The following is a 113985-nucleotide window of genomic DNA, read 5'->3' as shown; positions in this document are numbered from 1 at the left end:
ACAGCCTCGGCGAATACTCTGCGCTGGTATGCGCAGGCGTTATTGATTTTGCTGATGCCGTCCGCCTGGTTGAGATGCGCGGCAGGTTTATGCAGGAAGCGGTACCGGAAGGTACCGGTGCGATGTCCGCGATCATCGGGCTTGACGACGCTGCGATTGCCAAAGCCTGCGAAGAATCTGCTGAAGGGCAGGTGGTTTCTCCGGTAAACTTTAACTCGCCAGGACAGGTGGTTATTGCGGGTAACAAAGAGGCCGTAGAGCGCGCGGGAGCCGCCTGTAAGGCTGCGGGTGCGAAACGTGCCCTGCCGCTGCCGGTCAGCGTACCGTCCCACTGCGCGCTGATGAAGCCGGCGGCGGAAAAACTGGCGGTTGAGCTGCAGAAAATCACCTTTAACGCGCCGACGATTGCGGTGGTAAACAACGTCGACGTGAAAAGTGAAACGGCGCCTGATGCTATCCGTGATGCCCTGGTTCGCCAGCTGTATAGTCCGGTTCAGTGGACCAAAACCGTTGAATTTATGGCATCACAGGGCGTAGAGCATCTGTATGAAGTTGGTCCGGGTAAAGTCCTCACCGGTCTGACTAAACGTATTGTTGACACCCTGACCGCTTCCGCGCTTAACGAGCCGGCGGCGATGTCTGCGGCGCTTGAGCAATAAAAGAGGAAAACCATGAGTTTTGAAGGAAAAATCGCGCTGGTTACCGGTGCAAGTCGCGGGATTGGCCGCGCAATCGCTGAAACGCTCGTTGCCCGTGGCGCGAAAGTTATCGGTACTGCGACCAGCGAGAGCGGCGCGCAGGCGATCAGCGATTATTTAGGTGCTAACGGTAAAGGTCTGCTGCTGAATGTGACCGATCCTGCATCTATCGAATCTGTTCTGGGAAATATTCGCGCAGAATTTGGTGAAGTTGATATCCTGGTGAACAATGCCGGGATTACTCGTGATAACCTGTTAATGCGCATGAAAGATGATGAGTGGAACGATATTATCGAAACCAACCTGTCATCTGTTTTCCGTCTGTCAAAAGCGGTAATGCGCGCTATGATGAAAAAGCGTCATGGACGTATTATCACTATCGGTTCTGTGGTTGGTACCATGGGAAATGCGGGTCAGGCCAACTACGCTGCGGCGAAAGCGGGTCTGATTGGCTTCAGTAAATCACTGGCTCGCGAAGTTGCGTCCCGCGGTATTACTGTAAACGTTGTTGCTCCGGGCTTTATTGAAACGGACATGACGCGTGCGCTGACCGATGAGCAGCGTGCGGGTACGCTGGCGGCAGTTCCTGCGGGGCGCTTAGGCTCTCCAAATGAAATCGCCAGCGCGGTGGCATTTTTAGCCTCTGACGAAGCGAGTTACATCACCGGTGAAACTCTGCACGTCAACGGCGGAATGTATATGGTCTGACCGAGATTTGTGCAAAACGCTCAGGAACCGCGCAGTCTGTGCGGTTCACCGTAATGTTTTGTACAAAATGATTTGCGTTATGAGGGCAAACAGCCGCAAAATAGCGTAAAATCGTGGTAAGACCTGCCGGGATTTAGTTGCAAATTTTTCAACATTTTATACACTACGAAAACCATCGCGAAAGCGAGTTTTGATAGGAAATTTAAGAGTATGAGCACTATCGAAGAACGCGTTAAGAAAATTATCGGCGAACAGCTGGGCGTTAAGCAGGAAGAAGTTACCAACAATGCTTCCTTCGTTGAAGACCTGGGCGCTGATTCTCTTGACACCGTTGAGCTGGTAATGGCTCTGGAAGAAGAGTTTGATACTGAGATTCCGGACGAAGAAGCTGAGAAAATCACTACTGTTCAGGCTGCCATTGATTACATCAACGGCCACCAGGCGTAAGTGAACATCTCCAGGCGGTCATTCGACCGCCTGAGTTTTATCTATATTTTGTCCCACAAGAATCTATTTTCCCTCCCTGGAGGACAACCGTGTCTAAGCGTCGTGTAGTTGTGACCGGACTGGGCATGTTGTCTCCTGTCGGCAATACCGTAGAGTCTACCTGGAAAGCTCTCCTTGCCGGTCAGAGTGGCATCAGCCTGATCGACCATTTCGATACTAGCGCCTATGCAACGAAATTTGCTGGCTTAGTAAAGGATTTTAACTGTGATGACTTCATCTCGCGCAAAGAACAGCGCAAGATGGACGCCTTCATTCAATATGGAATTGTCGCTGGCATTCAGGCCATGCAGGATTCTGGCCTTGAAGTGACGGAAGAGAATGCTACCCGCATCGGTGCCGCTATTGGTTCCGGTATTGGCGGGCTTGGCCTGATCGAAGAAAACCACAGTTCGCTGGTAAAAGGCGGACCGCGTAAGATCAGCCCGTTCTTTGTTCCTTCCACAATCGTTAACATGGTGGCCGGGCATCTGACCATCATGTTTGGTCTGCGTGGACCAAGCATTTCCATCGCAACCGCCTGCACGTCTGGCGTACACAACATTGGTCACGCCGCGCGCGTTATCGCCTATGGCGATGCTGACGCAATGGTCGCCGGTGGTGCGGAAAAAGCCAGTACCCCGCTGGGCGTAGGCGGCTTTGGTGCAGCGCGCGCGCTGTCCACGCGCAATGACAACCCGCAGGCGGCAAGCCGTCCATGGGATAAAGAGCGTGACGGTTTCGTGCTCGGCGACGGCGCCGGCATGGTCGTGCTGGAAGAGTATGAGCACGCGAAAAAACGCGGCGCGAAAATCTATGCGGAAATCGTCGGCTTTGGTATGAGCAGCGATGCCTACCATATGACTTCGCCACCGGAAGATGGTGCTGGAGCCGCGCTGGCGATGGTGAACGCCATTCGTGATGCTGGCATTGAAGCTAGCCAGATTGGCTACGTCAACGCCCACGGCACCTCTACGCCGGCAGGCGATAAAGCAGAAGCGCAGGCGGTGAAATCCGTCTTCGGTGACGCTGCCAGCCGCGTCATGGTCAGCTCGACTAAGTCAATGACCGGCCACCTGTTGGGCGCCGCGGGCGCAGTAGAGTCTATCTACTCCATCCTCGCGCTGCGCGATCGGGCGGTTCCGCCAACCATCAACCTGGATAACCCGGATGACGGTTGCGATCTGGACTTCATTCCGCACGAAGCGCGTCAGGTTAGCGATCTGGAGTATACCCTGTGTAACTCCTTCGGCTTCGGCGGCACTAACGGCTCGCTAATCTTTAAAAGGGTGTGATGCGCGCCTGACGCCACGTCTTTGCTGACGTCAATGCTCATCGAAAAACTGGCCCGCTCGTCGGGCCTTTTTTTATTCAGTTTTCTCCGCTTGTTCAATGTATCTCCTCCTGCGAAACTAACCGGCCAGCGATAAGGAGACTTTTATGTATTTGATAAATGGCGCTGAAAGTGAAACGCTTGCGGTGAACGATCGCAGCGTTCAGTTCGGCGATGGCTGCTTTACCACGGCGCGCATCGTCAGAGGCCGGGTTCAGCTGCTGTCAGCCCATCTGGCCCGCCTGCAGAAGGCCTGTGAACAGCTCTTTATCCCCTACGACGACTGGGCGCTATTAGCGCAGGAGATGGCGCATCTGGCACAGCCCCATCAGGATGGCGTGCTGAAGGTCATCATCACGCGCGGGGCGGGGGGGCGCGGATACAGCGCTGCCGGCTGCGTGAATCCCGTGAGAATCCTCAGCGTATCGCCCTGGCCGGAGCACTATCTTCGCTGGCGCGAGGAGGGGATCTCCGTGACGTTGAGCCCTGTCAGGCTGGGACGCAATCCCTCGCTCGCCGGCCTCAAACACCTTAATCGGCTGGAGCAGGTGCTGATTCGTTCTCATCTTGAGCAGACGGACGCCGATGAAGCGCTGGTCCTTGACAGCGACGGGTGGCTTACGGAATGCTGTGCCGCGAACTTATTCTGGCGTAAAGGATCCGACGTCTTTACCCCGCGCCTCGATCAGGCGGGGGTCAACGGTATTATGCGCCAGTACATTCTCGCTAAGCTGGCACCATCGCCGTTTCGCGTTGTCGAAGCCACCATGCGCCCCGAGGCGTTACGCGAAGCCGACGAGGTCCTTGTCTGTAACGCATTAATGCCGCTGGTGCCTGTTCGCCGCTGGAACGATAAACGTTGGTCCACGCGCGAGCTTTATCATTTTTTAGCCCCCTTGTGTGAGCTGTCTGATTAGCCATGAAGAAAATGTTACGTTTCATTCTGCTGTTGGTGGTGGTGCTGGGCATCGCCGCGGGCATCGGTATGTGGAAAGTTCGCCAGCTGGCGGACAGTAAGTTACTGATTAAAGAAGAGACCATCTTTACCCTTGAGGCCGGAACGGGGCGCCTGGCGCTTGGGCAACAGCTGTATAGCGATAAAGTCATTAACCGCCCTCGGGTGTTCCAGTGGTTGCTGCGCATCAAGCCTGAGCTGTCCCACTTTAAAGCCGGGACCTATCGCTTCACGCCTGATATGACGGTACGCCAGATGCTGCAGCTGCTCGCCAGCGGTAAAGAGGCGCAGTTTCCGCTGCGCTTCGTTGAAGGTATGCGGGTGAGTGACTACCTGCGTCAGCTGCGCGATGCGCCTTACGTCAAGCATACGCTGGCGGATGACAGCTATGAAACCGTGGCGAAGGCCCTTGAACTGGAACATCCCGATTGGGTTGAAGGCTGGTTCTGGCCGGATACCTGGATGTATACCGCCAATACCAGCGATGTGGCGATCCTTAAGCGCGCGCATCAGAAGATGGTTGCCGCGGTCGATAAAACCTGGGAAGGGCGGATGGAGAATCTGCCGTATCATGATAAGAATCAGCTGCTGACGATGGCCTCTATCATTGAAAAAGAGACGGCGCTGCCGGAAGAGCGCGACCGCGTCGCATCGGTATTTATTAATCGTTTACGTATCGGCATGCGTCTGCAAACCGATCCCACCGTGATTTACGGGATGGGGGAGAGTTATAATGGCAAATTGACGCGTAAAGACCTGGAAACGCCGACCGCTTACAATACCTATGCCATTAACGGTATGCCGCCCGGACCCATTGCCGCACCGGGCGAGGCCTCGCTGAACGCCGCCGCGCATCCGGCGAAAACGCCGTATCTTTATTTTGTCGCGGACGGTAAGGGCGGGCATACGTTTAACACCAACCTGGCCAGCCATAACCGCTCGGTTCAGGATTATTTGAAAGTACTTAAGGAAAAAAATGCGCAGTAACTATATCGTCATCGAGGGCCTGGAGGGCGCAGGGAAAACCACCGCGCGTGAATGTGTGGTAGAGACGCTAAAACAGCTGGGCGTTAGCGATATGGTGTTTACCCGCGAACCGGGCGGCACCATTCTGGCCGAGAAGCTGCGCAGCCTGGTGCTGGATATTCAGTCCACCGGCGATGAAGTGATTAATGATAAAGCGGAAGTGCTGATGTTTTACGCGGCGCGCGTACAGCTGGTAGAGACGGTGATTAAACCCGCTCTGGCGCGCGGTCAATGGGTCATTGGCGATCGTCACGATCTCTCTACCCAGGCCTATCAGGGCGGCGGTCGCGGTATCGACCAGACGATGCTGGCGACCCTGCGTGACGCGGTACTGGGAGACTTTCGTCCCCATCTGACGCTTTATCTTGATGTGACTCCGGAGGTGGGCCTGAAGCGCGCCCGCGCCCGCGGCGAACTTGACCGAATTGAGCAGGAGTCGCTGGATTTCTTTAATCGAACTCGCGCGCGCTACCTTGAACTGGCGGCGCAGGATCCCACCATCCGCACCGTTGACGCCACCCAGCCGCTGGAGGCCGTCGAGCGCGACATCCGTGCGGTGGTGAATCGGTGGGTTGCGGAGCAACTCCCATGAAATGGTATCCGTGGTTACGCCCGCCCTTTGAACAGCTGGTTGCCAGCTATCAGGCGGGACGGGGCCACCATGCGCTGATGGTCCAGGCGCTGCCGGGCATGGGGAGCGATGCGCTGATTTACGCGCTTTGTCGCTTTCTGATGTGCCGCCAGCCGGAAGGGCATAAAAGCTGCGGTCATTGCCACAGCTGTCAGCTGATGCAGGCCGGTACCCATCCTGATTATTATGCGTTGGCCCCGGAAAAGGGGAAGAGCTCGCTCGGGATCGATGCCGTGCGCGAAGTGAGCGAAAAGCTTTATGAGCACGCCCGGCTTGGCGGCGCGAAGGTGGTGTGGATAGGCGATGCCGCTATGCTGACGGATGCGGCGGCAAACGCGCTGCTGAAAACGCTGGAGGAGCCGCCGGAGAATACCTGGTTCTTCCTGGCCTGTCAGGAGCTAGCGCGCCTGCTGGCAACGCTGCGCAGCCGCTGTCGTTTGTATCACCTTGCTCCGCCTACAGAACGCTACGCGCTGGCGTGGTTAGAGCGTGAAGTGACGATGTCACAAGACGCGCTGCTCGCGGCGCTGCGGCTGAGCGCCAACGCGCCAGCGGCAGCGCTGGATCTGCTGCAGGATACTCACTGGGCACCGCGCCAGCAGCTTTGTCAGATCCTGGGTAATATTTTAACTCACGGCGACTGGCTGACGCTGTTGCCGATTTTGAACCATGAACAGGCCGCGATTCGCCTGCACTGGCTGGCATCGCTGCTGGTCGATGCGCAAAAAAGGCAGCAGGGGATTACGCTTATCAGCAATCCGGACGCCTGGCCACTGGTCAATCAGCTGGCCGCTGCGCTGCCGGCGGCGCGCCTGCAGGCGATTGCGCGTGACGTCAGCGCCTGCCGCGAACAGCTGTTGAGCGTTGTCGGCATTAATCGCGAACTGCTGCTAACCGAGCGCCTTCTGCGCTGGGAACATTACCTGCAACCCGGGGCGGTTCTTCCCGTATCCCACCTCTGAGAGAGACATCATGTTTTTAGTCGACTCCCATTGCCATCTCGATGGCCTGGATTATCAAACGCTGCATAAAGATGTGGACGATGTACTGGCAAAGGCTTCCGCGCGCGATGTGAAATTTTGCCTGGCGGTGGCGACGACGCTGCCGGGATACCGCGGTATGCGCGAGCTGGTGGGGCAGCGTCACGACGTCGTTTTTTCCTGCGGCGTCCATCCGTTAAACCAGGATGAAGAGTATGACGTTGAAGAGCTGCGCAAACTCGCAGCAGAGAACGGCGTCGTCGCGATGGGCGAGACCGGGCTCGATTATTTCTACACGCCGGAAACAAAAGCGCGTCAGCAGGCGTCGTTTCGCGATCATATCCGTATAGGCCGGGAGCTGAATAAGCCGGTTATTGTTCACACCCGCGATGCCCGCGCCGATACGCTGGAAATTTTACGCGAAGAAAAAGTGACGGATTGCGGTGGCGTACTACACTGTTTCACTGAGGATAGGGAGACAGCGGGTAAGCTGCTGGATATGGGGTTCTATATCTCGTTTTCCGGCATTGTGACGTTCCGTAATGCGGAGCAGCTTCGCGATGCTGCGCGCTATGTACCTCTCGATCGCCTGCTGGTGGAGACCGATTCGCCGTATCTGGCGCCGGTACCGCATCGCGGCAAAGAGAACCAGCCGGCGATGGTCAGGGACGTCGCCGAGTATATGGCGGTCCTCAAGGGCGTATCGCTGGAGCAGCTGGCACAACAGACGACTGAAAATTTCGCGACGCTTTTTCATATTGACCCCTCCCGGCTGCAACCTCTCTGATATTGCTTATTATTTTAAGGCTCGTAATTAATAGCTAAAGCGAGTAAAGTTCACCGCCACAAATGGGGCGGTGAAGGTTTTTTGGCAACATTCAGACACGAGTTATGTAAATCAATGTCAGTTTTTAATGGGTGTCTGATTGAAACGTGATAGCCGTCAAACAATCATCCCGGTAATTATTTTACTCTGTGTAATAAATAAAGGGCGCTTAGATGTCCTGTCCACGGCGCGGTTCTCCCCCGGGCCAATGCGTGAAAACGTAAAAAAGCACCAAATACTCAGGAGCACTCTCAATTATGTTTAAGAATGCATTTGCTAACCTGCAGAAGGTCGGTAAATCGCTGATGCTGCCGGTATCCGTACTGCCTATCGCAGGTATCCTGCTGGGCGTCGGTTCCGCAAACTTCAGCTGGCTGCCAGCCGTAGTTTCCCACGTCATGGCGGAAGCGGGCGGTTCGGTCTTCGCTAACATGCCGCTGATTTTTGCTATCGGTGTCGCACTTGGCTTCACCAATAACGACGGCGTATCCGCTCTGGCATCGGTCGTCGCTTACGGCATCATGGTGAAAACCATGGCCGTGGTTGCACCTCTGGTTCTGCATTTACCTGCTGAAGAGATTGCGGCTAAACACCTGGCGGATACCGGCGTCCTCGGCGGTATCATCTCCGGTGCCATCGCAGCCTACATGTTCAACCGCTTCTATCGCATTAAGCTGCCTGAGTATCTGGGCTTCTTTGCGGGCAAGCGTTTTGTGCCAATTATCTCCGGCCTGGCAGCGATCTTCACTGGCGTGATCCTGTCCTTTATCTGGCCACCGATCGGTACCGCAATCCAGACTTTCTCCCAGTGGGCCGCTTACCAGAACCCGGTTGTCGCGTTCGGTATCTACGGCTTCATTGAGCGCTGCCTGGTGCCGTTTGGTCTGCACCACATCTGGAACGTTCCTTTCCAGATGCAGATTGGTGAATACACCAACGCAGCAGGTCAGGTCTTCCACGGTGATATTCCGCGCTATATGGCAGGCGACCCGACTGCGGGCAAACTGTCCGGCGGCTTCCTGTTCAAAATGTACGGTCTGCCGGCCGCCGCTATCGCTATCTGGCACTCTGCCAAACCAGAAAACCGCGCGAAAGTGGGCGGTATCATGATCTCCGCAGCGCTGACCTCGTTCCTGACCGGTATTACCGAGCCGATCGAGTTCTCGTTCATGTTCGTTGCGCCGATCCTGTACATCATCCACGCGATTCTGGCAGGTCTGGCCTTCCCGATCTGTATCCTGCTGGGTATGCGTGACGGTACGTCGTTCTCTCACGGTCTGATCGACTTCATCGTTCTGTCTGGCAACAGCAGCAAGCTGTGGCTGTTCCCGATCGTCGGTATCTGCTACGCGATTGTTTACTACGTGGTGTTCCGCGTGCTGATCAAAGCGCTGGATCTGAAAACCCCGGGTCGTGAAGACGCCACCGAAGACAGCAAAGCTGGCGCGACCAGCGAAATGGCTCCGGCTCTGATTGCCGCGTTCGGCGGTAAAGAGAACATTACTAACCTCGACGCATGTATCACTCGTCTGCGCGTGAGCGTGGCGGATGTGGCGAAAGTTGATCAGGCTGGCCTGAAAAAACTGGGTGCCGCAGGCGTGGTTGTTGCAGGTTCAGGCGTTCAGGCTATTTTCGGTACCAAATCCGATAACCTGAAAACTGAAATGGATGAATACATCCGCAACAGCTAAGTTGTGATATGGGGAGACTAAGGCAGCCTACGGGCTGCCTTTTTTAATGGCCGCAGGCGTTAAAAGCGCGCCCGCGGCTTTTGTCACGTTAAGCAGAGATCAGAACTGATAGCTGGCCGTAATGCTGACGTTGCGCGGTTCGCCGTAGACGATGGAACCATCGACGTTGGTGTCGTAGGTTTTGTCGAACAGGTTATTGACGTTACCCTGCACAGCAAAATTTTTAGTGACCTGGTAGCGAGTGAACACATCCACCAGCGCGTAGCTGCCTTGTTCCGCACGGAACGTCCCGTACGGCGTCGCGGTATCTTTATACACCCGGTTCTGCCAGTTAACGCCGCCGCCGACGGTCAGTTCAGGCATTACCGGCAGACGGTAGCGGGTGAACAGCTTGACGCTGGTACGCGGCAGGTTGGGATTCACCGCATTGCCTTCATTGTCTTCAGCGACAAAACGCGTCGCCCCAAAGGTCATCTGCCAGTTATCGGTAACCGCCCCGTTGATTTCGAACTCCACCCCTTTGCTTACGGTACCGTCGACGGTTTTATAGGCTGCTTCGCCATTGCTGCCGGGGATTTGCCCGCCGGTCGCCTGGCCGAGGTTATCCTGCTCGATGCGGAATAGGGCGAGCGTCGTCGTTAACCGGCTGTCCATCCAGTCCGACTTCAGGCCCACTTCATAGTTGTTTCCGGTAACCGGGGTCAGGTATTTTCCGGAACTATCGCGCTTATTCTGCGGCTGGAAGACCGAGGTATAGCTGGTGTAGGCCGACCAGCTGTCGTTGATGTCGTAAACCAGCCCGGCGTACGGGGTGGTATGGTTTTTCTCCATCGTGTAGGTTAGCGTCTCGATGCTCCAGTTGTTATAGCGGACGCCAAGAATCAGATGCAGCGGGTCAAGCAGGGAAAAACGCGTCGCCGCATACAGCGACTTCATTCGCGTGGTATCGTCCTGCGCCAGGCTCTGCGGGCCCCAGCTGGTTTCCGGGAATGTCGCGCTATTGAAGCTATAGAAGCTGCCAACCTCATCGGGAAAGACGTTTGCCCACGAACTGAAATAGCGGTTGTTTTGTTTACTGTAGCTGGTGCCGATCATCAGGTTGTGCTGGCGACCAAACAGGTCGTAGCCGCCGTCGGCGAACAGGTCAACGGCGTCGACTTTACGTTTGCCGCTATTCCAGCCGGTACCGCCGACGTAATCATAGCCCGGGCCGTAGCTGCTATAGGGGCCCACCAGCATTCCGGTCGCTTTGTTGACATACGCGTCCACGTACATCATCTTGCTGTCGAACGTGATCTCAGAATGGGTGGCATTCATCGTTGCCTGCCAGGTATCGGCAAAGCGCTGTTTCAGCGTGACGAAGACCTTGTTGATCTCTTTGTCGTTATAGGCCCAGTCGGGCGCGGTGCTGTGGGCGCGATCATAGTGGTTCTTGCTGCCATCGGTATTCCAGCGAGGCAGGCCACCCCATGTCGGGCTATTCACGTCGATACGCTGATACTCGTAGCCAGCGGATAAAGCGGACGACGTACCGAGATCGGCATCAAGAATGCCGGAGAAGAACGTTTTTTCGCTGTTATAGCGATCCAGCCACGAGTCATTGTTTTGATAACCGGCGATAATGCGCGCCCGTACGCTGCCATCGTCAGTCAGCGGGCTTTGCATATCAGCAACGTAGCGCTGCTTATTCCAGCTGCCGTACTCCGCGGAGACGTTTCCCTTGAACTCCCGGCTGGTCGCGTGCTTGCGGATCATATTGACCGACGCGGCAGGGTTGCCGGTACCCGTCAGCAAGCCGTTGGCGCCGCGTACGACCTCAACCCGTTCGAAGAGGGCCATATCGGAAAGCGCGTCGCCCAAATTCCAGCGAGATTCAAACCAGGTCGGAATGCCATCGACCATATAATTGTCGATCTCAAAACCGCGGGAATAAAAGCTGGTGCGGTCTGAGTCCGCCTGGCTGCTGCTGATCCCCATGGTATGGTCCATGACGTCGCCCAGCGTTTGCAGCTGCTGATCCCGCATCCGCTGTTCGGTAATGATACTGACCGATTGCGGGATATCGCGCTGGGCCATCTCCATTTTAGTCCCGGCTGAGGTGGTTCTGACGCTGTAGTCCTGCTCTTGTGTCTCCGAGGCGCTATCTGCGGAACCTTCTACAATAATAGTGTCTTCGGACGTGCCGGCTGCCTGACTGAGGTTGGGAAAGATCGCCAGCGCGATACCCATAGCAAGCAGGGACGGCGCGTTACGCCCATCCCGAAAGTTGGTGGAGAGAGACATCATAAGCCCTTGATCGTGTGATTGTTGTTATTTGCTGCGGCGCGATGGCCGCGGTAGATCGTCAGTGCACTGTATTTGCTTTGAATGCAAATGAGAAATATACGCATTAATATTTAATGTGTAAACAAGCGGGAAAACGGCTGTACCCGGGTCTTGTTGACCGGTACCGGGGGGGCATACAGCGAAGAAACGCTTAATCCGTCAGCAGCTAAGCGCCTGGTCGCGTAAGAAAAAACGCATTCAGGTTGAAAGAGGGGGAGTAACTCGCTCATACTCTTAGGGGAATCCTGTGCATCCGCGTTTACCTGCAGAGGCAGGCCAGAGCACGGTATAAAAATTATTAAGGAATCAGTCATGGCAGAAGAAACGATTTTCAGCAAAATCATTCGCCGGGAGATCCCGTCGGATGTGGTTTATCAGGATGAGCTCGTGACCGCTTTTCGCGACATCTCTCCGCAGGCGCCAACCCATATTCTGATCGTTCCCAATATCCTGATTCCCACCGTCAACGATGTGACCGCAGAGCACGAGCTTGCCCTGGGACGCATGATGACCGTCGCGGCGAAAATCGCCCGCGATGAGGGGCTTGCCGACGATGGCTATCGCCTGATCGTCAACTGCAATCGCCACGGGGGCCAGGAGGTCTACCATGTCCATATGCACCTGCTGGGCGGCCGTCCGTTAGGCCCGATGCTGGCTCATAAAGGTTAACATTCATGCGCGCAGCCCACTTCGGCGCACTTCTGGCCGTGACGTTACTGGCCGGGTGCAGTTCGCATCCGGAAATTCCGGTCAGCGATCAGCAAAGTCTGGTGATGGAATCAAACGTACTGGCAGCGGGCATCAGCGCTGAAGTACCGACGGTGACCGCATCCGAGATTCAGGCGACGGCGACCACCCGATTGTTCAATGAACGCCAGGTACCGGTGACCGTGCATTATCGCTTTTTCTGGTATGACGCCAGAGGGCTGGAAATGCATCCGCTGGAGTCCGCGCGCAGCATAACGGTGCCTGCGCACTCTTCCGTTACGCTTTATGGCAGCGCCAATATTCTGGGGGCGCACAAGGCCCGACTTTATCTTTATCTGTAAGAGGTAATCGTAATGATTAAACTATGTCGCTATGCATTAGTTACCGCACTGGCGATATTCCTTGCCGGATGCGTGGGTCAACGTCAGGAACCCGCTCCCGTTGAGGAAGCGCAGCCGAAGCCGCAGCAGCCCGTTCAGCCGCAGCCGACTGTGCCGACTATTCCCGTGATACCTACGCAGCCGGGTCCGATTGAACACGGCGAGCAGCCAGCGCAGCCGGCGCCGCGCGTGCGTCATTTTGACTGGAATTCCGCGGTGCAGCCGATGATTGGGCAGATGCTGCAGGCCAGCGGCGTAAATGCGGGCAGCATTTTGCTGGTCGACAGCGTCAATAACCGCACCAACGGCACGTTGAATGCGGGAGAGGCCACCACGGCGCTGCGCAACGCGCTGGAAGGCAATGGAAAATTCACCCTGGTCTCGCAGCAGCAGCTGGGCGTAGCTAAACAGCAGCTTGGCCTGTCGCCGCAGGATAGCCTTGGCAGCCGCAGTAAAGCGATGGGTATTGCGCGTACCGTTGGCGCACAGTACGTGCTCTATTCCAACGCGACCGGCAACGTCAATTCCCCTGAGCTGAAAATGCAGCTAATGCTGGTACAGACCGGCGAAATTATCTGGTCAGGCAAAGGTGCTGTTCAGCAACAATAAGCTCACGCGCGACGAAGTGCTGTCGCGCTTTTTCCCGCGCTATACGCCTGTCGCCGCGCCGCCCCAAAACGGGCTGAGCGGCGGCAGCTGCATTCTCAGCGATGGTCGGCAAAAGCGGGTGCTGCGCCAGCCGCACGATCCGCATGCGCCGGCCTGCGACTTTCGCCGTCAATATCACGTTCTGTCACGCCTTCCCGATTCGTTAGCGCCCGCGCCGGTGTTTTATTCTCCCGCCTGGATGGTGGTGGAATATTGCTCAGGCGATGTGGTTAACGCATTACCGGAGTGTCCGGCGCTCGCAGGGTTACTGTATCATCTGCACCGACAGCCGCGCTTTGGCTGGCGTATCGCGCTGCGGCCGCTGCTTGAGCGCTACTGGCAACAGTGCAGCCCCGCGCGGCGCACACCGCAGTGGCTACGTTGGCACAAACGGCTGCTGCGTCGCGGCGAGCCCCGGCCGCTGCGTCTCGCCCCGTTACATATGGATGTCCATGCGGGCAACATCGTTCACGGCGAGGCGGGGCTGCGGCTGATTGACTGGGAATATGCGGGCGATGGCGATGTTGCGCTGGAGCTGGCGGCGGTGTGGATCGAGCCCGCCGCGCATCGTCGGCTAGCCGCAGAATACGCGAGACGGGCGAGCATCGATGAGCTTCAGCTCTGGCGGCAAATTCAGCGCTGGCGTCCGTGGGTGCAGCTGCTGATGGCGGGCTGGTACGAGCGACGCTGGCAGCAAACCGGTGACCGACAGTTTATTGCGCTGGCGGATGAGGTATGGCGCCAGTTAGACAAAAAGTAAAAGGATAAGAGAGGTGGATGTGGGCCCGGTAATGTTGGATGTCGAAGGTTTTGAACTGGATGCGGAAGAGCGTGAGATTCTGGCGCATCCTTTGGTTGGCGGGCTGATCCTGTTTACCCGCAACTATCACGATCCGGCGCAGCTGCGTGAGCTGGTCCGCCAGATCCGCGAGGCCTCGCGCAACCATCTGGTGGTGGCGGTAGATCAGGAAGGCGGGCGCGTACAGCGTTTCCGCGAGGGCTTTACCCGCCTTCCCGCGGCGCAATCTTTCGCCGCGCTGCTCGGCATGGAGGAGGGCGGTAAGCTGGCCGCAGAGGCCGGCTGGCTGATGGCCAGCGAAATGATCGCCATGGATATTGATATCAGCTTTGCGCCGGTTCTGGACGTTGGGCATATCAGCGCCGCTATTGGCGAGCGATCCTATCACGACGATCCCGACAAAGCCCTGGCGATAGCTCGTCATTTTATTGACGGCATGCACGCCGCGGGAATGAAAACCACCGGTAAGCACTTTCCCGGACACGGCGCGGTGACGGCCGATTCCCATAAAGAGACGCCGCGCGATCCGCGCGCGGAAGCGGAAATTCGCGCCAGAGATATGGCCATCTTCCGTACGCTGATTGGCGAGCAGCGGCTTGATGCGATCATGCCCGCTCACGTCATCTACAGCGACGTTGACCCGCGTCCGGCCAGCGGATCTGCGCACTGGCTAAAAACGGTTCTGCGCGGTGAGCTGGGATTTGAAGGGGTGATTTTCTCTGACGATCTGTCGATGGAAGGGGCGGCGATTATGGGCAGCTACGCCGAGCGCGGCCAGGCATCGCTGGATGCGGGTTGCGATATGATCCTTGTCTGCAATAATCGTAAGGGTGCGGTCAGCGTGCTGGATAACCTGTCGCCGATCAAAGCAGAACGTGTTACGAAATTGTATCATAAAGGTTCCTTTAGCCGTCAGGCGTTAAGGGATTCCGCCCGCTGGAAGACGATCAGCGCGCAGCTTGAGCAGCTTCACGCGCGCTGGCAAGAGGCGAAATCCGCGTAATAAACCTGAAAGGCGTTGTTGTCTGGTGAGGATGCGATGATTATCTATTTACATGGTTTTGACTCAAACAGCCCCGGTAACCATGAGAAGGTGCTTCAGCTTCAGTTTATTGACCCCGATGTTCGGTTGATTAGCTACAGCACGCGGCATCCCAAACATGATATGCAGCACTTATTAAAAGAGGTCGATAAGATGCTGCAGCTGAGCGCCGACGATCGGCCGCTGATTTGCGGCGTGGGTCTCGGCGGCTTCTGGGCGGAGCGAATTGGCTTTCTTTGCGATATCCGCCAGGCCATTTTTAACCCGAACCTGTTTCCCAATGAAAACATGGAAGGGAAAATTGATCGGCCGGAAGAGTATGCGGATATTGCCACCAAATGCGTGAATAATTTCCGCGAAAAAAACCGCGATCGCTGCCTGGTGGTGCTATCTCGTCAGGACGAAGCGCTGAATAGCCAGCGTTCGGCGGACCTGCTGCACCATTACTATGAGATAATCTGGGATGAAGAACAGACCCACAAGTTCAAGAATATCTCCCCGCATCTCCAGCGCATAAAAGCCTTCAAAACCCTCGGCTAAACGCGCGCCGGCCCGCAATGTGAAAACATCGCGGGCTTTTTTTATTCATTTTTGCGATTCTGCGCTCAAAAAATATGCGGTAAAACTTGATGCATATCAATTTTGGTATGACCAATGCACCGTTCATGTTATTCTCGATCTCGCTGAATGGTTTCACTGCCGTAACCTGTTGTTAATTAAAGGTTATATGTATAACTTTTAGTTAACAATTGGTTAATAATTTTAGGGGGTCGCGTGACTACGCCATTGAAAAAAATAGTGATTGTGGGTGGTGGTGCCGGTGGGCTGGAGCTGGCTACCCAGTTGGGTAAAAAGCTGGGCCGTAATAAAAAGGCCAAAATCACGCTGGTTGATCGTAACCACAGCCACCTGTGGAAACCGCTGCTGCATGAAGTGGCGACCGGTTCACTTGATGAAGGTGTAGACGCGCTGAGCTACCTTGCTCACGCCCGTAACCACGACTTCCAGTTCCAGCTGGGATCGGTGGTGGATATTAACCGTGAAACCAAAACGATCACCCTCGCCGAGCTGCATAACGAGAAGGGCGAGCTGCTGGTGCCCGAGCGTAAGCTGCCGTACGACACGCTGGTCATGGCGCTGGGAAGTACGTCGAACGACTTCAACACGCCTGGCGTGAAAGAGAACTGCATCTTCCTCGATAATCCGCATCAGGCGCGTCGTTTCCATCAGGAAATGCTGGATCTGTTCCTCAAGTATTCGGCGAACCTCGGGGCGAACGGCAAGGTGAATATCGCCATCGTCGGCGGCGGCGCGACCGGCGTTGAGCTGTCGGCCGAGCTGCACAATGCGGTGAAACAGCTGCACAGCTACGGCTACAAAGGTCTGACTAACGAAGCTCTGAACGTGACGCTGGTTGAAGCTGGCGAGCGTATTCTGCCCGCGCTGCCGCCGCGCATTTCCGGCGCCGCGCACAGCGAGCTGACCAAGCTTGGCGTCCGCGTATTGACCAAAACCATGGTCACCAGCGCCGATGCAAACGGTCTGCACACGAAAGAAGGTGAATTTATCAACGCTGACCTGATGGTCTGGGCGGCCGGGATTAAGGCGCCGGACTTTATGAAAGAGATTGGCGGTCTGGAGACTAACCGTATTAACCAGCTGGTGGTCGAACCGACGCTGCAAACGACGCGCGATGCGGATATTTACGCCATCGGCGACTGCGCGTCCTGCGCCCGCCCGGAAGGCGGTTTTGTCCCGCCGCGCGCTCAGGCTGCGCACCAGATGGCGACCTGCGCCCTGCACAATATTCTGGCGCAGATGAAAGGTAAGCCGCTGAAAGCTTATACCTATAAAGATCACGGTTCGCTGGTGTCGCTCTCTAACTATTCCACCGTGGGCAGCCTGATGGGCAACCTGATGCGCGGTTCAATGATGATCGAAGGTCGCATTGCGCGCTTCGTCTATATCTCTCTGTATCGCATGCACCAGATTGCGCTGCACGGCTACTTTAAAACCGGCCTGATGATGCTGGTAGGACGTATCAACCGCATTATTCGTCCGCGCCTGAAGCTGCATTAATGTCTCTGGGCGGCAAAGCCAGAAGGTTTTGTCCGCCCGTTTGCTTTTCGTATTAAGAGACTCATAACCAGAATATCCTCCTTTCCTTGCCGGAAAACCCTCTCAGATTCCTCCGAATCCCGTTGATTTGCCACACGTTCACGCACTTTTCATCCGCTTTCTTATTTGCAAGCCTGATGCCTGGATTGCAAAATTACGGGCAATAGCAACGAAGGAGGAAGTCCCGTGAATAAATCAATGTTGGCGGGTATAGGAATTGGCGTGGCTGCCGCGCTGGGCGTCGCAGCCGTTGCCGGTCTTAACGTGTTAGATCGCGGCCCGCAGTATGCACAGGTAGTGTCCAGTACGCCGATAAAAGAGAGCGTCAAAACCCCGCGCCAGGAGTGCCGGAACGTCACCGTGACCCATCGTCGACCGGTGCAGGATGAAAACCGCATCGCCGGATCCGTGCTGGGCGCGGTGGCCGGTGGGGTTATTGGCCATCAGTTCGGCGGCGGACGCGGCCGCGACGTTGCCACCGTCGTGGGCGCGCTGGGCGGCGGCTATGCCGGTAACCAGATTCAGGGTTCAATGCAGGAAGGGGATACCTACACCACGACGCAGCAGCGCTGCAAAACGGTGTACGATAAATCAGAAAAAATGCTCGGCTACGATGTCACTTACAAAATCGGCGACCAGCAGGGCAAAATCCGTATGGATCGCGACCCTGGTACGCAAATCCCGCTGGACAGCAATGGCCAACTGATTCTGACTAACAAAGCGTAAAAAAGATGTGTATCTTTATTCGCCCCTCAGGCTCTCTGGCTGAGGGGCTTTTTTTATCAGAAGCTCAAAGCGTAGTTCAGGCCGAAGGTGCGTCCGCGACCTTTATACTCGTAGAGAGAGCTGCTGCCGTAGGTCGGGCTATACAGCAGCGGCGCGCGCTGGCCCCAGAGGGTGACATAATCTTCATTGAGCAGGTTCTCAATGCTGAAGGTCAGCTTGCCGAGAGGGAGCGCGTAGCTGCCGATAAAGTCTACCGTATTGTAGCCGTCGAGCTTATTGCCGCTGGCATCGCTGATATCAAACACCTGCTGGCTCTGCACCCGCAGCGACCACGGCTCCGGCGCCCAGCCAACCCACGCGGTGGCTTTTGACGGCGAGGCGAGAGTGACGTCCCACTTCTGCCAGCTACCGTCGCTTTTCACCTGCGATTTCAGTACGTTAAAGTTAGCTCCGGCGCTCCAGTCGCTGTTCGGGAAGTAGTAGTCCACCGCGCCCTCTACGCCATAAATACGACGTTTATCGGACTGCACATCGATGGTCATATCGGTACGGTTAACGACGATCGTTTTATCGGAGGTCGAGTAGTAAGCCGCCAGCTGAGTGCGCAGATTATCGCCGGTGTAGCGCCAGCCCAGTTCGTACGAGTTAACTTTAATTCCCTGCAGCGGCGAATCGCCAACGTTCACGCTTGAGAGAAGCGGAAGATGGCCGTTGACCGCCGCGCCGTACTTACCGATGCCGTAGTATTTGCCCGGATCCGGCAGCTCAACGCCCTGAGAGAAGTTAAACCAGGTCTGCTGACGATCGGTGAGATGGGCAACAATCCCGGCGTTAAACAGGAAGTTGTCGTAATCGGTTTTTCCGCCCGGAATGGCATCCGCTGAGCTGACCTTGCCGCTGGCGACATCCTGCTGCTGGGCATAGCCGACAAAATCATCGACCCGGTTTTCCGTCCACTGATAACGTACGCCGCCGCTGATAGTGAAGATGTCGTTCAGGTCATAGCTGGACTGCAGGAACGGCGCCAGGTTGGTAATGCTGTAGCCGGGATAACGGCCGGTGGTGTAGATAGCCTGGTTATTCAGACCGCCGGAAGATATAGACTGGCCCAAATCGAAGAACATCTGATTGGCGTTGAAGGTTTCGTGGTCGGCGTCCACTCCCCAGGTCAGATCCCAGCCATCCAGCGGCTGGCTATTCAGGGTGATCTTCGCGCCGTACTGATCGGTATCCTGTTTTGAAGAGGAGAAGCTGCTGACCTGGCCTTTGCTGAGCGTAGGGAAAGGGTAAAAAGTCAGGGATTCACCACGATAATAGACCTGGCTGACCAGATTCTGGCCGAGGAAATCGGCATCGGAATACTGCAGGCTTATCAGGTGACGTTCGGTGCCGGGGACGCGGTCGGAGTTCAGGCCATCGGTGGTAAAGGCTTTGCCGTCGCCGGTCACCGCCGACATATTTTTCCCGAGGTACAGACCGTAATCGTCGCCCTGGCTTTTATAGTACTGGGTTACCAGCTGCAGCTGACGGTTCTCGTCAATCTCAATGGTTCCCGTTCCCATCACATCCAGGCGGTCGGAATGTTGAAGCCCGGTCTGGGTATTATCAAGGATCAGCGCATCATTATTGCCATCATACCAGCCGCCAAAACGCTGATAGGCGACCGATAAACGGCCGGAAGCGTGGTCGGTACCGCCGCTGACCGCTGCCGCCACGCGTTCATCATGATCGTTGCTGTTGGCAAAACCGGTTTTGCTCCCCAGCTCCAGGTCGACCTGGCGCTCCTGCTGGCCCTTTTTGGTGACGATATTAATAAGGCCGCCGGTACTACCGCCGCCGTACAGCGATGTGGCGCCGGAGATCACCTCGATATGCTCAATGTTAAACGGATCGATAGAATCCAGCTGGCGGCTGTCGGTACGGGAGGAGTTAAGGCGAACGCCGTCAATCAGCACGACAATCGCGCGGCCGCGCATATTCATGCCGTAGTTGGTGCGTCCCTGGCTGCTGACGTCGATGCCGGGGATCAGCTGCGCCAGCACGTCTTTAAATTCTTTTCCGCCCTGAACTTGCTGTTCAATTTCCTGGCCTTCGATAACCCAGGTGGTCTGGGCCATTTCAGCGACGGTGCGGTGCGTTCGGTTTGCGCTGACGATCATGCTGTCATCAGCGGCCCAGGCGGGCAGGGCGGTTGCCAGCAGCAGTGGGTTAAGCACCCAGAGACGCTTGTTCATGCTCATTCCTTTTATGAGTTTATGCCCGTCATTCTTCAAGTTGCAGGTGTGTTGACTGCGGATTACTCGGCCCATCCATGGGCCTCGCCCCTACGGGGCCAGCGCTAGCGCAGATCAAGGCACAAGCGCCATGTCCTGCAACTCGAATTATTTAGGGCTTACGATATCGTTGTTTTCGTTATTCGGTACGGGCGTACCGGTTGTTACATGGTGAAATATACAGAAACGTTTAAGACTGAATTTTGCCCGTATTGATTATTGTTATCAATATCATTCTCGCGAAATGAACAAAATAAATGACTGAAAACATTGCGTTATGTAGGGATAAAGGGGAGGGGAACCGGTGGGGAGCCCACCGGTAAGCGAGGTCTTAGCGCTGAAGAACCTGGGGCCACAGACGCAGCGTGGTCTCGGCGATTTGCATGATTTTAGTGAAGTCGGCGCCTTCGCGGGCGCTGATCGACATGCCTTGTAATATGCAGTTGAGGAACTGCGCCAACTGACGTACGTCACCGTCTGGCGGCAGCTCGCCGCGCAGCTGCCGCTGCTGGAGAAACTGCGTTAGCGTCTGTTCCTGCATTGCGTGCCGGGACTTAACGGTATTGGCGATATCGGTGGACGCCGCCGCCAGCGCTGCGGAGGTATTAATCATAAAGCAGCCTGCCGGCGTTTCTTTGCTGGTAAAGCAAGTCGCGACGGCGGTGAAGTAGTCGCGTAATGCCCGATCGACGCTTTTCTCTTCGTCAAAGAGGAGCGCTTCGTGCCTGGCGGCAAAACGCGCGATGTAGCGATCCAGCACCGCGCGAAACAACCCCTCTTTATTCACAAATTCCGCGTAAAGCGTAGGCGCTTTTGCGCCCGTCGCCTCCACTAAATCGGCGAGAGAGGTCGCTTCATAGCCGTGCTGCCAGAAGAGTGTCATGGCCTTATCCAGCGCCGCTTCCCTGTCGAACACTTTAGGTCGGCCACGGCTTTTTTTCGTGCAACTTTGAACGTCAGTTGTCATGGTGCCGCTGTACCTGTGTTGGTTTGTTGAAAGGGCATTATAAAAATAAACCTTACGTGCTACCAGCGATGTTGCTCTAAAAATAAATAATTCATATATGTATGAATTTTAAGCTGTTTATAAATAGTTAAACGGTCGTTATAAAAATAGTTTGACGTGTGATGTGGATCACATTATCATTTCCCTATCGATCGTTAATTAAATGCGTTCGCCCCTACAAAAACATTCATCTGCACAGGTATAACAATCATGAAAAATGTTAAAACACTCGCTATCGCCGCTGTTCTTAGCTCACTCTCTTTCGCCAGCTTCGCCGCTGTAGAAGTTCAGTCAACGCCGGCGGGCCAGCATAAAATCGGTACCGTTTCCGCCTCAGCCGGGACCAACCTGGGTTCGCTGGAAGATCAGCTGGCGCAAAAAGCGGAAGAGATGGGCGCAACCTCTTACCGTATTACGTCCGTAACCGGTCCTAACACCCTTCACGGGACTGCGGTTATCTACAAATAATTTGTTGCGCTACCCCTGTTATGCCACTGACTACGCGCGGATCTGACCCCCTTCAGCAGTCCGCATAAAGTAAGAAGTACGTTGTTCTCTGACGAGAGGCGGTGCCCACCCCTTATATGGCGCCGCAACCCGCAGAAAAGCAGGACCCTGTTTGATTATTGCCATAAAAAAACCGCCTCAGTGAACTGAAGGCGGTTTTTTTTCGTCGGCAGTTTAGCGAACTAGAGCGACTGCTCCGTTACGCGATGGTGGCGGGTGACGTCAATCGGCATGCCCGAACGCAGCATCATCGCGCGTTCCATTACCTCGGTGTCGGTCAACTGTGCCTGCTTAAACGCCTGCATGCTGTCGGTAAGGGTAATGGGCAGCGTCTGCGGGTCGTCATCAATATGTTTTGACAGCGGCTGATGGACCTCCACCAGACGGGTGCCGTTCGGCTCCACGGACACCTTGATTGGCGTATTGATAATCGTCACCCTGGTGCCAGGGGTGATTTCGTTGTACAACGCTTTGATGTCGTCATCGCGCAGGCGAATACAGCCGGAGCTGACGCGCATGCCGATGCCGAAGTCGGCGTTGGTGCCGTGCAGCAGATACACGCCGCCGTACGCCGCCAGGCGAATAGCGTGGTGCCCCATGGGATTATCCGGGCCAGCGGGCATGACGGCGGGCAGGTCAATGCCCATTGCTTTATAGCGGGCGCGAATATTGGCCGTCGGCGTCCAGGTCGGGTTGGCGCGTTTGTCGGAGACGGTGGTGACCATCGTCGGCGTGATGGTGTCGCCGCCGAGCTGACCAATGCCGATAGGATAAACGGTCACTTCACTTCTTCCTGGCGGATAGTAATAAAGGCGAAGTTCGGCCAGGTTAAGGACTAATCCTTCGCGCGGCGCGTCGGGCAGCAGGGTTTGCAGCGGAATTGTCAGCACGCTACCGGCTCGTGGAACATACGGATCCACCCCGGGGTTAGCCTGGAGCAGGGCCAGAAAACCGACGTTGTACTTTTTGGCGATCGCTTCGAGCGAGCCGCCGTTGTTCTCGACGACATGAAACTGGTTTTGCCCGACCAGACGGCTACCCGGAGGCGGCAGGGGCCAGGTATTGGCGCGAGCGGGCAGCGCCAGCGCGGCGGCGATAGCTATCATCCCCAGCCAGAGAGAAATTCGCGTAAAGCTTTTCATCACCCTAATTCCATAATAAGTAAGTGGTTATTTTTATACGAAAAGTCCCTGAGATTATGGCGAAGAGAGTGTCTGGAAGTTCAGAGGGATTGCAAAATGTTTGTAAATTTTGCCGAACAAGTGGGGAAGGGCGGGATACGACGCACAGGCCGTATCCCGCCTGCTATCAGGCGGCGGCGTTCTCTTCGAGCTGGCGCATAAACTGGCGCACCCACTCCATCCGCGTTTTACGCTCGGCAAGGTCCTGCGTAAACCTGAGGCGCGTTGGGCCATCCAGGCGATAGTGCTGAGGCTGCTTTTGCAACAGGCCAATTAGCCACATCGGGTTCACGTTATTCTTCTCGTTAAACTCAATGGTGCCGCCCTTTTCGTTGCTCTCCAGCTTGCGGATCCCCAGCTTCTGCGCCTGCTGGCGCAGTCGGGCGATATCGAGCAGGTTTCTTGCCGGATCGGGCAGCAGGCCAAAGCGATCGATAAGCTCGACTTTGATCTCCTCCAGCTCATTCTCGTTCTTCGCACTGGCAATGCGTTTGTAGAACGACAGGCGCGTATTCACATCCGGGATAAAGTCGTCCGGCAGCAGCGACGGCATCCGTAGCTCAACTTCGGTCTGCTGACTGGTAAGATCCTCCAGCGAGGGTTCGCGGCCTGCTTTCAGCGCGTCAACGGCATTTTCCAGCAGCTCCATATAGAGGGAGAAGCCGATGGTTTCCATGGAACCGCTCTGATCCTCGCCCAGCAGTTCACCCGCGCCGCGAATTTCGAGGTCATGCGTTGCCAGCGCGAAACCAGCGCCGAGATCTTCCAGCGATGCAATAGCCTCAAGGCGTTTTTGCGCATCGGTGGTCATCGCCTTCGGATGCGGCGTCAGCAGCCAGGCATAGGCCTGATGGTGCGAACGACCGACGCGACCGCGCAGCTGGTGCAGCTGTGCGAGACCGAAGTGATCGGCGCGCTCGATAATAATGGTGTTCGCCGTTGGAATGTCGATCCCGGTTTCGATAATGGTGGTGCACACCAGCACGTTAAAGCGCTGGTGATGGAAATCGTTCATCACCCGTTCGAGTTCGCGCTCGCGCATCTGGCCGTGACCGATGGTAATGCGCGCTTCCGGCACCAGCTCCGCCAGCCTCTCGGCGGCTTTCTGGATGTTTTCCACGTCATTATAGAGGTAGTAAACCTGGCCGCCGCGCAGTACCTCACGCAGGATCGCCTCGCGGACCACCAGCGCGTCATATTCGCGGACGAAGGTTTTGACCGCCAGACGGCGGGCGGGCGGGGTGGCGATGATCGACAGATCGCGCATACCGCTCATCGCCATATTCAGCGTACGCGGAATAGGCGTGGCGGTCAGGGTCAGGATATCGACGTCGGCGCGCATCGCCTTGATGCGCTCTTTATGGCGCACGCCGAAGCGGTGCTCTTCATCAACAATCAGCAGGCCGAGATCGCGCAGCTTAACGTCCGGCTGCAGCAGTTTATGGGTGCCGATAAGAATATCGACTTTCCCTTCCGCGACCTGCTCGAGGATCTGCGCCTGCTCTTTGGCGCTACGAAAGCGCGAGAGCATCTCGATGCGCACCGGCCAGTTGGCGAAGCGATCGCGAAAGTTATCGAAGTGCTGCTGGGCGAGCAGGGTAGTCGGCACCAGCACCGCCACCTGCTTATGGTTTTCAACCGCCAGAAACGCGGCGCGCATCGCCACTTCCGTTTTGCCGAAGCCGACATCGCCGCACACCAGTCGGTCCATCGCCAGCGGCTGACACATATCGCTTAGTACGGCGTTAATAGCCTGCGCCTGATCGGGCGTGGTCTCGAACGGGAAGCCGTCGCAGAACAGCTGATATTGCTCTTTATCATGTTTAAACGCGTAGCCCGCTTTCGCCGCACGCTGGGCGTAGATATCCAGCAGTTCGGCGGCCACGTCGCGCACTTTCTCGGCCGCTTTCTGCCGCGCCCGCGCCCAGACGTCGCCGCCCAGTTTATGCAGCGGCGCATTCTCTTCCGCGCCGCCCGCATAGCGGCTAATCAGATGCAGCGACGACACCGGCACGTACAGTTTGGCATCGTTGGCGTAGGTCAGCATCAGGTATTCGCCGTTGATGCCGCCCGCTTCAAGGGTGGTCATTCCGGCGTAGCGCCCAACTCCATGCTCAAGGTGCACCACCGGTTGGCCGATATGCAGCTCCGCCAGGTTACGAATCAACGTATCCGGATTGATGGTGCGGCGAGAGTCCTGACGACGGCGCGCGACGCGCTCGCCCAGGAGGTCGCTTTCGCAAATCAGCGCCAGATTACGCTGGCTATCGACGAAACCGTGCTCGGCGGCGCCGATCATCAGATAGCGGCCATTACCCGTCGCCTCTTCAAGACGCAGGATATGCTTTGGCGCGATTTTAATACGCGCCAGCATTTCGCCAAGCGCCTCTCGACGCCCCTCGCTCTCGACCGAAAAAATCACCGGCCCGCTGAAGGACTCGAGGAATCGGCGCAGGTTATCCAGCGGCGCTTTGTTCTGCGCCTGGATCGCCAGCTCGGGTAATTTCTGATAACCGAGATTGGTGTTGGCGGCTTTTTCCGCCAGACGCTCGGTTTTGAGCTGGACGCGCGGCCATTTTTTGAGCTCGCTAAACAGCTCATCGCTGCGCAGCCACAGCTGTTCCGGCGGCAAAAGCGGGCGCATCGGGTCGACGCCGCGGTTTTCAAAGCGGGCGCGGGTTTCGTTCTGGAAGCGTTCGGCGCTGGCCTCCAGATCGCCGGTATTAACGATCAGCGTTTTCGCCGGGAAATAGCTGAACAGCGGCGGCAGCGGCTCGTTAAAGAACAGCGGCTGCCAGTATTCGATTCCCGCGGGTAGCGTGCCTTTACTGACCTGCTGATAAATATGCTCGGCGTCGCGTTTGACCTCAAAGCGGTCGCGCCACTGGCTGCGGAACAGCTCGATAGCGGCCTGATCCGTCGGGAATTCGTGCGCCGGAAGCAGGTTAATGCTGGCGACTTCCTCCAGCGTACGCTGGCTGTCGACGTCGAACAGACGCAGGCTGTCTATCTCATCATCAAAAAAATCGAGGCGGTAGGGCTGCTCGCTGCCCATAGGAAACAGGTCAAGCAATGCGCCGCGCGTGGCGTACTCGCCGTGCTCCATCACCTGGTCGACGTGACGATAGCCGGCGCTATCCAGCTGGGAGCGCAGCGCATCCCGCGACAGGCGCTGGCCTTTTTTCATCACCAGCGCGTGGCCGTGGAGGAAATTATGCGGACAGACGCGCTGCATCAGGGTGCTGACCGGGATAATCAGTACGCCGCGTTCCATCGTCGGGAGCTGGTACAGGGTGGCGAGACGGGAAGAGATAATGTCCTGGTGCGGGGAAAAGCTATCGTAGGGGAGGGTTTCCCAATCCGCCAGGCCCGCCACCATGCTATCGGTAAACTGCCTGATTTCATCATTCAGACGCAGGGCGTTTTGCATATCGGGGGCAATCAGTACCACCGGTCCGCCGTGGCGCTCGGCCATTTCCGCCACCAGAGTGGCGCAGGCCGCGCCGGTCAGTTCGCCAATCTGGCGCTGATCGCCGGCTTTAACCGGCAGAGAGTATCGGTATTGTTCAGGCATAGACGGTATCATGATCTCTTGGGTATTCGCTCTGCCGATATGGAGGGCAACTCGCTGATATTCAATAGTGAGATTATCCGCGATCGACCCGGATTCGCCAACCCGTATCGCAAACATCCTGTCGTGGCCAAAAATGTAACGAACTCCGATAAGCGTAAAGTTAAATAATGACTTACCTGTCTATCTTGTTGTTTATATTGATATTTTGCTGTTTTTGTCAATAAAATCTACAGGTATCAGTCATTTACGCTGCCCATAATCGCTTATATACTCGGGCATCGGCTATCAGCAATCAGATGGATTACATGTATCAACCTGCCGCACTCTTTATCGGCCTTCGCTATATGCGTGGGCGCGCAGCCGACCGCTTCGGTCGTTTCGTCTCCTGGCTTTCGACCATCGGCATTACGCTTGGCGTGATGGCGCTGGTGACAGTTCTTTCGGTGATGAACGGCTTTGAACGCGAGCTGCAAAACAACATCCTGGGGCTGATGCCGCAGGCCATTCTTAGCGCCAAGCAGGGGTCTGTAAACCCGCAACAGCTGCCGGAAAGCGCGGCCAGATTACAGGGGGTCACCCGCGTGGCGCCGCTGACCACCGGCGATGTGGTGCTGCAAAGCGCCCGCAGCGTGGCGGTCGGCGTGATGCTCGGCATCGACCCGGCGCAAAAAGATCCCCTGACGCCCTACCTGGTTAACGTCAAGCAGAGCGATCTGCAGGCCGGCAAGTATAACGTCATCCTGGGTGAACAGCTGGCAGGACAGCTGGGCGTCAATCGCGGCGATCAAATCCGCGTGATGGTGCCTTCCGCCAGCCAGTTTACCCCGATGGGGCGGCTTCCCAGCCAGCGCCTGTTTAACGTAATCGGTACCTTTGCCGCCAGCAGTGAAGTCGATGGTTATCAAATGTTGACCAACATCGACGACGCCTCGCGCCTGATGCGCTACCCGCAGGGAAATATTACCGGCTGGCGGCTGTGGCTGAATCAGCCTTTACAGGTGGATACCCTCAGCCAGCAGACGCTGCCGGAAGGGACCAAATGGCAGGACTGGCGCGAGCGTAAAGGCGAACTGTTCCAGGCCGTGCGGATGGAAAAAAATATGATGGGCCTGCTGCTGAGCCTGATCGTCGCCGTCGCCGCCTTTAACATCATTACCTCTCTGGGAATGATGGTGATGGAAAAACAGGGCGAAGTGGCGATTCTCCAGACCCTTGGCCTGACGCCGCGGCAGATCATGCTGGTCTTTATGGTTCAGGGGGCCAGCGCCGGGATCGTCGGCGCGCTGCTTGGCGCCGGGCTGGGCGCGCTGCTGGCCAGCCAGCTGAATAATTTGATGCCGATTATCGGCGCGTTCCTCGACGGCGCCGCGCTGCCGGTGGCCATTGAGCCGCTGCAGGTCATTGTGATTGCCCTGGTGGCAATGGTGCTGGCATTACTCTCTACGTTGTATCCTTCATGGCGCGCTGCCGCCACTCAACCCGCTGAGGCTTTACGTTATGAATAAGATCCTGCTGCAATGCGACAACCTGTGCAAACGCTATCAGGAAGGCACCGTGCAAACCGACGTGTTGCATGATGTCAGCTTCAGCATTGAGGAGGGCGAGATGATGGCGATTGTCGGTACCTCCGGTTCCGGCAAAAGTACGCTGCTGCATCTGCTTGGCGGGCTGGATACGCCGACCTCCGGCGACGTTATCTTTTCCGGCCAGCCGATGAGCCAGCTCTCCGCCGCCGCCCGCGCCGATCTGCGCAACCGCGAACTGGGCTTTATCTATCAGTTTCACCACCTCTTACCGGATTTCACCGCGCTGGAAAACGTGGCGATGCCGCTGCTGATTGGTAAGCAGAAGGCGGCGGATATCGAGCGGCAGGCGAAAGCGATGCTGCGCGCCGTCGGGCTTGAGCACCGCAGCGACCACCGTCCGTCGGAGCTCTCCGGCGGCGAGCGTCAGCGCGTTGCGATTGCCCGCGCGCTGGTCAATAAACCGCGCCTGGTGCTGGCGGACGAGCCCACCGGTAACCTTGACGCCCGCAACGCCGACAGCATTTTTCAGCTGCTTGGCGAGCTGAACGTGGCGCAGCGTACCGCCTTCCTGGTGGTGACCCACGACCTGCAGCTGGCAAAACGCATGAGCCGCCAGCTGGAGATGCGCGACGGGCGCCTGACAGCCGAACTCTCCCTGATGGGGGCTGAGTAATGGCTTCTCCGTTATCGTTATTGATTGCCCTGCGCTTCAGCCGTGGACGGCGGCGCGGTGGGATGGTGTCGCTGATTTCGGTTATTTCGACGATCGGTATCGCGCTGGGCGTGGCGGTGTTGATCGTTGGCCTGAGCGCGATGAACGGCTTTGAACGCGAGCTCAACAACCGCATTCTGGCGGTGGTCCCGCACGGTGAGATTGAACCGGTGAACCAGCCGTGGAACAACTGGAACGAGGCGCTGGCGAAGGTTGAGAAGGTCAAAGGCATCGTTGCCGCGGCGCCATATATTAACTTCACCGGGCTGGTGGAGAGCGGCAGTAATATGCGCGCCATCCAGGTGAAAGGCGTTGACCCGCAGCAGGAGAGCCGTCTCAGTTCGCTGCCCAACTTTGTGCAGAACAATGCGTGGGCCAGCTTTAAAGCCGGCGAACAGCAGGTGATCCTTGGTAAAGGCGTCGCCGATGCCCTGCACGTTAAGCAGGGGGACTGGGTGTCAATTATGATCCCTAACTCCGATGCCGAGCATCAGCTGCTGCAGCCAAAGCGCGTCAGGCTTCACGTCGCCGGTATTTTGCAGCTCAGCGGTCAGCTCGATCATAGTTTTGCCATGATTCCCATGCAGGATGCGCAGCAGTACCTTGATATGGGCAGCAGCGTGACGGGGATCGCCATCAAAGTGACCGACGTGTTTCATGCCAACACCCTGGTACGCGATGCGGGCCAGGTGACCAATAGCTACGTTTATATCAAGAGCTGGATAGGCACCTACGGCTATATGTACCGGGACATTCAGATGATCCGCGCCATTATGTACCTGGCGATGGTGCTGGTGATTGGCGTGGCCTGCTTTAACATCGTCTCGACCCTGGTGATGGCGGTGAAAGATAAAAGCGGCGATATTGCGGTGCTGCGCACGCTTGGCGCAAAAGACGGGCTGATCCGCGCGATTTTCGTATGGTATGGTTTACTTGCCGGTTCGGTAGGGAGCCTGATTGGGGTGGCGATTGGCGTTATCTGCGCCTTTAAGCTGACCGCAATCATTAACGGTATTGAGAACCTGATCGGGCATAAATTCCTCTCCGGCGACATCTATTTTATTGACTTCCTGCCGTCTGAACTGCACTGGCTGGACGTCGTTTACGTGCTGGTGACGGCACTGTTGCTGAGTTTGCTGGCCAGCTGGTATCCCGCCCGCCGCGCCAGCCGCATTGACCCGGCGAGGGTGCTGAGTGGCCAGTAATTTATCGTCATGGTCGGCTTTGCTGACCAGTAAAGAGGAATTGCTGAAATGTACTATGGATTTGACATTGGCGGCAGCAAGATAGCGCTGGGCGTATTTGATAAAGCGCGGCGGCTGCAGTGGGAAAAACGCGTCGCCACGCCGAAAGAGAGCTACGAAGCATTTTTGCAGGCGGTAGAGGAGCTGGTTGAAGAAGCCGACCAGCGCTTCGGCTGCCAGGGCTCGGTGGGCATCGGTATTCCGGGCATGCCGGAGACGGAAGACGGCACGCTCTACGCCGCCAACGTGCCCGCCGCCAGCGGCAGGCGGCTGCGGGCCGATCTGAGCGAACGTCTGGGCCGCGATGTGCGGCTTGATAACGACGCCAACTGTTTTGCCCTCTCCGAAGCGTGGGATGACGAGTTCACCCAATATCCGCTGGTGATGGGGATGATCCTCGGCACCGGGGTTGGCGGGGGCTGGTGCTCAACGGAAAATCGATTACCGGGCATCGCTATATTACCGGCGAATTCGGCCATATCCGCCTGCCAGTGGATGCGCTGGAGGTGGTGGGACGCGATTTTCCGCTTACGCGCTGCGGCTGCGGCCAGCTGGGCTGCATTGAAAATTACCTTTCCGGACGCGGCTTCGCCTGGCTGTATGAACATTTTTACCAACACGCTTTAACCTCGCCCGAGATCGTCGCGCTATGGCAGCAGGGCGACGCGAAGGCGCGCGAGCACGTCGAGCGCTATCTCGATTTACTGGCGGTATGCCTGGGCAATATTTTAACGATTGTCGACCCGGATCTGCTGGTGCTTGGCGGTGGATTGTCTAACTTTACAGCAATAACCGAAGGGCTGGCGCAGCGCCTGCCGCGACATCTGCTTCCCGTTGCCAGCGTGCCGCGCATTGAGCGCGCGCGCCATGGCGATGCCGGAGGCATGCGCGGTGCGGCCTTCCTTCATCTGACTCAATAACGACAGAGGTAGCTATGCAGTCGCGCCGCTTACATCGATTAAGCCGATTTCGCCGCAATAAGCGTCGGTTACGAGACCGTCTGCGTCAGCGGATTTTCTTCGGCGAAGATAAGGAGACCCCTGAAACGATGGAAAAACCAAGAGTCGTGGTGCTAACCGGCGCGGGTATTTCGGCAGAGTCGGGAATTAAAACCTTCCGCGCCGCCGATGGCCTGTGGGAAGAGCATAGGGTGGAAGACGTGGCGACGCCGGAAGGCTTCGCCCGCGATCCGGCGCTGGTGCAGGCGTTTTACAATGACCGCCGCCGCCAGCTGCAAGGACCGGACATCGTGCCCAACGCGGCACATCAGGCGCTGGCGCGGCTGGAAGAGGCGCTGGGCGATCGTTTTCTGCTGGTCACCCAGAATATCGATAATCTGCACGAGCGCGCGGGCAATCGCCGGGTGATTCATATGCACGGCGAGCTGCTGAAGGTGCGCTGCTCGTGGAGCGGCCAGGTGCTGGCGTGGACCGGCGATGTGACGACGGAGGACAAATGCCACTGCTGCCAGTTCCCCGCGCCGCTGCGCCCGCACGTGGTGTGGTTCGGCGAGATGCCGCTGGATATGGATGAGATCTACCTTGCGCTGGCCGAGTGCGATATCTTTATCGCCATCGGCACTTCCGGGCACGTTTATCCGGCGGCAGGCTTTGTTCACGAAGCGCGGCTGCAGGGCGCCCATACGGTAGAACTCAACCTCGAGCCAAGTCAGGTGGGCAGCGAATTTGCCGAAAAACACTATGGCCTGGCAAGCGAAGTGGTGCCGGAGTTTATAGGCAAGCTACTGAAAGCGTTTTAACGTTTTAGCGCAGCGGCTTTCTGCTGCTGGCGCGGACCTTCAGGCTGGAGGGGAGCTCAATGGCGCTCTCCAGCGTATTTCCAGCCAGTAAATCCAGCAGCGTTTTACCAGCAACGGTTCCCGCCTCGCTCCATGGAAACTCTACCGCAGTTAACGCCGGCGAGCAGACCGCGGCAAGCGTACCGCCGCTTAGGCTGGCCAACGCCAGGGTATCCGGAACCTTAATTCCCGCGTTATGACAGGCCATAATACAGCCGCAGGCCAGCTCGTCCGAGGTACAGATCAGCGCATCCAGCTCTGGCCAGGTGATGCGAATATCATTCAGCAGATTGAAACCGGTGGTGATCCCTGAAGGTAAATGCGGCGTCACTACCCGGTGCGGAGAGTGGTTGATTGAGAGCATTGCACTATTCCAGCCGCTTAATACCTGCCTGAACATGATGTTGTTTGACGCCGTGCAGAGTAAACCAAGGTTTTTATAGCCCGCCTGTGCCAGCGATGAGACCAGTTTTTTTAGCGCGGCGGAGTAGTCTACCCCAATGCTAATACCGGCCGTTTCGTGGTTAATCGCGCCGATTTCTACCATCGGTATACCGGCATTCATCAGCATCTGCGAACAGCTGTCAACGTTATCGATGTTGAACTGAACGATTGCCGCCGGATTATAGGCCAGCATCTGCCGAAAAGCCTTCTCTTCACTTTGCCCGCCCTGACCAGATTCGATAAACATCATGGTATAGCCCTGCGGCGCGAGGACGGTTTGTAGCGTTTCCGAGGCGGCGATAAAACCGGGCGATGAAAAAGAGGGGACAACGCCCATAACCAGCGTTGAGTCTGCTGAAGCCAGGCTTCGGGCCTGCAAATTGGGCACATAGCCGAGTTCGCTGACCGCGGCTTCGATGCGCGTGCGTAGTTCTGGGTTGACCTTTTCAGGCATACGTAATGCGCGGGATACGGTCATAGTACTGACGCCCACCAGCTTTGCGACTTCTGCCAGCGTGATTTTGCCGGTGTTCTTTCTGCGTTTTTCTTTTGCGCCGTCATCCGTTTGTAACGTCTGCACTGATTTCCTCCTGTTTACCCAATCGCACCGGTCTATTGTAAATGATGGCGAGCGACCAGGGCACTACTAATGCTCATGCGTAAAGCTCACCAGGAGTATGGTTAATAAAGTTAGCGGTAACAAGTATTTTAACATTTTATCGTGTTAGCGCTAACTTTGCGATACAGATCACGGTAAGTCCGGAAAGTATTCCACTATAGTAGGCCCACATTGAAATAGAGCGGGGGATTTATGATTTCCACCTGGTTAACAGAAAAGAAGATTCAAATCGTTGATAGCGTCAGCGACTGGAAACAGGCGATTACTATTTCTGCGCAGCCGTTGCTAGCCGATGAATCAATTAATGAGAACTATGTTGAAGCTATTTTTCGTAGCCATGAAGAATTAGGCCCGTATTATATTTTAGCCCCCGGTCTGGCAATGCCTCACGCACGCCCGGAGCAGGGAGCTAAAAAAAATGGGTTATCCTTATTGCACATAAAGGAAGGCGTTTCTTTTGATGCTGATGAAAATGATCCCATCTTTGTCGTGATTATGCTATGCGCGGTTTCTGGCGATGAACATATCCGAATGATTACCGCGCTGGCGGAAATTTTCTGCGACGAAGCGCGTCTTGATGGCCTGCTTAAGGCATCGACGAAAGAAAAAATAAACAATATTATCAATGGTTAATGAGGTTTGTGATGAAGAAGATTTTGATTGTATGCGGTAATGGCTTAGGCAGCAGCTTCATTGTTGAAATGAACGTCAAAAAAATCATTACTGAGTTAGGTAAAGAGGCGGAAGTCTCGCATACCGATCTCACTTCGGCAAAAAGCGAATCTGCAGATATTATTTTAAGCGCTAAAGATATCGCTGAGCACCTGACCGGGCACAGCGCTCAGGTTTTTGGTTTAAATAACCTGCTGGATAATAATAAAATTAAAGAAATTCTTGTGGCTAACCTTTAATTAATTCCTTGTGGCCCTACGGAGTCATTCTATGCTGCAGTTTATTATTCATGATGTGCTTGGCACACCAGCAATACTGGTCGGCCTTTTTTCTTTAATTGGTTTGCTATTACAGAAAAAGGCTATCTCTGATGTTATTTCCGGGACCCTGAAAACGATTATGGGTTTCGTCATATTAACATCAGGGGCGGCGATTATTGCCACGACGTTAACAACATTTAGCCAGCTGTTTGAACATTCATTCCATATTCAGGGCGTGGTGCCCAACACCGATGCGATGGCCGCGCTGGCGCAAAAAAACTACGGTACGGCGACCGCGATGATCATGGTGCTGGGGATGCTGTTTAACATCGTTCTGGCGCGCATTACTCCGCTGAAATATATCTTTTTGACCGGTCACCATACGCTGTATATGTCGGCAATGCTGGCAGTGATCCTGTCCGTTGGCGGCCTGACGCCTTTCTGGGTTGTTGCTCTCGGCGCGGCGATCCTCGGCGCGATGATGGTGGTTTCCCCGGCAATCCTGCAGCCCTTTACCCGTAAAATTACCGGCACTGACGATCTGGCTCTGGGACACTTTGGTTCCACCGGCTACCTGCTGTCGGCGCTGGTCGGTAAAGCGATAGGTAAAGGCAGCCCGTCGATTGAAGAATTGAAGGTACCGAAATCGCTGAACTTTCTGCGTGATTCATCGGTGGCCATCTCGCTGACTATGATGATTCTGTTCCTGATTCTGGTAGTGGTGGCGGGGAAAACCTTTGTTGAAACCAGCATTAGCGGCGGTCAGAACTTCATTATCTTCGCCATTATTCAGTCGCTAACCTTTGCCGCCGGGGTATGGATCATTCTTGCCGGCGTACGCATGGTGATTGCCGAAATCGTCCCGGCCTTTAAAGGTATTGCTGATAAGCTGGTCAAAGACGCTAAGCCGGCGCTTGATTGCCCAACGGTATTCCCGTTCGCGCCGAATGCGGTCATCGTCGGCTTCTTGTCGAGTTTTGCCGCTGGTCTGGTGAGCATGTTCCTGTGTCCACTGTTTGGCCTCAGCGTGATTGTTCCCGGCCTGGTTCCGCACTTCTTCTGCGGCGCAACCGCGGGCGTATACGGCAATATCTGCGGCGGCCGCCGTGGCGCCATTGTTGGCGCATTTGCACAAGGCTTACTGATTTCTTTCTTACCCGCCATTCTGCTGCCGCTGATGGGCGACCTGGGCTTTGCATCCACCACTTTCGGTGATGCGGACTTTGGCGTGGTTGGCATCGTGCTCGGACACGTTGTGGCCTGGTTTAATTAATTGATTTTTTTGGCGGAGGGATACGGCTGCTCAGTTTTCATCCTCGTTGATGTGCATCTGATGGTTAACCACCCGGAAGAGATTATTCCGCTGCGCGTGGTACTGAGCCCGGCTACGCCTGGGATAATAGGATGACTCTCTTCGAGGGTGAGGTTAACGCATAAAATTTACAGCGTCCTCAATCGGCACGTCAATACGGGTTTAGCAGAGGTCTATTTAACCGGTCCGGCTTTCTGTTTTCCCGCATTGCCGCAGTTGCGTTGGGGACGCTGTAACCTTTCTGTCTGCCAGGAGCAGTATGATGTTCGCAAGATGTGAACTTGCTAACGCTATTCGTACGCTGAGCATGAACGCAGTACAGAAAGCTAAAACCGTTCACCCGGGTGCCCCGATGGGTATGGCTGACATTGCCGAAGTCCTGTGGCGTGCTTTCCTGAATCGTAATCCGCAGAACCTGTCCTGGAGCGACCGCGATCGTTGGCATGACCAGCTTCGGTGAGTCTGCGCCGGCGGATCCGCTGTTTGAAGAGTTTGGCTTCACCGTGCATGACACCGTTGCCAAAGCGGCAGCGCTGGTATTAATTTGGCCGTTAATATATTTCACATATATGTAACGCTGTGATTAACAAAACAGTATCAGACAGACATTTGTGGCATGTTTCTTCACTCGGACAACAGAGAAGGAATAACTCCATGGCCACTGAATATGTTGACTACCTGATCCTCGGCGACGAGCATCACGGCGAAATCCACAGGGATATTAAAAGCCACTCTCTCCGGGTCCGTTCGAAATACGCCGCCTGTTCCGTCCGGGGAGACGCCTCTGCCGAGCAGCCAAAAATGGTGAACTACAACGTCCATGAATATCCGGCGCAGGATGGGCGATTTTATCTGGTGGCGACCAACTATCCCCTGGCCGATTTTGACGTTGAAGACGCGCTGGTTAAATCAAGAATTCATCCGTTGAGAAGCTAGAAACGCACTTCCCGAAGCGGTCGGGTAAGCACCATGCTACCCGACCTGTGAGGTGATTAACGACCCGCCTTCAGCTTCTGATAATACTCTTCATAAAGCGTACTGGCGCTGCCGACATCGTTCTGCCATTCGCCTTTCTGAATCGTTGCGGCGTCCGGGTAGAGCGATTTATCGTTGGCGACTTCCGGGCTTAGCATCTTCCGCGCGGCAAGGTTTGGCGTCGGGTAGCCGATGGTTTCCGCGACCTGTTTAGCCACTTCCGGGCGCAGCAGGAAGTTGATCAGCTTCAGCGCGCCATCGACGTTTTTGGCGTTTGCCGGAATCGACAGGCTATCCATCCAGAAGATGCCGCCTTCTTTCGGCCATACGACTTCCAGCGGCGTACCGGCCTGACGCGCAACCCACGCGGAGCCATTCCACACCATGCCGAGGTTGACCTCGCCTTCCATATACGGGTTCGCCGGGTTATCGGAGTTGAACGCCGCGACGTTCGGCATCAGTTTTTTCAGCTCGTTATAGGCCGCTTCAATCTCTTTCGGATCGGTGGTATTACCGGAGTAGCCCAGTTTACGCAGCGCGACCTGGAACACTTCGCGCGCGTCGTCGGTCAGCAGCAGGCTGCTCTTATACTCGGGTTTCCACAGATCCGCCCAGCTGGTGACGGTCTTCGGATCGATCTCTTCGCTATTCACCCCAATGGCCGTCGCGCCCCAGATGTACGGAATGGAGTAGTCGTTGTTGGGGTCGAACGGCTTGTTGAGCATTTCAGGGTCAAGATTGCTGAAGTTGCTCAGTTTGCTTTTGTCGATCTTCTGCAGCATGCCCTCTTTACGCATTTTGTCGACGAAGTAGGTGGAAGGCACGACCAGATCGTAGGCGCCGTCTTTATAGGTTTTGAGCTTGGCGTACATGGTTTCGTTCGACTCGTAGGTCGAATAGATCACCTTGATGCCGGTCTCTTTGGTGAACTGTTCCAGCAGCCCCGGCGGGACATACTCGGTCCAGTTGTAGAAATAGAGCGTTTTGCTATCGTCCGCGTGCGCGGCGCTCATACCGACTGCCAGAGCGCCCGCAGCGAGCAGGTGGCGTGACCATTTTTTCATTTTAACGTCCCCTGAGTTTTATCACGTGCAATTATCTGGCTGGCAATAACCATCACCAGCGACAGAACCAACAGAATGGTCGCCAGCGCATTAACCTCCGGCGATACCCCAACTTTAACCATCGAATAGATCTTCAGCGGCAGGATCTCATAACCCGGCCCGGTGACGAATGAAGAGACCACCACATCATCCATCGACAGGGTAAAGCTCAGCAGCCACCCTGCGGCCACCGCGGGCAGCGCCAGCGGCAAAATGATCTTTCGCAGAATGGTCAGTTCGCTGGCGCCGAGATCTTTCGCTGCTTCCAGCATCCGCACGTCAAAACCTTTCAGGCGCGAAAATACCGTGACCACCACGAAGGGCAGGCAAAAGGTGATGTGGGAAAACAGCAGCGACCAGAATCCCAGCTGAATACCGATCAGCATAAACAGCACCAGCAGCGAAATCGCCATCACGATATCCGGCGACATCATCACCACAAACAGCATCCCGCTGACGAACGGCTTGCCGCGAAAGCGATAGCGGTACAGCGCCACGGCGGTCAGCGAGCCGATAAGCGTAGCGAAGGTCGCCGAGAGCACCGCCATGGTCAGCGAGTGCTGCGCCGCCTGCAGCAGGCTGTCGTTGTTCATCAGCAGGCTATACCAGTTGGTGGTAAAACCCTGCCAGTTAATGCCAAAGCGTGAACTGTTAAACGAGTTAACGATCAGAATAATAATGGGAATATAGAGATACGCGTAAATAGCGGTCATAAAGCCGCCGCGCAGCAGTCGACCGATCATTCCAGCTCCACCTTTTTATTCAGTAAACGCGCCGCGCGCCAGTAAATCAGCAGCATCAGACCCATCACCAGCGTAAGCGTGATGCTGGTCGCCGCGCCAAACGGCCAGTCGCGGATGTTGAGGAACTGGCTCTTAATCACGTTACCAATCAGCAGGTTCTTCGCGCCGCCCATCAGGTCGGAAACGTAGAACAGCCCCATGGCCGGAAGCATCACTAGCAGGCAGCCGGCGATAATCCCCGGCATGGTCAGCGGAATGATGATACGGATAAAGGTTTGTAGCTTACCGGCGCCAAGGTCTTTTGCCGCTTCCAGCAGCGGGCGGTCGAGCTTCTCGATGCTCGAGTAGAGCGGCATCACCATAAACGGCAGCAGAATATAGACCAGGCCGATAATCACCGCCGAAGGGGTGTACATGATGCGCAGCGGCGTATCGATGATACCCAGCCACAGCAAAAATTCATTAAGGTAGCCCTTGGTGCTGAGGAAAATCTTCAGGCCGTAGATACGAATCAGCGAATTGGTCCAGAACGGCACGATCAGCAGAAACAGCATCAGCGGGCGCACCTTCTCCGGTAGCCTGGCCAGGAACCAGGCGAAAGGGTAGCCGAGCGCCAGGCAGGCCAGCGTCGCCAGCAGCGCCATATTTAACGAATGCAGCAGCACGTCGTAGTAGAGCGGGTCGAGCAGGCGCGCGTAGTTGTCCAGCGTAAAGACCAGCTTGACGAAGTTGGTATCGTCGCGGGTCAGAAAGCTGGTGGCGATGATCATCAGGTTGGGCAGAAAGACAAACAGCACAAGCCAGCCCACGATGGTGGCGATCGCCACATTCTGGAATTTACTGGTGTTCTTCATCGGCCAGCACAACCTCCCAGCTTTCTACCCAGTTAATGGCCATTTTCTGGTCGAGAGAGTGGTCAAAATCAGGATCGTCTTCATTAAAGAATTCGCTGACCATCACCATTTTACCGTTTTCCAGTTCAACCACCGATTCCAGCGTCATGCCTTTATAGTTGCGTTCGCGGATATAGCCTATCAGGCCATCGGCGTCATTACTGTCGTGGATCTCGTCCACGCGCAGGTCTTCCGGGCGCAGCAGAACGTTAAGCCGCTGGCCTTTTTCAACGGCGAAGTTGACGTAGATATTGCACTCGCGGCCTTCGACGCTGGCGCGCACCCGCCGATCGTCAATCCGTTCAATGACCGTAGCGCTGAAAATGTTGATTTCGCCGATAAAGCTGGCGACGAACAGGTTTTTCGGTTCTTCGTAGATTTCGCGCGGCGTACCGTCCTGCTCGATTTTACCCTCGCGCATTACCACGATACGGTCGGACATGGTCAGCGCTTCTTCCTGATCGTGGGTCACGAAGACGAAGGTGATGCCGAGCTTACGCTGCAGCGCCTTCAATTCGTTCTGCATCTGCTTGCGCAGTTTATAATCAAGGGCGGAGAGGGATTCATCAAGCAGCAGCAGGCGCGGTTTGTTCACCACCGCGCGGGCAATCGCCACGCGCTGCTGCTGGCCGCCGGACAGCTGATGCGGTTTACGTTGAGCAAACGCTTCAAGCTGCACCATGCGCAGGGCATCGTGCACGCGGGGAGCGATGTCCGCCGTCGGGGTTTTCTGCATACGCAGGCCGAAGGCGACGTTTTCAAACACCGTCATGTGCGGAAACAGCGCATAGCTTTGAAAGACGGTGTTCACGTGGCGGTTTTCCGCCGGGATATGGGTGATATCGTGATCTTCGAGATGGATTTGGCCGCTATCGACGCTTTCCAGTCCGGCGATAAGACGAAGAACGGTTGTTTTACCGCAGCCAGAGGGGCCAAGCAGGGTGAGAAACTCACCGTTGTTGATGGTCAGATTGAGGTCGGAGATAACCGTTTTACCATCAAAGCTTTTGCGAATTCCCGCCAGCTGAACCAGCGGAGAACGCGAACGCGGTTGTGTATTCAATTTTCGACTCTGTCCCATGTAGACGCAGCGGAAAGCTTACCGATGCGGGGTTTGTGGTTAACCACCTTTGGTTTTGCACATAAAATAATAAGGCCGAGCATTCTACGGCAAACGATTGTAATCGCCAATGATTGATGCGCCATGATGAACTACCTTTACAACATTATCGTGTGAAATGTATTAAATTCTCATTTGCCGGGCTAAAAATGACCTGACGCAATATTTGGTTTTTCCGGCTTATCAATAATGTTGTCACAAAAGAAGAGGGTGGCTACATGGATAAATTGCTTGAGCGTTTTTTGCAGTACGTTTCTTTAGACACGCAGTCGAAACCGGGCGTGCGTCAGGTACCGAGCACGGAAGGTCAGTGGAAGCTGCTACGTCTGCTTCAGGCGCAGCTGCAAGAAATGGGACTGGTGAATGTGACGCTGAGTGAGAAAGGGACGATCATGGGCACCCTGCCAGCTAACGTTGAGGGTGATATTCCGGCCATTGGCTTTATTTCTCATGTCGATACGTCGCCTGACTTCAGCGGCAAGAACGTGAATCCGCAGATCGTAGAAAACTATCGCGGCGGCGATATCGCGCTTGGTATTGGCGATGAGGTCCTCTCGCCGGTGATGTTCCCGATACTGCACCAGCTGCTCGGGCAGACGCTGATCACCACCGATGGTAAAACGCTCCTCGGCGCCGATGATAAAGCCGGTATCGCAGAGATCATGACCGCGCTGGCGACGCTAAAGGCGAAGAATATTCCTCACGGCGATATTCGCGTGGCCTTTACCCCGGATGAAGAGGTGGGCAAAGGGGCGAAGCATTTCGATGTTGCCGCGTTTGACGCCTGCTGGGCCTATACCGTCGACGGTGGCGGCGTAGGTGAGCTGGAGTTCGAGAACTTTAACGCCGCGTCGGTGACGATTAAGATCGTTGGCAACAATGTTCATCCCGGTACGGCGAAAGGGGTGATGGTCAACGCGCTGTCGCTGGCGGCGCGCATTCATGCCGAAGTCCCAGCGGATGAAGCGCCGGAAACCACCGAAGGCTATGAGGGCTTCTACCATCTGGCCAGCATCAAAGGCACGGTCGATCGGGCCGATATGCACTACATCATCCGCGATTTTGACCGCAAGCAGTTTGAGGCCCGCAAGCGCAAAATGATGGAGATCGCCAAAAAGGTCGGCAAGGGGCTGCATCCGGATTGCTATATTGAGCTGGTCATCGAAGACAGCTATTACAATATGCATGAAAAGGTGATGGCGCACCCGCACGTGGTGGAGATTGCCCGTCAGGCGATGGTGGATTGCCAGATCGATCCGCAGATGAAGCCGATTCGCGGCGGTACCGACGGCGCGCAGCTCTCCTTCATGGGGCTGCCGTGTCCGAATCTGTTTACCGGCGGCTATAACTACCACGGCAAGCATGAGTTTGTGACGCTTGAAGGCATGGAGAAGGCGGTGCAGGTGATTGTACGTATTGCGGAGCTGACGGCGAAACGAGGCGCATGAAGGCTATAAGCTACGGGCCCGGTGAGGCGTCAGCCGTCACCGGGTCATGGCTCGACTCACTCGCGGTATTATATCCGCTACTACGGCTCTACCTGGAAAATAGAAATTATCCAACGTTAAGAGATTTAATCTTCACAGCTAATTTTGTACCGTTGAACGTGTCCCCCTATCCTGAAGGGGGGCACATTATGCGTTGGGGAATGACGTTGAATGCAATATATTATTATCAATATCCTGTTGGGAATGTATATTTTACGGCTTTCTCAAAATAAGAAGCTGTAAACCAAAACCGATGAAGAAAAGAGAGGATATTTTGCTTACTACCCTTTCTGCAGTTTTATTTTTTGCGAAAATATCGGTAATATATTTAGAGAAAAATATGAAAAATAGTTCTATAAATATTTTGACAACAACAACAAGGACGCCGAGAATGAACATTTGGATCTGCGGGTGCGCATTGTCGCTTCGGACGAATACTGGCAGGAAGGCCATAAAAAATAATGCCGCTTTAGGGTTTGAAATATTAACAAGAAAACCGCTGGCAAAGCTTTTAAACCGTCCTTCCTGCACCTGCGTTGCAATTGATATGGTTTGAGCGCTAAAAAATAACTTTATACCCAACCATATTAGATATAAAGCACCAACGTATTTTATCAGCGTGAACATAGTTTGTGAGGCAAAAATAATCGCTGACAATCCGATAGAAACAGCACTGACATGTGTCAGTGCCGCTGTCCATAGACCAACAGCCCCCCAGAAAGCAGTCCTTCTTCCAGAGCGGCCGGATCTAGATAATATGAACAGAAGGTCGGGGCCCGGAGTAATATTGATCAACACGGCGGCTGAAAGAAAGGCAACCCAGTATTCGACAGTCACAATTCAGTCCTTTACTTAAAAGTATTTTTATAACATACCGCTCAATTTTAAATGACGCAACTGAAATTATTTCATGTATTTTTCTTGTCCTGAGACAGCACTTCCGAAATTAAGTCTGTAGTGACTGGCTTCATGTCTGACCTCTTTGGCTGCATTGATTATAATGTCGTAGTTAACAGGGCAATATTTTTCAATATAAGCTCTGGAAATTTCATCGACATTAAATGGCCAGTCATTTTTTGAAAATTTCAAACCATCAGCAATCATTCGTTTCCCGTAGTAATTTTGCGGCGTAGGTAAAATAGGCTGTATTTCTATATCACTAATTAACCCTTCCCGTATAATCTTCTTGATCCATTCTATAGTTTCTCTTAACGTTGATTCGGTTTCAAACTCTGTTCCGAGAACGAATGAACCGTAGACATATACACCTGCGTCTTTAAGTTTTCGCAATGCTGCATAATTTACCTCAACGGAGTCTCTCTTCCCCTTCATCATTTTTAATGTATGGTCAGAACCTGATTCAAGGCCAATGTTCATCTTAAATACATTGAGTTTTTTAAGTGTATTCTCTAAATCTTGATTTCTGACTATATCAAGAGCTTGACCATAAATGAAAAAATAAGGGTCAAAACCTAAATCTAAAGGCTTATACTTAACCAGCTTTTTCATGTATGTAGCAAAACTAGTAAGACTGTCGCAAACTTCGTAAAATAATTCAGCGTGAATCTGTTGGTTTGCAAATCTCACTTCCTCCCAGAAACGATGCGGGCTTGAGAAAGAGATATCTAACAACATATCGCAATGTTTACATTTTATTTTTTCATTGGCGCGACTGCATCCTCTCACCCTGTTCATCGTAGTGATACCCGAGGGAAGGCGTCCATGATGTAAATGCCCGAAGGATTTTTTATAGTTATTTAATGCTTTAGCCCATATTTCATCTGGATAAAGTTGGCGATCGGTTACTGGGAAAATATCTAATGCAGTATCTCTATTCCTGCCGTTAAGTAATTCATGGTTAAGAATGCCAAGTGTGTTCTTGTCTGTATCATAATTAAACCCTAAAATGTCACCATTTTCATTTCTCCATGATAATGAAGGGATGTCACCAAATTCACAGTCATCATATGCAAGTTTCCGTATTAATTTTTCTAACGGAAACTCTCCATACTCAGCAGCTAATACAAAATCAACATCTTTTCTATACTGCAGTATCTTATAAGAGAGTTGAGCAGCCTGATCATTTCCAAACGTGGTATATGCACCATGTTTTTTTGCTTCAGAAGCTATACGAAGCGCCGGGGCATATGTTGGTGCAAGGACACTAATGCCGACAAACCAAGGCTTGAGTCTTTTTATGTCTGCTAATATTTCCGCTTCACCAGTGATTCCCCCATCACTACATATAATCTCATGGAAAAACAGAGCCATTGTGCCAGCGGTCTGATATTGCTGGCTGAGGCGATCTCGCGGCGGGATACGGTGTCAATTTTGACGCCGGAGGGTGCTGATAAAACGCCGGGTGGCGGCTGGCGCCTACCCGGGCAGTCGAAGACTCAGTCTTCAAAGAACCAGTAGCCGCTGTTGACCAGCGCGGCCAGCAGGGCGAGGAAGGAGGGATCTTCCAGCGCATCGCCGAGATGCTCAGCGTTTAGCGTCTGGTGGGTTGCCAGAGCATCCAGCGCCGGACGGTGCGGAGAGTTGATCTTCTCGCCGTTGACGAATACCTGGCCATCAATCCGCAGCACGCGCAGGCCCCCAAGACGCGTCAGCTTATCCCCCTGCTGCAGGGCATCGTAAATTTCATCCGGCTGGTACGGTGGCTCCGGCGGCGCCACGTCCAGCTCGTGCCGGGACTGGGTGATAAATTCGCCGAACCACTGCTTAAAGTGCTCCGGCTGATTAATCAGCCCCAGCATCATATCGCGCAGGCGATCCAGCTCCGCGGGCAGAATATCCGCAGGGTGCTCGCGAGACGGTACGTCCGGGTCGGCGTAACGCTGGCTGCCCAGTTCACGCTGCAAAATATAATCAGCAAAGCCGCTGAACAGCTCACGCGCGTTAGGCGCGCGATAGCCAACTGAATAGTTGAGCGAGTTTTCCAGCGAGTAGCCTTCGTGCGGGAACCCCGGCGGAATATACAGAATATCGCCCGGCTCCATCTCTTCATCAATGATGGCTTCAAACGGGTCGACCTGCAGCAGGTCCGGGTGCGGGCAGTGCTGTTTCATCGGCACTTTTTCACCCACGCGCCAGCGGCGGCGGCCGGTACCCTGAATGATAAACACATCGTACTGGTCGAGATGCGGACCGACGCCGCCGCCGGGGACGGAAAACGAGATCATCAGATCGTCGATGCGCCAGTCGGGCAGGGCGCGGAACGGATGCATGAGCGCCGCCGTTGGCTGATGCCAGTTATTGACGGCCTGTACCAGCAGCGACCAGTTATTCTCGCTCAGGTGATCGTAGCTCTCAAAGGGGCCGTGGCTGACCTGCCATTTACCGTCCTGATGACTGACCAGGCGGCTGTCGACTTCGCTCTCCATCGCCAGTCCGGCCAGTTCGTCCGGGCTTAACGGATCGACGAAATTAGCAAAGCCCCGTTTCAGCACCACCGGGCGTTTTTGCCAGTAGCGTTCGATAAAGTCGGGCCAGTTAAGCGTTAATTGATAATCCATATTTATATTCCACAGCAGGTGTCTGTTAGGGATTATAACGGATGCGGCACCAGCATGATGCAGGCGCCGTTAAAAAACCGACTGTTTTAGCTCTCTTTATCTTCCAGGGCCTGGCGACCAAAAATAACTTCCATGCAGGCGCCGCCGAGCAGGCTCTCTTCGGCGAGGATGCGGCCATCGTACTGGGCTACGATATCGCGGGCAACCGAGAGACCGACGCCCTGTCCGGGGCGCAGCGTATCTGCGCGCTGGCCGCGGTCGAACACCGCGCTGCGCATCGCGGCGGGGATCCCCGGGCCATCATCTTCAACCAGAATATGCAGATGGTTGTCGTTGGTCTGCCGGACGGAGACTTCCACAAACTCAAGGCAGTATTTACAGGCGTTATCGAGCACATTGCCCATAACCTCCATAAAATCATTCTTTTCACCGACAAAACTGATTTCCGGCGAGATATCCAGGGTAATGTTCACGCCTTTACGTTGATAGACCTTATTCAGCGCCGAGGTCAGGCTGTCGAGGAGCGGAGCGATGGGATGCAGCTCGCGACTGAGCAGCGAACCGCCGCTGCGCATGCTGGCGCGGTGCAGATAGTAGCCAATCTGCTGCGAGATGCGGCTAATCTGCTCCAGCATCACCGGCTCTGCTTCATTGACGCTCATTTTCTCACCGCGCATGGAACGCAGCGTGCTCTGCATCACCGCAAGCGGGGTTTTCAGACTGTGGGTGAGGTCGGTCAGCGTCGTGCGGTATTTATCATAGCGTTCGCGTTCGCTTTTCAGCAGGCGGTTGAGATTGCTGACCAGCCGCGTCAGCTCGCGGGTGGTATTCGGATTGAGCATCTCGCGGTGATGCTCCTCCAGTTCGCGCACCTCTTTGGCCAGCGATTCGATAGGGCGCAAGCTCCACCATGCCGCGACCCACAGTAGCGGGATCACCAGCAGCAGGTTAGCCGCGAGGACATAGATAAACCAGCTCCACACCATGTAGGAGCGCTTAAGCTCTACCGGAATGGTGTCGACAACCACGATACTGAGCTGCGGCATGGTGCTGGTGGCCTGATAGATATTGATCGCCACCGAGTGGGTCATTTCGGAGCCATCGTCCTCTTGCCGAATGGCGTCCAGCTGTTGTTGAATCTCATGGTTGTTGTGCTGCAGCATACTGCTGCTGTCAACGTCGGCCTCAATTTCGTGAAAGCCGTTGTTTTTGAGCCAGTCCGGTTGAATACGTTTTACCAGCCAGGGTACGTCGCGCTGTGCCCACAGCAGCTGGCCGCGGGCGTCGTAAATGAGCGTCACCGTGGGGCTTTGCATATTCAGGTTTTCGGGGATATCAACATCGATGGTGTTGTTTTCCCATTTCGCCAGCATATAGAACAGATTGCTCTCGCCGCGCAGCAGGCGGAAGGTGGTTTTATCGAAACTGACGCTATACCCCACCAGCGCGACCATGCCATAGGAGAGTGACAGCACCAGCACTACGGCGGCCGTCGCCAGCAGAAAGCGAACGCGTAACGACAGCGGCAGAATATGCCGCAGCACCCCTTTCATCCGCGCAGTTCGAACAGATAGCCCTGACCGCGCACGGTGGTAATCACATCCTGCGGATACTCAGCCTGTATTTTTTTGCGCAATCGTCCCATCAGCACATCGATGGTATGGCTTTCGCGCAGCTCGGCGTCGGGATAGAGCTGCAGCATCAGCGAATCTTTGCTGACCACTTTGCCCCGATTGCGGATCAGGGTTTCCATAATGGTGTATTCAAATGCCGTCAGCTTGATGGGCTGGTCGTTGACCGACAGCTCGCGACGCGACAGATCCACCTGGAAAGGCGGAATGGAGATAACCTGTGATGCCAGGCCGCTATTACGCCGCAGAAGCGCCTGCATGCGGGCGGCAACCTCTTCGATATGGAATGGCTTAGTGACGTAATCATCCGCTCCGGCGCTCAGGACCTCAACCTTATCCTGCCAGCCTTCGCGGGCGGTCAGCACCAGCACCGGTACCGACACGTCGTGGCTGCGCCAGCGACGAATCAGCGAAAGGCCGTCTTCATCCGGCAGGCCAAGATCGACGATGGCGATGTCCGGAACGTGCTCACCCAGATAGTAATCCGCTTCCTTTGCGTCTTCCGCCGCATCGACCTGATGTCCCAGCTCCTGCAGCTGAACTTTCAGGTGGTGGCGCAGCAGAGCGTTATCCTCAACCACGAGTACGCGCATGCCAGTTCTCCATTTTATTTATGATATTGAACAGTTTAGCGTTTATTATACACCTTTAATATAAACAGCTGTTAAATAAAGAATTTTATTCGATTTTTTGTACCTCGGTCTCTTGGGCGGTGAGGACGAGTCCATCTTCGGCCGCGGGCGACATCATCGGTATCGGGCGCAGCGTACGTTTATCGATCAGTACGGAATGGGGTTCCCCATGGGCAAACAGATGCAGCTCTCCCCACTGGCGTAGCGCAACGACAACGGGGAACAAACGCTCTCCTTTTGCCGTCAGTACGTATTCCTGATAAGCCGTGCCATCCGAGGCGGATTGCATAGTGAGAATACCTGAGTTTACCAATTTGTGCAGACGGTCAGAGAGAATATTACGTGCCATACCGAGGCTTCGCTGAAAATCGCTGAAGCGGCGTATGCCATCAAAGGCGTCGCGTACAATCAACAAGGACCAGCGATCGCCGATAATATCCACGCTTCGGGCGACGGGGCAGGTTTCGTTTTTCATTTTTTCACGCGCTGGCATGGGCTCTCCGAACGGTCTGTTAAGTAGTTGCATTTTAAAACTTGATGTTCTAGCCTTCAACTGGTTTTATTTTGAAACCAGATAACCAAGGTGGGCATCATGAAAGCGACACTGATATCTCCAACGCTAAGCGATCCGCAAACGGTTATGCCTCGCAGCCTGGTCTGGCTGTTTGCTATCGCCAGCGGCCTGAGCGTGGCAAACGTGTATTACGCGCAACCGCTGCTCGACGCGCTAGCGCGAGATTTTGCGATCGGCGACGCCGCGATTGGCGGGGTGATTGCGGCGACCCAGATTGGCTGTGCAATGGCGTTGCTACTGCTGGTGCCGCTGGGCGACAGGGTGAATCGCCGCCGCCTGATGGCGACGCAGGTGATTTTACTGATCGCTGCCCTGGCAGCGGTGAGTATGGCTTCCACCGCCGTGATGCTATTGGGCTGTATGCTTGCCGTTGGCCTGCTGGGTACCGCGATGACCCAGGGGCTAATCGTGTATGCCGCCAGCGCCGCCGCGCCCCATGAACAGGGGCGCGTGGTGGGCGCTGCGCAAAGCGGAGTATTTATCGGGCTGCTGCTGGCGCGGGTCTTCTCCGGGTCGATTAGCGATCTCTTCGGCTGGCGCGGGGTGTACATCTTGGCCGCTTTACTGATGCTGGGTATTGCGCTTCCGCTGTGGCGTCGGCTGCCGGTATTGGCGGCTGCGCCGAACCCCCTGAGCTATCCGCGGCTGTTGATATCCATGCTGGCTCTGCTGCGCCAGGAAAAAGTGCTTCAGGTGCGCGGCGTGCTGGCATTACTGATGTTTGCCGCTTTCAATATCTTCTGGAGTGCGCTGGTTTTGCCATTAAGCGCTCCGCCCTTTCGCTTTTCCCATACTGAGATTGGCGCCCTGGGCCTGGTCGGGGTCATCGGCGCTCTGGCAGCGGGGCGTGCCGGTAAATGGGCCGATCGCGGATATGGGCAGCGCACCAGCGCCGCGGCCCTGGTGATGTTGCTGATAGCCTGGTGGCCGCTGTCGCTGATGGCATGGTCGCCCGCGGCGCTGTTGGTCGGCATTGTACTGCTGGATCTCGGCGGTCAGGCGCTGCATGTCACCAATCAAAGCATGATTTTCCGTACCCGTCCCGAAGCGCACAGCAGGCTGGTCGGTTTGTATATGCTGTTTTATGCACTTGGCTGCGGTTTGGGTGCGGTGAGTACGACAGCGGTATATGCGCGCGCGGGATGGCAGGGCGTTTGCCTGCTGGGGGCTTCGGTCAGTCTGCTGGCGCTGCTGTTCTGGTTGATGACCCGTGGCGTGATGTCGAGCCATGACGGTGGAGAAGGTTAGCGGAGAGCGCGTGGGTGATGTTAATTTTTTGTGTAATATAGCAGGCGTTGTTTTTCATGGCGCGCGGGAGCGTAAATCATGTCGCAATATCAACGTGCGGATTGGGTCCGCTTAGCGCAGTCGCCCACCCGGATTGAGCGTATCGAAGCCTTTTTCGGCGGCCACGGCAATGAGCCTCACCGGCATGACACCTACGCCATTGGCCAGACGCTCTCCGGCGTGCAACGTTTTCACTATCGTGGAGGTCTGCAGCACAGCCTTCCTGGCGGAACGATGGTTTTGCACCCCGATGAGGTCCATGACGGCGATGCCGGGACCGAAGAGGGGTTTCGCTACCGGATGGTTTATATTGAGCCCGCGCTGATTCAACAGATCCTCGGCGGCAGGCCATTGCCCTTTATCCCCGGCGGCATTTCCAGCGATCCGCGATTGCTGCGCGCTGCGCTGCCGTTGCTGAAAGACGTCAATGCGGTCTTCGCGCCTCTGGAGGAGGAGGATGCGCTTTACGATCTGGCGCAGACCCTGGCCGCCGTCGGCGGCCAGCGCTTTCGACGCCGGGCCTTCGATTATCCCGCCGCGGAAAGGGCCCGGGAGTATATCCACGCCTGTTTTGCGCAGAATATCACCCTCGACACCCTGGCGAACGTCAGCGGCAGAGACCGCTGGAGCCTGAGCCGTGATTTCAGAGCGCTGTTTGGCGCCAGCCCCTGGCGTTACGTGATGATGCGGCGCCTCGATTTTTGCCGCCAGCGGATGCTGGCTGGGGATAATCTGGCGGATATCGCAGCGCACGCAGGCTTTGCCGATCAAAGCCATATGACGCGCCAGTTCATCAGCCGCTTTGGCCTCTCTCCCGGCCGCTGGCTCAGGTTTGTCCGCGCATAATGCGTCGCGAGTTGCACAATCGTTCAATCTTTGCGGCCAGGACCTTATCTATGCTGACAGCCTTTATCACAAGGAGTCAGCTTATGTATCAATCGATTAATATTGCGCAGAAATTCACCCTCTTTACCGAGCAATGGCAGCCGAAGGTGGTGGCTGAAATGAATGACTATCAGTTCAAGGTGGTCAGGATCCTCGGCGACTTTATCTGGCATAGCCACCCGGAAACGGATGAAACGTTGATCGTACTGGAGGGCGTGTTGCGCCTGGATTTTCGCGATAACTGTCTGCTGCTGCAGGCCGGTGAGATGATCGTTGTACCTCGCGGCGTTGAACATAAAACCTCAGCGGAAACGGAAACCAAACTTATGCTGATTGAGCCACGCGGCGTCCTGAATACCGGGCACGAGGGCGGAGAACGCACCGCGGTGAATGACGTCTGGATTTAACGTTCGCGCGGGCGGGGAAGGGAGATGAAACCCTCTTTCCTGAGCGGAAAGAGGGTGGAAAGGCTTACTTCAGTTCGTCAACCATGGTGGTCGCACGGCCGATATAGTTAGCCGGGGTCATGGCCTTCAGGCGAACTTTTTCCGCTTCCGGCAGCGCCAGGCTGTCGATGAACTGCTGCATGCCTTCGGCATCAACGCGCTTGCCGCGGGTCAGCTCTTTCAGCTTCTCGTACGGCTTCTCGATGCCGTAGCGACGCATGACGGTCTGAATCGGCTCGGCCAGAACTTCCCAGTTGTGGTCCAGTTCATCCAGCAGGCGGTCCTGATTCAGCTCCAGCTTGCTCACGCCTTTCAGGGTGGATTGATACGCGATCAGCGCGTAGCCAATGCCCACGCCGAGGTTACGCAGGACGGTGGAGTCGGTCAGGTCGCGCTGCCAGCGGGAAACCGGCAGTTTGCTTGCCAGATGCTGCATCACCGCATTGGCCAGACCGAGGTTGCCTTCGGAGTTCTCGAAGTCGATCGGGTTCACTTTATGCGGCATGGTGGAAGAGCCGATTTCGCCGGCAATGGTCTTCTGTTTGAAATGGTTGAGCGCGATATAGCCCCACACGTCACGATCGAAATCAATCAGGATGGTGTTGAAGCGGGCGACGCAGTCAAACAGTTCGGCGATATAGTCGTGCGGTTCAATCTGGGTGGTGTACGGGTTCCACTGGATACCCAGCGAGGTGACGAACTCTTCGCTGAACTGGTGCCAGTCAACTTCCGGGTAGGCGGCGATGTGGGCGTTATAGTTCCCCACCGCGCCGTTGATTTTGCCAAGAATTTCAATCTGATTCAGCTGACGATACTGGCGCTCCATACGGTAAGCGACGTTCGCCATCTCTTTACCCATGGTGGACGGTGTGGCCGGCTGGCCGTGGGTGCGGGAAAGCAGCGGGATATCGCGATACTGTACCGCCAGGTCCTTAACCGCGTCGATCAGCTTGCGCCAGTATGGCAGGATCACTTCGTCGCGGGCGGTTTTCAGCATCAGCGCGTGGGACAGATTGTTGATGTCCTCGGAGGTGCAGGCGAAGTGGATAAACTCGGAGACCGCGTGCAGTTCTGCCACGTCGGCGACTTTTTCCTTGAGGAAATACTCAACCGCTTTGACGTCGTGGTTGGTGGTGCGCTCGATCGTTTTGATGCGCTCTGCATCTTCTACGCTGAAATCGGCGACGATTTTATCAAGGTAACCGTTTGCGTCGGCAGCAAAAGCAGGAACTTCCTTGATCGCTGCGTGCGCGGCCAGTTTTTGCAACCAACGCACTTCTACCTGAACGCGGAATTTCAGCAAACCGAATTCGCTGAAGATACCGCGCAGCGCGCTGACTTTGTCGCCGTAGCGGCCGTCGACTGGGGAAACGGCGGTCAGTGAGGATAATTCCATAGATCACAACTCCGGGGTTAAATGAGCAAGAATTTGTTTTGCCTGGTTAACCAGACGATTACGGGAAAACATCAGCTGCAGACGTCCGCCGCCGACCTGGTGCCAGAGCACCGCGGAGCGAATACCTGCCAGCAGGGCAGAACGAACCTTCGCCTGAACCTGAGGGCTTTGCAGCACGGCTGGAGAGCCGGTCACCTGAATCCGCGGGCCCAGCGGGCTAATGACATCAACATAGATGCCGGCCATTGCGCTGAGCAGGGTCTCGGATTGCAGATCGAAATGTTCAAGCTGACGGCGCAGGCCACCGATACGGTTGCCGAGGGTATCCATGGCCCCTTTGCTGGCGGCGAGCTTACGCTCGAGCACCATCAGGCTTAGAGTATAGCGGGTGAGTTCGGCGTTCAGTCCCTGGCGACTGCTGGTATTCAGCACGCCAATGAGAGTTTCCAGCCCGAGACGAAGATTGGCTTCACTACCACCGAACACCGCCAGCGTTGAATCCGGGTCGAGGTCGATGATGCTGTTCAGCGACACATGCAGGGCGTCGCTATCGCAGTGCCCCTGGTGCGCCAGTTCCTGAACCAGACGCGCGGCCTGGCAAACGCCGGCCAGCGCCAGCGTAATGTCATAATAATTCTTCGCCACACATTCTCCTTGTAAACCGCCGAATACCCGGTTGAGGCATTCCGCGGCTAATATGTCTGTCAAGCCTGCAGCGGCAAGCGCTGTTCGATAATCCCACCGCCGAGGCAGACTTCGTCGCGGTAAAAGACCGCAGACTGGCCAGGCGTGACGGCGGCAACCGGCTCATCAAAGATCACTTCAATGCGGTCGTCATCCAGCGCTTTTACGCTGCAGGGGATATCGGTCTGGCGGTAGCGGGTTTTCACCGTGCAGCGCAGCGTGCCGGTCAGCGGCTCGCGGTCTACCCAGTGCAGCTGTTGAGCAATCAACCCCACGGACATCAGACGCGGATGGTCGTGGCCCTGGGCGACAATCAGAATATTGTTTTCGACGTCTTTGTCGACCACGTACCACGGGTCTTCGCCGCCGTCTTTGATGCCGCCGATGCCCAGGCCTTTACGCTGACCCAGCGTGTGGTACATCAGGCCCTGGTGCTCGCCAACTTCGTCGCCGTCAACGCTGATAATTTTACCCGGCTGGGCGGGCAGGTAGCGGCCAAGGAATTCACGGAATTTACGTTCGCCGATAAAACAGATACCGGTCGAGTCTTTTTTCTTCGCGGTGATGAGATCCAGCTCTTCGGCGATTTTACGCACCTGCGGCTTTTCCAGCTCTCCTACCGGGAACAGGCTTTGCGCGATCTGTTCGTGGCTGAGAGTATAAAGGAAGTAGCTCTGGTCTTTGTTACCGTCGAGGCCGCGCAGCAGCTGGCTCTTGCCGTTAACGTCGGCGCGGCGCACGTAGTGCCCGGTGGCGATGTAGTCAGCGCCGAGGTCTTCTGCGGCAAATTCGAGGAAGGCTTTAAATTTAATTTCTTTATTGCACAGAATATCCGGGTTCGGCGTGCGGCCGGCTTTATATTCTTCAAGGAACAATTCGAATACGTTGTCCCAGTATTCTGCGGCAAAGTTGACGGTGTGAAGTTCAATTCCCAGCTTATCGCAAACGGCCTGCGCGTCGGCAAGATCCGCCGCTGCGGTGCAGTATTCCTCGCCGTCGTCTTCTTCCCAGTTCTTCATGAACAGGCCTTCCACCTTATACCCTTGCTGGAGCAGCAGGTAAGCGGAAACTGAGGAATCAACCCCGCCGGACATGCCGACGATCACTTTTTTCTGGCTTTCTGACATTGGAATACTCACTACATTGAACTTCGAGGCGGCGTATTCTAGCACGCGTCATCCGTCGAGGCACCCCCTGTAAACGGCCAGTTAAATTCGCCGATGAGCGACAGCGGGTAGCGCGGATCCTGCTGATAGCTGCGAATGCTCTCGGCAACCAGTTGAGAACGCAGGTTTGTTGCGTTAAGAATTTCCTCAGCACTGAGCCACAGGCAGCGATCGATATCGCTATCATGGGGCTCGGTGACGCACGTATCGTTAAGCTCGATAGTAAAGAGGAAGCGCAAAAACGGGGTGCGATCCGGGGCTATCCACTGATGCAGGCGAAGAAAGTGCTGCGGCGTCGCGCGAATGCCGGTCTCTTCCCAGAGCTCGCGCTCTGCGGCCTGAACCAGGGTTTCGTCGGCTTCGAGGTGACCTGCAGGCTGGTTCCACAGCGCTTTTCCGTTGATCGTTTCTTCAACAACGAGGAATTTGCCTTTCGCGTGAACCACGCAGGCGACGGTGACGTGCGGCTTAAACATTGTTTTTCCTTAGGCTACGGTTAATCAATTTTGCGCCATTCGCCGTTGGCCAGGCCATCCAGCGTATAGCCGCCCATCGCATAGCGAATCAGGCGCAGCGTCGGAAAGCCGACGTGGGCGGTCATCCGCCGTACCTGGCGGTTGCGTCCCTCATAGAGGGTGATTTTCAGCCAGCTGGTGGGGATAGATTTGCGCTCGCGGATGGGCGGATTCCGCGGCCACAGCCACTCTGGTTCCGCAACCCGCTCAACGCCGGCGGGCAGAGTAGGGCCGTCATTAAGCGTGACGCCGTCGCGGAGCGCGGCCAGCGCGTCCGCCGTGGGTTCACCTTCCACCTGAACATAATAAATTTTACCGGTGCGCTTACCCGGTTGAGTGAGCGCCGCCTGCAGCGCGCCGTCGTTGGTCAGTACCAGCAGGCCTTCGCTATCGCGATCCAACCGACCGGCAGCGTAGACGCCGGCAACCGGAATAAAATCTTTTAGCGTGCTGCGTCCGGCTTCATCGGTAAATTGCGGCAATACATCGTATGGTTTATTGAACAAGATCACAGTTTTTGGCTGGCGTTCTTTGCGTTGTCTGGTGACTTGTTGCGTGCTGAATCGCTCAACGCGATGTTTTCTAAATGAAGTTTTTTGCATGGTATTTTCAGACTCAATCAATTGCCGCATTATAGCCTAATTACGAATGCCTTTCATGGATGCAAACATTCAGGTAGTATTGACATGCTCATTACAACTTATTAACAAAAAGGTTGCTCAAACCGATTCGCATTACAGGAAGGCGACACGGACGCGAAATCTCCGGTTAGCGGGATATTCCGATGACGGGAGTGGGCGAGTAAAGCCAACGCCCGGCTAGCGTGAAGAGGGAAGAGCAGAACCAGAAGCGCTCGAAGGAGAGGTTAATGGAAAGCAAAGTAGTAGTTCCGGCGGAAGGTCAAAAAATCACCCTGCAAAACGGCAAGCTGAACGTCCCTAATAACCCGATTATCCCGTTCATCGAAGGTGATGGTATCGGCGTTGACGTGACTCCGGCGATGCTGAAAGTGGTTGATGCTGCCGTTGAGAAAGCCTATAAGGGCGAGCGTAAAATTTCCTGGATGGAAGTTTACACCGGTGAAAAATCGACCCAGGTTTATGGCCAGGATGTCTGGCTGCCTGCCGAAACTCTTGATCTGATTCGTGAATATCGTGTTGCTATCAAAGGCCCTCTGACCACCCCAGTCGGCGGCGGTATCCGTTCTCTGAACGTTGCTCTGCGTCAGGAACTGGACCTCTACGTTTGCCTGCGCCCGGTTCGTTATTATCAGGGTACCCCGAGCCCGGTTAAGCATCCTGAACTGACCGATATGGTTATCTTCCGCGAAAACTCTGAAGACATCTACGCCGGTATCGAGTGGAAAGCCGATTCTGCTGAAGCAGATAAAGTGATCAAATTCCTGCGTGATGAAATGGGCGTGAAGAAAATTCGCTTCCCGGAACATTGCGGTATCGGCATCAAGCCGTGCTCTGAAGAAGGTACTAAACGCCTGGTTCGCGCCGCCATCGAATACGCTATCACCAACGATCGCGATTCTCTGACTCTGGTGCACAAAGGCAACATCATGAAATTCACCGAAGGCGCGTTCAAAGACTGGGGCTACCAGCTGGCACGCGAAGAGTTCGGCGGTGAGCTGATTGACGGCGGCCCGTGGCTGAAGATTAAAAACCCGAACACCGGGAAAGAGATCGTCGTTAAAGACGTTATCGCCGACGCCTTCCTGCAGCAGATCCTGCTGCGTCCGGCGGAATACGATGTTATCGCCTGTATGAACCTGAACGGTGACTATATCTCTGATGCCCTGGCGGCGCAGGTTGGCGGTATCGGTATTGCCCCTGGTGCGAACATCGGTGACGAGTGCGCGCTGTTTGAAGCCACCCACGGTACTGCGCCGAAATATGCCGGCCAGGACAAAGTGAACCCAGGTTCCATCATCCTGTCCGCTGAGATGATGCTGCGCCACATGCAGTGGTTCGAAGCCGCAGACCTGATCGTTAAAGGCACCGAAGGCGCTATCGCCGCCAAGACCGTGACCTATGACTTTGAACGTCTGATGGAAGGCGCTAAGCTGCTGAAATGTTCAGAGTTTGGCGACGCGATTATCGCGAATATGTAATCAGCGATCGCTGATTGAAGATAGAAGGGAGCCTCATGGCTCCCTTTTTTACTACCGCTCAAAATCTTTCCCCAAAATTCTCCCCAAAATTCTCCCCAAAATTCTCCCCAAAACCGACTAAAAATCAGACTGCTTTTTTCCCCACAATGACCCATTCTTTACCCCGGTCATCGTTGTATTTATCTGTCATTTTCTTAGATTTATGAACTAGTAGTTTTTGAGTATCCAACCCCTGTCCATGATATAAACGTTCAGAAAGTGACCTCTGCTCATGAAAGGTGGGTCAGTTCCGTCATCCCATATAAGACCGCTCTTATCCCAAGCTTTTTTAAATGTAGAGGTTAGGGTTTTAGTAGATGCTTGATCACCACGGTTAGCCGCTTTTGCGTTCAAAGATTATGCAAGATATGCCGCTAATAAGAGCACATGCCCGCATTGCTATGGACTGGGAGTCATTCGAGAGGTAAAGGACGTTGTTAAACATTCTGGTGTGAAAGGTATGCCCCCCTTTTTTTATTAAACCTGAAGAGGTTGAATCAACATGCGGACATTGTGCAGGAAAGGGTTGGATAAGCACTGCATGTAGGGACTGTCAAGGGCGCGGTCTTGTACTCGATAAAAAACGTACTGAGTTGCTTAAAGTACCGGTACAAAAATTATGTGGGCGGTGCAATGGCAAGGGTTACAGCCGTTTGCCTACTACATTGGTAAAAGGTCGGCTAATTCGCTTGGCTCCAGATATGACAAATTATCAGTGGCATAGCGACTATGCTGAGGTGATCAATATTCTCGTCACAAAGTGTTGGCGGGAAGAGAGCTATGCCGAGGCTGAATTGAAAAAAATAACAAGTTGACTTTCTCCAGGCCTTCTATAAACAGTAGAAGGCTTACTATATCGACGTAAACTAATGGTGTTTTGCGTATTTGTACTTGCATGCTGTTGTTTTGTGGTTTTTTTGACTAGAGAAATAAATTAGTAGGTCTATTATATTTTTCCAGAAACTTAAAATCACGCGTAAAAATTTTTATTTTCCATTCGCCATGCAATTAATAGGGGTTGTGGTTATAGTAATAAAAATGGTGGGGGATTATTATGAATGGGCGTAAAACTATTGCGTTTTTATGCATCATCTGTACCTCGGGTTGTTATTACACTACGTCGCCAGTACCTAAGATAAACAAAGAGTTCTTAAACAACTACCCTTCTTTAATAGATGCTCATGGTACAGTTGAGGATAAAGAGTTCACTGCAGCGTGGAAGGACTTCCTCGAAGCCAGTGCCAGATGTAGGGTGATTCACAATAATTATGAAATAAAAGCTAATAACGCAGAGCAAACCAAGTTATTACTTGGAACGACTGGCGGTGTTGCTGGTATAACTGGTTCGACACTCATGGCTGCTGGCTCAAGTACTGTTGTCGGAGGGATTGCTGCAGGCATGGCGGGTGTTATTAGTATGATATTGGGTAACTCTGAGAAAGGTCCCCTAAGTACAAATTATTTTGTTAAGCAAAAGGAAAGTATAGCTCATCAAATTCAACAGGCTGCAGATGCTGCTAAAATTGCAAAAGAACCGAAAGATGTTTATATGATTGCTTCTAATTTATCTGCATCTTGTTTGGCTGCAGAGAGTTTAGATGGCGAAAAGTGATTTTTAACTTAACGTTGAGGTTATTTTTATGGCACCCTTTCCTTTGTCATCGCATTTTAATAAAGAAGAGTTTGCGTGTAATGATGGTTGTGGTGAGGATTTTAATGTGCCGCCAGAGCTAATTAATATATTGGAGGCTGCGCGGGAGCATTTCAATCAACCAATACATATAAATTCAGGTTTTAGATGTGTGATTTATAATAAGCAAGTCGGAGGTGCTCCTAACTCATTTCATTTACAAGCATGGGCTGCTGATATTGTTATAAATAACGTTAGTCCGAAAAATGTTTACGATTATTTTGATCAGGCATATTCAGGTAAATATGGCGTCATTGAATATGCCAATTTCGTTCATATTGATGTACGACCAACAAAATATCATGTGCCATTGAATTGAAGTGTCGGGAGTGGAGGGGGCTTCAAAAAAATGGGTATTGTAAGTACAACGATGGGCTTTGAATGTTCAGCGTTGATAAACCCGCCAATGTGTGGGTTTTTATCCCTGTATAAATACCACCTCCTATGGAGGTGGTTAGCAACAGGTTGGCTCTGCCAGTAACGCTACTCATGGGAAAATCCGAATTCAGAGTCTGGACTTAGTACGCCCCTGTGGGCTTTATCAATGCCATCTGCTATGCAGGTGGTCTGAATGATAAGTCTGGCTCCGTTTTGCTCAACGTCTCGGTCAAAGAGAGCCGTAGGGTAATCGCCGGGCCAGGTAAAACGACACTGCATTACCATCATAACGCCTCCTCAGAGAGCAGAAGCCCATGGCTGAAGCTCCACTCATCGGCGGTATTGAACTGCATCATCACCATCACATCATCCGGACTAATATGCAGTTTCGTCTGTAGCTCCCGACACAGGGTACGGCAGAAGTTCCTCTTCTGCGCCAATGAACGAGGCTTACCAGCCAGAAGATGGAATTGAATAAAACTGTCGCTGCGGCCAGCGCTTTTATAGCGGCGGTCGAACACATGCTGGTTCGCCGGCAGCCTTTCGAAAACCTGAAAGCGATCGTGGGGCGGGACGGCAAATTCTGTTTCAAGGCTCTGTTGCAAAATGTCGGAAATCTGCATGATTTGCGTATCGTTATAACTCTGATGGAGGGTAATACGGGTAAAGGGCATCGGCGTTACTCCTCTTCCAGGCATTCGATGGCGGAAACCGCCGCGGGCCAGCCGGCATAAAATGCCAGATGAGTGAAGACTTCAATTATCTCATCACGGGTCAGGCCATTTTGTTGGGCGAAGCGGATATGCCAGGGGAGCTGCTGAACGCGGCCCAGCGCCGTCAGAGCGCCGAGCGTCACCAGACTGCGCTCGCGGGGGGAAAGCGGTTCACGCGTCCAGATATCATTAAAAAGTACATTCTGACTCAGCTCGGCTAACTTCGGCGCAATGCGAGCCAGGGTTTCACGATCGAGGGGTTTGGCCATTGTTATCTCTCCGTATTGACGATAACGTCATTCTGGCGCGCCATTTCGATCCTGAAAATTGAATTATAATAGACCCTTCATCCCGTTTATCAGGACAATCATGAATAAGCTCCCTCCTACGTTCGATCTCGACGCGCTGCGCAGTTTTGTTACCGGCATTGAATGCGGCAGCTTTGCGCAGGCGGCAAGTCGCCTCTGCCGCTCTACCTCGGCGGTGAGCGCACAGCTGAAAAAGCTGGAACAGCAGTGCGGCGCCGATTTGGTGGTGAAGAGAGGCCGCCACCTGGCGCTGACTCAGAATGGTGAGATAATTATGGGGTATGCCCGGCGTCTATTGGCACTGAATGATGAAGCACAGCGAGCTCTTCAGGGCGAACGCTTGCAGGGAGAAATACGCATTGGCATGCAGGAGGATTTTGGCGAGTCGCTTATGCCCGGTATCCTTGGCGAGTTTAAACGCCACCATCCAGGAATGCGAATTATTGCCCGAGTCGATCGCAACCGGGCGCTGCTCAACGCGCTTAATGACAATATGCTTGATATGGCGCTGCTGTGGCAGGCGGAGAGCATACAGCGTGAAGGCAAGACGATCGGCCAGTGCCGGCTGGAGTGGATAACCCATCCGCAGCTGGATATTGCCACGCTGCTGGCGGAGGGCAAACCGTTACCGTTGGTGATGCTGGAAAGCCCGTGCTTGATGCGTTCCCGCTCCATCGACTGTCTGGACCGGGCCAACATCGCCTGGCAGGTGGTGTTTATCAGCCATAGCCTGAGCGGCATCTGGGCGGCGGTGCAGGCCGGATTGGGCATAACCGTACGTACACGCATCGGCATGCCCGGCAACCTGCGCGTGGCGGGAAGCCTGCTGCCATCGCCGGGAAGTCTTGGTATTTCGCTGACGCTGGGGCAGGGGAACGACAGGGGGCACGGCGCGCAGGCGCTGTTGGGACAACTGATGGAAGACGCGCTATCAAGCGCGATGTGAGCGTTATTCACCTGGGCGTAGGCTTTTCATAAGCACAGGTGAATACGGCATCTTCGCCCTCCGGAAGGCGACTCAATCCGCCTTTAACATCCCAAAGCTCACAATTCTCGACCGCCCCAGCTCTTTTGCCCGGTAGAGCGCAGCGTCAGCCGCGCGCAGCAGGCTATCGCTTTGCGTATGCTGCGGGTAGCTGGCGATGCCGATGGAAACATCGATCTGACCAATTTCAGCCAGGCCATAGCGTAGCGTCAGCAGTTGGACGCTGTGATAGATGTCGGTCGCGCAGGCCATCGCGGCCTCTTCATCGGTTCCGCCCAGCAATACCAGGAACTCTTCGCCGCCATAGCGGAAGGCCATCCCAATATCGCGCACCGCACGTTGAATAATCGCCGCGACGTTTTTAATGACCAGATCGCCCGCTTCGTGACCATAACTATCATTAATCGCCTTAAAGTGATCGATATCGATCATCAGGCAGCTCAGCGGCGTACCGTTGCGTACCGCCAGATTCATTTGCGTATGCAGAGCGTCATCCAGGTGGTGGCGGTTACGCAGGCCGGTTAATGAATCAAACAGCGCCTTTTCCAGCAGCGCGTTGCGTAAACGCTGGTTCGCCAGCGCCAGACCCAGGGCTTCGGCCATCAGTTCAAGATAGGCGCGGGACGGGGCGGTCGCGGAGGTGACGTTGCTGAAGGAGAGCAGACCAATCGCTTCTCCTTGCGCAATCAGCGGCACGCATAGCGACCGTTGAGCCTGCGATTCCGACAGGTGATAACAGGCGATATCCGGCTCACCGTTGACCGGCGGATGGCTCAGCCCGCGCCGCACGGCCCAGCAGTTATCCGGATGGAAGACGTCGGCTTCAAGCGGCGGAGAAAGCCACTGCGCCACGCAGCGCATCTGCCAGGGATCGGTATCGAGAATATACAGCCGGCCCGGGATCTCCGGGGCGATATTTGGCGCGAACAGTTCGGCAACCTTGATCACATCCTCGAACGATTCGCAGCCCTGCAAGCGCTGGGTCATCCTCGCCAGCAGCTCGCGGACCGCCCAGTCCGCATCGCGCTCTTGTTCCAGCCGCTGCCGCGCCAGCCCGTTCTCGCGAAAGATACGAATGGCCTGGGCCATATCGCCAATTTCATCAATCTGGGTAAACTGCGGCGTCTCAACCGCATAATCCTGCGATGCCAGCCGCTGCACCACGTCGCTCAGGCGAACGACGGGATAGAGCACCCGCCGCTTAAGAATAAACCCCAGCACAAACAGGAACATCAGCGCGGTGAGCCCAACCATGATCTCAGAAAGCGTACGCCAGATCCGTGATTTCTCCGTAGCCTCGGCAATGGTTTTATTTACCCGGCCTTCGAGCATCAGGCGAAAGTGATCGAGCTGCGTCTGGACCCGCTCGAGCTCCTGCTCATAGGCAGCGCCGTAAAGCAGGCTGACCGCCGCTTTTTCTTCTCCCCTGGCAACCTGCGCCAGCGCCGTTTGCTGTTCATCCTGAAGTTCATCGGCTATCTGTAAACCCTCGCGCAGCAGCGCCAGCTCTTCAGCGGTTGCGCCACTGTCTTTCAGCTTTTCCAGACGATGTTCAATGGCGGCGGTGGCCTGGGCTTGCTGCCGGTACTCCTGCAGCACATCCTGATTTTTTTGAATGATGTAAAGTCGCGCGAGATCGGAAAGCTCCCAGGCGCCGCTTTCTACTTCTTCGCTTAGCTGGTCAAACGCCTGGCGTTGTTCGACGGCGCGGCGTTCGGCATTATCCGCACTTGAGGCCATCAGCATGGCGATGCCTGAGGCGAGGGTCAGGGCGACGGTGATCCCGTAGGCCCAGTTAGTCATGGTGGCGATTCTCACCGGATATTCCTTGCGTGCAGATGAATTAATTATTTTTTTATCGTCACACTCCGGCTTCACCGGAAAAAAACGGTGATTACGGGTGTAGCGTGTGAGTAATAATAGCGTGCAGCGCTTCGGCATGGTGATGCAAAATGCGGTACACGTCTTTATCCAGCGCGCCATTTATAACATCACTCTCTATCAGCTGTAACGCTTGCTGACGGCTCATTCCGGGGCGATAGGGGCGGTCTTCGGTAAGCGCGGTGAAAATATCCGCGATGGCGATAATCCGATCCGGGAGCTGCAGGTAATGCTCATTGAGATGAAGCGGATAGCCGCTGCCATCCAGCTTTTCATGATGATTCGCGGCCCAGTTAATTATTTCGCCGAGTTCGCTGAAGGTGCTAAGAATTTCGCCGGTCATATAGCTATGTTCCCGAACCTGAAGCAGCTCTTCGTCATTCAGTTCGCCCTGTTTCTCCAGGATTTTCAGCGGAATGTGTACTTTGCCAATATCGTGTAAATAGCCGGCAATCTCAATTTTCTTACACTCCATCTCCGGCAAATTCATATAAGCGGCGAGGGTGCGCGAAATTCGCCCGACCTTCAGACTATGGCTGGCGGTGAAGCTGCTGTAGGTATCGACAATTTTGGCAATTAACAGGCAGATATCTTTCAGACCGTCGATATCGATATAAACATGGTTGATAGGGCCGATGATCTCCAGCATTCGCTGAATATGTCCGGGATTGAGGTGCAGCCAAAAATGCTCTTTTTGTGCGAGCTGGCACAAAGTCTGGCATAGCGGCGGATCTATCGCCTGGTAAAGCGCGCGAAATTTACCAATAATCATATCGGTTTGAAAGGTTGTCGCGTGCTTATCGCCAGCAAGCAGGCGTTCAAACACGTCGGCGAAATAGACGATATGCTGTTCGAGGCTGCCTTTGTGGTGTGGGCTAAAATGGTGATCGCGGATAATCGGCAGGATGGGGGCCAGGGTCGCTAACCCGGCCAGCATTTCTGCTCCCCGGTGCTGATGCGGGTCGTTAAGGTTATCGATGGCGTTCAGCGAGGAGAACACTCGTTTATCGCCCAGAACGCCAATGTCGTGCAGCAGCGCGGCGCAAAAGATCGTCTGCTGCTGCTGACGCGAGAGCCCTGACGCCTGCGCAAGCTCCAGCGCGATCAGCGCCGTTCGTTGCATATGCAGGTGTAATTCAGGGTTAATAATTTGTATGACGCGGGTGGTAAGCATCAATGCTGATTTTAAGGCGATATTATGCATCGTTTTTCTCCATCGCATTACCCGCACCGTTTTGCTCTATTTCGTTGATAGCGATGCCGACATGACAAAATAGATTGAATAAGTCCATTCGGGTTTCGCATTTTTATCCTGCCCATTTTTAGCGCGTCCCTGCACCAAAGTAGCGCTCCGGGCGAAGTAAAAATCCTTTTTTGTCCGATAGTTAATCATTTTTACCGAGTAAAATACATTAAATCCTGGCAAGCCGTTTGCATTCTCTCTGCGCGAATTTATTTAATATCTATTTTGGGATGAGTCATGATGAATTTTAGAGCATTACTGGCAATTACGTTACTGGCGATAAGCGCTTTCGCCTCGAGTGAGACGCGTCTGCCGCATATCGTAATCCTGGCGACCGGAGGGACGATTGCCGGTTCAGCGGCCAGCAATACCCAGACTACCGGGTACAAAGCCGGCGCGATTGGCGTACAGACGCTGATTAATGCCGTGCCTGAGATGAGCAAAGTCGCGCGCGTTGACGGCGAGCAGGTCGCTAATATCGGCAGCGAAAATATGACCAGCGACATCATTCTCAAACTGTCAAAGCGCGTCAATGAACTGCTGGCACGCGATGATGTGGACGGCGTTGTGATTACCCATGGTACCGACACCCTGGACGAGACGCCTTATTTCCTCAACCTGACGGTAAAAAGCAATAAGCCGGTCGTTTTCACGGCGGCAATGCGTCCGGCCACGGCCATCAGCGCAGACGGTCCGATGAATCTGCTGGAAGCGGTGACCGTGGCGGCCGACCCGGAAGCGAAGGGCCGCGGCGTAATGGTAGTGCTTAATGACCGCATCGGCGCGGCGCGTTTTGTCACTAAGACTAACGCCACGACGCTGGATACCTTCAAGGCGCCGGAAGAGGGCTATCTGGGCGTTATCGTGAGCGGCAAACCGCAGTTCGAAACTCGCGTAGATAAAATTCACACCGTGCGTTCGGTTTTTGACGTCCGCAATCTTAACGCGCTACCGAAAGTGGTCATTATTTATGGCTACCAGGATGACCCTGAATATATGTATGACGCGGCGATCGCGCACCATGCCGACGGGATTATCTATGCGGGCACCGGCGCGGGGTCGGTCTCCGTACGCAGCGCGGCGGGGATCGAAAAGGCGGAAAAAGCCGGTATCGTGGTGGTTCGCGCCTCGCGTACCGGCAGCGGCGTGGTGCCGGTTGATGACGGCCAGCCTGGGCTGGTAGCCGACTCGCTCAACCCGGCAAAAGCGCGCATCCTGCTGATGACGGCGCTGACGCAAACGAAAAATCCGCAGGTGATCCAGCAGTACTTCCACACCTACTGATCAACTTCGGGTAGGGCGCAGCGCGCCTTACCCGGGTTATTTCACCACGCACATCGGGCGCTGCGACACCGGCTCCGGGTGAATCTCCGCCTCCAGGTGAAAAATCTCCCGCAGCATCTCCGGCGTCAGTACCGTTTCCGCCAGGCCCTGAGCCTGCACCCGGCCCCCTTCAAGCACCACCAGATGGTCGCAGTAGCGGCTGGCCTGGTTCAGGTCGTGCAGTACGGTGACCACGGTCTTGCCCATCGTCTGCAGCTCGCGCATCAGCGTCATCAGCGCCACCTGATGATGAATATCCAGCCAGGTCGTTGGCTCATCGAGCAGCACCAGCGGCGTATCCTGCGCCAGCAGCAGCGCCAGAAAAGCCCGCTGCCGCTGGCCGCCGGAAAGGGCGGTCAGCGGTTGTTCCGCCAGCGCAGCGATGCCGGTTCGTTGTAGCGCGCTGTCGACCTGCTGTCGATCCTGCGCGGAAAGCCGCCCCCACAGCGGTAGCCACGGACTCCGGCCGTAGCCGACCAGCTCGCGTACGGTGACGCCTTCCGGAACGTGATGCTGCTGCGGCAGCAGCGCCAGTCGCCGCGCCAGCTGACGGGCGGAGAGGCGGTTTAAGGGGACATCATTGAGCCAGACATCGCCGGCGATGGGCGTCAGGAGGCGAGAGAAACACTTCAGCAGCGTTGATTTACCGCAGCCGTTTGGCCCCAGCAGCGCGGTAATTTTCCCGCTCGGTAGCGTCAGATCGAGATTGTTGATAACGCGCTTGCCGCCATAGCCAGCGGTTAGCTTTTCTATTCGCAGTTCCATTTAACGCATTCTCACAAGAAGCCAGATAAACCAGGGGGCGCCGATAATCGCCGTCAGCACGCCTGCCGGCAGCTCAAGCGGCGGATGCAGCGTTCGCGCCAGCAGATCGGCGAGCAGCAGAACCAGTCCGCCCGTGAGCGCAGAGAGCGGCAATAAACGGCGATGGCGGCCGCCGAAGAGGCGACGCACAAGATGCGGCACCACAAGGCTGATAAAGGCGACAGGACCGCAGACCGCGACGCCGATCGACGCGAGGGCCACCGCCAGCGTTAAGCCGTAGCCGTTAAGCCAGCGTACGTTGACGCCGAGCGTTCCCGCGCGCTCATGGCCTAGCGCCAGCAGGTCGAGATCGCGACTGAGGGCGAAGCTTAAGGGCAGCAAAATCGCCAGCAGGGGCAGGACGATGATGACGAATGCGCCGTCTCTGGCCCACAGGCTTCCGGTCAGCCACAGCAGCGCGTTATTGATCTCCTGTGGCCGCGACAGTAAGAGGTAGTCGGTCACGCTGGCCCAGCAGGCCGACAGCGCGATGCCGGTCAGCGCCAGGCGCATTGGGCGAGAAAAACCGGCAAGGGCGAGCGGTATTACCATCGCCACCATTCCGCCGATAAAGGCCAGCAGCGGCAGCCACGGCAGGGGCAGGGACGGTAAAAACCACAGTGCCGCCACCGAGGTCAGGCTCGCCCCGTGGTTAATGCCCAGAATGTCCGGCGAGGCCAGCGGATTATGCACAATACCCTGAACCAGCGCCCCGGAAACCGCCAGCGCGGCGCCGATAATCAGCGCCAGCACCACGCGCGGCAGGCGATATTGCATAAGGACGTAGTGATACTCGCTGTCCGCATGCCATCCGCTGAGCAGCGCTCGCCACGGCAGTGGGATCGCCCCCATCCGCAGCGAGAACAGGGTTAACAGCGTGAGCGCGAGCCATAAAAACACGATGCGTTGTTTCACCCGCGTCTCCTGACCAGCCAGACAAAACAGGGCCCGCCCGCCAGCGCCAGCACCGCGCCCGCGGGCAGTTCACCCGGCCAGGCCAACGCTCTGGCGAGCATATCCGCCAGCAGCATAAACAGGGCGCCCAGCAGGGCGCTGACCGGCAAAAAAGTACGATGATCGTGACCCGCCCAAAAACGCGCCAGATGCGGGACCAGCAGGCCAACAAAGGCAATCGGTCCGGCGACGCTGACGCTGGCGCCGGTAAGCAGCAACACGGCCGCGTTGATAAGCAGGCGCAGGCGCGGCAAATTCACCCCCAGCGAATGGGCGGCGGTATCGCTGACGTTAAGCAGATTAAGCGCGTTGGCCAGCAGGAATACTCCGGGGGTAATCAGCGCGACAAAAGGGAAAAGCTGCCAGAACTCGGCCCAGCGCACGTGGGAAACGCCGCCCGCAAGCCAGGTAAGAATGCCCCAGGCGCGATCTTCCGCCAGCAGCAGGGTCATTCTGGTCAACGCCATGCATAGCGCCGAGAGAGCAATACCGGCGAGGATCAACCGTTGGCGATCCTGCTGTTGACGCCAGCCGCCGCCGGCGCTCATCACCAGCAGCCAGCTTATTCCGCCGCCGCAGGCGGCAATCAGCGCCAGCGAAAAGCCCGCCAGCGGTGCCGGACTGAATGCGCTGGTCAGCGCCATCGCCAGCGCCGCGCCGCTATTAATGCCGAGCAGTGAAGGCGATGCCAGCGGGTTATGGGTAAGCGTTTGTAATAACGCCCCCGACATTGCCAGCGAGGCGCCGAGCATTACCGCCACCAGGCTGCGGGGCAGGCGCAGATTAAGCACCAGCGCCTCCGCAAGCGAAGGAGACTCAGGCGCCAGCAGGGCGTGAAGGGCGTTGAGCGGCGAAATCGGGATGGGCGAATAGCAGAACAGGCTCAGCCAGAACAGGCCGCTGAGGGCCAGCAGCGGCCATCCCCAGATAAAAAACGCGCGACGGAACGGTTTCATGGCGTGATATCAACCGCCCGGTGGTGGACAATTTTAACCATATCGCTGGCAATACGCTCGGCGGCGAAGATCCCGCGCATCCGCGCCCAGCTGTTGCTGTCGACGGCGGCGACCTGCCCTTTCTGCTCGGCCTGCAGCATTGGCCACAGGGAGTCCTGCTGCCATTTTTTCACGATACTTTCAGTACGGTAATGAGCGACCAGCAGCCATTGCGGATTCAGGGCCAGCAGCTGTTCGAAATTTATCGCCGCCATCGGCGCGCCGCCGATTGGCGGCGGAACCTTCAGGCCAAGCGCCGTCAGCACGCTGCCGGTATAAGTTTGCGTTGAGTGAAGATTAAACTGCTGTTCGCGAGAGGTACCAAACAGCACGCTGGCGCCAGCCGGCAGCTGTCGGGAAAACGCCGCCATTTTTTGCCGATGCAGCGCCAGACGCTGCTGCATCTCCTTATCCTTACCCACTACTTTGCCGATAATCGCCGCTGACTGCAGGTTCTCCTCCCAGGTTTCATTGCGCGATTTCAACAGCAGCACCGGGGCAATTTGCCTCAGGGCGGCGTAAATTCCGGCATGGCGACTGCTATCGGCGACGATCAGATCGGGATGCAGCGCGCTGATAGCCTCCAGCGAGGGTTGGGCGCGGGTGCCCACCGACTGCCAGGGCTTCAGACGTGCGCGTACGTCCGCCAGAATACGCGACGGATCGTTGTCATCGGCCACGCCTGTCGGGCTAACGTCAACCGCCGCCAGCGCGTCGACAAAGGAGAGTTCAAGCACGACGATGCGCTGCGGCGTTTTATCAAGCGTAAAGCGACCGCGCTCATCCTGTACGGTGGCGGCAAAGAGCGGGCCCGCCAGAAACAGCAGGCTGAAAATACACAGACGAACAAGGCTAAACATTATTCACTCCAGCTTGCCGGACAGGGCGCGAATAGCGCTGTCCGGCAACGCTCTATCATCAGAACTTCATTGATCCTTGCAGGTACAGCGTGCGCGGCTGACCGGCGTAAAGCCCTTTGTTGTTATCGTCGTACGAGCGGGTGTAATACGCATGGTCGAAGATGTTTTTCACCCCCAGCGCGAGGTTGAGATTGGCCATCTGCGGGCCAAAGTCATAGGCCACGCGAGCGCCCCACAGCATATAGCCGGGAATGCGGCCGGTGCTGCCATCGGCGCTTTCGGCAACGGTATTGGCGTTATCGGCAAACTGGCTCGACTGGAAGTCGCCGTTGAGGTTAAACGTCCAGTTGCCGGGCTTGTAATCGACGCCAAAGGTGCCTTTGTGCTTCGGCGAGAAGGGAACCTGGTTACCGTAGGTGTCGCCTTTCTCGCGGATTTCAGCATTGACGTACGCATAGCTGGCGTAGACAGAGAGATTATCAAGCGCGGGTGAAAGCTCGCCGAGGGCGTAACGGGTTTGCGCTTCCAGGCCGCTATGACGGGTTTTACCCCGGGCGCTGACCGTGTCATTGGTCTGGTTGGAATCGTACTGATTGTTGAAGTTAATCAGGAACAGCCCCATCTCTGCGGTCAGCGCGCCGTCGTCGTAGCGGGTGCCGACTTCCCAGGTTCGCGCTTTTTCCGGTTCCACATTGCCGCTTTGCACAGCCTTGCCAATCTGGCTGTACTGTACGGTGCCGAATGAGCCTTCTGTGTTGGCATAAAGATTCCAGCTGTCGGTGAGGTGATAAAGAACATTCAGCGCCGGGAGCGGGGCGTTATAGCTGACCCGTTCGCGGGTGCCCAGCAGATTATTGTCCTGATAAGACTCAATGTGCTCAAAGCGCATACCTGGCGTAATCGTCCAGTTGCCGATATCCACGCGATCGTCGATATACCAGGCGTGGGCTTCGGTGCCGGAACGGGTATCGCGATCGTACGGACTGGCGGTGCTGGGCAGCTCGCCGCTGGTGGTCGCGGTGTAGTAACGCATCTCGTGGGTCGATTCGTTGACGTAGCGATAGCCGACGCCGACTTCGTGGGCGGATGGGCCGATCATAAAGCTTTGGCTGTAGCGCGGCTCGATGCCGCGGACCCAATATTCGCGCGGGGAGAGGGTAATGCGCTTACCCTGTTCCAGGTAGCCGCTGCGCAGGGTATGGGTATAGAACCCCTGAATATTAAATTTATGCTGCGCATCCGGCTGGTACTGGTAGCCGAGGCTGGCGAGCTGGCGGCGCCCCCAAAAGCGGTCATAAGGACGCGTGGACTGCCAGCGGTCGGCGTTGTAGTCGGCGCGGGAGAGGCCGCCGGGCATATCGGCTTCGCCGTCATAGTATTGCAGCAGGCTGTTAAAGGTATGGACTTCGTTGGGCGCGTATTTGCTTTTCAGCATCACATCATCAATCCGCGTGGCGCTGTGTTCGCGCCAGTCGCTGCCCCGGGTGCCGGAGTAAAGCAGGGCGGATCCGAAACCGTTGTCCGCCGTGCCGCCGATCGCGAGGTTATGCGTCTCTTTCGGGTTGTTTTGCGAAGAGATGGGGCTGAGCTGCCCTTCAATGCCGCCCTGAATGCCAAAATCCTCGGGGATGGCGCGGGTGACGAAGTTCACCACGCCGCCGACGCTCTGCGGCCCGTAGCGCACCGCGCCGCCGCCGCGCACGACATCGATGGCGTCCATATTGCCGAGCGAGACCGGCGCCAGCGAAAGCTGCGGCTGGCCGTAGGGGGCAAAGGGAACCGGGATACCGTCCATCAGCACCGTGGAACGGCTGGCAAGCCGCGGGTTGAGGCCACGAATACCGAAGTTCATCGCCAGGTCGTGACTGCCGGTGCCGGTATTTTCCGGCGCGTTGACGCCGGGGATCCGGTTCAGCACTTCGCGCATCGTGGCGGCGCCGGTTTTGGCGAAATCCTCCCGACGGATCACGTCGCGGGCGCCGGCGTGCTCAAAGACATCGTTTTCGCGCGCGTCGCCAAGCCAGTCCCCGACGACGGTGAGGGTGGATTCTGCACTGACGGACGCGGGCTCCAGCTCCAGGGTCCAGACGTTCTTGCCCAGCGGCTTGAGCCGTAATCCGCTGCCGTTCAGCAGCCTGCGTAAACCCTCTTCGGTTTCAAAGCTGCCGTGCAGGCCCGGACTATGCTTGCCGCGCGTCAGGCTGGCGTCGGCGGAAAGCGTGATACCGCTGCGGGCGGCATATTGGTTCAGGGCGTGATCTAACTCCCCGGCGGCAATATCATACTGCGCGGCGGCGAATACCGGCGCGGCAGCCAGCCCCGCTAGCGGCAGCAGGCTTAAACGGATTGCCATCACCAGAGGCATCGGTTTGCGTAAAACGCGTAAAGGCGTCATCTCTTCTCCACCATCGTTTTTGGTTATATTCATCAGATAAGTCGAACGAGCAGGGGAAAAGGGACAATAGAGAATGAGAATTTTTTCGATTTTTTTTCTCAGGCCGGAACGAGCGTGACCCAGTAGCGGGTGACAGACCGCAATGTAATCGGCAGCGTTTGCGCGATAACCTGCAGAATGGCATCAGGATCGCCCAGCGGAAAGGTGCCGGTCAGGCGTAAATCGGCCACGGCGGGATCGCAGCGCAGCACTCCGGAGCGATAGCGGGCGAGGGTTTCGACCACTTCGCTCAGCGGGGCGTCGCGGAAGGTCAGCACGCCCCGGATCCAGCTATCCTCGCCGCCGTTGAGCTTAACCAGGGTGGCGAAGCGATCGCGGGTAAACCACAGGCTTTCCCCGGCGTTAACGCGTTGGGCGCTGCCGGACGGTAAAACCACTTCTACGGCATGCTGCTGTACCGCCAGCCGGGTGCCGCCGGCAAACTGACGGACGGTGAATTCGGTCCCGAGCGCGGTGAGAGTGCCTTCCCGCGTTTGCACCCGAAAAGGCCGCTGCCGGCTGTCGTGAGCGGTCCTGATGGCGATTTCGCCGTAGCGTAAATGAACCATGCGCTGCCGCGCGTCAAAACGGACGTCGGCGGCACTTTCGCTATTCAGCGTCAGCAGCGAACCGTCGGCAAGCCGCTGCGGGCGCGGTATCCCTTTCGCCGTCCGGTAGTCGGCGCGGAGGCCCTCCGCCAGCTCGGACTCCCAGAGCCGCCAGCTGCCTCCGGCCGCCAGCAAAAGCATCAGCCCTTTCAGCACGTGGCGACGCGCCAGACGGCTATCGTGAAGAGCACGGCTGGCCAGCCCGCCCGGCAGTTGCCCCATCTGCTGACGCAGGTTTTCTACCTGCTGCCACGCCCACTGATTTTCGTTGTTTTGCTCATACCACTGCTGCCAGCGGGCCTCCTGCTGCGGACTGACGCGCCCATCGCTGAGGACCGCGTACCAGTGCGAGGCGGAACGCAGCGCCTGACGACGGGATTCGCTTAGCGTCGGTTTCACAGGCCATTCTCCAGACGGAACAGCAGGCAGTGCTCGGTGGCTTTCGCGATATATTTCTTAACCGAACTGATGGAAACCGCCAGGCGGCTGGCGATATCGGCGTAGGTCAGCCCTTCAAGCTGCGAGAGCAAAAACGCTTCCCGGGCTTTTGCGTTAAGCCCGTCCAGCATGGCATCAATCTGCTGTAACAGTTCGAGCTGGCTCTGCCGTAGCTCCGGTGAGGGAGAGAGCTCTGGCGGTAGCTGAGAGAGCATGTCGAGCCAGGCGCGCTCCAGGGCGTTGCGGCGGAACAGGTCGATCATCACCCGTTTAGCAATCGTGCAGAGAAAAGATTTTGGATCGCGAATCGTCAACAGCGACTCGCCGGCCATAATTCGGACAAAGGTGTCCTGCGCTACGTCGTCGGCGTCATAAGCGGATTGCAACTTATGGGTAAGCCATTTTTTCAGCCAGCCATGATGGTCGCTATAGAGCGAGGCAAGCGTCAGCGGAGAGGCGATGGCGGAAGAAGGTGACATAGCCAGGTTCAGGAGAGTTGATCAATACGGCATATGTTAATATGAGAATGGTTATCATTTCAATAAAGCGCGGCAGAGATAAGGGCCATATAGACTCATAGTAACGATAAGTGATTGTTAAATATTGAATAGATTTTTCCCCTCATTGCATCATTTCTTTCCCTTTCTGCTTAATGCAAATAAAATTCATTATCATTATTCCCTCCTTAACCTTAATGTTGTATTTATAATGCATCTTATGGAGAGTGAGGAAAGTCAAATGAACGCAAGCGAAAAAGCCGGACATACGTTTTTGGCAAGCCTGGGGAAAACCCGCTTACGCCCCGGCGGCATTGAAGCCACAGAGTGGCTATTTCAGCAGGCGGGTTTTACCGCCGACAGTAAAGTTCTGGAGGTAGCCTGTAATATGGGGACAACCTCTATTGAGCTGGCGCAGCGTTTTCGCTGCAGCGTTTACGCCATCGATATGGATAAAGACGCGCTGGCGAAAGCCCGGCAAAATATCGTTCGCGAAGGTGTGGATCATCGGGTGATAGTGATGGAGGCGAATGCCGCTCGGCTGCCATTTGCCGATGCAACGTTTGATATGGTGATAAATGAAGCGATGCTCACCATGTATGCGGATAAAGCCAAAGAGAAACTGGTGGCGGAATATTTTCGCGTTCTTAAGCCCGGCGGTCGTTTGCTGACGCACGATATCATGTATACGCAGGATGCGCTGGGAGAGGACGCCCGGCGGCAGCTGCAGGGGGTGGTGAAATCCCACGTCAGCCCGCTGAGCGCCGCCGCCTGGCAGACGCTTTTCCAACGGACCGGCTTTGACGCCGTAAGCATTCATCATGGACCGATGTCGCTGATGTCGCCGCGAGGGTTGATGAAAGATGAAGGTTTTAAACAGGCGCTAAAAATTGTCGGCAATGGTTTGTTGAAGCGCGAGAATCGTCCGAGATTTTTATCTATGTTGCGTTTTTTTCAACGTCATAAAAGGCATTTGAACTTTATTGCCTGCTGTTCTGTTAAAGCAACGGAGGTAAAAAGTCTGAAATAACCCACCGGCGATATGGATAATTGTCGATAAATATTAATTATTGTCAGGAAAGTAAAATAAGCTGATTCTTATTTTAGTCATTTCTCTGACACTCATTTTTAATATTGCTATTTTATGTCAGTGAGGCTTATGGAAGATAAAGGAATAGCCTGTCCGCAAACGTTGTGAAAAGGATAACAGAAAGCAGAGGCTACCCCGACCTCATCTGGATGCAGCCGTACCTCGACGCGGCTTCAGCTGCGGCCTGCGGGTTACCACAGCGACGTTCTGGTTGGAAAAGACGCATACTTTATGTTGAATGCTTAGCGCGTTAATCATTCTTGTGGTGGATATTTGAGGTTTATTATTCACTTTTTTATTTACATTTTGTTACAGGTGTGCTGGTATTGTGTTTTTTTCTGTTGGCCTCTTTTTTTACTTGCCGGAGTGAATTTACCAGGATTATTATTGTCTGAACTGCTACACGTACCGCCTAATGACAGATGAAGGGACTCGTTTTTTCCTTAAGCGTTACCTCATGTTCTAATGTTTACAGGAAAAAACATGTCTTACGCTTTTAATAAAAAACTTCTTCATCCCCGTAATTGGGGGACCTGGTTTGGTCTGGGCGTGCTCTGGCTCATCGTCCAGCTTCCTTATCCCGTCTTGCATCTTATCGGTACCAGCGCCGGTCGCGCATCCCGGCGCTTCCTGAAACGCCGTGAGCATATCGCCAGACGCAATCTCGAACTTTGCTTTCCCACCATGTCGCCCGCGGCGCGCGAAAAGCTTATCGAACAGAACTTCATGTCGCTAGGGATGGGTCTGATTGAAACAGGGATGGCATGGTTCTGGAGCGATGAGCGTGTTAAGAAATGGTTTGACGTGGAAGGTATGGTCAATCTCAATAATGCTCTGAGCGAACAAAAAGGCGTGATGGTCGTTGGCGTCCACTTTATGTCGCTTGAACTGGGTGGCCGTACGATGGGGCTGTGTCGTCCGATGATGGCGACCTACCGTCCGCATAATAGCCCGTTAATGGAGTGGGTGCAGACGCGCGGTCGTTTGCGCTCGAACAAGGCGATGATTGACCGTCGTAATTTATCCGGTCTGGTACATGCCTTAAAGTCGGGTGAAGCGGTGTGGTTTGCGCCGGATCAGGACTACGGCCCGAAGGGGAGCGTATTTGCTCCGTTCTTCTCGGTACAGCAGGCAGCAACGACCAACGGTACCTACGTACTCTCTCGTTTGTCGGGCGCGAAAATGCTCACCATCAGCATGGTGCGTAAAGCGGACCGCAGAGGTTATAGCCTGCACATCAGCGACGTCATGAGCGACTATCCTGGCGAAGATAAACAGGATGCGGCAAGCTATATCAACAAGGTTATTGAGAAAGAGATCCTGCGCGCGCCGGAGCAATACCTGTGGGTTCACCGCCGCTTTAAAACCCGTCCGCTGGGCGAAACTTCGCTCTATTAAGCCCTCCGCACTCGCGGCGCTTTCAAAATGGTCCCGGTTGCGTTAACGTGCGCGGGATCATATTTTTTGTTGTAAGCGAAGGAGTGCGTTGTGTTCGCTGAGTTTGGTGTATTGAATTACCTGACCTATCTGGTCGGCGCTATCTTTATCATCCTGGTTCCCGGCCCGAATACCTTTTTTGTCCTCAAGACCGGCATCGCCCACGGCGTTAAAAAAGGGTATCTGGCGGCGGCAGGCGTGTTTATTGGCGATGCGGTGCTGATGTTTCTGGCTTTTGCCGGCGTCGCGACGCTCATCAAGACTACGCCGGTGCTGTTCAATATCGTGCGTTACCTGGGGGCGATTTATCTGCTGTGGATGGGCGGCAAGATGCTCTACGCGGTGTTAACCCAGCGTGATGGTCATTCGTCTGCTGATTCCGAGCCGGGCAGCGCGATTCTCAAACGTTCGCTGACCCTTAGCCTGACGAATCCAAAAGCGATTCTTTTTTATGTCTCATTCTTCGTGCAGTTTATTGACGTCAGCGCCAAAACGCCCGGGCTGGCGTTCTTTATTCTGGCGCTGACCCTGGAGATAATCAGCTTCATCTATATGAGCTTTTTGATCCTCTCCGGCTCTTTCGTTACGCGTTACGTGAAGACGAAAAAGAAGCTGGCGAAAATCGGCAACAGTCTGATAGGCCTTGTGTTTGTCGGTTTTGCCGCCCGTCTGGCGACGCTCCAGTCGTAATCGTTGGGGGCCGGTACGCGGGACCGGCCCTATAGTGACTGTCACTGCCTCGTAACAAAATCCCTTCAATTTTGATTGCATTGGTGTTACATATACAGCCGATTATCGCTCAGAAAAAAGGGAACCCGGATGATTCTGCAGAAACTCACCAGCAATAAAAACAGCAAGAAGTTCTTTTTGTCGATCGCGGCGATCTTTGCCATCGCGCTTATCGTGGTTGGGCGCGCCACCTTTGGCGGCGTGGTGAGTGAATACAATATGCCGTATTCAGAATGGACGACGTCAATGTTCTTCCTGCAGGGGGCAATGGTCACGGTTTACAGCATTGTGTTTACGCTGCTGTTTTCCATCCCGCTGGGTTTCCTCTTTTTAGGTTCCGACCGCCGGGACTAATTTCATGCAATAAGGCGAACCGAAGTTCGCCTTATTATGTTTCCACGGCTATCGCCAGTCTCTGTCGTCATGATGATGGTGGCGGTGTTGATGGTGATAGCCTGGGTCGACAATACATCCCGATAACAGCGTGCAAAGCGCGAGAATCAACGGCAACACGATCGGTTTTTTCATTTCTCACTTCTCCAGTTAAATCCGTGCGCAAAAACGGGCATGCGCCATCGGCTGATGAGGTGAGTGTATGCTTTTAACTTATTGAGTAGATGAGATAACTCTGCAATCCTTGCCGAAAAGACGCGCGAATAATCCTGGATTTACCACCAGCCCAATTGCGTACCCGCCACGGCAACGATGGCGACAATAAGCATAATTATGGTGCTTTTTTTCATTACGCTCCGCCTGGTGCCGCATAGCCGCCGACAAAAAACCAGCCCAGAAAAACCACGGCGACGATAAAAATAGCCACCGGAAATAGAATACCCAGTCTCATTATTGAGCCCCTGTAAGTGCGAGTCGTGTCGACTATGATACGGGATTTCACCGTAGATTAGTCAATATGAAAAAAACGCCCCTGACGGCGAGACTGCTTATCCTGATACATCGCCTCATCGGCGGCGCGCAGCGCCAGTTCTACGTCGATCTGCCAGGGGTCGGCTTCAATCACCCCAAAACTGGCGCCGGGGTAGTTAATCCGGTGTTCGCCAAGGAAATAGATCCCCGCCAGCGCTTGACGTAACGCGGCGATATACTCCTGCTGGTCGGCTGAATCGGGACCCGGACCGACAATTAAAAACTCATCGCCGCCGAGACGACCTACAATATCGCCGCTGCGCACGCGTGCGGCCAGGCGTTCTCCGATCTGAATCAAAAAGCTGTCGCCGCACGGGTGGCCGAATCGATCGTTGATTGCTTTGAAATCATCGAGATCGATAAAAATCAGCAGCACGCTGCGCTGCTGTTCCCGGGCCTGCGAAAACTGTGCGGCAAGATGCTTAAACAGCGAGCGGCGATTCGGCAAACCCGTAAGCTCGTCGGTATACGAATGCATCTCCAGGGCGACGTTAGCCGCCCGAAGCTGCTGTACCAGCGTCTCTTTCTCAACGTAATGGGAGATGAGGTTGGCAAACAGATTCATCACCTGCTCACCCTCAATGTTATAGGGCTGTCTTGCCCGGCTGGTGGCGCACAGCGTGCCGAATAATGAGCCGTCGGTCAGGCGCACGGGAATGCTGAAAAAGGTGGCGATCCCCAAATCCTGGGCGGCGAGACACGAACGCCAGCGCTCGGCAACATCGTTGCTAAAAATGCAGCGGTCGTCCAGCGCGCGTTTGCACAGCGAGTCGTTCCACGGGACGGAGAACCCTTCGGGGATCTGCATTTCGCTGCTGTTGTGCGCGTACATAATATGCTGGCGCTGCGCGTCGAAGTCGATACGAGTCAGGTAGGTAGATTCCATTCGGGTAACCAGCTCCAGCATCTCAAGCAGCTGTCGCACCAGGGTTTCGAGGGAGTGTTCATTAGCGAGCGTTTGCGACACGCGAGCGAGAATAAAATCGGACATGAGAAATACGGCTCCCGAATGCTAATCGTCACTACCAGCAAATGATGCTAAAAAACAATCAGCGCAGAATTAACAGAGATACACAAAATTTAACACATCTGGGGGGAGAATACCTGCATCCGCGGCGGGAAAAAAAGCCCCGTCGGGTGCGTTAGCCGCCCCAGATGCTACGGCTTTCAACGGTGCAATGCGGGGTTGCGCGGCACGCAAGACCATTGAAAGCCATATTTACCTACCTAAGTGTGGACATAATGTGGACATTTTCCGCATCAGCGCCACCTCTCAGCGGGTTAAGTGAGATTGCGTCCTGGAGGTATTCGGGCGCAAAGTGAGCGTAGGCCATAGTTTGCTCAATTCGGGCGTGCCCGAGGATCCTTTGTAGCGTTATGATGCTTCCCCCATTAATCATAAAGTGCGTCGCGAAACTGTGGCGTAGTGCATGCGTCGCCTGCCCGGTCGGAAGATCAGGTTTTACCTCCCTAAGTATCTGCCTGAAGTCAGAATACGACGCCTTACCAAATAACAACCCTCGCTTACCATCTGCTATGAGTTTTGCCACTTCCGCTGAAACTGGAACAGTCCGCTGCTTGTTACTCTTGGTTTTAACGAACGTCACACGGTTCTGTATGATGTTTTCTGCCTTGAGTCGAGCCGCTTCACCCCAACGAGCACCTGTACTCAAACAGAGAACGGCTATCTTCTTGTTGTCGCCATCCAGTCTAAAGAGCAAGTGCTTGATTTCGTCCTCTGTCAGATAGCCAGTTTCGGGGACTTCTTCTTTCAGCTTCTTCCTGCCCCTGATCGGATGTTCACCCGAGAACAACTCGGCCTCGATAAGCGCTGTGAACATGCCACTGATGCTGTTTAGGTCACGGTTAATGGTAGAAGCTTTAATGCCCTGACTTCTTCTTGCCGCGTAATACTGACTAATCAGCGCTTTCGTAATCTGAAAAGCACAAGGATCGTCGGTAATCCTGCAAAAAATATCTAACTTGTTGCGGTTTATCCTACCGTGCTCCTCATGCTTGCCTTTCAAATTCCACCAAAGCTGTATCAGTTCAGACAGATGCCGCTTATCCGTCGGTTTTGATAACCATTCTTTGGTGTGATGGTTGAACTGAGTATGCTTCTCGAAAGCTACCGCTTCACTTCTCTTATCAAACTTCCTGCGGATACGCTTTCCATTGCGACCAGCAGGCCTGATGTCCACTTCATATCGACCATCATCGAGTTTCTTAATAGTCATAAGAAAACCCTCCGATGGGTGCGCTTGCCTTTAGGCCTCAACGCGTTGCAATTATGTGATGAATACTTTTCGACCAATAATAGACATTTGAAATGTATGTAAGCCTGGTTAATTGTTAACCAGTCTTTTGGTCTGAGTGCTGCGAGGTTGTTAAGTCTTGCCCAAAGTGTGCGAGGGCCGGTGCGATTTGACCGGATTCAGGGGACACCTGATCGGTCATAAACCAAAGAGCGTATTTACAGAATCGGGGGTGTTGGAGAATTTTCATCGCTATGTCGGTAGGGGGTATGGTCCTTCCGCTTTCATAATATGTGAGTGAGCTGTAAGGAACTCCTGTAATTTCAGCAAATTGCTTTCTGTTAAGTCTCTCGGACTCGCGAATCAACGCAAGCTTCTCACTAATAGCTGTTGACATGTTATCAAGATCCTCTAATATCTTCGGTATTCTCTACTGCTGTTCGATATTCTCTAAAAGCACTAAGGCACATTAGAGAACATTGAAGCCCATTGGTTAGATCTAGATAAGAGGTTATCAGATGAACAAAAAAATTGTCAGTAGCAGCGATGCCATCCCGTATCAGGAGTTTGCGAAAATTATTGGTAAAACTCCGGCAGCCGTAAGAGGAATGATCGAGAAAGGGAAGCTTCCTGTAATCGAGATGACCGATCCCCAGTCTACTTCTGGCCGTGCGGGCGAGTACTGGGTTTACCTTCCAGCCTGGAACAACGGCATGAAACTGGCCTACGAAAGTCGTTCAAAGGAGATCAGGGAAGGGTGGTTGATGTGGCTTGGTCTCGGTGAGCCAGGTCGATAGCCGGTTTCAGGGGAGGAAACATGAAGAACGGTAGCCGCGGATCAGTATCACAGCTCAATAGCAAAACCAGCCTCTACTGTGGTTTTACTATTCTGAAACTCCCACGCAAAAAACCGTACAACCGCCAGCGCTATCAAATTACGCACACAGGCCATTATTACGGCATTGACTTTGCTTTATCAGAAGCATGCCGAACGATTGACAGAATCATGAGTAAAAAGCGGTTTATTGCTTTTTAATCTCTGGGGGCGAAAATGAAACTCGAATATGCAGACAAAATTAACTCGCTTTTACAATGCTTCCATTTCAATAAAGAGTTTCTGGAATGGAATCATGATTACTCTCTCCAGCTTTTACGCCACGGCGTATCCCACCTTTATCATTTCGCAATGCTTCAAGGCGAGAATGATGAATGCACTCTTGAAGAACTCCGCAACATCATTATTTCCGTGACCGATGGTGATATCCCTAAACCATACGACCTGCTATCTCTGGACGCAGAGCAACTGAAGAAGGCTATGAAGTTTGTTCAGCCGCAGGCGGTAACCGTAGAAGTTACCCCGGAGATCTTGGAACACCTAAAACTGGGAGCTAGAGCCTCCTGGCGGCTGGAGCCCCCTCGCTTTAACTGATCATCGGAGTACGTCATGTTCACCGAAGAAAAAACATCTTGGGAACAGGAAATGCTGATTCGAGAAGCAGTGGAAAGTGCCGAGCAGGGGTTCACTGTACATCTAAAAAATGGTGCTCGTATCACCATTAGTTCAAATAGCCCGTCTAAAGATTTAATAATTTACGGGCTCGAAAAAGCCATTCGCGGTAACCACGATCGCGCGCGAATGACCTTTATTGATTTCATGTATTACTGGCATGAAAGGATATTTAAGCAGATTAAAAGAAAACCGCGTCCAAACAATTAATTAACCCGATTTAAAAATAACGGAATTCACTTTGCCGGGGATTCGTTTTGCCTTTTTCAGGAGGTCGCATGTCGATCACGTCAATAAAACTGGATGGCGGAATTAGCGATCCAGAGTTTGTGGAAATAAGCACCAACGCACGGAAACGCGAGCGCGCTCACCTGCTGGGCCTGCTGCGTATTTTTGTCGGCCAGCTGAAAAAGGAAAGCGCCACCCCGGAAGAGATTTATTCATCAATCGAACAGTGGGCCAACGCCCGCGAATTAACCATCACTGAGGAAAGCAAACAATGAACCATTTAATGATTGATATTGAAACGCTCAGCACCCAGCCGAATGCGGTAATTTGCGCGATTGGCGCGGCCTTCTTCGAACCGTCAACCGGAAAAATCGGCCCCTCGTTCTATCAGACCATTGATCCGCGCACCTCGCAGAATCGCGGCGCTCACATCTCCGCCGACACGGTGATGTGGTGGCTCAGGCAGGATAAAGAACCTATCAGCGAGCTGGTAGGCGCGAAGTCGCATGAAATTGAGGTGATGTTGGATTTCGCCAAATTCATTGAAGGCGCTTTCCCTGAAACCACGAAAAAGAATCTGAAGGTCTGGTGCGAGGGCGGTTCGTTTGATTTTCCGATCCTCAAATCTGCTTTTGAACGCTCATCGCTCGAAGGCGTTCCTATGCTGCCGTGGAATTTCTGGAATGAATGCTGTTTCCGTTCTCTGCTGACCATTGCCGGTACCATCGGCTACGTTCCCCACCCGCGACGCACGGTTGCACACAACGCTTTAACCGATGCCGTTTATCAGGCTGAGCAAGTTTGCGAAATCTGGCAGCGCCTGACTTCTCCTCACATTGAATCACTGTAAGGACTGCTATGCATTCGCATCTATCAGCTGCTTACAGGATGTCGCTAAAGGTGAAAGCCATGACTGTACATTTCCGGAGATAGAAATCATGAGGCCAATGACAGCTATTGATCCGCGCTGCTTTGCTTCCAGTACTATTAACACAATCAGTATTTCAGGTGGAAAGGATAGCCTCGCGCAGTGGCTCCGGGCCATTGAAAACGATGTTCCACATATTTCCGTCTTTGCTGATACGGGCCATGAGCACCCTCAAACGATGGAATACCTCGATTACCTGGAATCAAAGCTAGGTAAGGTTATTCGCGTTAAGGCTGATTTCACCAGGCGTATAGAAGGCAAACGAAAATTCATTGCTGAAAAGTGGCCTGTCTCTTTGGTTCAGGAGTGCGGAATGTCGCCAGATGAGGCCGCAGAACGCATTCATCGCGCGCTGGAGATTCTTAACCCAACCGGTATCCCATTTCTTGATTTGTGCATGTGGAAAGGCCGGTTCCCTTCAACAAAGGTGCGCTTCTGCACGTTTGAGCTGAAACATGAGCCAATAAGAACACAGATTATTGTTCCTGCCTTAAATGAATATGACGAGGTAGTCAGCTGGCAGGGTGTCAGAGCGCAGGAATCACCGGAACGTGCTTTGCTGCCTGTCTGGGAGGAAGACGCAGATAACACACCGGGTTTGCATGTATATCGCCCGATCCTTAATTGGTTGCATGAAGATGTGTTCGCCCTTGCCCGGCGTCATGGCATCAAGCCTAACCCGCTTTACCTGCAAGGCTGTAGCCGCGTCGGCTGCATGCCTTGCATTCACGCCCGTAAGTCTGAACTGGCGGAGATATTCCAGCGCTGGCCTGAAGAGGTCCGCCGAGTAGCTGAATGGGAAAGACTCGTAGCGGAATGTTCACGCCGTGGCAATTCGACGTTCTTCCCATCCACGCATGACCCGCGCCGAGCTGAAAAGCGAATTGAAGTTGTCACCGTTGATGCTTATGGAATTGAGTCTTATCGCGACTGGGCTTTAACCACGCGTGGCGGAGTGCAGTTTGATCTACTGGCGGCCGCCAACGATAAGACTGTATGCAGCAGCGTTTATGCCGGGGTATGCGAATGATTATTCACCCTAACGTGTACCGCGTAAAAAAAATTGAACGTAGCTCAAATGGTCTTTACTGGCTTGTTTACGTGGATGTGATCTGCTGCGGACATATTGGCGCAAAGGTCATTATTTGCGATTCCGAAATAAAGGCAAATGCGATCTCTGTAGGTGATGAGGTGCGCTAATGACCGTTTTAGCATGGAGCTGGAGCGCCCCGAGGCAAGCAATTAACCCCAACGACTCCGAAGAAAGCTCAATTGAGTATCTCACCCCCAAAGGCGAGCGTAAGGCGCTCGCCTATAGCGATCTTGTTGATGTTGTTTATCGGGTACCGTTGCGACCTCGCGATGGCGAGGCGCGCAGGGCATTTGAACGAGCAAGGCTCGCCCGTCACTTGCGTCGCCGCGTCCAGGCTCTCCCGGCATTTATCCGCAAGCGTTTTTCAACGCACCTGGAAACTCTGGAGCGCAGGGATCCGAAAGAGGCTGTACGCTGGTTATTCAACACGTTTGAGCGCCACGTATTGCGTCGCGTTGATGCGGTAAACGCACAGTATCTGCCACAAAGTAATCTGCCTGCAATTCTCTTTCCGCTACGTGATGATTTTCATCTGCTGCCTTGGGCAGATAAAAAACGCCTGAAACGACTGGCCTATAGGCTCGCCAATCTGATGAAAAGCGAGTTTATGCGCGAGTTTGATTTTCGGTACGAGAAAACGGCAGATGTGGAGTTTTCCACGATCTACGCTTACGGCGCCATTGCCAGTAAAGCGATCTCACTCAACATTGCGATCCCTGGCTGGAAACAATATTGCGATGAAGTACTGACAGCAGAAGATGCATTGCGTGTTTTTGCCAGACTTCAAAAGGAAAAGTGGTGGCTAAGTAAGCTCCGCAAAATTCATGACCGCTGGCGTGAGCACCTCATGATCGCCACTAGCTACGTCAGCAAAGTTGCATCCCCTTACTGCTCTGAACCTTGCCTCAGGGAGTGGGTAGCTCAAAAAAAAGCCAACTTTGAATACCTTCAGGCGATGGAGCTGGAAGACCAGGACACTGGCGAGCGTACCTCCTTGCTCGATAAGGTCATGGGCAGCGTTTCCAACCCGAAGATCGCCCGTCATGAATTGATGGTGCGCATGCGCGGTTTTGAGGATATGGCTAACGAGATGGGACTGGTTGGCATGTTCTACACGTTGACCGCACCGTCACGTTATCACGCCACACATGTGCATTCCGGCAAGCGCAACGATAAATACTGCAATGCCAGCCCACGCAAAACTCAAAAGTACCTTTGCAACGTCTGGTCACGTGTACGCGCCAAATGGGGAAGGGAAGGCATCCGCACATTTGGTTTCCGTGTAGCCGAACCACATCACGACGGAACGCCGCACTGGCACCTGCTGTTATTTCTCCGCCCGGAAGAGGTGGAGCTTGCCACTGAAATTTTTCATGAGTACGCCCTCCAGGTGGATGGAAGCGAACCCGGCGCGGCTCAGTATCGTTTTACTGCCAAACCAATTGATGAAGAGTTTGGGTCGGCAACGGGATACATCGCAAAGTACATCTCAAAAAATATCGACGGTTATGGAATGGATGGCGAGTTTGATCACGAGTCAGGCAAACCCGTTAAAGAGATGGCAAAGCGCGTGCGGGCGTGGGCTTCACGCTGGAGTATTCGCCAGTTTCAACAGATTGGCGGTGCGCCTGTATCCACATGGCGCGAGCTAAGGCGCCTGGGAAGTCGTGAGCTTGTCTTGCACCCGGAGCTTGAAGCTGCCCGTGCTGCCGCTGATGCGCCCGACTGGCCGGGATACGTCAACGCCCAGGGCGGTCCGTTTGTAACTCGCGATTGTTTGCGTGTTCGTCTCAATTATGAATACACCGAAAACGGCAATGATTATGGTGACACAGTCGCCAAAATCAGCGGCGTCTATTGTCCTTTTACGATCAGTGAATCGGTCATTTATACCCGCACCAACGATTACAAAATCGTACCGAAGCGTAAGCCATCGCCGGTCGAGAATTTGACTTTAGAGGGCCGCGACGCGGCCCCTTGGAGTTCTGTCAATAACTGTACTGTAAGCGTCGAAACGGACGAAAAAACATCGCTGGAAAGGACAGAAGTTCCAGTGAACATCGAAGATTTGAGATGGTATTCACGTCAGCAAAGGCAAGAAATCACCTGCAGACTTAAAAATTTTACCCGAGAAAGTTCAGAAGAATCGTTTGCACGGACTGCAGGGAGTATGCGGACGTCAATAAACGATGAAAGCGCACTGTTTTGGGGGCCAAAAGTCGTAGCGGCTAAAAAAAAGAACCTAAATCCTAAAGAAGCAGAACAACGTTGGCGAGAACAGTTGCTAATTGAGGCAGAACATCGGGCTGCGAACTACTTCTCCGCATCAGCCGAATACCGGGAGAGAAGGCAGAGCCTACTTTGCGTGGTTAGAAGGAAAGGGGATTAGTTCATTTAGAGCCAGATTCGCCGCAATCATTCACTTTACGGTGTGGCATGAAAGATATACTTAAGAACTGTACTTAAATTTATCAAAATTTTTCTGCAGAACCTTATTCAAGAATTTTACACAAAGATTTTTATTATCAATAAGTTACGTTTAAAATGTTTGTGGAAAAAAATTTTTTTACATGATATCATGAAGGAAATATCTGCAGAAAGTCACTATGAATACCTTAATCTCACACAATGTTGCAATGCGCGAATTTCTACGTTCTTCAGATAAAGAACAGTTGAGAAATTCAGTTGATCTGGATGATATAGATACAGTCCTTAGAAAATTGCTTTCTATTGATGAAATGCGTGAGGCTGGAAGTTTCTTTACTGGGCAAGCTTTATCATCAGAAGCAATATCATCTTTCGCTAAGCCCATTACAATGAGATCAATTGTTTTGGATCCAACCTGTGGTGCCGGTAACTTACTTATTGAAGCGTCTAGGACGTTAGGTGTAGAGGCAACTTTATCCGAAACCTTGAAAGAGTGGGGTAATGTGCTTCGAGGGTTTGATATTCATCAACACTTCATTGAAGCAGCAAAAATTCGCATTGTTATTGAGGCCTTAAATAGAGGCGTTGAAAAAAATTGTGAATTGGAAGAGGCTTTTAAGTTACTTCCACATATTTATGTGAAGGATGCTTTGACAATAAATGCAGAGGAAGTAAAAGATGTCACACATGTTGTCATGAATCCTCCATTTACAATCTTACCTTCTCCCAAAGAAAATTATTGGAAGGAAGGGCATGTAAATGCTGCAGGTATTATAGTTGATAAATATCTGAGGTTATTACCAGAAAACTGTCTTATTAGCGCTATATTACCAGATGTTCTTCGGTCTGGTAGTAGATATTACGAATTCAGACAGTTTGTTTCCGAGTCAATGTGTGCGAATGTTAAAATTTGGGGAAGATTTAACAGTAAAACTGACGTCGATGTTTTCCTGCTATCAGGTATTAATCAACGTAACCAGCATGAGATACTATGGCATAGCGCAACAAATAAACAGACCTCTATTGCTGATTACTTCAATGTGAGAACTGGCCCATTAGTTGCCTATCGTGATCCCGAAGAGGGAAACGAATACGCATATTTTTATCCTAAAAATTGTCCCAAATGGGGTGTTGTAAAATCAGCGGTAGAGCGAAGAAGATTTTCAGGAACGGTGTTACAGCCACCTTTCGTTGTTATTAAAAGAACATCCAGCCCATCTGACCGCAGTAGAGCATCAGCAACATTCATAAACTTGAATGAGCCTGTGGCTATAGAAAATCATATGATCGTAGTAACTCCTAAGGATGGTAAAGTGAATACGTGTAAAAAACTTATGCGAGTTCTGCAAAGCCAACAAACGAATGATTTTTTGAATGAACGAATAAGGTTACGTCATTTAACAGTTGGTGTAATTAAAGACATTCCATTTGTTGAAGGTATATAAAATATGGCACGTAGATACTTAGGCAAAAAACCATTCGATCTTTCAGCTCGAGTTCCAATGCAACTGGGACGGGAAAGCATCTCAAGCTCAACCGTTGCGGTATCCGAACTCATCAAAAATGGATACGATGCAGATGCTGAAAGTGTACATGTAGAATTTTATTTAAGAGAATCACCTGCTCTTTCTACTATGGTTATTAGGGATGATGGAAATGGCATGGATGCTGATACAATTTATGACCATTGGTTAAAAATTGGCACTGACTTTAAGAACGGTGTTGAGCTGTCGATAAACAAGAAACGAGTTTTAACAGGTGCAAAAGGCTTAGGGCGCCTTGGTTTAGATCGACTTAGTAAAAAAGTTGTTTTATATACGAAGAAAAAAGGAAGTAACTCTGTTATTCAATTGATTGTTGACTGGAGGAAATATGAGGAAACAAATGTTTCTATTTCCGAAATCCAGCATGATATTTACGAACAGGATTTGCCTCTATCATGCAAATACGGCGATATATTCTCTTCGGTAGATGATTCTGGTACTTACATGGTATTGATTGGACTTAAAGATTGCTGGCGAACTGATTTTATTGAAGACTTAAAACAAGAGTTAAGACTTTTAATATCACCATATCGGTCGGTTAATGATTTTTCTATTACCATACATAGAACAATAAATAATGTCGTATTCTCTAGAGAAATTGTTGACACTCAAGAATTACTTAAGGCCGCTAGTTGGGAAGTGAAGGCAATAATAGATACAAGTAATAAAGTTAAACTTTCTTTTAAAAATAACTCGACAGGGGAACTAATAGAGCAAGTGCCTACACCTTGGAAACATTGGATATCGAAGCAAGGTGATAAACCCTTATTTGGACCATTGAAATTTGAATTCCATTATATGGTCAGAAAAAAAGAGTTTCTTTCGAAGATAGATATGTCAGCAAGAAATTGGTCAAAGTTCATGGAGCTGAACCGAGGCGTTAGGATTTATCGTGATGATTTTCGTGTGCGTCCATATGGTGAACCTACTGGAAAAGGAGATTGGCTAGATCTGGGCTACCGAAAAGCTTCCAGTCCTGGTGGAATAAAACAAGGTGGTTGGAGAATTGCTCCTAATCAAATAATTGGTGCAGTAAGTATTTCGAAAACTACGAATGCTATTCTTAACGACCAAGCTAATAGAGAAGGTATCGTTGAAAACGAAGCTTATTTGCAACTTCGTAATTTCATATTAAAAGTAATCGCCGCATTTGAAGTGCTTGCAACAAAAGAAGCTCAGGCAGATGAAGATACGGACTTGGCGGCAGAATTAGAGCGGATAATTAAAGAGAAAGATTCTGAATTAAAAGGAGCAATAGAAGGAATAAAAATATTTTCCAAAAAAAATAAAAGAAAAGGTAAAAAGACTCCACCAGCTCAAGTCTTAAATCAAAAATTGCGGGAATTAGAGAGAGCTAAAGCTTCTCATCAAAAAGCTCTCGATGATTATTATTTATATCTTGAAAAAGAACGCAAAAAGTTAGAGGGTGAAAAGGATACACTTTCAAATCTCGCCTCTCTTGGTGTGTTAACTGTGAGTTTTGGGCATGAGATTCGCACACATTCAGCATTAGCTTTAACAAACTCTAAGTTATTGAAACTCCTAATTCAACGTGCAATGACTACTGGCGGGGGGATTGATTATGGTCAATTAATCCGAGTAACTGACCTCATGATTACTGGAGCTCAATACGTTGATACTTTTTCTAAGCTAGCCATCAATAATATAAACCCTGATAAACGTACTCGTTCTAAAGTTAACGTCCCTAAAATTTTCAAATATGTTTTTGAGATGATGGCTGCAACTTTTTCTAAAATGGAAATCCAATATGAATTTGAGTTTTCTAAAATAGCAGAAGAAGATTTCAATGTACGCTCATTTGAAATTGATTGGGAGAGTATAGCAATCAATCTTATAACTAACTCTACATGGGCATTAGAGGACATTAAAAAAGAAGATAGGAAAATTAAGGTTATTTTTGAGCGGGTTGGTGGTACTAGATTAAGGTTGGCATTTATGGATTCGGGCTGTGGTTTAGAAGCTGGCCAAGAAAATACTATATTTCTACCGATGTATAGTCGTAGGACTGATAGCAAAGGTAATTCGATTGGAACCGGAATGGGATTGTCAATAATCAAAACACAGGTTGAAGAGCATATGCCATCTGGAACAATAACAGCCCAACAATATTCAGAATTAGGTGGGGCAGGTTTTTATATTGAAGTTTTACAGGATAAATAAATGAATACAATAATTTTCATTGACGATGACAGCGATGTGAGAGAAACGTATCAATTAGCTATGAGTATCATGTTTTCAGATGATTTTAAAATCTTGTGCTTGGATGTTGAGCCCTCTCTGGAAAGCATGATTCAAGTTTTGAATGATATTCCTGATAAGGTGACTTATTTTATTGATGAAAAACTGAAACATTCCGGAGTGGCATCTTATACAGGAGTTGAATTGGTTGAGCGAATTAGAATGTTTGATTCAAAAATTCCAATTTATATTCTTACTAGTTTTTCAGATGAGATTGAGAAATACCTTGGGAATATAGAGTTCGTTATTGATAAGAACGACTGGGAACTGAGTGACGATGAAAATAATCTGACAAAGAGATTTTTAAGACATATTAATACTTATAAAGATATAAAGTCTCAACAAGCAAAAAGATTTGATTTTTTGCTTGAAAAATCAATCTTTTCCACTCTATCAGATAATGAGTTAGAGGAATTTAAAGCTTTAGATTTATCAAGAGTAAAAAACACTACAAGTGAGGGTATTATCAGTGAGGCATCTCTTGATGAGTTAAATATTGCATCGAATGAATTGGATGCCATATATTTAGAGTTAAGGGGGGATGATGATAAATAGTTTTTATTATCCTTCGCTAGTCAGACAGGATATAGCTATCTACTATAAGGTAGAGGGTGAGTTTTATGCTACTTATAATTGTGAAAAAAATTACATTAATATTAGTAAAGACTGCCAGTTTAGATGTGTATATTGTGACGCTCATGTTGATGAATGTGGCGGTGAACATTTTTCATTAGATCACTTTAGGCCCATGGATGTTTTTTTAGATAAGTTTAATGGTGTATTGAAAGTGCATCCATTCAATTTGCATCTTTCTTGCCAAAAGTGCAATGTATTGAAAACGAACGATTGGAGAGGTTGTCAGGATACTATTGATGGTGCAACATATATATCTAGGTTAGGATATATAGATCGTTTCAAAGAAGATATTAGTAAATATATAAAAGTAGATGAAAATGGTTTTGTTATATCAATTGATAATAATGGGCCCGGTGATTATATGATACGGAAGATGCTATTAAACCGTACAAACAGAGTTTATCTTAGGAAGAGAAGGGTAGTAAAAGATAAAGCAGAGAGAGTTTTGAAATTGTTGTTGCAGAAACAGGAGGATATTCTGAGGTCAGATGAAATGAACATAGATGAATTAAAAAAAGAAATCCAAAAATTACAATCTCTTCTTCGAAGATTTGAAAGGCTAAAATTATTAAAATTATAATCAAGCTGAACTGTCATTCCTTGCTTTATATTAGGATGTCAGCAATTGACTGAATTGTGTTGACATCCTTACACCTTACAGTATATTTTTTTGCATAATTTGACTGCAAATTAACCAATTAGTCTTCAGTTGAGAAATCTACGGTCTTTTAGTCAATTCAGCAAAAAAATTCCTTAAGCACTCATGTATGGTATGGAAATCACAAGATCTTACTATGTTCGGATTACGGTCATATATATCGACCGATGATATGTTGTCTGAAGAGCATTTTCTAACAGTAAATGCAAAATAGTGAACATTATTGCACGACATTTATGATGTGTTTCATTCCCTATAAGCCCATGAGGGTAATACTGTGAAGTCGATTTAGTTTATGCGCAAGAAACGTCAGAATCGCTGCGCGCAGGTGACGGGGGGCAAGCCCCCGCAAACGGGGCAGTGTAGGGAAGGCGGCAGAATACGCACTTTCACAATTTCTGCGTCATGGTGAGCGGAAGTTTTGGTTGGAGGTACGCCTTCTGCAGGGAAAAAGCAGCGACGCGCAGAGGGGCGCTGATGCGGGATTTTTTCAGCAGAAAAGATGAGGCCAGCGAAAACGCTGGCCTGTTATAAGTCTCTGATATTGTTTAAATAAACTGAATTTTCTTGCGGTTATTTCTCAGGGGTAAGCAACGTGTAAGGATTAAAGCGGATCACTTCTTCTCCGATCCACTCGTTCACCACCTTCAGCGCCTCCATCACGGGTGTCAGTTCGTTGATAGCGTACACCCGGGCGGCTTTCTCGATATCCCCAAATGATCCGTTTCCCTCTGGCATGGCGCCCATCAGCTGCGGCGGGATACGGTGCGCTGCGAGTATGTCGTCACGTGTGGCGTTCTTAATGTTGATAAACTCATCTTTCGCCGTGATCTGCTGGAAGGGGAGGATTTGCACGCCGTCTTTGCCGCCGCCTGGCGCATGCAGCAGCAGGTTTTTAAATGCGCCTTTACCGCGCGCACCGGTCAACGTCTCTTTGACTGCCTTCATGCTTTTATCGTCAACCTGTCCGGCGCCAATATAGACAATGCATCCAGCATGCGATCCGTTGTCGTAGTACAGCTTACGGAACATGTCAGCGGAGTGGGCCAGGCTGGCGGCCAGCAGTGCTGCCATATATTCCGGCATACCGTAGACCTCCTGATTAATATCAGGGTTGAGAACGTGACAAACCGTTCCTGATTTGAACGTGTGCTCTTCTTTCCAGCGACGGATAAACCAGTATTGATCGAGATCTGTGCTCCCACGCCGGGTGTACTTCGCAAGAGAGTGTTTGAAGGGGAGTGGGCCGCCTAGGCGATTACGCGGCAATTCGAGATAGGCATTGCCAAACGTGAACCAGTCCAGCGCAAACGCGGAAAAGGTCTGGCGATTGAGCAGTTTGTGCGGGATAAAACAGCCGGTGAGCACATTACGTTTGAAATACAACGCCGACTCATGCCAGGCGCTCTGACGCGGAGCTTTAGCCAGTCCGTAAAAGTCTACTGGCGTCTCATAGTATCGCCCGTTGTCCATGCAATAGAGATTGTCCAGCAAATCGGCCATATCCCGCACGGGATAAGGGCCGTCAAAGCTGAACGCTGTCAACGCGGGATCGGCCTTCAGTGACTCCACAATGTCAGGGCCGGCGGTGCTGGCTATCGGCTTTTTACCGTATTTCTTTTTCAAAGTTACCATCCCATTGCGAAACCACCGCCGCCACTTTCCTGGCCCAACGGTTCATTAATAATCGAAAGCATGGTTGCCCACGCCATATCACCATGGCTTACGCCGCGCGATCGGTCCGTTTCGTAAGTGATGAAACCGCCGGGTGTAACTACTTTGCGAACAGCGTTGAAGGCTCTGACCAGACCCTGCTCGCTGCGGTCATATTCCCAGCGGCCGGCGCGTATGACCTGCAACATTTTGAGGACAAGGGCGCGCTTGGAAGAGAGGCTCATCTGGTAGCAAATAGCCGCCGGGAACCAGTTTTTAACAATCTGCCAGACCGCCTCCCCGACGCCTTGACCGTCAATGGCGATGTGAGTGACGTTGTAGCGCTCGGCAGCCTCTTTGATGACCGCCGCCTGCTGTTCAAACTCAAGCCCTCGCAGTTGCTTTAATTCAACCGTGCGAAACCGGCCGCCGGCCACAAGGGGAGGGACCGTCACGGACAGAGCACCGGCATCACCATTGCCGCTGCCGCCGTTGGCGTCGTAGCCCAGCCACACCTCACGTTGCCCCATAGGGCGACTGGCGAACGGTTTCCAGTCGGGCCAGTCGTCATACCCGTCAGCGCCGCACCCCAGTAACTGGCTAAGATTGAACGCGCTTTCGCCGTCTTTGACGAACTCGCACATGTACAGGTTTTCAAATTCATCAGGGCTGTTTTCGTCCCGGATTTCATCAATGTCGGTGTAGTCCCAGCCGTTATTGATAGCGTCCTGAATAGTGACGATCTGCCGCCACGTTTTATCCGGGTAAAGCACGCCGCTATGGGTTTTCTTCCATGAAACGTCAAAGTCAACGCGCTGCGCTTTAGGCCGTTTCGCATTCCATCGATCGCCGGTCCAGAACTGATAGGCTTCATGGCTTTCGCTGGATGGCGTGGAGAAGTACGTGCGTGTTAAGCCTTTGAGCGTTGCCATGGCGCCGGCAACTTTGCGCAGGTTGATAAAGTTTCCTGTCCAGAAAAACTCATCAAATCGCAGGTGGCCGGTGTACGACTGCGCCGTCGCCGCCGACGTCCCGAGAAAATGCAGCTCCGCGCCGTTTGACAACGTGATTTGCTCACCGCCTTTAAGTTCGACGTCCACCTCTTCAGCCGCTTTACGGATGAAGTTGCGGAACTGGAGCGCCTGCTTGCGGGACGCCGACAGAAAAATTTGGTTGCGCTGATAGTCGTGCTTAACGTCCGTTCTCAGTGCGCCCAGTAATGCCTCGCGGGCAAAGTACCAGGTTGCCCCGATCTGCCGCGATTTGAGGATCATCCGGTTACGCTGATCTCGTTGTTCGTACCAGCCGCGCTGGTGCCATGCGAGAGAGTCGAGAATTTTTAAGCGCAACGCCTCGATCTGCTCCTCGGAGAAGTGATTTTTCTTCTTGCGACGACTGGTTTTTTTTACGCCGGTGATAGTGGAAGCCTGCCCGATATCTAGCTTTTTCAACTGCCGGGTTAACAGGTCAATCTCTTTGAAATCGCCACTGGTTTTATTGTCTTTCGCGCTCAGCTGGCAGAGACGGGTGTCAATGGATTGCGTCACCCGTTTGATGGGCGTTGTGTCATCCCATGCGTCGCGCTTTTTCCACGAATAAACCGTGTTTGAGTTGATGCCCATGAGTCGCGAAATTTCGGCGGGCGGGTAACCCTGCCAGTAGAGCTGTTTTGCCCTTAATCGAATAAACGCATCCTGAATCATCACTTCCCCCTTTTGAGCAGGGAGATTACCTGCGCGCGATCCCCGCGGCTCGGGCTTTCAGGTCTGGCCGTTCTCCGACAACAAAACCGCGTGGCGCCGGGCTTTCAGGCTCTGCGATGATGCAGCGACTGACATAAATCAACAGGATAAAACGACATGGCCAGCACGACTAAACCCGCCCGCAAAAAGTTTCGCGTTGCGGTTTCCGGCGCCACCGTTGACGGGCGCGAGATCCAGCCGCAGCACCTCCGCGATGCGGCGGCGAGCTACAACCCGGCCGTTTACGGCGCCCGCGTGAACGTGGAGCACTATCTCTCCATGCTTCCTGACAGCAATTTTGGCGCCATGGGGGATGTTGTTGCTTTAAGCGCGGAGGATATCACCGAAGGGCCGCTGGCCGGTCGTACGGCGCTCTATGCCGAGATCGACGCTTCGGCACGAATGAAGCAGCTCACCGATGAAGGAAAAAAAATCTATTCCAGTATTGAGCTGCATCCGCAGTTTGCCCTTAACGGTAAGGCGTATGTGGTCGGCCTGGCGATGACGGACACCCCGGCAAGTCTGGGGACTGAGCGCCTTAAATTTGCCGCGCAGCAGCGCGCGCAGGTGATGGCCTTCAATAACCAGCAGATCGAGGCGCCGCTGTTCTCTGATGCGCTTGAAGCTGAAGTGATCGAACTGGCCGCTCATCGCAGCGAGGAGGGCGTCAACTGGTTCAACCGCGTGATGGGCATCCTTGGTAAAGGCCAGAAAACCGACGATCAACGGTTCAGTCAGTTGCATCAGGTTGTTGAAGCCGTTGCTCAATCTCAGGCAGACCAGATTGACCGGTTCAGTGCCCTGGAACAGGACTGCCAACAGGATAAAGCCACCATTCAGCAACTGACCAGCGAACTTAACGAGCTGCGCGGTCAGCTTCAGCTCCAGCCCGCAGAAAATTACAGCGCACGACCGGCGGCAACCGGCAACAGCAGCGCGCAGCTTGCAGACTTCTAAGAGGTAACCATGGAAAACCAGACCCGCGAACTATTTGATAAGTACATTGTGCGCCAGGCACATCTGAACGGTGTCTCACCCTCAGCCGTTGCCAATCGTTTCAGCGTCGATCCGACTATCCAGCAAAAACTGGAACAGGCCGCCATGGAGTCGGATGACTTCATGAAGCTGGTTAACCACTTTGGGGTTAAAGAGCAGGAAGGGCAGAAAGTAAAAATTGGCAGTAAGGGACCGATGGCGAGCACCAATAACAGCTCGGACGGCACCAACCGCCGTAACCCTGCACCGAACCATAACAAAGAGCCGCAGAACTACCACTGCCGCAAAACCAACTATGACTATGCGCTTTCGTATGCGGAGCTGGACGCGTGGGCCGGTCACCCTGAATTTCAGTCATTAATCAGTAATGCGATGGCCCGTCAGCTGGGGCTGGATCGCCAGATGATTGGCTTTAATGGCACGCATTACTCTGAAAACTCCGACCGCACGACCTATCCGTTATTGCAGGATTGCGGCGTTGGCTGGCTGCAAAAGATCCGCAATGAGGCGCCGCAGCGCATTATGCCAGGTATCACGCTGACTTCCCGTGATGAGAATAACGCGGTAATTGCGTCAGGCACCTACGGCAATATTGATGCCGCCGTGCTCGATGCACGCCACAGCCTTATGGATCCCTGGTTCCGCCGCGCTCCCGGTCTGGTGACTGTGCTCTCGTCCGATCTGCTGCTGAAAGTGAACCTGCCGAAAGTGAACGCGCTCAGCCAGACCAATCCGAATACCGAACTACTGGCCGCGCAGCTCATTGTCAGCCAGGAAAAGATCGGCGGCCTGCCGACGGTCTTTGTCCCGGGCATTCCTGAAGATGTCGTGCTCATCACCAACCTGAAAAACCTCTCTGTGTACTACCAGAAAGGCTCCCTGCGTCGCTCTATCCGGGAAGAGCCGCACTACAACCGCGTGGCGACTTACCAGTCCAGCAATGATGACTATGTCATTGAAGAGTACGGCATGATTGCCATGATCGACGGCGTGACATTCGCCTGATAATCCCCATCACATGGCGGGCAGCAAGCCCGCCCAGGAGAATGAACCCATGCTGACACCGGCACAAAGACACTTTCAGAAGGTCATGGCAGAGAGGCGGGGCATCAGTGATGAGCGTGACGCGGAGACGCGCACCGCGCATGAGCAGATCCTCTTTCGCCTGCATATGCATAAATCTTCGCTAAGCCAAATCCAGTCCCGCCAGGCGAAGGCCGCTGTAAAGGCCAGCATCCTTCCTGAGTTTCAGGGATGGATTGACGGCACGATCGAGGGCGACAGCGGGCGCGCGGATCCGGTCATCACCACGCTGATGGTGTGGGCGGTGGACTGCTCCGACTATGCGCTGGCGCTGCGTATCGGGCGCTATGTCGTTAAGCATGGCCTGAGCATGCCGGATGACAACTATCGCCGCCCGGCACCCACGGTACTGGCCGAGGAAATCTGCAATCCCATTCTGAACCTCGCCACCACGGACGCCGGAGCCGATTTGTCAGGCTATATCCCCATGCTGGACGAGCTGGCCGAAATTGTGGCTGACAGTGATATGCCGGATGAGGTCCGCGCGAAGCTGTGCAAGGTGAGGGCGTTTTGCCGTCGCGACACGGAAGACGCGGAAACCAAAGGCGAAGCGCTGAAACTCTTCCGGGAAGCCATGAACCTGAACCCGGGTGCCGGTGTGAAACGGGAGATCGCTTCTCTGGTCAGCGCTTTGAAAAAGGCGCCGCAGACCAGCGCGGCAAGTGGTGATGCGGAAGATGAGACTTCATCCAGCGATACAGCAGCAACCGAAACACCCGCAACAGAAAAAGCAACACGAACGCGCAAGCAGACGAAAACGGCGGCCGGCACTCAAAAAGCCACCCGCAAAACGGCGGCAAAAAAGACAACGAAAACCGCCACAAAGTAAACGCCTGAGCGTAATGAACTGGCCCCGCGCCACAGGCGGCGCGCCCGGCGATCTGCCCGTAATGCGGTCTTTTTACCGGACGCCCACCGCCTGACCTACCGGAGAAACGACGATGAGTTTTATCGCACAGCGCCCCGTCAGACCTGCTGAAAGTGATGTGACAGACGTGGACGACGGCGGCGCACAGATTGCCATCGGCACTTTCTGGCCGACGGTAAAACTCCACGATCTGCGCCTGGCTGCCCGCATCGCCGGTGACATTACAACATCCCGATTAATGCATATGGCAACGGAGGCCGCGCTGCATGTCGCGGATCAATTGAAGGACTGGCGCAAGCAAAGGGAAGCGGAAGGTGCGGAATCTCTGGCCTCTGTGCTGCTGACTTCTGTCGGTGAACCTGTCGAGCAGATTAACGGCGAAAGCGCAAAAGTTTACCGCTTCCGGCGTGCGGTCTACTCCTTCACGCGCGCCAGTGTTCTGGAGGGTTACAGGGATGTTGGCACCACGCCAAAAGGTGACAAAAACGCCGAAGCCCTGGACAGGCAAATAGATGATCTCTGGCGGGACGGGCGCTGGAGTATCGCTGACATTCGGGAAGAAGCCCGGATCTATGCGGAGCTGTTCTGATGAAAGTCAGGGCGCTGCAAAACGACACGGTTGATCAGCTTTGCTGGCGTCATTACGGCAAAACCGCAGGTGTCACGGAGAAGGTGCTCGAAGCCAATCCGGGACTGAGCAACCAGATATTTTTGAATGCCGGGCAGGAGATCGAAATGCCCGAGATAACCAGCGAGGTGGAACGGGTAACCGTCCAGTTATGGGAATGACTCTGGATCGTATTAACGAATATTTTGCGTTTGCAACATCCGCCCTGGTGACCGGCGTGGGCGTCATGACCGTCAGCGAAAAACTGGCGCTGGCTGGCCTTCTTCTGGGGATTGTTTCCGCCGTCCGGCTGGCGATTCACCGCCGCCGCATTGAGCAGGCCAGCCAGCGCCGTAACGATTTGATCGAGCAGATTCTCCGCCAGGCGCAAACCCGCAACCTGTCGGACCGCGAGCGGCAGTTGCTGGAGCAACTGCACGGAGACAAACCTGCATGAAGAACATCATCAAAAAATGTTCGATTGCGGTGATAGTGGCTCTGGGCATTTCGCTGGCGCCCGGGAGCGTCAGAACATCGAAAGAAGGGCAGCAGAAAATTGCAGGTTGGGAAGACTGCCGCAGCACGCCTTATTACTGCACGGCGGGGGTGTTGACGGTTGGCATTGGCTCCACGGGCGGCGTGGAAAACCGCGAATACAGCAACCAGGAAATAGCGCGGCGCTGGATCAACGATCTGCAACGGGCGGAGAACTGCATCAATAACAATTTCCATGGTGCCGACATGCCGCAACTCACCTTTGAGGCTATGACGGATGCGGCCCTGAATCTGGGCTGCACCGGGCTGATGTGGTTCACCGATAAAAACGGACGCAAGCAGAGGACCACGATCTGGAAGCATGCCCAGGCCAGACAATGGCCGCAGATGTGCAACAGGCTGACTGATTTCGTCAATGTGGGCGGTAAGCGCTCCGCCGGCCTGGTTAACCGGCGCAATGATTTTAAAGCCTGGTGCCTGCTGGGCCTGAGTACGCCGTCATGAGGGCGGGTAGTGTGATTGTGATGCTTGTCCTTCTGGCTGCTGTCTGGTGGCAGACCGACCAGCTGAGCGAGGCCAGGACCCGCAACAAATTGCTGACCGAAACGGCGACCGGTTACGACCAGCTTATCCAGGAAGTGAAAGCGACCGCCATACAAACCCATAAGTTACTGGCAGAGGTGAAAGTCCGTGAGCAACAGCGTAATGCAGAAGGGGAGCGACGACGTGAAGCAATGCAGGCCGCGTTCAATGGTGACACGTGCGCTGTTACTCCTGTGCCTGACGCTGTCAGTCGTAGCCTGCAAAAACGCGCCGCCCGCGCCGGTCATTCAGTTGGTCCGTGAACCCGTCCCGGAGAGTCTGACCGAAGAGACGCCACGCCCGGCGCTGGATAAGCGAGTGACCTGGGGCGCGGTGGCGATATTCAGCGACAGGCTGATTGATGCGCTTGATGCCTGCAATGTTGACAAAGCAACGATCCGCCAGTGGGACAACCTGCGCCAGAACACCCGTAAGGAGCCATAAATGCTGAAGATAGACACCCTCCGTGCCGCCATTGAGAAAGCAAACACCTGGTGTCGGGCGAACCCGGAAGCCTGGACGGTGTTCGTTGAAGAGGGTGGCATTGAAACCACCGGTGAAACGCCGTCATTCATGTACCGCTATTCTCTGGTGCTGTTCGTCATGAACTACGCCGGGAGCATTGACGACTTCACGCTGCCGCTCATGGCCTGGCTCTGGTTTAATCAGCCCGATCTGCTGCTTAACCCCGATAAAAACCAGCAGATAAAATTCACCACGCTGATTAACAGCGATGACACCGCCGATCTGATGTTTGAGCTGCCGGTACATCAGCGGGTACTGGTGCAACTGGATGAAAACGGCGTGCCGTGCGCCGAGCATTTGCCGGAGCCTCGACCGCGCGTGCTCGCCCCTCACGCCGCAGGCTGGGGGCTGGTATTTGAAGGCATGCTTCAGGAGGGCGGAGCGTGAGCGATCGCATGTTCAGCGAGCTGGATCAGGTCTTTCAGGACATCCTCGACGGCGTCAGCCCGGCGGGGCGCACCCGTACCGCGCGCAAAATTGGTCTGGCACTGCGTCGCAGTCAGCAGCGCCGTATCGCGTCACAGAAAAACCCGGACGGCAGCGGCTATGCCGTGCGCCGCCGTAAGGTTTACCGCACCCAGCAGGGGATCAAGTTCTTCTGGAATAACGAGGTGCGGGCGCTGAAAAACTGGCGCGGCGGGCGCGGTAAATATGGCCGGACAATCACGGGTTTTGACGAGAAGCGCCGGGATATCCGCACCTTCTATCGGGCCGATATCGAGCGGTATCTGGAAATCAAAACGCAATCAGCTACGCATTCAGAGACAAAAAAAGCACCGATGTTTACCCGCCTGCGCACCCTGCGTTTTATGAAGCTCAGGCCGGACGCGGGCGGCGTCACCGTAGGATTTGACGGCATCGCTGCGCGCATTGCCCGTATTCACCAGTACGGCCTCAAAGACGAGGTTGGTCCGGGCGCTTACGCGCAGTACCCGGCGCGTGAACTACTGGGCATAACTCCGGCAGACCTGAGCGCTACGGAAAACGCCGTTATCAGCAGTCTGGGCGGTGCGTCATGAATGCTGAGCTGATGCGCCTGCTGGAAAACATTCTGCGCCTGGGCGTCGTGGAACAAATCAGCGCCGACAAGAAAGCGGTGCGCGTTCGCTCCGGCAGGTTGCTGACCACCTGGATCCGCTGGAACGTCACCCGCGCAGGGGCATTCAGCATCTGGCTGCCGCCCTCGATAGGGGAGCAGGTCTGGATCGGTTGTCCGGGCGGCAACCCTGAAAACGCGTTTGTGATTGGCTCTGCATACAGCGCAGATAATCCGCCAACGGGCAGCAACCTGCTGGAAATCAGCATCACCGCACCGGATGGCGCGCGCCTGCATTACGACGCCGCCGCCGATGCCGGAGCACTGTCCGTGACCGGTATTAAAACCGCGCATATCCAGGCAGAGACCCGCGTCACGCTGGACACACCGGAGGTGGAATGCACGGAACACCTCAAAACACGCACTTTCGAACTGACCCACGGCGGCACGATGGCCGGTGACGTGCTCCATTCCGGCGGCGTGTTGCAGTCAAACGGGATCACCGTACATGAACATAAACACGGTGGCGTGCAGTCTGGCGGGAGTACCACGGGAGGTCCGCAATGACAGCCAGTTATACCGGGATGAACCCGGAAGGCACCGGCGCGCTGACCGATCACGATCAGCTCTGGCAGTCCGTGACAAAAATCCTCACCACGCCAACAGGCTCCCGTGTGATGCGCCGGGACTTTGGCAGTGTGGTACCTGATTTACTCGATGCGCCACAGAACACCGTCACCCGCATGCAACTGATGGGCGCCACCGCTATTGCGCTGGCGCAGTGGGAGCCGCGGATCAGTCTGACCACCGTCAATGTGGTGTTTTCAGAAGCAGGCGCGGTGACTGCTGAACTGACCGGCACTATCACGGAAACCATGACAGAAACCAGCAACACCATCAGGTTAAGGAGCTAGTGTGCAAACGTCCGTCGATTTATCTCAGATCCCGCAGCCTGATATCGTCGAGGTGCCCGATTTTGAAACGGTGCTGGCTGATATCCGGGCGCTTATCGTGGCGGCCATGCCTGCGGAACTTCAGGCTTCTGTGTCTGCTGCGCTGTTGCTGGAATCTGAACCGATGGCGGCACTGGCTCAGGCCTTCACCTATCGCGAGATCCATCTGCTGCAACGCATCAATGAAGCCGTTCGCGCGGTGCTGCTTTCCAGCGCCCTGGGGGCAGATCTCGATCAGGTCGCGGGTAATTTTGACACTGAACGTCTGCTGATTACTGAAGCCACCGACGAGGCGGATGCCGTATACGAAAGCGACGAAGAGCTGCGCGCCCGCACGCTGCTCTCATGGGCGCGCCTGAGCACGGCGGGTGCCCGTAATGCCTATCACTATTTTGCGCGCGGGGCTGATGCGGATGTGCTCGACGTGCGCGCCTATGGCCCTGAAACTCATAACCAGGAGGGCCGCGTTTTCCTCTACGTGCTGTCACGCACCGGGGATGGAACCGCCCCGCAGGCTCTGCTCGATAAAGTCCTGGAAGCGGTGAACCCGGAGGACGTGCGCCCGATTACGGATTATGTGGCTGATTATGTCCGTTCCGCTGTGATTGTGAATTATCAGGTGGTTGCTGACATTTACGTCCCTTACGGCGTGGACACCGCCACGGTGCTGGAAAAAGCCACCGCAGCACTGAACGAATACACCGCCTCAGTGCATCTTATCAACGCCACCGCTGCACGGTCGGGCATAGACGGGGCTTTGCATCAGGACGGCGTTGTCACCGTCGATTTGCATTCACCGGCCGCCGACGTCGTTGCGACGATGGGCGAAGCGCCTCATTGCACCTCTGTGAAAATCAATCTTGTGGTGATGGACTATGACCGCTAATTATCCCGCCAGCATTCTGCCACCCAACGCAACCGCCGTGGAGCGGGCCATCGACAGGGCCAGCGCCGCCGCACTGGAGAGGTTGCCGGTATATCTGATCCGTTGGGTGAAGGATCCTGACAGCTGCCCGCTGGCGCTTCTGCCGTGGCTGGCGTGGGAATACCAGGTTGATACCTGGAATATTAACTGGTCAGAACAAAAGAAACGCGATGCGATCAAGCGCGCCCACTATATCCACCGCCATCGCGGGACGGTCGCCGCCGTCCGTCATGCCCTGGTGGACAGTCCTTTTGGGACGGATATTGTTGAATGGTTCAACCAGAACCCGAAAGGGGATCCGTATACCTTTCGCCTGAACGTTTATCAGAACGATTTGCCGGTGACGGAATACGACCAGCAGGATCTGAAACTGGCGGTGCTGCGCGCCAGGAACCTGCGCAGCTGGTTTTCCGTTCATGTATTTGGCCGACTTCAGGGAACCTCATATGCGGCCGGTTACATGTACGCCACGGAGAAAATCACGCCGCGCTTTGTCCCGTTGCAGGTGATTTTATCCCGCTACGAGCTGAATCTGGCCCCTGGTGACGCGGAAACGGTCACGGTGACCATCCTCCCTGAATACGCGGAAGATAAAACCTTTACGGTAACCACGTCGGATAAAACAATCGCGACTGCCCGAATTGTCAACGGCGCTATTCTGGTTACGTGCGTGAAGCGGGGCACCTGTTCGGTCACCGTCACGACGACTAACGGCGTCAGCGCGGTGATCAACGTGAAAGTGGTCGCGGTGATGAAGTTCATCACCCGCATCGACAATGCAAGCCGTCCGTTGTTCTACGTGCGCATGGATGAGGATTTCACTATTGATTATGGCGACGGAACAGACAGCCGGGAATACCGTTTTGATGCTGCCAGTGCTGTGTACGGCTGGGTTATTCCGACGCGTGACGTTGTAGAGGGAGAAGAGTACACAATAACGGTTAAGAACACAGAAACCGCCAGTTTCCAGCGCACGTCGGGTAACGTTTCAGTAACGTTGAACCCCGTGCAGGAAATCATTCTTTTGACGGGAGAAAGGGACAATCTTGTTTCTTTCGCGAGTGGCGCAACTGGCCTTTACAAGGTCCACGCCGGGGCTTTTGACGATCTGCCAAATATCCAGAAATGTACCTCCATTTTCCGGGGCTGCTCATCGCTGACTGAACTACCAGAGGGTTTATTTGCGCGGTTTACTGGTGCCACAGATTTCTCGGCGGCGTTTTATGGCTGCACGGAACTGGCTGCTGTTCCTGATGGGCTGTTCAGCGAATTATCTCAGGTGACGCTATTCACCTCGGTGTTTGAGAACTGCACGCGCCTGCTGAGTGCTGGCAAAAACACATTCCGGGACTGTGCTGCTGCGACGCATTTCACCAGTGCGTTTTCGGGATGCACATCCCTTATTGATACCGGGACGGGCATTTTTGACGGGTGTGTCAGTGGCAATAACTTCGGTTATACCTTCGATGGATGCCGTGCGCTGACAACATTGTCAGCAGATTTATTCAGCGATGTGCCTGGTGGCGTCTTTACGGCGATTTTCAGAGGCTGCACGGCGCTGACGCAGCTACCGCCGCGCCTGTTCCGCCACTGCCTGGAAGCTACGCATTTCGGCGGGGCATTCAGTGGATGCACGCAACTGCTTTCTGTACCTGATGAATTCTTTAAGGATTTACCCCTGGTTAACCATTTTGGAACCGTTTTTTCCGGCTGTTCTTCACTGGTAAAAGCGGGAAAAGCTGTGTTTTCTGGCTGTGCGCTTGCGCAAACATTTTCCTCCGCTTTTTACTATTGCCGTGTTCTGGAAGAAGTGGGCGATGATATTTTTGAGGGGTGTGTCAGTGCAACTACCTTTGCCAGCGTCTTCAATAGTTGCACTGCATTAACGGCGCTACCGTCGTTTGTGGACTGTAACAAGGCAACGAGCTTTGACCGGGCTTTCTATGCCTGTTCTTCACTGACAGCCGTCAGAGCAGAGGCCTTTGCAGGTAAATCACTGGTCACGACGTTCTATTATGCATTCACCCAATGTACATCCCTGAAAATCATCGGGGCCGGGGCATTCCGTGACTGTAGTTCCCTGACTAATCTGACCTATACATTTATGGGCTGCACGGCGCTGGTATCGCTGGCCGGGGATATGTTTGCAGGATGCAGCAAAGTGACGAATATCACTGGCCTGTTTAATCAGTGCTCGGGCCTTGCCGTACTGCCTGAAAAGCTGTTCAGCGATCTGACCTCTCTGACGGCAATGGGGAGCACCTTCCAGGACTGCACCGCGCTGGCCGCGCTGCCGTCCGATCTGTTTGCGGGTTGTGTCAACCTGACTTCCCTGACGCTGACGTTCTCCGGCTGTACTGCGCTGGCGGTATTGCCTGCTGATTTACTGAAACATAACACCCTGCTGATCAGTGCCGGTTCTACGTTCTACGGCTGCGCGGCGCTGGTGAGCATTCCGCCGTCGTTATTTGCATCGTGCCCGCTTATCACCGCATTCGGCGCAACGTTCCAGAATACCGGCGTGGTGGAAATACCGGAAAATCTGTTCAGTGGTAACCCGCTGGTGACGGCCTACGGCCAGACCTTCAGGGGATGTAAAAACCTGCGTTCATTGCCTGCCGGTCTTTTTGTCGCCAGTATCAACGCCACGACTTTTACCAATGTGTTTGCCGAGTGTGTCGCACTGGAAGAGGTCGGGGCCGGTCTGCTGAATACCGTACCCGCGACGACAGTCGGCTACCTGTTTGACGGCTGCCCGCAACTGAAAACCAACGTCAGCACTATATTCAACCTCAGCAGTTATTCGACGATTGTCACCACGACGGCCACATTCAGGGGATGCTCAGCCCTCACGGGTAAGGGCCTGGTATTTATGGGCAAGGTGTCAAACGTCACGGCGCATTATTACGCATTCTACAACTGCACAAGCCTGGACGATTTCGCAGATTTACCCGGTAACTGGATAACGAATAAATTATGAAAACATTCAATCAAATTAAAAGCCTGATCGGATTTTGCCAGACCGATGAATTTTTCCTTGAATACCTGCAAATGCTCCAGGCTGCGGGAGTTATTCATCCCGGTGAAAGCGATATTGATGCTGACAGCAAAACTGTCAGTGATGATTTTTATGATCGTCTTGCCAGCGTGTATGGCATTGAAGCAGAGGAAACACTATGGCAACAGGACTGACACTAACCACGGCAGGCGCCGCCGAAATTGAAGCTGCATATCAGGCGGGAGAAGTCGTGGATATTATCGCCGTGCTGATCGGTGATGGTGGCGGCGTGATTTTACCAAACGATCCCGACGACCTGGCGGCGGTGACGGCGCTTTTTGGTCAGTTTGGCCGTGAAACCTTTGACTCTGATTCAAGTCATGAGGGGTTTATCAGCGGTCAGATCGTTATTAACTGCCAGGATTATCCGGGTAAAACGCTCAGAGAAGCGGGGCTGGTCAGCGCTAAGGGTACGCTCATCGCTTACGGCACATACCCGGCGACATATCTCCCTGCTCAATCGGACTCCATCATCAAAGAGATCATTCTGACGCTGGTGCTGACACTGACGCACAGCTCAAATGTGCAGCTCATTATCGATCCGGCGCTTGCCACAATTACACAGGAAACGGGCGATAAACGTTATCTGCGGCGAGCACAAAATCTTTCTGATTTAAACGATACAGAAGAGGCCCGGGAAAACCTCGAGCTGGGCAATTCAGCGACACGAGATGTTGGCACAGAGGTGGGAACGGTGGCGGCGGGGGATGATTCACGCATTACCGGGGCACTGCAAAAAGAGAGCAACCTTTCTGATTTAACCAACGTTGAAAGTGCGCGTGAGAATCTGGGGCTAAACAGTGACGGCGAGGGGTTTAAGGGTATCGTTGACGCCATTCTTTATCCTGGGATTATTATCCCTAGTGAAAAAAGCCCGGCTGAGCGCTTCCCGTGGCAGATGTGGGAGAGTTTAAGCGATACCTTTGCCGACAGGGTAGTGCGCATTGGTACCGGGCACGGTGCGACCGGCGGCAGCAATAAGGTAAAAATCGCAGCCAGCAACCTCCCGCCGCACTGGCACAAATCGGGCGACAGGTCACCCGGCGAGACTTGGGATCCGACCACTACACACGGTACGGACAACCAGAAGAGCGGGCCGCTCAATATGACTGCAGGAACCTATAGCGACGCGGCGGGCGAACGGGAAACCGCAAACGATGCGATCGATGTGACTAACGAATACGTCACACTCTGTCTATGGAAGCGCACGGCATAAAAACCACGGTCACTAATGACCGTGGTTGCCGGTATCGAGTGCGTGTGTTGGCTCAAACTTGACCTGACAGTTTGAGACTGCAGTGTATAATCAAATTTGACAGCCTGCTACGAGCGAGGAACGGACCCTGGCTATTGTTTCCATGGTCTCGAAGGCGATAATAGCACTCCCATATGTTAATCAATGGGCAGCAGCCTAGGTTCACTTGCAGACTTACGGAAAATCGCCGCTATGCCGTAATCGCTCTCAGTTGGGGCAGTCTGACCTTTCTGCTCATAGTGCATGATTCTGTCTATCTAAGGTAAGATTAATCTTTAAATACTGATGCCTTAGGAAGCGATAAAATGCCAAAGTCAACTATTTATCTTATCAACTCTTTGCTTGTGATCCTGCTTCTAGTCGCACTTGTTTGGATTGGTAATACTGCAGTGGTTTGGTTTCAAAGCAAAAGCTATCACGGCTATGAAATTTATAATTGCCCAAAAGACTTAAGTAAGAGCTTGAGATGGTTTGAAGCTAAAAAATTCTGTCAAACAGTTGAACTAGTTGACGGTAAATTTTTCGAAATCGACGAGGATGATGTGAAAGAAAAGGCAGAAAGGCAGGCTAAAACAGCAGAGTTCATGTCACATCAAAATATTCTGGATGAAAAACCTCGCCCACAAAACACTTACTACCGCATTTGGTAATTTTCATAATTTATTGATTTTTAAGTTTTTTGTATGTGGTAAAAATAAAATCTGTTTCCCGTTATATACAACTCCATGGGGCTATAATCTTCTTTGTAAATTTGGGCTTCACTAATTATTATTACTTATTTTGCATATTAAAGGATCTTTGCGTTTCTAACTGTCGCGTACTTATGCGCCTTGACACTACACTACGGCTAGTATTAGCAGGAAGACGTTTTTGATATCCTCATTAGGCACAGAGCTTCCTGTCAGATTAGGTTTGGCTATGTGCAAGTATGTTTCAGGACAAATCTAAGCTAATAAAAGTATCGGCATAAATGACCGTGCTGCAGCTCAGGAAATCAGGCCGCCGATCGTCATCTGAGCTGTATTTAATGCAGTTTCAGCCCCTTCTTTAAGTGTAGCTGTCAGGTCGCTGAGAGAGGCACTTTGCAGCCCCTCCCGGATATCCTCATCAACCCTTTGCAATGAAAGCGTGAACTCAATTCTTTTCGCTTTGCCGTAGCGGTCAAACTCCTGATGCGTTTCCTGCAAACCCGTGATGACATACATCCCGTAGATGGAACCGACGCCATCAATCAGTGGCCAGGCAAGCCCGGTGTAAGCCATTGTCGAGACGGCACCCAAAGACAGGTTGCCGCCGGTAATTTCAGGGTACAGCAGCCCACCCAGCGTCAACTGGTTCTCGCCGGCGCCAACGTACTGCCATTTTGCACTACGGCCCACACGATCATTTTTAACGTGCCGCCAGTTACGGGAGAGCTGCAATTTCTGATAGGGCAGTGTCCTGAGTTCAAATACAAAGAGTCCGAATACCATCATCATAGTTATTACTCCAAATTAATCGTTATCTCGGAACGAACCCCGGGCAGCGCGTTGCTGTTTTTCAATTTCTGTGCGGACCGCTTCACCAACAAGTCGCGCCAGTTCGCGCGGATTGCTGCTCTGAATGCCGTGCAGATGGACGTGAATATTACCGGGAAAACTACCACCTGAAGCCGCAGCCGCCGTGTGAGGGCTTTGATTTCGACGTACCGGTTGCCATGCCTGCGTCTGTTTTATCAATGGTTCGCCAGCGGCAATAACCGGGCGAGCGCTGACACACTGGCGGACAAGCCTCGATTCCTGCCATTCACCACGCACTGCAAAGGCTGGGGGGAGATTTTTAAATACAATGTCACCCGGCCCGATACGTTTTCGCTTTTCCTCATCTAAAAGGCCTTTAGTGTTATCCGCGATTTGGCCCAGCCGCCGCTCTGTTCCAGAGTTGCCCCCGAGCACATTGGGCGGCGGGGCGCTGCCTTTGCTTGCAGGCTTTTCAGATGACCATTGCCACTCCCTTTTAACCATGCGCCCGGATTTTTCATCCCATTCCCACATAACCGGAATAGCCCTGAGTCTGGCCGCTTCCAGCCTGGCTCTTTCAATGCCATCGGGGATGAGATCGAGCTTCTCCAGTAACCAGCCGACACCTTCCATTAACTTCTGAAGCGGCCAAAGCAGTACGCTTAGTGCGGTCCCCAGTACCTCTCCAAAGGTCTGCCCGGCGCTGGCGCACTTGTTTAGCGCCTCGCGACTCTCCTCAACGGGCGTTAATACTTTTTTAAACCAGTTCCAGACGTTTTTGACGCCATCCCCAATGATCCTGAAAACGGGCGCCAGCCGGGAAAATGCGTTATAAACTGGCGCTAACCCCTGGATGACGCCTGTAAAAAAACCGCGAAAGAAGGCCTTAATTGGTCCCCAGTATTTCCAGATCAGTACCCCAGCCGCTACAAACGCAGCACCCACTAAGCCGATTGGGCTCAAGAGCATTGATAATCCGCCGCCCAGTGTCGTAATTCCACCTTTCACAATACCGAGCAGAGCAGGGATCCCCGTTAGCCGCAGCGCCAGCCCGCCAACGCCTTTTGACAGGGCGCTTATCGCCGTCCCCGGAGAGGAAAAGGTGCCAAGTAACGCGCCGCGCAGGGGCACCATCAACCTGGTTAATACGCTGGCGCGTCCAGCCAGACCGCCGAGTAAGGCACGCCATCCGCTGATTTTTGCCAGTGAACTGCCGCCCACGGCACTCAATATGCGGAACGCTGATACCGTACCTCCGATGCCGCTCCCGCCGGACAGCAGCGTAAACCCCAGCCTGAGCTTTGCAAGCGGCCCTAAAAGTAGACCAGCAGCTAATGACATACCGCCAATTACTGCGGTTAATGCCAGTGCAGTACCACCGGCGAGTAACAACGTTCGTGAAAGTCTGGGGTTTTCTTCTATCCAGCTTTGAATAGTACCAATAACCCGGCTAAGCCCCTGTGCCAGCCTGCGCAATGGGCCGTCTACTGTCTCAGCCACAGAAATGCGGAACGCCTCCCACGCGCTGTCCAGCTCCTTCAAATCGCCGCCCAGGTTGTCTTTTTTCTTGTTAGCGACGGCGAAGGCCTCCTGATTTTTATGTGCTTCTGCAATTTGTTCATAGAGTGACTGGAGGTAGCCATCACCTGCGCCGTTGACCAAAGACTGAAGGCTCGTAAAACCCTCTTCTCCGGCGATATCTTTGAAAAATGAAACCTGATCCACCTCGCCAAAGCGGGAAACGCGTTTTTGTAGATCGAGAAGAATATCGAACGGACGTCGCATCTTTCCGCTGGCGTCGGCAGTTTCCACTCCCAGCTCTTTGAGCGCTTTTTTGGCTGCCGTAGTGGGGGAGGCGAGGCGGGAGAGGGAGCGACGCATTGCCGTACCGGCCTCGCTACCGCGAATACCCACGCGCGCCAGCGTGCCGGTCATAGCTGCGGCTTCTTCCAGGCTAATCCCAAGTCCCGCCGCTACTGGCCCGACAACTTTCATTGTCTCGCCGAGGCTGCTAAGCGTGGTGTTGGTACGAGTAAATGTACCTGTCAGCACATCGCTGACGCGGTCCATTTCTCCGGCATCGAGGGAAAACTGAGAAAGAATGTTTGAGCCGATGTCTGCCGTTTCACCCAGTTCCATACTGCCTGCCAGCGCCATATTGAGCACGCCGGGCAGTGCGTCACGAATAGCTTCTGGCGTGAAGCCCGCCATTGCCAGAAAGGCCTGGCCGCTGGCGGCGTCACGTGTGGTGAAGGCGGTTTCAGCACCGAGTTTTTTTGCCTGAGCACGCAGGGCGGCTAGCTGTGAATCGCTTTTATCGAGCCGCGTCAGCGCCTGAACGTTTGACATTTCCTCATCAAAACCAACCGCAGGCGACAGGAAGCGTCTGGCGCCGTACCCGGCAGCGGTTGCTGTACCTAATGCTATGGCACCGCCAGAGCGCAACTTTCCGGCCATCTGCTGTGCAGCCTCGTAACGTTTACGAGCTTGAGTGACCGCAGCAAGTTGCCGTTTTTCCCGCTCAAGGGATTGGTTGTATTGTTCTGTGCGGCGTATCGCGTTACCAATGGTGGCGCTACTACCGGAAAGCATGACGCCATGCTGGCGCAGGGCTGATGCACTTTCACGAAGGCGGGCCACTTCCGTCACGCGTTTTGCGGTCAACCGATCAAGCCGCTCACCCAGTCGCGACATCAGTATTTGCTGTTTTTCTGTCAGCGTCCCGTTTTTACGTTGCGCTTCTGACAAGCCATCAAAGCGGGCACGGGCACGTGAGATGGAACGATCGGTTTTGCCGACGGCCGCGGTCATTCGCTGAAAAGTGGCACTGCTCTTATCGAGTCCTTTCAGGGTGGATTGTGTTTTTCTGAGGGAGTCGGAAAGGCCGCCCGCACTCTGGCGGGCAGCATTAACGGGGCGGGTAAATCTGTCGATCGCGTTGAAAGCAACGCGTATATCAAGACTCTTCATCACTGGCACCACTTCGAAGCGCCGCCCGCTTGCGCCAGGCTATCACCTCGCCAAGATCCATGCCGAAAACTTCAGAGGGCGGCCAGTTAAAAATAACGGCAATATCAGCAACCAGATCATCAATCTGGTCAAACGCAATGGTGATTACTCGCTCTCCGTCTCCGCCACGTTCGACGCTCCAGGCTCCGGCGGATTCAAGAAAGGGACCAGAAGCTCTGCCAGCCCGATAAAGTCCAGGGTGTGCATTTCGTTGATTTCTTTTTGCGTCAGCGCAGGCGCGGTGACTCGCGTTAACAGCGTGGCAATTGAGTCTGCATCCATATTGGCAACGCGAATAAGATTCAGGCCGCGCAACGATCCGGCCTGACTGATGGCGCCAGTGATTTCCACCTGACCGATCTCACTGTCTTTACGAACTACCGGCTGCATCAGCGTGAACAGGTTTTTAGTTTTTTTAGCCATGTTTAAAATCTCCGGGCGGCATCTTTGCCACCCTCTGAAAGGTTATCAATTGCCCATGCCAAGGGCGGAGGTGATGCGGTCCGGGAACATGTTCTGACCGTTCTTTTTGTAGATGAAATTCAGCAGATCGATTTCGATAATAGGCTGATCATCAATGGAGAATTTGTAGTAGGTGGACTTAAAGGTGTAGCTTTCCTCCGTGTCTTCCCCCTGTTTCGAGTCTCCACCGTCGAGTTCAGTAAATCGCCCGCGCAGCTCCGCCTCGACAAGCTGGCTTTCGCCATCAGTGAAATATTCACCCGCAAAGCGCAGCCGCGTGCCGTCAATTTCTGCTCCGTATTCGAGAAACAGAGCCTTAATGACGCCGCCAAAAACAATGGTGGAATCCAGCGCGCCAGCCTCAAGGCCGAGATCAACACCGACCGCACCCAGCATGCCACCTCCCTGATAGTCCTCTACCTTTCGTGACAGTTTGGGGCGAGTGAAAGAGGTCACTTTTCCCAGATAGTTGTCGCCGTTAACAAAGCAGCTAAAAAGCCGCAGTTTGTGAGGAATAGCCATTATTCACCCCCGAGCGACGCGAACGCCGGTTCGTAAAAATCATCAGTAAAGGTCTGGTATAGCGTCAGATCTTCAAGCGGCGGGACCGGGCTGTAGCTGTAGCGCACAATCAGTTTTCCCTGACGCAAATCCGTGGCGCCATTGTCCAGCGTGTCATACCAGCAATCAGCGCCGATAAGCTGGCCGGCAGTGACTTTTTTGCTGAGCGCAGAGCGGATGCCGCTTACCACATCTTTCACGTTGGCCGGAGTGAGTGGGCTGTCAACAGAGGTAAATTGCGCCTCCGCAATGCTGTCCGCCAGGATCTGCGCGGTACGGGTGAACACCTCGAAAGTGTAGGTTTCTGTGTCCGTGGTGCGGTTACCCCAGAAGCGGAAACCGTCACGCTTGATAAGCGTTGTGATTTCGTTGTTGTTCAGCTCGTTGGCGTCGCTGTCTTCTGCCTGCAATGCCCAAAACACATCTTTCGAAATACCCAGAACGTTATTCACTACAACGTTGGACAGTGATTTGTGCCAGCCCTGGCTGTTATCAATAGCGGCGCGCAGGCCGCAGGCGTATGCCGGGGCAGGAAACGTTTCGTTATCATCCGTTAGGGGGTTGTAAGCGATGAAGTCCGGCCAGATCAGCATCAGCTCGCGGTAAGCGAAGGTTTTGCGATAAGCAATAGCTTCCGCCATGGTCGCGCAGCCGTTACAACCGGCATAAACAAAAGCCCGAAGATTCTGGGCAATCACGCAAAGCTGTGACGTTACCTCCTCGGTGTCGTAGTCCGGTACCGCCAAGATGCGCGGACGATAGCCGGTTTTGGCTTCCGCCGTCAGCAGGGCATACATTCCCGTATAGCTGTCGCCGTCTGTTCCGCCAATAACGGCCTGGGACTGGCTGGCGCCGTTACCGGAAGCCTCTTTCACCCGGACAATCACAACGCGCGGGCTGCACTGATCGGAAATGGCTTTGAGGGCTTTGTAAAGTGACCCGGTTTTACCTGCCTTGCCGAGGACGTTACGTACCCGTGTCAGCAGAACCGGCGTATTGAGCGGGAAGGTTTCCGGATCGGCGTCATCAGCAACCGCAACAATACCGATCACGCTGGAATCAATGTCATTGATTGCCTGCTGTAGGTCGGTATTTTCGCGAGAGCGGACGCCGTGAAAACGAGTTTCAGACATAAGTTCACCATCATGTTGCTCTTTGAGTTCAGGGCAATATTCAACGTTAAGTCTGCTGGCGTCGCCTGGTTGCCGGTCTGTCCGTTCGCTGACAACAAAAAGGGATTCAGCCCCGCGCGCGGGCATGGAATCATCAGCAAAAAACGGGGGAGTTATGTCGATAGCAGACACGCTAACAACAGCAGCCGAAGCGTATGTAGAAAAATTAAGTGAGGTCGTGAAGACACCGGACTTTAGTATCACGCTGGGTGGGGTTGCCCTGACCGAACTGGCCGACCGCATCACCTCACTATCTGTTACAGATAACAACGGTTTTGATGCTGACCAGCTAACCCTGTCAGTAGATGATTCTGACGGGGTAACAGATTTACCCCCACGTGGTGCGGAGCTGGCGGTGTCCATCGGCTGGCTGGGTGAGGCGTTGATCTACAAAGGTCTCTACACCGTTGACGAGGTTGGGCATAGCGGGCCGCCGGATGTTATCGACATCACCGCGCACAGCGCTGATTTTCGCGAAGAGATGAACGTCAGGCGGGAGGTGTCCTGGCATGATGTGACGGTAGAGCGGGTGGTATCGGCCATAGCCCGGCGCTATGACCTGAAGCCGATGATTAGCGAGGCCCTGATCGACATTGAGATCGACCATGCGGATCAGACCGAAGAGAGTGACATGTCGTTTTTAACGCGCATGGCGGAGATGTTGGGGGCCATTGCCACCGTGAAAAATGGCTGTTTGCTGTTTATCCTGCCTGGGGGCGGCGTCAGTGCATCCGGCAGGGCGCTGCCATCGGCTGAGATAACCCGTGCCAGCGGAGATCGTCACAGGTTCCGCATTGCCGATCGCGATGCTTACACCGGCGTGCGGGCGTACTGGCTGGATCTTAATTTCGGCAAGAAAAAACCGGTCAAGGTCACTAAGCGCAAAACAAATACTGCCAGAAAAAAGGCTGAGGAGAAAAGCAGCCGGCCGGAGGGGGATTACATGGAGGGCGCTGAAGGTAACGTATATGTTTTGCGTAAAACCTATCAGAACGAAACGGCGGCCAGGCGCGCAGCTGCGGCAAAATGGATACAGCTCCAGAAAGGCGCGGCACAGTTTTCGATAACCCTGGCGCGCGGCCGCGCCGATTTATACCCTGGTATGCATCTGAACGTGTCGGGCTTTAAGCCTGAAATCGATACTCAGGATTGGATCATTGCCAGAGCGGAACATGTAATCGGAGATAACGGATTTACCACGAAAATGGAGCTTGAGGCGAAAATAAGCGACTGGATTGCAGAAACTGAACAGTAGCGGCC

Annotated in this window: 117 protein-coding genes and 4 pseudogenes (1 of these 121 only partly in view); 74 read left to right on the top strand and 47 right to left on the bottom strand. The window is 53.9% G+C overall.

The window, feature by feature from the left end; translation table 11 throughout:
• The 10 genes from fabD to ptsG form a co-directional block, all read left to right on the top strand.
• Positions 1 to 659 carry the 3' portion of an ACP S-malonyltransferase gene (gene fabD, locus CDA56_RS21445; protein WP_025106909.1) on the top strand. The gene continues 271 nt to the left of window position 1, outside the view, so 659 of the gene's 930 nt are visible here — the last part of the coding sequence; its start codon lies off the left edge, out of view; the stop codon is at positions 657 to 659.
• Between the two features lie 12 nt (positions 660 to 671).
• Positions 672 to 1406 carry a 3-oxoacyl-ACP reductase FabG gene (fabG, locus tag CDA56_RS21440; RefSeq protein WP_004131399.1) on the top strand — a complete coding sequence of 245 codons (735 nt, stop codon included), beginning with the start codon at positions 672 to 674 and terminating at the stop codon, positions 1404 to 1406.
• Between the two features lie 210 nt (positions 1407 to 1616).
• A complete protein-coding gene (gene acpP / locus CDA56_RS21435) occupies positions 1617 to 1853 on the top strand; it encodes an acyl carrier protein (RefSeq protein WP_000103754.1) in 237 nt (78 codons plus the stop codon).
• Between the two features lie 89 nt (positions 1854 to 1942).
• On the top strand, positions 1943 to 3184 hold the full coding sequence (gene fabF, locus CDA56_RS21430; protein WP_103814013.1) for a beta-ketoacyl-ACP synthase II: 1242 nt from the start codon (positions 1943 to 1945) through the stop codon (positions 3182 to 3184).
• A 145-nt stretch (positions 3185 to 3329) separates the two neighbouring features.
• Positions 3330 to 4139, top strand: coding sequence for an aminodeoxychorismate lyase (gene pabC, locus CDA56_RS21425; RefSeq protein ID WP_025106910.1), 810 nt, complete (start codon positions 3330 to 3332; stop codon positions 4137 to 4139).
• A gap of 2 nt (positions 4140 to 4141) precedes the next feature.
• On the top strand, positions 4142 to 5164 hold the full coding sequence (yceG, locus tag CDA56_RS21420) for a cell division protein YceG (RefSeq protein WP_103814015.1): 1023 nt from the start codon (positions 4142 to 4144) through the stop codon (positions 5162 to 5164).
• Entirely contained in the window at positions 5154 to 5795 is a 642-nt protein-coding gene (gene tmk, locus CDA56_RS21415; RefSeq protein ID WP_025106911.1) for a dTMP kinase, read from the top strand. The genes yceG and tmk overlap by 11 nt, the downstream gene beginning before the upstream one ends.
• Positions 5792 to 6796, top strand: a complete 1005-nt coding sequence (holB, locus tag CDA56_RS21410; RefSeq protein WP_104011422.1) for a DNA polymerase III subunit delta' — start codon at positions 5792 to 5794, stop codon at positions 6794 to 6796. The genes tmk and holB overlap by 4 nt, the downstream gene beginning before the upstream one ends.
• 10 nt (positions 6797 to 6806) lie before the next feature.
• On the top strand, positions 6807 to 7601 hold the full coding sequence (locus tag CDA56_RS21405; protein ID WP_032749596.1) for a metal-dependent hydrolase: 795 nt from the start codon (positions 6807 to 6809) through the stop codon (positions 7599 to 7601).
• Positions 7602 to 7897: 296 nt separating this feature from the next.
• Positions 7898 to 9331: a PTS glucose transporter subunit IIBC gene (gene ptsG, locus CDA56_RS21400; protein WP_014228844.1), complete on the top strand. Its 1434-nt coding sequence runs from the start codon at positions 7898 to 7900 to the stop codon at positions 9329 to 9331.
• Between the two features lie 99 nt (positions 9332 to 9430).
• Here the strand turns inward: ptsG and fhuE are convergent, their stop codons facing one another.
• Positions 9431 to 11614: a ferric-rhodotorulic acid/ferric-coprogen receptor FhuE gene (fhuE, locus tag CDA56_RS21395; RefSeq protein ID WP_104011421.1), complete on the bottom strand. Its 2184-nt coding sequence runs from the start codon at positions 11612 to 11614 to the stop codon at positions 9431 to 9433.
• 354 nt (positions 11615 to 11968) lie between these two features.
• Between fhuE and hinT the strand changes: the two genes are divergently transcribed.
• The 8 genes from hinT to CDA56_RS21350 all read left to right on the top strand — a co-directional run bounded on the left by hinT (position 11969) and on the right by CDA56_RS21350 (position 18077).
• A complete protein-coding gene (gene hinT / locus CDA56_RS21385) occupies positions 11969 to 12325 on the top strand; it encodes a purine nucleoside phosphoramidase (protein WP_004849924.1) in 357 nt (118 codons plus the stop codon).
• A 5-nt stretch (positions 12326 to 12330) separates the two neighbouring features.
• On the top strand, positions 12331 to 12705 hold the full coding sequence (locus CDA56_RS21380; RefSeq protein ID WP_014228846.1) for a YcfL family putative periplasmic lipoprotein: 375 nt from the start codon (positions 12331 to 12333) through the stop codon (positions 12703 to 12705).
• A 12-nt stretch (positions 12706 to 12717) separates the two neighbouring features.
• Complete coding sequence (gene lpoB / locus CDA56_RS21375; protein ID WP_014228847.1) at positions 12718 to 13353, top strand: penicillin-binding protein activator LpoB; 636 nt, start codon at positions 12718 to 12720, stop codon at positions 13351 to 13353.
• Positions 13334 to 14152: a thiamine kinase gene (gene thiK / locus CDA56_RS21370; RefSeq protein WP_046876503.1), complete on the top strand. Its 819-nt coding sequence runs from the start codon at positions 13334 to 13336 to the stop codon at positions 14150 to 14152. Before lpoB ends, thiK begins: the two co-directional genes overlap by 20 nt.
• A gap of 31 nt (positions 14153 to 14183) precedes the next feature.
• Positions 14184 to 15194 carry a beta-N-acetylhexosaminidase gene (gene nagZ, locus CDA56_RS21365; protein WP_029946910.1) on the top strand — a complete coding sequence of 337 codons (1011 nt, stop codon included), beginning with the start codon at positions 14184 to 14186 and terminating at the stop codon, positions 15192 to 15194.
• Between the two features lie 36 nt (positions 15195 to 15230).
• Complete coding sequence (gene ycfP / locus CDA56_RS21360) at positions 15231 to 15773, top strand: alpha/beta hydrolase YcfP (RefSeq protein ID WP_004849931.1); 543 nt, start codon at positions 15231 to 15233, stop codon at positions 15771 to 15773.
• A 234-nt stretch (positions 15774 to 16007) separates the two neighbouring features.
• Positions 16008 to 17312, top strand: coding sequence for an NAD(P)/FAD-dependent oxidoreductase (locus CDA56_RS21355; RefSeq protein WP_004849932.1), 1305 nt, complete (start codon positions 16008 to 16010; stop codon positions 17310 to 17312).
• 225 nt (positions 17313 to 17537) lie between these two features.
• Positions 17538 to 18077 carry a glycine zipper 2TM domain-containing protein gene (locus tag CDA56_RS21350; protein WP_004131424.1) on the top strand — a complete coding sequence of 180 codons (540 nt, stop codon included), beginning with the start codon at positions 17538 to 17540 and terminating at the stop codon, positions 18075 to 18077.
• 56 nt (positions 18078 to 18133) lie between these two features.
• Here the strand turns inward: CDA56_RS21350 and CDA56_RS21345 are convergent, their stop codons facing one another.
• Entirely contained in the window at positions 18134 to 20311 is a 2178-nt protein-coding gene (locus tag CDA56_RS21345; RefSeq protein WP_103814021.1) for a TonB-dependent siderophore receptor, read from the bottom strand.
• A 370-nt stretch (positions 20312 to 20681) separates the two neighbouring features.
• Complete coding sequence (locus tag CDA56_RS21340) at positions 20682 to 21317, bottom strand: TetR/AcrR family transcriptional regulator (protein WP_004849937.1); 636 nt, start codon at positions 21315 to 21317, stop codon at positions 20682 to 20684.
• Between the two features lie 249 nt (positions 21318 to 21566).
• Here CDA56_RS21340 and bhsA point away from each other — a divergent pair, with 249 nt between their 5' ends.
• Positions 21567 to 21824: a multiple stress resistance protein BhsA gene (gene bhsA, locus CDA56_RS21335; RefSeq protein ID WP_004131427.1), complete on the top strand. Its 258-nt coding sequence runs from the start codon at positions 21567 to 21569 to the stop codon at positions 21822 to 21824.
• 221 nt (positions 21825 to 22045) lie between these two features.
• Here the strand turns inward: bhsA and ldtC are convergent, their stop codons facing one another.
• Together ldtC and mfd are read right to left on the bottom strand one after the other, a co-directional pair.
• On the bottom strand, positions 22046 to 23005 hold the full coding sequence (ldtC, locus tag CDA56_RS21330) for a L,D-transpeptidase LdtC (RefSeq protein WP_014838097.1): 960 nt from the start codon (positions 23003 to 23005) through the stop codon (positions 22046 to 22048).
• 166 nt (positions 23006 to 23171) lie between these two features.
• The gene (gene mfd, locus CDA56_RS21325) at positions 23172 to 26618 is read right to left on the bottom strand and encodes a transcription-repair coupling factor (protein WP_103814023.1); all 3447 of its coding nucleotides are present in this window, start codon (positions 26616 to 26618) and stop codon (positions 23172 to 23174) included.
• A gap of 39 nt (positions 26619 to 26657) precedes the next feature.
• On the opposite strand from mfd, the pseudogene CDA56_RS31705 reads away from it, so the two are divergent.
• The 6 genes and pseudogenes from CDA56_RS31705 to cobB all read left to right on the top strand — a co-directional run.
• Positions 26658 to 26723: pseudogene (locus tag CDA56_RS31705) on the top strand (hypothetical protein); the annotation flags it as partial.
• Positions 26724 to 26923: 200 nt separating this feature from the next.
• On the top strand, positions 26924 to 28123 hold the full coding sequence (gene lolC, locus CDA56_RS21320; protein ID WP_004849945.1) for a lipoprotein-releasing ABC transporter permease subunit LolC: 1200 nt from the start codon (positions 26924 to 26926) through the stop codon (positions 28121 to 28123).
• Entirely contained in the window at positions 28116 to 28817 is a 702-nt protein-coding gene (gene lolD / locus CDA56_RS21315; RefSeq protein WP_014228855.1) for a lipoprotein-releasing ABC transporter ATP-binding protein LolD, read from the top strand. The genes lolC and lolD overlap by 8 nt, the downstream gene beginning before the upstream one ends.
• On the top strand, positions 28817 to 30061 hold the full coding sequence (gene lolE, locus CDA56_RS21310; RefSeq protein ID WP_014228856.1) for a lipoprotein-releasing ABC transporter permease subunit LolE: 1245 nt from the start codon (positions 28817 to 28819) through the stop codon (positions 30059 to 30061). Before lolD ends, lolE begins: the two co-directional genes overlap by 1 nt.
• 48 nt (positions 30062 to 30109) lie before the next feature.
• A pseudogene (gene nagK, locus CDA56_RS21305) lies at positions 30110 to 31020 on the top strand (N-acetylglucosamine kinase).
• Between the two features lie 14 nt (positions 31021 to 31034).
• On the top strand, positions 31035 to 31859 hold the full coding sequence (cobB, locus tag CDA56_RS21300; RefSeq protein ID WP_047724090.1) for a Sir2 family NAD+-dependent deacetylase: 825 nt from the start codon (positions 31035 to 31037) through the stop codon (positions 31857 to 31859).
• Positions 31860 to 31863: 4 nt separating this feature from the next.
• Here cobB and CDA56_RS21295 read toward each other — a convergent pair whose 3' ends face one another.
• Positions 31864 to 32922, bottom strand: coding sequence for a LacI family DNA-binding transcriptional regulator (locus tag CDA56_RS21295; protein WP_025106922.1), 1059 nt, complete (start codon positions 32920 to 32922; stop codon positions 31864 to 31866).
• A gap of 231 nt (positions 32923 to 33153) precedes the next feature.
• On the opposite strand from CDA56_RS21295, the gene CDA56_RS21290 reads away from it, so the two are divergent.
• From CDA56_RS21290 to CDA56_RS21270, 5 genes and pseudogenes are all read left to right on the top strand, one after another.
• Positions 33154 to 33594, top strand: coding sequence for a PTS sugar transporter subunit IIA (locus CDA56_RS21290; protein ID WP_064405290.1), 441 nt, complete (start codon positions 33154 to 33156; stop codon positions 33592 to 33594).
• Between the two features lie 11 nt (positions 33595 to 33605).
• Positions 33606 to 33872, top strand: coding sequence for a PTS sugar transporter subunit IIB (locus tag CDA56_RS21285; RefSeq protein WP_025106924.1), 267 nt, complete (start codon positions 33606 to 33608; stop codon positions 33870 to 33872).
• A 31-nt stretch (positions 33873 to 33903) separates the two neighbouring features.
• Positions 33904 to 35166: a PTS ascorbate transporter subunit IIC gene (locus CDA56_RS21280; RefSeq protein ID WP_047724088.1), complete on the top strand. Its 1263-nt coding sequence runs from the start codon at positions 33904 to 33906 to the stop codon at positions 35164 to 35166.
• Positions 35167 to 35467: 301 nt separating this feature from the next.
• Positions 35468 to 35647 (top strand): annotated as a pseudogene (locus tag CDA56_RS21275) (hypothetical protein); the annotation flags it as partial.
• A gap of 212 nt (positions 35648 to 35859) precedes the next feature.
• Positions 35860 to 36141: a hypothetical protein gene (locus CDA56_RS21270; protein WP_004131449.1), complete on the top strand. Its 282-nt coding sequence runs from the start codon at positions 35860 to 35862 to the stop codon at positions 36139 to 36141.
• 56 nt (positions 36142 to 36197) lie between these two features.
• Here the strand turns inward: CDA56_RS21270 and potD are convergent, their stop codons facing one another.
• From potD to potA, 4 genes are read right to left on the bottom strand one after another with little or no spacing between them, the layout of a single operon-like run.
• Positions 36198 to 37244 (bottom strand): spermidine/putrescine ABC transporter substrate-binding protein PotD, encoded by a 1047-nt coding sequence (potD, locus tag CDA56_RS21265; RefSeq protein WP_004849958.1) that lies wholly within the window; start codon positions 37242 to 37244, stop codon positions 36198 to 36200.
• Positions 37241 to 38026, bottom strand: a complete 786-nt coding sequence (gene potC, locus CDA56_RS21260) for a spermidine/putrescine ABC transporter permease PotC (protein ID WP_004849960.1) — start codon at positions 38024 to 38026, stop codon at positions 37241 to 37243. The genes potD and potC overlap by 4 nt, the downstream gene beginning before the upstream one ends.
• Positions 38023 to 38880, bottom strand: a complete 858-nt coding sequence (potB, locus tag CDA56_RS21255) for a spermidine/putrescine ABC transporter permease PotB (protein WP_004849963.1) — start codon at positions 38878 to 38880, stop codon at positions 38023 to 38025. Before potB ends, potC begins: the two co-directional genes overlap by 4 nt.
• Positions 38864 to 40000 (bottom strand): spermidine/putrescine ABC transporter ATP-binding protein PotA, encoded by a 1137-nt coding sequence (gene potA / locus CDA56_RS21250; protein WP_014228869.1) that lies wholly within the window; start codon positions 39998 to 40000, stop codon positions 38864 to 38866. The genes potB and potA overlap by 17 nt, the downstream gene beginning before the upstream one ends.
• Positions 40001 to 40257: 257 nt before the next feature.
• On the opposite strand from potA, the gene pepT reads away from it, so the two are divergent.
• Positions 40258 to 41487, top strand: coding sequence for a peptidase T (gene pepT / locus CDA56_RS21245; protein WP_014228870.1), 1230 nt, complete (start codon positions 40258 to 40260; stop codon positions 41485 to 41487).
• 252 nt (positions 41488 to 41739) lie between these two features.
• Here the strand turns inward: pepT and CDA56_RS21240 are convergent, their stop codons facing one another.
• The 6 genes from CDA56_RS21240 to CDA56_RS21215 all read right to left on the bottom strand — a co-directional run bounded on the left by CDA56_RS21240 (position 41740) and on the right by CDA56_RS21215 (position 47800).
• Positions 41740 to 42363: a LysE family translocator gene (locus CDA56_RS21240; RefSeq protein ID WP_053074109.1), complete on the bottom strand. Its 624-nt coding sequence runs from the start codon at positions 42361 to 42363 to the stop codon at positions 41740 to 41742.
• 66 nt (positions 42364 to 42429) lie between these two features.
• Entirely contained in the window at positions 42430 to 43797 is a 1368-nt protein-coding gene (locus CDA56_RS21235; protein WP_102802827.1) for a B12-binding domain-containing radical SAM protein, read from the bottom strand.
• Positions 43798 to 43922: 125 nt separating this feature from the next.
• Positions 43923 to 45044, bottom strand: a complete 1122-nt coding sequence (locus CDA56_RS21230; RefSeq protein WP_102802826.1) for a ribosomal protein uL16 3-hydroxylase — start codon at positions 45042 to 45044, stop codon at positions 43923 to 43925.
• Positions 45045 to 45130: 86 nt separating this feature from the next.
• Positions 45131 to 46597: a two-component system sensor histidine kinase PhoQ gene (gene phoQ, locus CDA56_RS21225; protein ID WP_102802825.1), complete on the bottom strand. Its 1467-nt coding sequence runs from the start codon at positions 46595 to 46597 to the stop codon at positions 45131 to 45133.
• Positions 46594 to 47268: a two-component system response regulator PhoP gene (gene phoP / locus CDA56_RS21220; RefSeq protein ID WP_004101181.1), complete on the bottom strand. Its 675-nt coding sequence runs from the start codon at positions 47266 to 47268 to the stop codon at positions 46594 to 46596. Before phoP ends, phoQ begins: the two co-directional genes overlap by 4 nt.
• Before the next feature lie 85 nt (positions 47269 to 47353).
• Positions 47354 to 47800: a winged helix-turn-helix transcriptional regulator gene (locus tag CDA56_RS21215; RefSeq protein ID WP_009653498.1), complete on the bottom strand. Its 447-nt coding sequence runs from the start codon at positions 47798 to 47800 to the stop codon at positions 47354 to 47356.
• A gap of 99 nt (positions 47801 to 47899) precedes the next feature.
• Here CDA56_RS21215 and CDA56_RS21210 point away from each other — a divergent pair, with 99 nt between their 5' ends.
• From CDA56_RS21210 to CDA56_RS21200, 3 genes are all read left to right on the top strand, one after another.
• The gene (locus CDA56_RS21210; protein ID WP_103814025.1) at positions 47900 to 49129 is read left to right on the top strand and encodes an MFS transporter; all 1230 of its coding nucleotides are present in this window, start codon (positions 47900 to 47902) and stop codon (positions 49127 to 49129) included.
• Between the two features lie 78 nt (positions 49130 to 49207).
• A complete protein-coding gene (locus tag CDA56_RS21205) occupies positions 49208 to 50014 on the top strand; it encodes an AraC family transcriptional regulator (protein WP_104011420.1) in 807 nt (268 codons plus the stop codon).
• A gap of 83 nt (positions 50015 to 50097) precedes the next feature.
• Positions 50098 to 50460 carry a cupin domain-containing protein gene (locus tag CDA56_RS21200; protein ID WP_047724083.1) on the top strand — a complete coding sequence of 121 codons (363 nt, stop codon included), beginning with the start codon at positions 50098 to 50100 and terminating at the stop codon, positions 50458 to 50460.
• 64 nt (positions 50461 to 50524) lie between these two features.
• On the opposite strand, the gene purB is transcribed toward CDA56_RS21200, so the two are convergent.
• The 5 genes from purB to rluE are packed head-to-tail and all read right to left on the bottom strand — an operon-like array spanning position 50525 to position 54892.
• A complete protein-coding gene (gene purB / locus CDA56_RS21195) occupies positions 50525 to 51895 on the bottom strand; it encodes an adenylosuccinate lyase (RefSeq protein WP_004131470.1) in 1371 nt (456 codons plus the stop codon).
• A 3-nt stretch (positions 51896 to 51898) separates the two neighbouring features.
• Entirely contained in the window at positions 51899 to 52540 is a 642-nt protein-coding gene (gene hflD, locus CDA56_RS21190; protein ID WP_004131471.1) for a high frequency lysogenization protein HflD, read from the bottom strand.
• A 59-nt stretch (positions 52541 to 52599) separates the two neighbouring features.
• Complete coding sequence (gene mnmA / locus CDA56_RS21185) at positions 52600 to 53706, bottom strand: tRNA 2-thiouridine(34) synthase MnmA (RefSeq protein ID WP_004849976.1); 1107 nt, start codon at positions 53704 to 53706, stop codon at positions 52600 to 52602.
• 38 nt (positions 53707 to 53744) lie between these two features.
• A complete protein-coding gene (locus CDA56_RS21180; RefSeq protein WP_025106932.1) occupies positions 53745 to 54221 on the bottom strand; it encodes an NUDIX hydrolase in 477 nt (158 codons plus the stop codon).
• Between the two features lie 20 nt (positions 54222 to 54241).
• The gene (rluE, locus tag CDA56_RS21175) at positions 54242 to 54892 is read right to left on the bottom strand and encodes a 23S rRNA pseudouridine(2457) synthase RluE (protein WP_004138338.1); all 651 of its coding nucleotides are present in this window, start codon (positions 54890 to 54892) and stop codon (positions 54242 to 54244) included.
• A 236-nt stretch (positions 54893 to 55128) separates the two neighbouring features.
• On the opposite strand from rluE, the gene icd reads away from it, so the two are divergent.
• Entirely contained in the window at positions 55129 to 56379 is a 1251-nt protein-coding gene (gene icd, locus CDA56_RS21170; protein ID WP_004131480.1) for an NADP-dependent isocitrate dehydrogenase, read from the top strand.
• A 124-nt stretch (positions 56380 to 56503) separates the two neighbouring features.
• On the opposite strand, the pseudogene CDA56_RS31310 reads toward icd, so the two are convergent.
• Positions 56504 to 56757 (bottom strand): annotated as a pseudogene (locus tag CDA56_RS31310) (site-specific integrase); the annotation flags it as partial.
• Between the two features lie 137 nt (positions 56758 to 56894).
• Here CDA56_RS31310 and CDA56_RS21160 point away from each other — a divergent pair.
• The 3 genes from CDA56_RS21160 to CDA56_RS21150 all read left to right on the top strand — a co-directional run bounded on the left by CDA56_RS21160 (position 56895) and on the right by CDA56_RS21150 (position 58427).
• Entirely contained in the window at positions 56895 to 57233 is a 339-nt protein-coding gene (locus CDA56_RS21160) for an antitermination protein Q (protein WP_306008888.1), read from the top strand.
• 239 nt (positions 57234 to 57472) lie between these two features.
• Entirely contained in the window at positions 57473 to 58030 is a 558-nt protein-coding gene (locus CDA56_RS21155; protein WP_042944902.1) for a hypothetical protein, read from the top strand.
• A 28-nt stretch (positions 58031 to 58058) separates the two neighbouring features.
• The gene (locus CDA56_RS21150) at positions 58059 to 58427 is read left to right on the top strand and encodes a YcbK family protein (RefSeq protein ID WP_072065668.1); all 369 of its coding nucleotides are present in this window, start codon (positions 58059 to 58061) and stop codon (positions 58425 to 58427) included.
• 343 nt (positions 58428 to 58770) lie between these two features.
• On the opposite strand, the gene CDA56_RS21140 is transcribed toward CDA56_RS21150, so the two are convergent.
• Together CDA56_RS21140 and CDA56_RS21135 are read right to left on the bottom strand one after the other, a co-directional pair.
• A complete protein-coding gene (locus tag CDA56_RS21140; protein WP_048261610.1) occupies positions 58771 to 59160 on the bottom strand; it encodes a tautomerase family protein in 390 nt (129 codons plus the stop codon).
• Positions 59161 to 59165: 5 nt separating this feature from the next.
• Positions 59166 to 59468 carry a carboxymuconolactone decarboxylase family protein gene (locus CDA56_RS21135; RefSeq protein WP_042944906.1) on the bottom strand — a complete coding sequence of 101 codons (303 nt, stop codon included), beginning with the start codon at positions 59466 to 59468 and terminating at the stop codon, positions 59166 to 59168.
• An 88-nt stretch (positions 59469 to 59556) separates the two neighbouring features.
• On the opposite strand from CDA56_RS21135, the gene CDA56_RS21130 reads away from it, so the two are divergent.
• On the top strand, positions 59557 to 60453 hold the full coding sequence (locus CDA56_RS21130; protein WP_371321128.1) for a LysR substrate-binding domain-containing protein: 897 nt from the start codon (positions 59557 to 59559) through the stop codon (positions 60451 to 60453).
• A gap of 72 nt (positions 60454 to 60525) precedes the next feature.
• Here the strand turns inward: CDA56_RS21130 and CDA56_RS21125 are convergent, their stop codons facing one another.
• Complete coding sequence (locus CDA56_RS21125; RefSeq protein WP_103814027.1) at positions 60526 to 62310, bottom strand: sensor domain-containing diguanylate cyclase; 1785 nt, start codon at positions 62308 to 62310, stop codon at positions 60526 to 60528.
• Positions 62311 to 62386: 76 nt separating this feature from the next.
• A complete protein-coding gene (locus tag CDA56_RS21120; protein ID WP_014228927.1) occupies positions 62387 to 63577 on the bottom strand; it encodes an HD-GYP domain-containing protein in 1191 nt (396 codons plus the stop codon).
• Positions 63578 to 63856: 279 nt separating this feature from the next.
• On the opposite strand from CDA56_RS21120, the gene fraE reads away from it, so the two are divergent.
• On the top strand, positions 63857 to 64900 hold the full coding sequence (gene fraE / locus CDA56_RS21115) for a fructose-asparagine asparaginase (protein ID WP_009653379.1): 1044 nt from the start codon (positions 63857 to 63859) through the stop codon (positions 64898 to 64900).
• A gap of 36 nt (positions 64901 to 64936) precedes the next feature.
• Here the strand turns inward: fraE and fecE are convergent, their stop codons facing one another.
• The 7 genes from fecE to fecI all read right to left on the bottom strand — a co-directional run bounded on the left by fecE (position 64937) and on the right by fecI (position 72511).
• Positions 64937 to 65704, bottom strand: coding sequence for a Fe(3+) dicitrate ABC transporter ATP-binding protein FecE (gene fecE, locus CDA56_RS21110; protein WP_080528718.1), 768 nt, complete (start codon positions 65702 to 65704; stop codon positions 64937 to 64939).
• Entirely contained in the window at positions 65705 to 66658 is a 954-nt protein-coding gene (gene fecD / locus CDA56_RS21105; protein ID WP_014228930.1) for a Fe(3+) dicitrate ABC transporter permease subunit FecD, read from the bottom strand. It lies immediately after the preceding gene.
• Positions 66655 to 67653: an iron-dicitrate ABC transporter permease FecC gene (fecC, locus tag CDA56_RS21100; RefSeq protein ID WP_014228931.1), complete on the bottom strand. Its 999-nt coding sequence runs from the start codon at positions 67651 to 67653 to the stop codon at positions 66655 to 66657. The genes fecD and fecC overlap by 4 nt, the downstream gene beginning before the upstream one ends.
• Complete coding sequence (locus CDA56_RS21095; RefSeq protein WP_014838166.1) at positions 67650 to 68552, bottom strand: Fe(3+) dicitrate ABC transporter substrate-binding protein FecB; 903 nt, start codon at positions 68550 to 68552, stop codon at positions 67650 to 67652. The genes fecC and CDA56_RS21095 overlap by 4 nt, the downstream gene beginning before the upstream one ends.
• Positions 68553 to 68610: 58 nt before the next feature.
• Positions 68611 to 70947: a TonB-dependent Fe(3+) dicitrate receptor FecA gene (gene fecA, locus CDA56_RS21090; protein WP_103814029.1), complete on the bottom strand. Its 2337-nt coding sequence runs from the start codon at positions 70945 to 70947 to the stop codon at positions 68611 to 68613.
• A 98-nt stretch (positions 70948 to 71045) separates the two neighbouring features.
• The gene (gene fecR, locus CDA56_RS21085) at positions 71046 to 71993 is read right to left on the bottom strand and encodes a ferric citrate uptake sigma factor regulator FecR (RefSeq protein ID WP_064358721.1); all 948 of its coding nucleotides are present in this window, start codon (positions 71991 to 71993) and stop codon (positions 71046 to 71048) included.
• The gene (gene fecI / locus CDA56_RS21080) at positions 71990 to 72511 is read right to left on the bottom strand and encodes a ferric citrate uptake sigma factor FecI (protein ID WP_032749540.1); all 522 of its coding nucleotides are present in this window, start codon (positions 72509 to 72511) and stop codon (positions 71990 to 71992) included. Before fecI ends, fecR begins: the two co-directional genes overlap by 4 nt.
• A gap of 259 nt (positions 72512 to 72770) precedes the next feature.
• On the opposite strand from fecI, the gene CDA56_RS21075 reads away from it, so the two are divergent.
• The 4 genes from CDA56_RS21075 to CDA56_RS21060 all read left to right on the top strand — a co-directional run bounded on the left by CDA56_RS21075 (position 72771) and on the right by CDA56_RS21060 (position 76139).
• On the top strand, positions 72771 to 73559 hold the full coding sequence (locus CDA56_RS21075; protein WP_047724074.1) for a class I SAM-dependent methyltransferase: 789 nt from the start codon (positions 72771 to 72773) through the stop codon (positions 73557 to 73559).
• Between the two features lie 543 nt (positions 73560 to 74102).
• Entirely contained in the window at positions 74103 to 75017 is a 915-nt protein-coding gene (lpxP, locus tag CDA56_RS21070) for a kdo(2)-lipid IV(A) palmitoleoyltransferase (protein WP_004138325.1), read from the top strand.
• Between the two features lie 90 nt (positions 75018 to 75107).
• Complete coding sequence (gene leuE / locus CDA56_RS21065) at positions 75108 to 75746, top strand: leucine efflux protein LeuE (protein WP_025106941.1); 639 nt, start codon at positions 75108 to 75110, stop codon at positions 75744 to 75746.
• A 129-nt stretch (positions 75747 to 75875) separates the two neighbouring features.
• Positions 75876 to 76139: a DUF2534 family protein gene (locus CDA56_RS21060; protein WP_004131510.1), complete on the top strand. Its 264-nt coding sequence runs from the start codon at positions 75876 to 75878 to the stop codon at positions 76137 to 76139.
• A 48-nt stretch (positions 76140 to 76187) separates the two neighbouring features.
• On the opposite strand, the gene CDA56_RS21055 is transcribed toward CDA56_RS21060, so the two are convergent.
• The 6 genes from CDA56_RS21055 to CDA56_RS21030 form a co-directional block, all read right to left on the bottom strand.
• A complete protein-coding gene (locus CDA56_RS21055; protein ID WP_086074258.1) occupies positions 76188 to 76313 on the bottom strand; it encodes a hypothetical protein in 126 nt (41 codons plus the stop codon).
• Positions 76314 to 76453: 140 nt separating this feature from the next.
• Positions 76454 to 76528 carry a protein YoaJ gene (yoaJ, locus tag CDA56_RS31700; protein WP_100248259.1) on the bottom strand — a complete coding sequence of 25 codons (75 nt, stop codon included), beginning with the start codon at positions 76526 to 76528 and terminating at the stop codon, positions 76454 to 76456.
• Positions 76528 to 76629, bottom strand: a complete 102-nt coding sequence (locus tag CDA56_RS21045; protein ID WP_004101234.1) for a YoaK family small membrane protein — start codon at positions 76627 to 76629, stop codon at positions 76528 to 76530. The genes yoaJ and CDA56_RS21045 overlap by 1 nt, the downstream gene beginning before the upstream one ends.
• Positions 76630 to 76686: 57 nt before the next feature.
• Positions 76687 to 77700 carry a sensor domain-containing diguanylate cyclase gene (locus CDA56_RS21040; RefSeq protein ID WP_025106942.1) on the bottom strand — a complete coding sequence of 338 codons (1014 nt, stop codon included), beginning with the start codon at positions 77698 to 77700 and terminating at the stop codon, positions 76687 to 76689.
• Between the two features lie 232 nt (positions 77701 to 77932).
• The gene (locus tag CDA56_RS21035; protein ID WP_104011419.1) at positions 77933 to 78946 is read right to left on the bottom strand and encodes a phage integrase; all 1014 of its coding nucleotides are present in this window, start codon (positions 78944 to 78946) and stop codon (positions 77933 to 77935) included.
• 115 nt (positions 78947 to 79061) lie between these two features.
• Positions 79062 to 79361, bottom strand: coding sequence for a helix-turn-helix domain-containing protein (locus tag CDA56_RS21030; protein WP_009486500.1), 300 nt, complete (start codon positions 79359 to 79361; stop codon positions 79062 to 79064).
• 121 nt (positions 79362 to 79482) lie between these two features.
• Between CDA56_RS21030 and CDA56_RS21025 the strand changes: the two genes are divergently transcribed.
• From CDA56_RS21025 to CDA56_RS20970, 12 genes are all read left to right on the top strand, one after another.
• Positions 79483 to 79761 (top strand): regulatory phage cox family protein, encoded by a 279-nt coding sequence (locus tag CDA56_RS21025; protein ID WP_104011418.1) that lies wholly within the window; start codon positions 79483 to 79485, stop codon positions 79759 to 79761.
• A gap of 20 nt (positions 79762 to 79781) precedes the next feature.
• Positions 79782 to 80000, top strand: coding sequence for a hypothetical protein (locus CDA56_RS21020; RefSeq protein WP_004131515.1), 219 nt, complete (start codon positions 79782 to 79784; stop codon positions 79998 to 80000).
• Between the two features lie 15 nt (positions 80001 to 80015).
• Entirely contained in the window at positions 80016 to 80393 is a 378-nt protein-coding gene (locus tag CDA56_RS21015; protein ID WP_032432798.1) for a hypothetical protein, read from the top strand.
• Between the two features lie 15 nt (positions 80394 to 80408).
• Positions 80409 to 80681, top strand: coding sequence for a hypothetical protein (locus CDA56_RS21010; protein WP_064175400.1), 273 nt, complete (start codon positions 80409 to 80411; stop codon positions 80679 to 80681).
• Positions 80682 to 80749: 68 nt separating this feature from the next.
• Positions 80750 to 80974, top strand: a complete 225-nt coding sequence (locus CDA56_RS21005; RefSeq protein WP_064405322.1) for a hypothetical protein — start codon at positions 80750 to 80752, stop codon at positions 80972 to 80974.
• The gene (locus CDA56_RS21000; RefSeq protein ID WP_104011417.1) at positions 80971 to 81549 is read left to right on the top strand and encodes a 3'-5' exonuclease; all 579 of its coding nucleotides are present in this window, start codon (positions 80971 to 80973) and stop codon (positions 81547 to 81549) included. Before CDA56_RS21005 ends, CDA56_RS21000 begins: the two co-directional genes overlap by 4 nt.
• A gap of 97 nt (positions 81550 to 81646) precedes the next feature.
• On the top strand, positions 81647 to 82657 hold the full coding sequence (locus CDA56_RS20995) for a phosphoadenosine phosphosulfate reductase domain-containing protein (RefSeq protein ID WP_104011430.1): 1011 nt from the start codon (positions 81647 to 81649) through the stop codon (positions 82655 to 82657).
• Between the two features lie 169 nt (positions 82658 to 82826).
• On the top strand, positions 82827 to 85109 hold the full coding sequence (locus CDA56_RS20990) for a replication endonuclease (protein ID WP_224394466.1): 2283 nt from the start codon (positions 82827 to 82829) through the stop codon (positions 85107 to 85109).
• 217 nt (positions 85110 to 85326) lie between these two features.
• On the top strand, positions 85327 to 86592 hold the full coding sequence (locus tag CDA56_RS20985; RefSeq protein WP_104011416.1) for an N-6 DNA methylase: 1266 nt from the start codon (positions 85327 to 85329) through the stop codon (positions 86590 to 86592).
• Between the two features lie 3 nt (positions 86593 to 86595).
• On the top strand, positions 86596 to 88872 hold the full coding sequence (locus CDA56_RS20980) for an ATP-binding protein (RefSeq protein WP_104011415.1): 2277 nt from the start codon (positions 86596 to 86598) through the stop codon (positions 88870 to 88872).
• Positions 88873 to 89505 (top strand): response regulator, encoded by a 633-nt coding sequence (locus CDA56_RS20975; protein WP_104011414.1) that lies wholly within the window; start codon positions 88873 to 88875, stop codon positions 89503 to 89505.
• A complete protein-coding gene (locus CDA56_RS20970; protein ID WP_139536103.1) occupies positions 89492 to 90166 on the top strand; it encodes a calponin homology domain-containing protein in 675 nt (224 codons plus the stop codon). Before CDA56_RS20975 ends, CDA56_RS20970 begins: the two co-directional genes overlap by 14 nt.
• Positions 90167 to 90817: 651 nt before the next feature.
• Here CDA56_RS20970 and CDA56_RS20965 read toward each other — a convergent pair.
• Positions 90818 to 91879, bottom strand: coding sequence for a phage portal protein (locus tag CDA56_RS20965; RefSeq protein ID WP_104011412.1), 1062 nt, complete (start codon positions 91877 to 91879; stop codon positions 90818 to 90820).
• The gene (locus CDA56_RS20960) at positions 91873 to 93600 is read right to left on the bottom strand and encodes a terminase large subunit domain-containing protein (RefSeq protein ID WP_104011411.1); all 1728 of its coding nucleotides are present in this window, start codon (positions 93598 to 93600) and stop codon (positions 91873 to 91875) included. The genes CDA56_RS20965 and CDA56_RS20960 overlap by 7 nt, the downstream gene beginning before the upstream one ends.
• Before the next feature lie 156 nt (positions 93601 to 93756).
• On the opposite strand from CDA56_RS20960, the gene CDA56_RS20955 reads away from it, so the two are divergent.
• From CDA56_RS20955 to CDA56_RS20875, 17 genes are all read left to right on the top strand, one after another.
• Positions 93757 to 94596, top strand: coding sequence for a GPO family capsid scaffolding protein (locus CDA56_RS20955; RefSeq protein WP_104011410.1), 840 nt, complete (start codon positions 93757 to 93759; stop codon positions 94594 to 94596).
• Between the two features lie 9 nt (positions 94597 to 94605).
• On the top strand, positions 94606 to 95640 hold the full coding sequence (locus tag CDA56_RS20950; RefSeq protein ID WP_004213107.1) for a phage major capsid protein, P2 family: 1035 nt from the start codon (positions 94606 to 94608) through the stop codon (positions 95638 to 95640).
• A 49-nt stretch (positions 95641 to 95689) separates the two neighbouring features.
• The gene (gene gpM, locus CDA56_RS20945; RefSeq protein ID WP_104011409.1) at positions 95690 to 96547 is read left to right on the top strand and encodes a phage terminase small subunit; all 858 of its coding nucleotides are present in this window, start codon (positions 95690 to 95692) and stop codon (positions 96545 to 96547) included.
• A 112-nt stretch (positions 96548 to 96659) separates the two neighbouring features.
• Positions 96660 to 97175 carry a head completion/stabilization protein gene (locus CDA56_RS20940; protein WP_104011408.1) on the top strand — a complete coding sequence of 172 codons (516 nt, stop codon included), beginning with the start codon at positions 96660 to 96662 and terminating at the stop codon, positions 97173 to 97175.
• Positions 97175 to 97375, top strand: coding sequence for a tail protein X (locus CDA56_RS20935; RefSeq protein ID WP_104011407.1), 201 nt, complete (start codon positions 97175 to 97177; stop codon positions 97373 to 97375). The genes CDA56_RS20940 and CDA56_RS20935 overlap by 1 nt, the downstream gene beginning before the upstream one ends.
• The gene (locus tag CDA56_RS20930) at positions 97366 to 97650 is read left to right on the top strand and encodes a hypothetical protein (RefSeq protein ID WP_004215823.1); all 285 of its coding nucleotides are present in this window, start codon (positions 97366 to 97368) and stop codon (positions 97648 to 97650) included. The genes CDA56_RS20935 and CDA56_RS20930 overlap by 10 nt, the downstream gene beginning before the upstream one ends.
• Positions 97647 to 98192: a lysozyme gene (locus CDA56_RS20925; protein ID WP_004213111.1), complete on the top strand. Its 546-nt coding sequence runs from the start codon at positions 97647 to 97649 to the stop codon at positions 98190 to 98192. The genes CDA56_RS20930 and CDA56_RS20925 overlap by 4 nt, the downstream gene beginning before the upstream one ends.
• A 186-nt stretch (positions 98193 to 98378) precedes the next feature.
• Positions 98379 to 98714, top strand: a complete 336-nt coding sequence (gene lysC, locus CDA56_RS30750) for an Rz1-like lysis system protein LysC (RefSeq protein WP_224394329.1) — start codon at positions 98379 to 98381, stop codon at positions 98712 to 98714.
• Positions 98715 to 99182 (top strand): phage tail protein, encoded by a 468-nt coding sequence (locus tag CDA56_RS20915; RefSeq protein ID WP_064146775.1) that lies wholly within the window; start codon positions 98715 to 98717, stop codon positions 99180 to 99182.
• On the top strand, positions 99179 to 99814 hold the full coding sequence (locus tag CDA56_RS20910) for a phage virion morphogenesis protein (protein WP_020316957.1): 636 nt from the start codon (positions 99179 to 99181) through the stop codon (positions 99812 to 99814). The genes CDA56_RS20915 and CDA56_RS20910 overlap by 4 nt, the downstream gene beginning before the upstream one ends.
• Complete coding sequence (locus CDA56_RS20905) at positions 99811 to 100398, top strand: phage baseplate assembly protein V (protein ID WP_104011406.1); 588 nt, start codon at positions 99811 to 99813, stop codon at positions 100396 to 100398. The genes CDA56_RS20910 and CDA56_RS20905 overlap by 4 nt, the downstream gene beginning before the upstream one ends.
• Positions 100395 to 100745, top strand: a complete 351-nt coding sequence (locus CDA56_RS20900; protein ID WP_104011405.1) for a GPW/gp25 family protein — start codon at positions 100395 to 100397, stop codon at positions 100743 to 100745. The genes CDA56_RS20905 and CDA56_RS20900 overlap by 4 nt, the downstream gene beginning before the upstream one ends.
• 1 nt (position 100746) lies before the next feature.
• Complete coding sequence (locus CDA56_RS20895) at positions 100747 to 101670, top strand: baseplate assembly protein (RefSeq protein ID WP_104011404.1); 924 nt, start codon at positions 100747 to 100749, stop codon at positions 101668 to 101670.
• Entirely contained in the window at positions 101660 to 104689 is a 3030-nt protein-coding gene (locus tag CDA56_RS20890; protein ID WP_104011403.1) for a phage tail protein I, read from the top strand. The genes CDA56_RS20895 and CDA56_RS20890 overlap by 11 nt, the downstream gene beginning before the upstream one ends.
• Positions 104686 to 104901: a hypothetical protein gene (locus CDA56_RS20885; protein WP_024359481.1), complete on the top strand. Its 216-nt coding sequence runs from the start codon at positions 104686 to 104688 to the stop codon at positions 104899 to 104901. Before CDA56_RS20890 ends, CDA56_RS20885 begins: the two co-directional genes overlap by 4 nt.
• On the top strand, positions 104886 to 105983 hold the full coding sequence (locus CDA56_RS20880) for a phage tail-collar fiber domain-containing protein (protein ID WP_104011402.1): 1098 nt from the start codon (positions 104886 to 104888) through the stop codon (positions 105981 to 105983). Before CDA56_RS20885 ends, CDA56_RS20880 begins: the two co-directional genes overlap by 16 nt.
• A 344-nt stretch (positions 105984 to 106327) precedes the next feature.
• Positions 106328 to 106672: a hypothetical protein gene (locus CDA56_RS20875; protein WP_104011401.1), complete on the top strand. Its 345-nt coding sequence runs from the start codon at positions 106328 to 106330 to the stop codon at positions 106670 to 106672.
• Between the two features lie 336 nt (positions 106673 to 107008).
• On the opposite strand, the gene CDA56_RS20870 is transcribed toward CDA56_RS20875, so the two are convergent.
• The 6 genes from CDA56_RS20870 to CDA56_RS20845 are packed head-to-tail and all read right to left on the bottom strand — an operon-like array spanning position 107009 to position 112686.
• On the bottom strand, positions 107009 to 107500 hold the full coding sequence (locus CDA56_RS20870) for a phage tail protein (RefSeq protein WP_104011400.1): 492 nt from the start codon (positions 107498 to 107500) through the stop codon (positions 107009 to 107011).
• Positions 107501 to 107515: 15 nt separating this feature from the next.
• Positions 107516 to 110491, bottom strand: a complete 2976-nt coding sequence (locus tag CDA56_RS20865) for a phage tail tape measure protein (RefSeq protein WP_104011399.1) — start codon at positions 110489 to 110491, stop codon at positions 107516 to 107518.
• Positions 110478 to 110630 (bottom strand): GpE family phage tail protein, encoded by a 153-nt coding sequence (locus tag CDA56_RS20860; RefSeq protein ID WP_077270439.1) that lies wholly within the window; start codon positions 110628 to 110630, stop codon positions 110478 to 110480. The genes CDA56_RS20865 and CDA56_RS20860 overlap by 14 nt, the downstream gene beginning before the upstream one ends.
• Before the next feature lie 5 nt (positions 110631 to 110635).
• Entirely contained in the window at positions 110636 to 110953 is a 318-nt protein-coding gene (locus CDA56_RS20855; protein WP_004131585.1) for a hypothetical protein, read from the bottom strand.
• 45 nt (positions 110954 to 110998) lie between these two features.
• Positions 110999 to 111514 carry a phage major tail tube protein gene (locus CDA56_RS20850; protein ID WP_104011398.1) on the bottom strand — a complete coding sequence of 172 codons (516 nt, stop codon included), beginning with the start codon at positions 111512 to 111514 and terminating at the stop codon, positions 110999 to 111001.
• Entirely contained in the window at positions 111514 to 112686 is a 1173-nt protein-coding gene (locus CDA56_RS20845; RefSeq protein ID WP_104011397.1) for a phage tail sheath subtilisin-like domain-containing protein, read from the bottom strand. The genes CDA56_RS20850 and CDA56_RS20845 overlap by 1 nt, the downstream gene beginning before the upstream one ends.
• A 154-nt stretch (positions 112687 to 112840) precedes the next feature.
• On the opposite strand from CDA56_RS20845, the gene CDA56_RS20840 reads away from it, so the two are divergent.
• Positions 112841 to 113980 carry a phage late control D family protein gene (locus CDA56_RS20840; RefSeq protein WP_032688247.1) on the top strand — a complete coding sequence of 380 codons (1140 nt, stop codon included), beginning with the start codon at positions 112841 to 112843 and terminating at the stop codon, positions 113978 to 113980.
• Positions 113981 to 113985: the final 5 nt, after the last annotated feature.

The organism is Klebsiella michiganensis (genome assembly GCF_002925905.1).
Taxonomy (GTDB): domain Bacteria; phylum Pseudomonadota; class Gammaproteobacteria; order Enterobacterales; family Enterobacteriaceae; genus Klebsiella; species Klebsiella michiganensis.
This window is presented reverse-complemented; position numbering and strand designations above follow the sequence as displayed.

Bases quoted from the DNA above. Each gene is read 5' to 3' on its own strand.
- fabG (WP_004131399.1), top strand. From the start codon at position 672: ATGAGTTTTGAAGGAAAAATCGCGCTGGTTACCGGTGCAAGTCGCGGG.
- acpP (WP_000103754.1), top strand. From the start codon at position 1,617: ATGAGCACTATCGAAGAACGCGTTAAGAAAATTATCGGCGAACAGCTG.
- pabC (WP_025106910.1), top strand. From the start codon at position 3,330: ATGTATTTGATAAATGGCGCTGAAAGTGAAACGCTTGCGGTGAACGAT.
- yceG (WP_103814015.1), top strand. From the start codon at position 4,142: ATGAAGAAAATGTTACGTTTCATTCTGCTGTTGGTGGTGGTGCTGGGC.
- tmk (WP_025106911.1), top strand. From the start codon at position 5,154: ATGCGCAGTAACTATATCGTCATCGAGGGCCTGGAGGGCGCAGGGAAA.
- holB (WP_104011422.1), top strand. From the start codon at position 5,792: ATGAAATGGTATCCGTGGTTACGCCCGCCCTTTGAACAGCTGGTTGCC.
- CDA56_RS21405 (WP_032749596.1), top strand. From the start codon at position 6,807: ATGTTTTTAGTCGACTCCCATTGCCATCTCGATGGCCTGGATTATCAA.
- ptsG (WP_014228844.1), top strand. From the start codon at position 7,898: ATGTTTAAGAATGCATTTGCTAACCTGCAGAAGGTCGGTAAATCGCTG.
- fhuE (WP_104011421.1), bottom strand. From the start codon at position 11,614: ATGTCTCTCTCCACCAACTTTCGGGATGGGCGTAACGCGCCGTCCCTG.
- hinT (WP_004849924.1), top strand. From the start codon at position 11,969: ATGGCAGAAGAAACGATTTTCAGCAAAATCATTCGCCGGGAGATCCCG.
- CDA56_RS21380 (WP_014228846.1), top strand. From the start codon at position 12,331: ATGCGCGCAGCCCACTTCGGCGCACTTCTGGCCGTGACGTTACTGGCC.
- lpoB (WP_014228847.1), top strand. From the start codon at position 12,718: ATGATTAAACTATGTCGCTATGCATTAGTTACCGCACTGGCGATATTC.
- nagZ (WP_029946910.1), top strand. From the start codon at position 14,184: ATGTTGGATGTCGAAGGTTTTGAACTGGATGCGGAAGAGCGTGAGATT.
- ycfP (WP_004849931.1), top strand. From the start codon at position 15,231: ATGATTATCTATTTACATGGTTTTGACTCAAACAGCCCCGGTAACCAT.
- CDA56_RS21345 (WP_103814021.1), bottom strand. From the start codon at position 20,311: ATGAACAAGCGTCTCTGGGTGCTTAACCCACTGCTGCTGGCAACCGCC.
- CDA56_RS21340 (WP_004849937.1), bottom strand. From the start codon at position 21,317: ATGACAACTGACGTTCAAAGTTGCACGAAAAAAAGCCGTGGCCGACCT.
- bhsA (WP_004131427.1), top strand. From the start codon at position 21,567: ATGAAAAATGTTAAAACACTCGCTATCGCCGCTGTTCTTAGCTCACTC.
- ldtC (WP_014838097.1), bottom strand. From the start codon at position 23,005: ATGAAAAGCTTTACGCGAATTTCTCTCTGGCTGGGGATGATAGCTATC.
- mfd (WP_103814023.1), bottom strand. From the start codon at position 26,618: ATGCCTGAACAATACCGATACTCTCTGCCGGTTAAAGCCGGCGATCAG.
- lolC (WP_004849945.1), top strand. From the start codon at position 26,924: ATGTATCAACCTGCCGCACTCTTTATCGGCCTTCGCTATATGCGTGGG.
- lolD (WP_014228855.1), top strand. From the start codon at position 28,116: ATGAATAAGATCCTGCTGCAATGCGACAACCTGTGCAAACGCTATCAG.
- lolE (WP_014228856.1), top strand. From the start codon at position 28,817: ATGGCTTCTCCGTTATCGTTATTGATTGCCCTGCGCTTCAGCCGTGGA.
- cobB (WP_047724090.1), top strand. From the start codon at position 31,035: ATGCAGTCGCGCCGCTTACATCGATTAAGCCGATTTCGCCGCAATAAG.
- CDA56_RS21290 (WP_064405290.1), top strand. From the start codon at position 33,154: ATGATTTCCACCTGGTTAACAGAAAAGAAGATTCAAATCGTTGATAGC.
- CDA56_RS21285 (WP_025106924.1), top strand. From the start codon at position 33,606: ATGAAGAAGATTTTGATTGTATGCGGTAATGGCTTAGGCAGCAGCTTC.
- CDA56_RS21280 (WP_047724088.1), top strand. From the start codon at position 33,904: ATGCTGCAGTTTATTATTCATGATGTGCTTGGCACACCAGCAATACTG.
- CDA56_RS21270 (WP_004131449.1), top strand. From the start codon at position 35,860: ATGGCCACTGAATATGTTGACTACCTGATCCTCGGCGACGAGCATCAC.
- potD (WP_004849958.1), bottom strand. From the start codon at position 37,244: ATGAAAAAATGGTCACGCCACCTGCTCGCTGCGGGCGCTCTGGCAGTC.
- potC (WP_004849960.1), bottom strand. From the start codon at position 38,026: ATGATCGGTCGACTGCTGCGCGGCGGCTTTATGACCGCTATTTACGCG.
- potB (WP_004849963.1), bottom strand. From the start codon at position 38,880: ATGAAGAACACCAGTAAATTCCAGAATGTGGCGATCGCCACCATCGTG.
- potA (WP_014228869.1), bottom strand. From the start codon at position 40,000: ATGGGACAGAGTCGAAAATTGAATACACAACCGCGTTCGCGTTCTCCG.
- pepT (WP_014228870.1), top strand. From the start codon at position 40,258: ATGGATAAATTGCTTGAGCGTTTTTTGCAGTACGTTTCTTTAGACACG.
- CDA56_RS21235 (WP_102802827.1), bottom strand. From the start codon at position 43,797: ATGGCTCTGTTTTTCCATGAGATTATATGTAGTGATGGGGGAATCACT.
- CDA56_RS21230 (WP_102802826.1), bottom strand. From the start codon at position 45,044: ATGGATTATCAATTAACGCTTAACTGGCCCGACTTTATCGAACGCTAC.
- phoQ (WP_102802825.1), bottom strand. From the start codon at position 46,597: ATGAAAGGGGTGCTGCGGCATATTCTGCCGCTGTCGTTACGCGTTCGC.
- phoP (WP_004101181.1), bottom strand. From the start codon at position 47,268: ATGCGCGTACTCGTGGTTGAGGATAACGCTCTGCTGCGCCACCACCTG.
- CDA56_RS21215 (WP_009653498.1), bottom strand. From the start codon at position 47,800: ATGCCAGCGCGTGAAAAAATGAAAAACGAAACCTGCCCCGTCGCCCGA.
- CDA56_RS21210 (WP_103814025.1), top strand. From the start codon at position 47,900: ATGAAAGCGACACTGATATCTCCAACGCTAAGCGATCCGCAAACGGTT.
- CDA56_RS21205 (WP_104011420.1), top strand. From the start codon at position 49,208: ATGTCGCAATATCAACGTGCGGATTGGGTCCGCTTAGCGCAGTCGCCC.
- CDA56_RS21200 (WP_047724083.1), top strand. From the start codon at position 50,098: ATGTATCAATCGATTAATATTGCGCAGAAATTCACCCTCTTTACCGAG.
- purB (WP_004131470.1), bottom strand. From the start codon at position 51,895: ATGGAATTATCCTCACTGACCGCCGTTTCCCCAGTCGACGGCCGCTAC.
- mnmA (WP_004849976.1), bottom strand. From the start codon at position 53,706: ATGTCAGAAAGCCAGAAAAAAGTGATCGTCGGCATGTCCGGCGGGGTT.
- CDA56_RS21180 (WP_025106932.1), bottom strand. From the start codon at position 54,221: ATGTTTAAGCCGCACGTCACCGTCGCCTGCGTGGTTCACGCGAAAGGC.
- rluE (WP_004138338.1), bottom strand. From the start codon at position 54,892: ATGCGGCAATTGATTGAGTCTGAAAATACCATGCAAAAAACTTCATTT.
- icd (WP_004131480.1), top strand. From the start codon at position 55,129: ATGGAAAGCAAAGTAGTAGTTCCGGCGGAAGGTCAAAAAATCACCCTG.
- CDA56_RS21155 (WP_042944902.1), top strand. From the start codon at position 57,473: ATGAATGGGCGTAAAACTATTGCGTTTTTATGCATCATCTGTACCTCG.
- CDA56_RS21150 (WP_072065668.1), top strand. From the start codon at position 58,059: ATGGCACCCTTTCCTTTGTCATCGCATTTTAATAAAGAAGAGTTTGCG.
- CDA56_RS21140 (WP_048261610.1), bottom strand. From the start codon at position 59,160: ATGCCCTTTACCCGTATTACCCTCCATCAGAGTTATAACGATACGCAA.
- CDA56_RS21135 (WP_042944906.1), bottom strand. From the start codon at position 59,468: ATGGCCAAACCCCTCGATCGTGAAACCCTGGCTCGCATTGCGCCGAAG.
- CDA56_RS21120 (WP_014228927.1), bottom strand. From the start codon at position 63,577: ATGCATAATATCGCCTTAAAATCAGCATTGATGCTTACCACCCGCGTC.
- fraE (WP_009653379.1), top strand. From the start codon at position 63,857: ATGAATTTTAGAGCATTACTGGCAATTACGTTACTGGCGATAAGCGCT.
- fecE (WP_080528718.1), bottom strand. From the start codon at position 65,704: ATGGAACTGCGAATAGAAAAGCTAACCGCTGGCTATGGCGGCAAGCGC.
- fecC (WP_014228931.1), bottom strand. From the start codon at position 67,653: ATGAAACCGTTCCGTCGCGCGTTTTTTATCTGGGGATGGCCGCTGCTG.
- CDA56_RS21095 (WP_014838166.1), bottom strand. From the start codon at position 68,552: ATGTTTAGCCTTGTTCGTCTGTGTATTTTCAGCCTGCTGTTTCTGGCG.
- fecA (WP_103814029.1), bottom strand. From the start codon at position 70,947: ATGACGCCTTTACGCGTTTTACGCAAACCGATGCCTCTGGTGATGGCA.
- fecI (WP_032749540.1), bottom strand. From the start codon at position 72,511: ATGTCACCTTCTTCCGCCATCGCCTCTCCGCTGACGCTTGCCTCGCTC.
- CDA56_RS21075 (WP_047724074.1), top strand. From the start codon at position 72,771: ATGAACGCAAGCGAAAAAGCCGGACATACGTTTTTGGCAAGCCTGGGG.
- lpxP (WP_004138325.1), top strand. From the start codon at position 74,103: ATGTCTTACGCTTTTAATAAAAAACTTCTTCATCCCCGTAATTGGGGG.
- CDA56_RS21060 (WP_004131510.1), top strand. From the start codon at position 75,876: ATGATTCTGCAGAAACTCACCAGCAATAAAAACAGCAAGAAGTTCTTT.
- CDA56_RS21055 (WP_086074258.1), bottom strand. From the start codon at position 76,313: ATGAAAAAACCGATCGTGTTGCCGTTGATTCTCGCGCTTTGCACGCTG.
- CDA56_RS21045 (WP_004101234.1), bottom strand. From the start codon at position 76,629: ATGAGACTGGGTATTCTATTTCCGGTGGCTATTTTTATCGTCGCCGTG.
- CDA56_RS21040 (WP_025106942.1), bottom strand. From the start codon at position 77,700: ATGTCCGATTTTATTCTCGCTCGCGTGTCGCAAACGCTCGCTAATGAA.
- CDA56_RS21035 (WP_104011419.1), bottom strand. From the start codon at position 78,946: ATGACTATTAAGAAACTCGATGATGGTCGATATGAAGTGGACATCAGG.
- CDA56_RS21030 (WP_009486500.1), bottom strand. From the start codon at position 79,361: ATGTCAACAGCTATTAGTGAGAAGCTTGCGTTGATTCGCGAGTCCGAG.
- CDA56_RS21025 (WP_104011418.1), top strand. From the start codon at position 79,483: ATGAACAAAAAAATTGTCAGTAGCAGCGATGCCATCCCGTATCAGGAG.
- CDA56_RS21020 (WP_004131515.1), top strand. From the start codon at position 79,782: ATGAAGAACGGTAGCCGCGGATCAGTATCACAGCTCAATAGCAAAACC.
- CDA56_RS21015 (WP_032432798.1), top strand. From the start codon at position 80,016: ATGAAACTCGAATATGCAGACAAAATTAACTCGCTTTTACAATGCTTC.
- CDA56_RS21010 (WP_064175400.1), top strand. From the start codon at position 80,409: ATGTTCACCGAAGAAAAAACATCTTGGGAACAGGAAATGCTGATTCGA.
- CDA56_RS21005 (WP_064405322.1), top strand. From the start codon at position 80,750: ATGTCGATCACGTCAATAAAACTGGATGGCGGAATTAGCGATCCAGAG.
- CDA56_RS21000 (WP_104011417.1), top strand. From the start codon at position 80,971: ATGAACCATTTAATGATTGATATTGAAACGCTCAGCACCCAGCCGAAT.
- CDA56_RS20995 (WP_104011430.1), top strand. From the start codon at position 81,647: ATGACAGCTATTGATCCGCGCTGCTTTGCTTCCAGTACTATTAACACA.
- CDA56_RS20990 (WP_224394466.1), top strand. From the start codon at position 82,827: ATGACCGTTTTAGCATGGAGCTGGAGCGCCCCGAGGCAAGCAATTAAC.
- CDA56_RS20985 (WP_104011416.1), top strand. From the start codon at position 85,327: ATGAATACCTTAATCTCACACAATGTTGCAATGCGCGAATTTCTACGT.
- CDA56_RS20980 (WP_104011415.1), top strand. From the start codon at position 86,596: ATGGCACGTAGATACTTAGGCAAAAAACCATTCGATCTTTCAGCTCGA.
- CDA56_RS20975 (WP_104011414.1), top strand. From the start codon at position 88,873: ATGAATACAATAATTTTCATTGACGATGACAGCGATGTGAGAGAAACG.
- CDA56_RS20970 (WP_139536103.1), top strand. From the start codon at position 89,492: ATGATGATAAATAGTTTTTATTATCCTTCGCTAGTCAGACAGGATATA.
- CDA56_RS20965 (WP_104011412.1), bottom strand. From the start codon at position 91,879: ATGGTAACTTTGAAAAAGAAATACGGTAAAAAGCCGATAGCCAGCACC.
- CDA56_RS20960 (WP_104011411.1), bottom strand. From the start codon at position 93,600: ATGATTCAGGATGCGTTTATTCGATTAAGGGCAAAACAGCTCTACTGG.
- CDA56_RS20955 (WP_104011410.1), top strand. From the start codon at position 93,757: ATGGCCAGCACGACTAAACCCGCCCGCAAAAAGTTTCGCGTTGCGGTT.
- CDA56_RS20950 (WP_004213107.1), top strand. From the start codon at position 94,606: ATGGAAAACCAGACCCGCGAACTATTTGATAAGTACATTGTGCGCCAG.
- gpM (WP_104011409.1), top strand. From the start codon at position 95,690: ATGCTGACACCGGCACAAAGACACTTTCAGAAGGTCATGGCAGAGAGG.
- CDA56_RS20940 (WP_104011408.1), top strand. From the start codon at position 96,660: ATGAGTTTTATCGCACAGCGCCCCGTCAGACCTGCTGAAAGTGATGTG.
- CDA56_RS20935 (WP_104011407.1), top strand. From the start codon at position 97,175: ATGAAAGTCAGGGCGCTGCAAAACGACACGGTTGATCAGCTTTGCTGG.
- CDA56_RS20930 (WP_004215823.1), top strand. From the start codon at position 97,366: ATGGGAATGACTCTGGATCGTATTAACGAATATTTTGCGTTTGCAACA.
- CDA56_RS20925 (WP_004213111.1), top strand. From the start codon at position 97,647: ATGAAGAACATCATCAAAAAATGTTCGATTGCGGTGATAGTGGCTCTG.
- CDA56_RS20915 (WP_064146775.1), top strand. From the start codon at position 98,715: ATGCTGAAGATAGACACCCTCCGTGCCGCCATTGAGAAAGCAAACACC.
- CDA56_RS20905 (WP_104011406.1), top strand. From the start codon at position 99,811: ATGAATGCTGAGCTGATGCGCCTGCTGGAAAACATTCTGCGCCTGGGC.
- CDA56_RS20900 (WP_104011405.1), top strand. From the start codon at position 100,395: ATGACAGCCAGTTATACCGGGATGAACCCGGAAGGCACCGGCGCGCTG.
- CDA56_RS20890 (WP_104011403.1), top strand. From the start codon at position 101,660: ATGACCGCTAATTATCCCGCCAGCATTCTGCCACCCAACGCAACCGCC.
- CDA56_RS20885 (WP_024359481.1), top strand. From the start codon at position 104,686: ATGAAAACATTCAATCAAATTAAAAGCCTGATCGGATTTTGCCAGACC.
- CDA56_RS20880 (WP_104011402.1), top strand. From the start codon at position 104,886: ATGGCAACAGGACTGACACTAACCACGGCAGGCGCCGCCGAAATTGAA.
- CDA56_RS20875 (WP_104011401.1), top strand. From the start codon at position 106,328: ATGCCAAAGTCAACTATTTATCTTATCAACTCTTTGCTTGTGATCCTG.
- CDA56_RS20870 (WP_104011400.1), bottom strand. From the start codon at position 107,500: ATGATGATGGTATTCGGACTCTTTGTATTTGAACTCAGGACACTGCCC.
- CDA56_RS20865 (WP_104011399.1), bottom strand. From the start codon at position 110,491: ATGAAGAGTCTTGATATACGCGTTGCTTTCAACGCGATCGACAGATTT.
- CDA56_RS20855 (WP_004131585.1), bottom strand. From the start codon at position 110,953: ATGGCTAAAAAAACTAAAAACCTGTTCACGCTGATGCAGCCGGTAGTT.
- CDA56_RS20850 (WP_104011398.1), bottom strand. From the start codon at position 111,514: ATGGCTATTCCTCACAAACTGCGGCTTTTTAGCTGCTTTGTTAACGGC.
- CDA56_RS20845 (WP_104011397.1), bottom strand. From the start codon at position 112,686: ATGTCTGAAACTCGTTTTCACGGCGTCCGCTCTCGCGAAAATACCGAC.
- CDA56_RS20840 (WP_032688247.1), top strand. From the start codon at position 112,841: ATGTCGATAGCAGACACGCTAACAACAGCAGCCGAAGCGTATGTAGAA.